Raw genomic sequence first — 115,343 nt, 5'->3', positions numbered from 1 at the left:
GCACCATCCTCGTGCCTAAAGAAGCCGTTATTAGAACAGGTAAACAGGACAGAGTAGTACTTGCGTTAGGTGATGGGCAATTTAAATCTATTGAAGTGACTATTGGCCGGGTTGATATCGACAGCATCGAAATATTAGACGGCTTAAATGAAGATGACGTTGTGGTGACATCTGCCCAATTCTTGATTGATTCTGAATCAAGTAAAAGCTCTGACTTTAAACGAATGACTCATGATGAAGTGCCTAACTCTGTTTGGATGCAAGGGGATGTTAATAGTGTTATGGCAGGGCACCGCATGGTTAATATTTCACATGGCCCTGCTGAAGCTTGGGATTGGCCTGAAATGGTTATGGATTTTACTGTGGCTGAAAAAGTCGATATTGACTCATTAAAGTCAGGTCAATCTTTGCACTTTGAAGTGAGCAAAACCGAAGACGGTGGATATGAAATTACTGGAATTCATATCATGAGTGAGCCTGAAGTATCATCAGCAACAGTATCTGGTTTGATTAATGCGATTGATATTGATACACGGATTCTAAATATTAGCAGAGGCCCAATAGAGAAATGGGATAGACCTGCTGCGACGATGGATTTTATCGTCGCGGACAATATAGAAATGGTTGATTTCAATGTCGGTGATAATGTCACTTTCACTTTTGAGGTTAGAGATGACTTAGTTATCACTGACATTTCTCTTGAATCAGATGAACAACACGGCAAGGAAAATAAAGCTGCTGTTGATCATTCTAATCATTAAGTGGGAGAAAAATAATGATTGAATCAATTATTAGATGGTCTATCGGCAATCGTTTCTTTGTTTTGTTGATTACCTTAATTATCGCGTTTGGTGGTTTGTATTCATTACAAAAAACACCAGTAGATGCACTCCCCGATCTTTCTGATGTGCAGGTGATAATTAAGACGAGCTATCCGGGACAGGCACCACAAGTAGTGCAGGATCAAGTGACATTTCCTCTTACTACAGCGATGTTATCAGTGCCGGGGGCGCAAACTGTTCGTGGTTACTCATTTTTTGGTGATTCCTACGTCTACATTATTTTTGATGACGATACTGATTTGTATTGGGCTAGAAGCAGAGTACTTGAATACTTAAGCCAAGTAGCATCAAGCCTGCCTGATTCGGCAAAACCTCAATTAGGACCTGATGCAACAGGTGTGGGTTGGGTATACATTTACGCTTTAACAGATAAGTCTGGAAACCATGATCTAAGCCAATTAAGAAGCATTCAAGACTGGTTCTTAAAGTATGAACTACAAACTGTTCCGGGCGTGTCCGAAGTTGCCGCCGTTGGTGGTATGGTTAAGCAGTATCAAGTGCAAGTAGATCCTGATAAATTGAGAGCTTACGATATTCCTCTAAGTTTAATACAAATAGCCTTACAAAAAGGGAACAAAGAAACTGGCGCATCCGTTGTGGAAATGGCTGAAGCTGAATATATGGTTACCGCAACGGGGTATATTCAATCAGTTAGTGATATAGAGAAAATCCCACTTGGTATTAACGAACAAGGCACGCCATTGCGTATTGGTGATGTTGCTACCGTTAATTTAGGGCCTCAAATGCGCCGTGGTATCGCAGAGCTTAATGGTGAAGGCGAAGTTGTTGGTGGTGTTGTCGTTATGCGCTTTGGTGAAAACGCTCAACAAACCATAAACGGGGTAAAAGAAAAACTTGAATCGCTTAAATCTTCTCTACCAGAGGGGGTGGAGATTGTCCCTGTTTATGACAGATCGAAGTTAATAGATCGTGCTGTTGATAATCTTTGGAGCAAGTTGCTAGAGGAGCTTGCAGTCGTTGCTATTGTCTGTGTGGCTTTCCTATTTCATCTTCGCTCATCTATTGTGGCAGTTGTTACTCTGCCATTAGGTATCTTGGTGTCGTTCATTATCATGTATATGCAAGGCATCAATGCCAACATTATGTCTTTAGGCGGTATCGCTATTGCGATTGGTGCGATGACTGATGGTGCAATAGTGATGATTGAAAATATGCACAAGCATATGGAGAAAACACCACTAACAGATGAAAATCGCTGGCAAATTGTTGCTAAGGCTGCGAGTGAAGTAGGCCCTGCACTATTTTTTAGCTTACTGATCATTACAGTCTCATTCTTACCTGTATTTATCTTGGAAGCGCAAGAAGGAAGAATGTTCTCTCCGCTCGCCTATACAAAAACCTATGCAATGGCGGCATCAGCAGGTTTGGCGATCACATTGGTGCCTGTTTTGATGGGCTACTTTATTCGAGGCAAAGTTGTTTCTGAAAAGAAAAACCCGTTAAACCGATTATTGATTGCTATCTACATGCCTGTTTTAAAGCAAGTCATGAAGTTTCCAAAATCGACAATAGTAGCAGCAATATTAGTGACTATCGTTGGCTTTTGGCCTGTCGATAAAATTGGTAGTGAATTCATTCCGCCATTGGATGAAGGCGATCTCATGTATATGCCTACTACCTATCCCGGTATTTCAATTGGTAAAGCAAGGGAGTTATTGCAGCAAACAGACAAGCTTATTCGCACTGTGCCAGAAGTTGAAACTGTATTTGGTAAAGTAGGAAGAGCTGAAACTGCAACCGATCCTGCACCTTTAACCATGATTGAAACCTTTATTCAATTGAAGCCACGAGAGCAGTGGCGAGAGGGTGTGACTACTGAATCGTTAAAAGCTGAGTTTGATAAATTGGTTAAGTTTCCGGGCTTAACGAATGCTTGGGTTATGCCAATCAAGACCCGAATCGACATGTTAGCAACAGGCATAAAAACGCCTGTGGGTATTAAAGTCGCCGGACCAGAGCTTGATGTGATTCAGGAAATCGGCCAACAAATAGAGCAAATTTTACCCGAAGTTACAGGCACAGCATCAGTTTACTCAGAGCGAGTTGCAGGTGGACGATATATCAAGGTTGATATTTCACGCGATAAGGCAAGTCGCTTTGGGTTAAACATCGAAGATGTTCAACAAGTGGTTTCTACAGCTATTGGTGGTATGAACGTTACCCAAACGGTAGAAGGTCAAGAGCGTTACCCTGTTAACTTACGCTATCCGCAAGACTATCGAGACTCTCCTGAGCAGCTATCACGATTACCTGTTGTAACACCAAGTGGTCAACGCATTGCACTAGGTGATGTCGCAGATATTCGAGTTGAGAACGGTCCGCCGGGAATTAAGAGTGAAAATGCTCGTTTAAATGGCTGGACGTTTATCGATATAGACGGTGTTGACGTAGGTACTTATGTTGAAAGTGCAAAAATACACTTGGCTAATAATCTAAAACTACCAGCAGGTTATTCAATTACTTGGGCTGGGCAATACGAATATATGGAAAGAGCGAAAGAAAAGCTCACCTATGTATTGCCTTTAACACTCGCCATTATTGTTATTCTACTTTACTTAAACTTCAGAGCGTTTAGTGAGGTGGCTATCATTATCGTTACCTTGCCGATGGCGATGATTGGTGGCTTATGGTTGATGTATCTGGAAGGGTTTAACTTCTCTGTGGCTGTTGGCGTGGGCTTTATTGCTCTAGCTGGGGTAGCGGTTGAGATTGGTGTGATAATGTTGGTCTATCTCAATCAGGCACTTGCTGAGCTTAAGGAAAAAGCTGAAGAGCGAGCTGAACCTATCTCTGATGATGCATATCAAGATGCATTATTGCACGGTGCAGGCTTACGAGTTCGTCCAGTAATGATGACAGTTGCAACAATCATTATCGGCTTGATGCCCATTTTATATGGTACAGGAACAGGTTCGGAGATTATGAGTCGTATTGCTGCACCTATGGTAGGCGGAATGACAAGTGCTGTGCTACTCACTCTTATTGTGCTCCCAGTAATTTACTCAATCGTTAAAAAGCCAGAATTAAACGCCTTTAACAAGGAGCTTTCTAAGGCGGAGCTAAAAAGTAATGCTTAGCACGGCTAGAAAATATCACAAATGGCTAATGGCATTTGTCGGAATACAATTCCTCTTCTGGTCTATTACAGGCGTGTATATGGTGACTATGGATATTCACTATATACACGGCGAAACCTTGGCTAAGAGTGAGGAAGCCAAAATAGATTTAGCAAGTATGGATTACTCCATTGTAAAGCTAGCTGCGGATTATCCTAAAGCTAGCCAAGTTACACTTACTCAAAGTATGGGCCGTCCTTTGTATTCTTTTATTAATGGAGAAAATGGAAAAGTAGCAATAGATGCTAAAACTGGAGCTGTTCAGGCACTTGTAGATGAAATCAAGGCTAAAGAAATCGCACAATACCATTATGCGCTGAATCATCAAATCGACAGCGTAAGGTTGATTAAGTCAGCGACAAACTTGCCTGCTGAGTTGTCCCCAAGGCATTTACCTGTTTGGAGAGTGACGTTTGAGCAATTCTCCACACCGACATTTTATATAAGTCAACAAACAGGATCACTTGTTGCCAAGCGTCATGATTACTGGCGATTGTTTGATTGGATGTGGCGGTTCCACATTATGGATTACTATGATGGAGAAAACGTATCTAACTGGTTTTTGTTCTTGGTCGCAACTCTAGGTCTAATGGGAGCAATTACTGGCGCAGTATTGACTTATTACCGAGTGCTTTCCCCAAATAAAAAGGGAGTCATTTGATGCGACTATTTAAGTTAAATACAACGATACACAAGTGGCTTTCTTTATTTGTTGGTTTACAACTGCTTATTTGGTTGGGAACGGGCCTTTACTTCAATTTGATGGATCACAGTAAAGCCAGTGGTAATGAACTTAAAGTTCATTCTCATCATGAAGGTAGCATTACAGGCTTTGACCTATTCCCTATTAAAGACATTACTAGTAATGCTCCGCAGGAAGTAAACCTTATATGGGTTTTACATCAGCCTTACTATCATTTTGTGTTCGATAAGGGGCAGCATAGCTATCAAGAACGCCACTCAAAGCTATTTGATGCTGTAACAGGAAAGCCATTTAATTTGTCTGAAGAACAAGTACTAACTTTGGCAAAAAACTCCTACTCAGGACAGGGTAAGTTAACTACTCCAGTGTTATCTCAACCTCCGTTTTCTGATCACGTAAGGCAGCAAAATCCTATGTGGCAAGTTGCCGTTGAGGATGAGAACAATACAACTATTTATTTAGATAGTATTACAGGTCAAGTACTTCGCCATGCCAATGATGATTTCAGATTGAAAGATCTGATGATGAAGCTTCACTTTATGGACTATGGCAATTCTGGAGGATTTAACCATTGGTTGATCATTGCATTTGCTTTTGCAACGCTATTCCTTTCAATTACTGGTGTTACTTGGCTGATACAACAGTATCGAAGTGGTTTACTGAAGCTAGGTTGGGGCACTAACAGGCAAAAAGTGGCAGTGACGTTTTCCAATGAAAATACTATTACTGACATCTCAGCAGTTGGTCGCTCAACTGTACTAGAAGGGCTAGCTAGTTCACATGTATACCTTCCTTCAGGTTGCGGTGGTGGCGGTACTTGTGGCAAATGCGTGTTCTTAAGTTCAACTAAATTACCTATCACACTATCTGAACAGGAACATTTATCTCAGGAGCAACTTAAGGAAGGTTATCGGCTTGGATGTCAGCATAGGTTCTCTGAAATTAGTTCGATTGAAGTTAATACTGATCGCAATATTGAAAATCATGAGCTAGTTGTGGTTGCGACTAATTTCATTACTCCTTTTATCAAGGAAGTGAAATTTAAGCTGAAATCAGGCAAACAGTTGGCATTTAAAGCTGGTGCATATATGCAATTTGATGTGCCAGCAGGGATGAATAGCTTACGTCCAGATGATATGCCAGAGTGCTATGAAAAATACTGGGATAGCTACTATCATGGAAAATTTTCTCATAACGGTGTAACTCGCCACTACTCATTAGTTAACTTTGACGAGGAGTCTGATGAGTTAATGTTTAATATCCGTTGGCAGACCGCAAAGAATGGTTTTAAAGCAGGAATAGGTTCAAGTTATTTAGGTTCACTCCAAGTAGGTGAAACGATAACTGCAAAAGGCCCTTTTTCTGATTTTTATGCCACTTCAAATAAAAAAGTTAGTCGCGTGTTTATTGGTGCGGGTTCAGGACTTGCACCACTGAGGTCTATTATTTTTGAACAGTTGAAAAAGCATAAAGATAAAAGTGGTTTGACTCTTATCTATGGTGCGCGAACTGAAGATGACTTGCTATACCATAATGAATTGAAGTCACTGAGTGAGAAGCATAAAAACTTCTCTTATATTCCTACTCTTTCTAATCCTTCAGAAGAATGGCAAGGGCACTCAGGCTATGTTCAAAAAGTACTTCTGCCGTATATGAACCAAAAATCAGAACTGCTTTTGGCTGAGTTTTACTTGTGCGGTCCAGAAGCAATGATGAGTGAAGTGGAAAAAATAATTACAGATGCTGGGATTCCAAGTAATAAAATTTTCAAAGATAAATTTAGTCGTTAATCCATTAAATAAATAGAGGTATATATGAAAACATTAATTAAATTTTTAACCGTAATCAGTGTCGTTTTTAGTAGTGCGGTATTTGCGCATGTGCATCTTGAAAAAAGTGTGCCTGCTGATAATGCAATGCTAATGAATCCTCCAGAAGAGTTAACTTTGGTGTTCACCAAAGAGGTACGGGTTGTAAAAGTTTCATTGGCCAATAAACAAGGCGAAGAATTTAAATTTGGATTCGAGCCTTCTAAAGTCGCTACTAGCAAATTTACATGGAAACTACCTAAATTAGCTCCTGCAAACTATGCTGTGGATGTAACCTTCTTAGGTAACGATGGTCATAAAATGAAACATAGCTTCGGCTTTATGGTTCACTAAAATAGGCGGTGTGATTGATATGGAAATGTATATCTGGAATACAGTCATTGTACTGTCAAAAATTGTATTTTACGTCGGCTTTGCCTGTATTGCTGGTTATACATTTTTCAGGCAAATATTTGAGAATAATGAATCTCATACTAATGCTGTAATAGCGAATTTAACGTGGACAAGAACTTATATAGTTATGGCTTTGATCGCTAATATTACTTGGTTCTTTGCCAGTACTGGTGCAATGGCAGAAGAGGGAATTCAGGGGGCGATAGACGCTGATATATTGGCTATTATGTGGGACTCCTCTGTCGGCACTGGAGCTTTGCTTCGAGCGCTTGGGCTAGTTACCGCAATAATCGCTTTAGCTTTAAGGTTCAAACTCGCTGTGAACTCGTACTTAAAACAAAGCGCTTTAATGTTGAGTTTATTAATCCTTGCATACTCATTCACGTTACTGGGTCATATTTCTGAGTTAGGCACAATTGAAAAAGGCTTGCTTATTTTGCATGTGCTCGTTATGGCATGGTGGTTTGGGGCGTTATTGCCACTAAAACAGGCTTGCCATCAGCTAAGTTATGCAGAACTTCATTTGCTGATGGAAAGCTTTGGCAAACAAGCAAGTTTTACATTGAGCCTATTGTTGGTAGCAGGCCTCTGGCTCGTGATTCAATTGGTCGGAAGTCTTGATGCACTAATAAGCTCAAGTTACGGACAAACACTGTTGTTTAAATTGGCCCTTGTAGTGTCTATTTTGGCACTTGCTGCTAAACATAAACTAATACTCGTTCCACAACTTAAAAATAGTCAAGGCAGAGAGGCTTTATCTAAATCTATCTCGATAGAAATGGTAGTAGCTTTTGCCATTTTATCTGTAACGGCTGGGCTTACTAGTGTTGTTGGCCCTGCAAATTAAAACCTAAAAGAGAAAATGAAAATGAAAACAATAAATATCCTACTCGTTTTATTAATGACGTTTAGTTTCGCAGCAAACGCTCATGGTGATAAGAATAAAGACAAAGGATTGTTTAAAGGTGTAGATACACCAGCCGCAAAAGTTGTTTTGGCATTTCATCAAGCACTTGAAACTGGCAATCAAAAACAGGCTAGAGCGCAGTTAGCGGATGATGTCACCATTTTCGAGGGAGGCCGCGTTGAAAGGAGCGCTGATGAATATGCTCATCATCATATGTTGTCGGATATGAAGTATTTAGCAGCGATGAAGAGCGACACACTTGAACATCAAGTGACGATACTTGGAAATACAGCTATCTCTGCCTCGCGTAGTCAAACTAAAGGTACTTACAATGGTGAAGAACGTGATTATCAAGGGATGGAAACAATGGTTCTCGAAAAGCAAAACGGTGAATGGAAAATTAAGCACATTCATTGGTCACACTAATTTATTGGTCAAACCTCGGAGAGTAAAATGAGAATTAAAGATCCATTACATCAAATTTCTACACCGCGTAGACGCTTTGTACAAGGTTTAGCTGCTGGCGGTATATTAGCTGCTTTTCCAAGCATTCTTCATGCTGCTTCATCTTTAGTGGCTGGAACAATAACAGGTACTGTGCCCGAACTAAGTGGAGAAATAATAGATCTGGTGATAGATGAGTCACCCGTAAACTTCACAGGTGTTGTAAGAATGGCTACAACAATCAATGGCTCAATACCAGCTCCTACCTTGCGCCTCAGAGAAGGTGATGACGTTACTATCAGGGTAACTAATAAATTATCAGTGCCGAGTTCAATTCATTGGCATGGGATCATTCTTCCGTATCAAATGGATGGCGTACCGGGTATTAGCTTTAAAGGTATAATGCCGGGTGAAACCTTTGTTTATAAATTTAAGCTGCAACAAAGCGGCACATATTGGTATCACTCACACAGTGGCTTTCAAGAAATGACAGGTATGTACGGCGCATTAATTATTGAGCCAAGAGAAAAGGATATTATTAGTGCTGACAATGAGCATGTTATCCAATTGTCTGATTGGACTGATGATGACCCAATGGATTTGTTCCGCAAGTTAAAAGTACAGAGCGATGTATTTAACTTTAATCAACCTACTGTTCCAGAGTTTTTTGATGACATTTCAAATAGCAGCGTTTCAAATGCGCTACAACGCCGGGAAATGTGGAATAAAATGAGAATGAACCCTACAGATCTTGCAGACTTATCAGCATCTGCAATGACTTTTTTAATGAATGGTTGTGCGCCTTTGACAAACTGGCGTGGAATGTTTAAAGCTGGCGAAAAGGTTAGGCTTAGATTTATTAACGGTTCTAGCAATACGTTTTTTGATGTAAGAATACCTGAGCTGAAGTTAACAGTTGTACAAGCTGATGGACAAAATGTTGAACCTGTGACAGTAGATGAATTTAGATTTGGTCCCGGTGAAACTTATGATGTACTTGTCGAGCCAAAAAATGATGCATATACGATTTTTGCACAAAGCATGGATCGCTCAGGTTATGCTAAAGGTACTTTATCAATGGCACCTAATATTGATGCACCAGTACCTGCTCTAGATCCCGTTGAATGGTTAACGATGACAGATATGATGGGGAATATGGCCCAAGGTGGTGAGCATTCCGCGATGGCAGGTATGGCAGACATGTCGGGCATGAATTCTAATAAAATGGATCATAGTGCAATGGGTCATGGAGCGATGGCAATGGATCATAGTAAACATGGAATGACTAAAAACCCATTAGCTGTTGCTAGCACTAAAGTGCGTCATGCAAAAACAGAGTATGGAGCTTCTGTTGATATGCGTGTTGATATGCCTAGAACAAACCTTGATGATCCCGGTATAGGTTTACGTAAAAATGGACGCCGTGTTTTAACACTTGCAGATTTACATTCTCTTGAGGGAATTACAAACCAGCAAGAGCCAGAGGCTGAAATTGAATTACATTTAACTGGAAACATGGAGCGTTATAGCTGGTCATTTGATGGCTTGGAATTTGGAAAAAGCACGCCAGTTCACATGAAGCATAATCAACGTTTAAGAGTTATTTTACAAAACGATACAATGATGACACATCCCATGCACCTGCATGGTATGTGGAGCGATTTGGAGAATGAAAAAGGTGATGTACAGGTTCGTCGCCATACTATCCCTGTACAACCAGCGCAAAGAATTAGTTTTTTAACAACACCTCATGACGTAGGTCGCTGGGCATGGCATTGCCATTTATTATTCCACATGGATGCAGGTATGTTTAGAGAGGTAGTTGTATCATGAAAAAATTAATACTAACCAATACGTTAAGACTATTATTAATAGGTTTGCCCCTTATAAGTGTATCTGTATCTGCAAAAGATGAGATGACTGAGATGGGTGATTCTAAAATGCAAGCACAAGGTGGAGATGCACCTAAAGATGCTAGAGACCCCCATGCTTATGCAGCAGGTACAACTTTGACTGAAGGTCCTTATGCACTCAGTAGCGACAAACGACTGACTTTGGCAGATGAGCATTCATTTTACGCGCTACTAGGGGATCGTCTTGAATATAATGAGCAAACAAACGCAGGTGTTTTTGACTTTCAGGCATGGTATGGCACTACTTTTGATAGATTAGTCATCAAAACTGAAGGAGATTTTAGCGAAGGTAATTTAGAGGAGAACCAAACAGATTTTCTATGGGGCCACGCAATATCTGCTTATTGGGATACACAAGTCGGTATTCGACTTGATTACAATAACGAAGGTGAAAACCGCAAATGGCTAGCTTTTGGTTTACAAGGTCTAGCCCCCTACTGGTTTGAAATTGATATGACTGCGTATTTAGGAGAGCAAGGTAATAGTGCATTTTCGATCGAAGCTGAGTATGAGCTATTACTTACTCAAAAGTTAATTGTTCAACCACGAGCAGAGTTGACGCTTTACGGTAAGGATGACGTCCAAAATAACCTTGGTAGTGGCTTGTCTAGCAGTGCTATTGGTTTTCGGGTTCGTTATGAGTTTACCCGCCAGTTTGCTCCCTATGTTGGCGTTGAGTGGACAAATAAATTTGGTAATACAGCCGACTTTGCGAAGTTAAATGGGCAAAGTACTCGTGATACTGCTTTTGTTGCAGGTATCAAGTTCTGGCTCTGATATGAAGAAATACTATATTGACTTGATGAGAGCTACCGCAACTATATTGATGGTAGCTTTCGTTTTTTGGGATTTAAACCATTTTAGTTATGTTAGGAAAGGCCTAGCTAATAGTTTTTTTGGAAAGAACTAAGAGCAGTAATAGTAAGCTACTTCTTGTTTTCAATCGGTGCCAGTCTGGTGTATACCTATCAAGGTGGAATATCAGCTAAGAAGTAAAGTTGGCGAATGGTTAAGGTTAAAGAGTCAAGGCAAAAAACATCGCCATTGAAAGACGTACAATAGGCCATTTTATCACTTTTGATGAACGGGAATTGGATGTGCCCGGGATAGAACCGATTGTTGCAAAGTACTGCGCTTAAAGCTGAACAATTGGAAAAATGATCCATTACTCAATACCTAGTTATGAGCGTAGGGTTTTTATTTCTTTTAATGGTGCTCATGCTTGGCTTCAATCTCATGAGTATAAATTAGACACCCCTTTTATACTTGTGAAGTTAAAGCTGTTTAAAAAAGTAAAAAGTAAAAAGTAAAAAGTTTAGGTTTTAGTTCAAAGGTTGATCAAGATCATAAAATTATTTTTATAAAGTGGCTAATATTGTAGGTGATAAATAAGGAATTAAAATGTTTGGACTTTTCAAGTGGTTTAAAATAGTGGTAATTACTCTGTTGCTTACGCAGCATGGCTTTGCTATTGCTAAACCAATGAATTGTGAAGAACATCAAAATGGATCTTCCGACACGCATATTATACAACCAAGCAAAAATATGCATCATCAATCAATGAATGACAATAGTCACTATCACACTGAAAATTCGCAAGATTCTAAAAACCGTCATGGTGATGAAGACTGTGAAAAATGTAAAGCTGGTGATTGTGTTTGTTGTGAAGGCGGTTTTTGTACAAGCTTTCATTTAAATGCCTATCTTGTGGAAGCGCAAGACGAAGGTATTTGCAATATTCATTCTGAGCTAATTCTACAGCGTATACCCCTACCAAAATCTGGTATCCATCTCTTACTTTATCGTCCACCAATTATTGGCTAATCACGGGATCAGTGCGCCTTTTTTTCGCCAGTCCCATCAAAAATAAAACGATTTACTGATTGGTTTAAATTACCAACCGTTTTGAACAATTAGCACAATATTTTTTGGAGGCATGATGAACATGCTCAAACTATTGCTATTTACAGTACTTAATGCTGTCGATTTTGACCGAGATTTCTCTTTTACCAAAAAATTAGTTTTTAGCTTATTCACTAGAATTAGTACTTGACCTGTGTCTTAGACACAGGTCTAAGCTGAAGATGAGAGTACAAACTTAGCTAAAAAACTGAGGAGTGAATATGAAAGTTGCGGAGCTGGCAAAAAGCCTTGGAACGACTGCTGATACGGTGCGCTATTACACCAGATTAGGATTGTTAAAACCTGCTAAGTCAGTGAACGGCTACAAGTCATACTCGAATAAAGAAGTATCGAGACTTAAATTCATTTTAAGTGCCAGAAACCTTGGTTTTTCCGTTGCAGATATCAAGGAAATTATTAATGAATCTGAAGATGGTAAAAGTGCGTGCCCATTAGTCAGAAGCCTGATCAAAGAGCGGCTTGAAGAAACAGAAAAGCAGTTTCAAGCAATGTTGGCACTTCGAGGAAAAATGTCTTCTGCGCTTTCTCGATGGGAAGAAATGGAAGACAAAGCACCGACTGCAAACATGGTTTGTCATCTCATCGAAAACTTTGAGCAAATTAAAAAAGCATAGGAGGAAAAAGGGTGGCTACTAACACAAATATAAAAACTGAATCAGGCTGTTGCTGTCAGGCAAAAGCTCAATCCTCTTCGTGTAAAAGTAAGGAGAATACGTTGGAGAAAGTATCACATAACCAACAGCTTATCATTGAAGGTGCTGGGTGTGCTAGCTGTGTAGGCAAAATTGAAGGGGCGTTGAAGGCAACTCTTGGAGTCGTCAGTGCGGAAATGAATTTTGCTGATAGGACAGTAACAGTTTATGGGACAGCTAAAACAAAAGAGTTGATCAAAGCTGTTGAGTCAGTGGGGTATAACGCGAAGCCAATTGATGATAGCTCAGCAACAGATGCGCTTGATGAGAAAGAGGCTGCGGATTTTGCATATTACAAAAAGCTAATGCGCGATACGTTTATTGCCCTTTCACTCGGCGTTCCTTTGATGATCTACAGCATTGTAGTTGGAGAAATGACGGTTGAAACAAACCTTGAACGAATTTCTTGGTTGGTTGTAGGCATTTTAACTTTTGGTGTTATGTATTTTTCAGGCAAGCATTTCTATGTAGGAGCATGGAAGAGCTTCAAAAATCATTCAGCCAATATGGACACCCTAATTGCTTTAGGAACAGGCACGGCTTGGTTGTATTCGATGGTTGTCGTGTTTGCACCTGACGCTGTTCCATTGATGGCACGGCATGTTTATTTTGAAGCTACCGCCATGATCATTGGCTTAATTGATTTAGGTTTAGCATTAGAAATCAAAGCCAGAGGTAAAACCTCTGAGGCCATTAAACGTCTTATCGGCTTGCAAGCCAAAACAGCAACCGTGGTTCGTGACAACAAAGAAGTTCAGATAGGTATTGAGCAGGTTTTATTTAACGATATTGTGAAGGTAAAACCGGGTGAAAAAATTCCCGTCGATGGCGTGGTATTGGAAGGACACACCTCTATTGATGAGTCCATGCTGACAGGCGAACCTATGCCTGCTGAAAAAGCTGAAGAAGATGAGGTTGTCGCAGGTACTTTGAACAAATCAGGCATGATTTTATTTAGAGCCACACGCGTTGGTAAAGACACGGCGCTTGCACAGATCATCAATATGGTGAAACGAGCACAAAATTCGAAACCGCCGATTGGCCGTTTGGCCGATGTTATTTCAGCTTTTTTCGTACCTGTCGTGATGATCACCTCTGTGTTAAGTGCGCTAGCATGGCTTAACTTTGGACCTGAGCCAGCCATTGCTTTTGCCATCGTTTCAGCAACTACTGTGCTTATTATTGCCTGCCCGTGTGCTTTAGGCTTGGCAACACCCATGTCTGTCATGGTGGGAGTAGGAAAAGCAGCAGAAGCCGGAGTGCTTATTCGCAACGGTGAGGCACTGCAAACCGCCTCTAAAATCACTGCCATGATTTTAGATAAAACGGGCACTATTACTGAAGGGGCACCTAAGGTAACCGATATTATTTTAGCAAAAGCTACTGACGAAAAAGACGTACTACAGCTTGCAGCAAGTTTAGAAAGCGGCTCAGAGCATCCTTTAGCGCAAGCGATTGTTGAAAGTGCGTTAGATCAGGATATTGAGTTACTAAAAATTGAAGCCTTTAACGCCATTACGGGTTTTGGTGTAGAAGCAAGCTGCAACAACAAAGCCCTGCTTTTCGGAAACGATAAACTAATGAAGTTAAAAGGCATAGACCTCACAGGCTTTGTTGAACAAGCACAGTCTTTAGCCAAAGAAGCCAAAACACCTATGTACTTTGCTGTAGATGGTGAACTTGCAGCAATCATTGCTGTTGCAGATCCTATCAAGTCAGACTCAATCTCTGCTATCAAACGGCTTCAGGCTAATGGTATACGCGTCATCATGTTAACGGGTGATAACAAGGAAACCGCTGCCGCCGTAGCTAAAAAAGTGGGTATTAGTGAGTTTCTTGCTGAAGTGCTGCCAGAAGATAAAGCCAACAAGGTGAAAGAGCTACAAGAAGGCGGCGAAATTGTTGGTATGACAGGAGATGGCATCAACGATGCTCCTGCGCTAGCGTTAGCCGATGTTGGCTTCGCCATAGGCACAGGGACTGATGTAGCTATCGAAAGTGCTGACATTACCCTAATGCGTGGTTCACTTCATGGCCTTGCTGATGCCATAGCGGTAAGCAAAGCTACTTTACGAAATATCAAACAAAACTTGTTTGGCGCGTTTGTCTATAACGTAGCCGGGATTCCTTTTGCTGCGGGGGTTCTATATCCCTTCTTTGGCATTCTGCTTAGCCCTGTAATTGCAGGTGCTGCAATGGCGTTTTCGTCATTGACTGTAGTGTCAAATGCAAATCGACTTCGCTTTTTTAAAGCAAAAGAGCATTAAGGAGAATCACAATGATGGTTATTAACTTATTAGGCTTAATGTTAATCGCGCTGATTGTTTGGTGGTTTTGGCTATATAAACCCAATAAAACAATCGTTCAAGGTAATGAAGTACTCATTGAAGTGAGGGATGGTGTGTATTCCCCATCCTCAATTCAGGTGTCTGCTAGCCAACCTGTCACTCTGAAGTTTATGCGCAAAGATCAATCCCCCTGCGCTGAAACAATGCTTATTCCTTCATTGGATATAAGCGAACAGCTTAAATTAAATGAAATTACTCAAATTACCCTATTGAACTTATCACCGGGAGAGCATGAGTTTCACTGTCAGATGCAAATGTATCGCGGTGTCTTAAAAGTCGTTTAGGAGGGCAATATGAAAAATCAACACCCTAATTTTTGGTCAACACCTACAGGCTGGGCTGCACTGGCACTTATTGCCGCAGTGACCTACTTCTTAGTGCTTGAGCATGGTCAACATATGCTGCAATTTCTTCCCTACTTGATTTTATTGCTATGCCCCTTGATGCACGTATTTATGCATGGCAGTCATGGTAAACATGGTCACGATCATTCACATGCGCCTGATGAAAAAAAGGAAGAGAGCTTTCAAGAACTCACGGATAAAAATGCAGCCTATCGCGATGGCTACATACAAGGGTTAGAAAAGGCACGTAAGGAATCACATAAAAAGGAGAGCAGTGATGAATGAAACATATGATTATGACTTATGGTCAATGGTGATACTGAACTCAGCAATTTTTATCTTTTTTGCCTTTAGTTTTGTCAAACCAAAAACATCAACTGATTGGAGAAGTCTAAGCGCGTTCTCTGCCTTTATTGTTGCCCTATTTACTGAAATGTATGGCTTTCCTTTAACTATCTATTTTCTGTCGGGGTGGCTGACGGAGACCTATCCAGAAGTAAATTTCTTTGCGCATGAAAATGGGCATTTATTACATACTTTCTTTGGATTTCAAGGTGATGCCCATTGGGACCCATTTCATATAGTGAGTATGGTGTTAATTGTTGCAGGTTTCTTTATGTTGTCTTCAGCATGGAATGTATTGCATCACGCGCAAAAACATCATCAATTGGCTACAACTGGATGGTATGCAAGGTGTCGCCACCCACAGTATGTAGCTTTCATTCTAATCATGTTCGGCTTTTTATTGCAGTGGCCGACAATCCCAACACTTGCGATGTTTCCGATCTTAGTCGTTGTTTACGTCAAGCTAGCGAAACGCGAAGAAGCACAAGCGATTGCTGAGTTTGGTTCGGAGTACCACAGGTATATGGAATCGACACCAAGTTGGATCCCAAATTTTAATAAAAGTGTAGAAGGTAAAAATCATGAAAACGTTAACTAAATCAATTTTATTTATTAGTTCACTACTTATAACCACTAGCTCATTTGCCCAAAACAATGAGCATAAGCATGAAGGTGCGAACAAAGCTGATATGCATCAAGGCATGGCAATACCACATGAGAACATGGGAGAAATGCACAAAAAGATGATGGAAATGAAAAAGGAAGTCCATGCCATTAAAACTGAAAAAGATCCTGAAAAGCAACAGCAGATGATGGTTGAACATCACCGTTCAATGATGAAGATGATGCAATCCATGCACAAAAACATGGAAGAAATGCCAATGCATCAACAAATCAAGATGGCTGAACATCATTTAGAAATGATGGGGAACATGATGCCGCAGATGAACCGTAAAATGGAAGAAATGAAAGATAGCAATCAACAGCATTCACACAAACATTAGGAGAAAAATTATGAGCGATTTAAATCATAGAGTTGGCGTTAAAGAGCAAAATTTAGTTGTTCGAAACCTAAAGCTTAGCAATGTCACAGAAGAAAGCTGTGACGAGTTAGTAAAAGAAATAGATCAGCTTTTTGGTATAGATGAAGTTAGTTACAACATCAAAGAAGGTGAAATACACCTTGCCTATGATGCCGCAAACGTAAGCCTTGATGGGATTGAGGAGGTAATCCGTAAGTATGGCGCAGATGTTCATGATGATTGGTGGACACATACTAAAGAAAGTTACTATAAATTTGTTGATCAGAACATCAAAGATAACTCTGTTCATAAGCCTTGGAGTTGTCATCAAGCACCTTCGGGGGCTGGCCGGAAAAACAAATGAATTCATAAAAAAGTGTATAGATAATTAGTTAGTCAAATGAGGTAACCGTGATGAAAACACCCTATATAAAAGCTCTTTTATTGCTTACATTCGGTTTATATTTAGTGGGTTGTTCCAATACCACTTTTTATCATAAATACATGATGAGAGGTCAGGTAGTAGAAAGTTCTGATAATCGAACTCTAATCTGTATTGGTGCTAAGCATGGCGCAGAGGTTGGGCAAAAATACAGTGTTATTAGATTCCATGAAAGAATAGTATTGAGTGAAGGTGAAGATCCCTACACTATCGAAAAGGTAGGAACGGTACAAATTACTAAAATTGTGAATGATCATTTCGCAACTGTAAAGCTAGTGTCTGGTGACATTGCAGCGAAAGATATGGTGGAACTTGAAAACTAATAAAGTGGTGGCGAAAGCCACCACAAGAGCATAACAATAAAACTTAATGAAAAAACTTTAGTGTTATTTTGTACAACCTTTGAGATTGTTTGCTCAGTTCTGGTTATCTTGATGCCAGTACGACAGAAAAAATGTTACATATGAATTAGAAAGGTGTGGGCTGGCATCCTAGGTCTAATCTTAACAGTTAAGGGGCCGCCGAATAGAGCTATACCTTTACATCAGCAGCATAATCAATGCTCCCGCGATCATAAATAAGTTTTCAGATAGCGATACAAATCCAAGTGGCACACTGCTATCGCCGCCTACACAGGCACACTTTAACTGGCGTTTGTCGATGTAAACGGCTTTGAAAACTGAAATTGCTCCAACTGTGCCGATAAACAATGAAAATGGTGCCACTGCGAGAGGCTGTAGTTGGGCAACCATACCAATACCTGCATATGCTTCAATGAAGGGATAAATATAACCATATCTTATCCATCTCATCGCTAGTAAATCATAAGTAATAAACGAATTTGTGAAACTGTATAGGTCTTTCAGTTTTTGCACCGCTAAGAGCGTCATTGAAAAAGCTATAAATAGCATCAGTGTTCTGATGGAGATAAATGAGCCGGAAGCAAAATGTTGAGATGCGACAGCAAGAAGTGCAGCTATCGAGAAAATGGCTACAACGGGCGTGTAGGTTGTGCCAGTTTGACCTGCTTCATCTTTACCAAAATACTCTCTTAAGTCATCGTATCCTCCGACACGCTTTCCTTCAATAAAGGTTTGTGGCGTAGTTTTGACATCATGCTTAGCTTTGAAGTCATCAGCTTGTTGTCTTGACGTGAGCTTATGATCTTCTACATCATACCCTTGCCTCTCCAGCAAATCTTTCGACCTTAAACCATAGGGGCAGATATGTTCGTCAGTGACCATTCTGTACAGGGTAGCTGTCTTAGTCATCTTAGTCTCCTTTGTTCAGTGTGCCTTCAAACTTTGGGAGCGGTCGTTGCTCAGCCTGAGCTTGTGAGCTGACCTTTCCATTTTCAGAAATATCTTTAATCAGCCATTCCATTTCTTTTATTTCTTTTCGTTGGGCTTTAATAATACCATTTGCCAATTCACGCACGCGTACATCCTCCAAAGTTGAATGCTCACTAGTAAGAATAGCAATGGAGTGATGAGGAATCATCGCTTTCATGTAAGCAGTGTCAGAAATTGTGCTTTGAGAGCGAACAAGATAAAGACATATGGCAAACAGTATTGTCGCCAATAGAAAAATAGCCATGTTGAGCTTCTTGTTACTGTACATGCCAAGCATAAAGGCCAGCATGATCATTGCCATACCTGCTCCCATATACAACGCCATATAGATACGCGTTTCACTAAACCATATATGTGATACTGCGTAAGTGTTGAGATACATCATGACAAACATAGCAATGGTTGAGGTGATGATCATTGCAGCAAATCTTGAGTATTTCATAAGTAATCCTTACATTGATAGTGTAAATATTTCCCACTGTTAGCCTATTATTCTCTACATGTGGTCATGTTCTCGAAAAAGTGCAAGTAATGAGCCAGTATCAATAAGAGTATTTGTAATACGATTGACTCAATTTCAGCTTATATCTAAAGTTTAAGTTTTGAACTTATGATAGACACAGGCTAAATTGGCTTTAGTTAACAATCTAATGGGAGAACTCAAAGCACTACAAGCTGAGCTTCAACAAATGGCAAGCTCGTGTACAAGTGAAGCGTGTGAAATAATTAAGTCACTTTATAGTTAGAATTGTCATTCATTTTCTATCCGTAGTGTACGAATTTCTATTTTTTATTACGTTCATGTACGAAATTTATTTAATATACTTTCGTTCATTTAATTGTTAAGGTGTGCGAAAGTTACAGGTTTCGTATATATGAAAGTTGGTTTTGCAAGAGTTTCAACTAAAGAACAAGATTTAAATGTTCAACTGTCCAAGTTGGACGCTCAGGGCTGTGAAAAAATATTCCAAGGCAAACAGTCTGGTGCTTCGATTCGAAATGAAGAAAAGCTTTAGGAACTCATCGACTTTATCAGGGAAGGTGATGAAGTTATTGTTACTCGCCTCGACCGTTTGGGACGGTCGTTAAAATCTATTCTTGAGGCAATTGAAAGCATCCATAAGAAAGGTGCTTGTTTGAATATTATCGACGGCTCTCTCAATACCAAAAATGATAATCCGTTTGCCACTGCCATGATCAACCTATGTGGAGTATTTGTGACTGTGCATAATGATTGAGATTGATCTCATTTTAGACTGAAAGGTTTTAAAGGGATGCCGCCAATCTCTCTTTTTATGAAAGTATGATTTTTTAATCATAATATCTGAGACTCAATCAGTTATATTACGATAATTTGATGCTATTTGCTAACGGCAGCTCCTCCGACATTGCGAACATTAGCATCAATGAATACCTTATGACTTCACTTAGCCAAAAGCGGAAGTTAGCTTTTGAGTTATTAACGAAAATTCAGAGTGTAAAGCAGACGTTGAAGAGTCAATAATAAACTTCAATTTAAACACTCTAGTGCATTAACGGCTGCAACTAATTTTGTCGTTCTAGAATTGGCGGAATTTTGCTGTTCCATATGAGAAGTAAACACACCAGTCACCATTCAATAGTTTGGCAAAACCTTGTGTGACTCATACTTGTGATACCGCTGACATGAATTTGTCAGCATTTCTTCCGTTTTTATCTGTCCACATTTAGGACATGCAATAGTCGATTAATGTTCTATATTCTGCCCGTATGCCTCTAACAGAGTTAACTATCTAGTGACTTAATGATCCCGCATGCTTCAATAGTATTGTTCGAACCACAAGCACTAGCCATCTGTTGTAATTCAGCTTTAAGCGCCCTTAATTCTTTCATGCGTTTATTCACTAGTGCAAGTTGCTGATCAATTAATGCATTAACGCTAGAGCAGCTTTCTTCTGGCTTATTTTTTAATTCGATAAGACGTTTAATATCATTGAGTGATATATCTAGGCTGCGACAATGTTTTACGAACTCCAATTGTTTAAGTCCTTTACTATCATACAGCCTGAAATTACCTTCTGAACGGTTTGGATTTAACAGTAATCCTTCTCTTTCATAATATCTAATTGTTTGTATAGAACAGCCCGATTTTTTAGACAATTCGCCTATTTTCATCAATTTCCCCCAGACATTTGATTCTATAGTTACTATAGAGTCTGTAGTATAAGTATGCAACGAAAAGGATATATAAAAAATGACCGAGAAATATTTAAACAATACGAATATCGTTAATTTTGAACACAAAGATATCCAATCCCTGATCGATCAGCGAGGATGGCAAAGCTTAGACGATTTCAACAAAATTGGAGCAGCATACCAATTTGTGAAAGATGAAATAATGTTTGGCTATAACAAGAGTGATGATATAGCAGCAAGCGATGTACTAGCAGATGGTTATGGGCAATGTAATACTAAGGGTAATCTGTTAATGGCGCTATTGCGTGGACTAGGTATCCAGTGTCGTTTCCATGGTTTTACCATTGATCAGCAATTACAAAAAGGGGCTATACCTAGCTATGTATTTTGGTTAGCACCTAAATACATCATTCATAGTTGGGTAGAAGTTTATTTCGATGGACGCTGGATAAACTTAGAGGGCTTTATATTGGATGAGCAATACTTAAGCTCACTACAGCAGAAATTTAGCCAAGCAAAAGATGACTTTTGTGTCTATGGTGTTGCAACAAAGTGTTTCTCTTCACCAAACACAAATTGGTGCGGCCAAGATACCTATATTCAAAAAGAAGGTATTCATGACGACTTTGGGCTTTATGATTCCCCTGATGAGTTTTATCTTGAAAAGGGTACTAATTTGTCGGGAGTAAAACGTTGGATGTATCAAGGTGTGATTCGCCATTTGATTAATATGAATGTATCAAAAATTAGAAATACAAAAGCACTGGAGGTACAAAATGCACAACCATAGTCACAGTCATCAGCATTCTAAAGATGATCGTATTGGTTGGGCATTTTTTCTGAATGTGACATTTACTATTATCGAATTTATAGGTGGTTGGCTCACTAACAGTACTGCGATAATGGCAGATGCAGTTCACGATCTTGGTGATAGTCTTTCAATAGGTTTTGCGTGGATTTTAAGTCGTTTTTCAGATAAAGAAGCATCAGATAAGTTTAGTTATGGTTATCGTAGACTTACTCTCTTTGGCGCATTGATAAACAGTATTGTTTTAATCATTGGCTCAATTTGGATTTTATTTGAAGCAATTCCAAGGCTGTCCAATCCTGAAATGCCTGTAGTCGAGGGGATGTTAGGGCTAGCGATACTCGGCGTTGCCGTTAACGGATATGCGGTATTAAAATTAAAAGCGGGTGAAACATTAAATGAGAAAGTGCTGACATGGCACCTTCTTGAAGATGTACTTGGATGGGTTGCCGTTCTTATAGTCTCTATCGTACTGTTGTTCGCTGAACTGCCGATATTAGATCCCCTTTTATCAATAGGGTTCACGCTGTTCATCTTGTTTAATGTTTTCAAAAACCTGAAATCAACACTCGTTTTATTTCTTCAAGCTGCACCCGATAAAGAGACTCAAAAGCGTATTAAACTATCACTAATGGAATTTCCTGAAGTTAATGGTATCCACCACATGCACTTTTGGTCACTAGATGGTGAAAGTCACGTTTTAACAGCGCACCTTGAGCTGAGTGACAACTTTGACGTTAAAGAATTAATTAGGCTTAAACAAGAAGTTGCAGCTAAATTATCTTCCTATCATTTATCGCATACAACGATAGAGTTTGAGTTTTTAAATGAAAATTGTCGGGATGAAGCGCAGTAAGCTTTATCAATAAAATGTTGGGCATACAATATAAAAAGCAGCTTAATTAGGCATAACCTATTAATTAAGCTGCTTTTTGGGCTTTAAATTTCGTCAGATTACTGTTTGTTACTCTCAGAGCCATGCGCCCATTGATATAAAACAGGTAATACAAACAAAGTTAAAATGGTAGAAGATACAATACCGCCGATAACGACTGTTGCTAGTGGTCGTTGTACTTCTGCACCAATTCCAGTGTTTAGCGCCATTGGAATAAAACCTAAACTAGCAACCAGTGCCGTCATTAAAATAGGTCTTAAACGAATGATGGCACCTTCAATGATCGCTACGTAAAGGTCGCCTTTTTCATGCCAAAGATCTCGAATAAAAGCCAACATAACCAAGCCATTTAATACGGCGACACCTGACAATGCTATGAAGCCGACACCTGCCGAAATTGATAAGGGCATGTCTCTTAAATAAAGTGAAAATACGCCCCCAGTTAATGCTAAAGGCACGCCACTGAAAATGATTAATGCATCTTTTAATGAACCAAATGCGATAACCAAAATACCTAAGATTACAACTAATGTGATCGGTACAACTAAGCTTAATCTTTTACTCGCTGACTCTAGTTGTTCAAACGTTCCACCATAATCAAGCCAGTATCCTGCTGGGATTTCTCCTTCCTGATTAATTTTAGCTTTCACTTCTTTTACAAAGCCGCCTAAATCTCTGCCACGAACATTGACGGTAACCACAACTCTTCTTTTTCCGTTCTCACGGCTAATTTGAGCAGGTAAAGACTCTGATTTAAGCTCTGCAACTTCTTCAAGTGGCACATAGTTACCACCCTCAAGTGGAAGCGGCAGGTGCTTCAAGCTATCGATATCTGTTCTTGTTTGCTCTGGTAGGCGAACAACTAACTCAAATCGTCTGTCTCCTTCATAAATGATCCCCGCAGATTCTCCACCAATTGCAGTAGCAACCCAGTCTTGCAGTTCTGAAACGCTCAAACCGTATCGACCAAGCGCTTCTCGTTTAGGAATTACTGATAAAGATGGAACACCTGTGACCTGTTCCATTCGGGCATCAGCAGCACCGTCCACGGTTTTCACAATATTTAGAATATCTTTTGCGGTAAGTAATAATCGATCTAAGTCATCACCAAATATTTTGATGCCGACATCAGCTCTAACGCCAGAAATCAATTCATTGAAACGCATTTGAATAGGCTGAGTGAATTCATAGTTGTTGCCCGGAATGTTTTTCAGTACTTCTTCCATTTCTTCAACTAATTCACTCTTTGGCTTTGAAGGTTCGGCCCATTCTTTACGTGGTTTTAAAATAACAAAGATATCAGCAATACTCGGTGGCATTGGATCAGTTGCTACTTCTGATGTGCCGATGCGCGAGAATACTTTATCAACTTCAGGAAACGCTTTAATACGTTGCTCAAGTACTTCTTGCATTTCTACTGATTGCTCTAGGCCGGTAGAAGGTATTCTTAGCGCTTGGACTGTTATATCCCCTTCATTTAGCTGTGGAACAAATTCACTACCCAGCGTTGTTGCTAACCAAAGGCTATACCCCATTAACAGCGTTGAGAATGAAACAATAACCCAACGAAATTTCAACGCCATTTTTAACAATGGTTCATAAATAGACTTGGTTGAACGAATAACTACACTTTCTTTTTCGCTGATTTTACCTTTCATAAACACAGCTACAGCAGCAGGAACCAGTGTAACTGAAAGGATCATTGCGGAAATTAACGCCATAACGACAGTTGCCGCCATAGGGTGGAACATTTTCCCTTCAACGCCAGTTAGCGTGAAAATGGGGATGTAAACAACAGTGATAATTGCCACACCAAACAAGCTTGGACGTATCACTTCTGAAGTGGCTTCAAAAACGGTATTTAGGCGTTCTCTTAAGTCTTGCCTATGACCGTTGTGTTGGGCCTGTGCTAACCTACGGACAGAGTTTTCAACGATGATTACAGCCCCGTCCACTATCAAGCCAAAGTCCAATGCGCCGAGACTCATTAAATTGGCAGATACTCCTGCTTGCGCCATACCTGTGATTGTCATTAACATGGAAATAGGGATAACAGCAGCGGTAATGAGAGCTGCACGTAAATTTCCAAGTAGAATAAATAACACAACAATAACTAAAAGCGCACCTTCAACGAGGTTTTTGGTAACGGTTGCAATCGCTTTATCTACTAACGTTGTTCTGTCGTAAACAGGCTCTGCGGTAATGCCCTTTGGCAGAGATTTTTGTATTTCGCTGAGCTTATGTTCCACTTCTAAAGCAACGGTGCGAGAATTCTCACCAATCAGCATCATGGTTGTACCAAGCACTGTCTCAATGCCATTACGAGTAGCAGCCCCTGTTCTAAGTTCTTTGCCTATAGCAACATTGGCAACATCACTTATTTTTACAGGAATACCATCGTTCTTTTTGATGATGACATTGAGGATCTCATCTATTGTCGCTAGTTGCCCAATGGAGCGTACTAAAACTTGCTGTCCGTTTTGTTCGATATAACCTGCGCCACGGTTGTCATTGTTTTTACGTAATGCATCAGATATTTCTTCAAAGGTTACCTGATGAAAAAGTAATTTTTCGGGTTTAGGCGTTATGTGATATTGCTTGTTGTAGCCGCCGATACTGTTGACCTCAATGACGCCTTTAACTTGAGCCAATTGCGGTTTAATGATCCAGTCTTGTATTTCTCTTAAGGCAATAGCGGTATAAGGCTCTCCATTAGGCATTTTAGCGTCAGGAGAAGCTTGTACGGTATACATAAATATTTCGCCAAGCCCTGTCGAAATAGGACCCATTTCTGGCTCTAAGCCAGAGGGAATAACGCCTTTTATCGCAGCTAATCTTGCATTGATTAAGTTGCGAGCAAAATAAATATCGGTTCCCTCTTCAAAGATAACGGTTACTTGAGATAATCCATATCTTGACAGGGAGCGGGTGTGAGACAGCTTTGGCAATCCGGCTAAGGCGGTTTCTACAGGAAAGGTCACCCTTTGTTCCGCTTCCAAAGGTGAATAACCGGGGGCAGAAGTGTTTATTTGTACCTGCACGTTTGTTATATCTGGAACAGCATCAATGGGAAGTTTTTGATAACTCCACATGCCAACGCCGATGATTACCATCAGCAAGCTTAATACTAAGTAGCGTCTATTTATTGCAAGACGCAAAATTGATTCAATCATATTGCGTCTCCTAATCGTCGTCTTCTACTTCAGATTTCAAAATATCCGCTTTTATCAGATAACTGTTTTTGTTTACATATTCAGCGTCTTTACTGAGGCCATCAATGACCTCGATATAGTTTTTGTCTGAACGTCCGAGCACAAGTGGCGCAAACTCGTACTCTTCATCTTCTTTTACAAAGACACCAAATTGTCCTCCCAGTTCTTGTATCGCAACTTTCTCGACGGCTAAATCCACCTCAAATCGGTTTATCTTTACGCTGCCCATTAATAATTGGCCTGAGGTTAGGTTTAGCTCAGTGTTATTTAAACGTACACGTGCTAAAACATAAGACTGATCTTTAGCTGGAATTATATTGGTGATGGTTGAGTTGAATGCCTGTTCACCATGCTCAATATCAACAGGTTGACCGACTTTAATTTGATTATATTGGCTGGTAAACACCTTAAATTCAGCCCACAAGGTGTCAAAATTGACGATTTCAAACAAGCTAGTGTTTTGCGTGATACCGCCAATATTTCCATTTCGCTGTAAAACAGTCCCAGAAACAGGCGATGTTATTTTATAAGTATTTAAGCTCTCATTAGATTCAATAACGGCTAATAGATCGCCTTTTTTTACCGTATCACCAACAGTGGAGTTTATTGTCTTTATAACGCCGTTATATCTAGCGCCAACTTGAAATAATTGTTCAGCGCCTATCGTCGTAGAGCCGTATACAGGGATAGTTTGGTTCAACGTTTTTGAAGCTAAATAGGCTGTTTCAACACCAACCTTTTTTGCCATGTTATTGTCGATTTTGCTTATGCCTTCTTCGCCTTCATGTTCATCTTCACTAGCGAAAACACTTTGAATGGGTGACAAATACCCAATAAAAATCAATAGTGCGAGTAAATAGTTTTTCATTTTTAATTCCTAAACGATTCAGTTAATAACTGAATCAATAAATTGTTATTAAGCTTAAAGTGATGCTTTTTTTAGAGTGACAGCGCTTCGTTTGTTAGTTTTTCTATCTCTGCGCCATAAATTAGGGCAGCAGATGCCGCATCAATGAGGGTTCGCCGAGCATTTAACAGCTCTTGTCTAGCCGATACATAATCAAGATATCCATATCGACCTTTTTGATAGGCGTCTTGAGTATCTTCCAGTGCATCTTCAAGCATTGGGATAACCGACTGCTTTAATGAATTAGCTGTTAATATGGCTTGTTTTCTATTGGAGTATGCTCGTAGTAAGTGATTTCTAAACCTCAACTTAGTCGCCTCTTTCTCTATGGCAACTTGGTCACGCTCTGCTAGCGCACTAGCGATTGCACCAGAATTTCGCTTTTCAGCAAACAAAGGTAAGCTAAAGCCAGCGACCAGTGCCGTATCATTGGCTTCTTGAGAGCGCCTAACACCAACAGACCATTTGATATTGGCCGTTGACTCTGTTTTAGCTAACTGTATTTCAGCCTCTTTTAGTCGCTGTTCACTTGCATAGATTTGAATAGCAGGGTTCTTCTCTAACTTCGCAAAAAGGCTGTTAAAGTCACTATCATTGCCAAACTGAAAAAGATCCCCTTGTACTTCAGAGAAGGTTACAGAGTTTTCCCCCCAGTAGGCTGCTAATGAGAGCTTCAAATATTCCAAGCGCTTTTGTTCAGATTGAAGGGTGAGGTTAGCCTGAGCAATAACTGCTTTTGAGCGTTTCACTTCAGCCTCAGGAGTAGCACCTGCGCGGTTACGCTGAGATACAATCTCTAACGTTTCTTGTGCTAAGCTCAAAGCATTTTCTGCCAATATAACTCTTTGTTGGGCTGCAAGTACTTCCACGTACTTCTCAGTGACTTGAGCCATTAAATTAAGCGCAGAGACTTCTTTCTCAGCATTGAGTAGTGCTCTTGATTTTGAAACAAGTCCAATCCGCGCTGAGCGTTTATCTCCCATTTCGATAACCGAAGATAGAGCGACTGTTAATTCAGCACTGTCGAATGCATTAAATTCACCTGAGCCTGCAAAGTTCTCAGCTTCAACTTCTAGTTCATAAGCAGGATTTAAACTTGCTGTTTGTTCTTGTCCTGTTAATGCGGTTTGTTTGAAATCAAATATTTTGAGTTCAGGATTTTGTTTAAGCGTCCACTGAATTGCCTCTTGAAGATTTAACTGCTTTTCAAAGGCATAAACATTAAATGTAAAAAGTGACAACGCGAGAAACGCGATATATTTAAGCCGAGGTGTTACACACCTCAAAATTGCTATCTTGCGATGCACACAGGTATTAAGTGCCATGTATACTTTCCTATAAATTTATATGTTTTTTTCGGTCATTAACATTTGACCTTTCATAATTTTCTATAAAATTTAGGCGTATTTAGGTGGGCGGAATGGCACCGAGATATAGCCTTTTAGCTCAGGAGAAACTAAGGCGTAGGTAAGGAAATATTCTATTGCTTGGAAAATGTTACAGGAAGAATCAGCATTTAAAAATAAGTGACAACAGCAACAAAAATTACAATTATCAATTGAAGAGTTGCTATTATTCACCTCAAGCATATTGGAGTCTTCTGGAGCTTTTAGCGGGGTAATAGACTTAGTTAGTGATGAACTAAAAGAACTTTCACTTAAGTTTATTTCAAGCTCTTCTAGCGAAAAAAACACAGACTGCACCGCGATTAAAATCATTATCACGTATGATATATTTGATTTGATATACGATGAGTGCATTATTTTCATTTCTCTGCTTAATACTTTAGCTGTAAGATGCGGCGAGCACCGTTTAAAACGACAAGAGCAATTATCAAACCAATCACTAAATCTGGATAACGACTGCTTGTTGCTGTAACTAATAAGCCAGCTAAAATTACACCAACGTTTGCGATAACGTCATTTGCGGAAAAAATCCAACTCGCTTTCATATGAGCGCCGTCTTCTTTGTTGCCAAATATCAAAAACAGACAAGCAACGTTAGCGATTAGTGCTATTCCACCAAATATCATCATTAAAGAAGAGATCGGTTCACTACCGTAAACAAAGCGTCTTACGACTTCGCTCAAAGCACCTAGCGCTAGAATAACTTGAAGCACACCAGATATATGTGCTGCTCTAAGTTTCATGCTAATACTTTTACCTACGGCATAAATAGCTAAACCATACACAGCAGCATCAGCAAACATATCTAATGAGTCTGCAATTAGGCCAGCAGACTGTGCAATAATCCCAGCAATTACTTCTATAAAAAACATGACTCCATTAATGGCTAACAACCATTTTAGGGTTGATGCTTCTTTCATCTCATTTTTTTGGGCTAAGTCTTTTGCTTTTGCAGCTTCTGTACTGCAACTTTGTTTAGTTGACTCTAACTCTGCACCGAGTTTAAGTTGTTGTAACTTTTTTGTTATCTCATCTAAATTTTCATCATGAAAAACTTTGACTAAGCGATTAGGAATATCAAACTGCAATCCAACTGAAGGCTGAATTGAGTCAAGTGCTAATCTGATCAATCTCTCTTCTGAAGGACAGTCCATTTGAGGCACTTTATATGTACTGACAAACGCGCCACTATAGTTATCTAATTGTGTATCAATTTTTACGTCTTCGTTGGTAGGAGATGATTGACACTGACCACTACATTTTTCTGACATATTTAACATTCCGAAACAATATTAAAATAAGTATAAAATCTATAGTGGCTATAGAGTCAAATAAAAAGTTATTTAATTTGAAAAGATTGGGAAGTAACTCAAATAGCTATTCCAAGAAAATAATTGTTGGGGGGTAGTGACAGCAAACACTGCTAACATTATTTGGACTGCCCGTTTTATACCGATGTTTATCAAAGATAAAAAATAGAAGAGCTATCTAGATAGAATAAATTAACCGATGATCCTAATTCCACATTAAAGTCGCGTTGGTGTGTTACTAATTGTACAGAGGATCTAAAACAAGATTTAAATTTAAAAGTAAGAGCAACGACTATATTGTTGGAACACTTGTCATGAGATACGCTAAGCCTAATGTCCGGTTTCGTATCAAAGTGAATTTTAGCTGAAGTAATTTTGTACCATCGTTTACGACTGCTTCAGGCTCAAATCTGACGAAGATTTCCTAGTACTCACCCAATCTGGCTTGATGAGAAATAATCTCAAACATTATGCGTAGCCACATATTCGCTCAACTTGAGCGGGATCTTATAAAAGCCAGAACCACAGAAGGTCGTGAAGAGGCTAAAGCTAAAGGCAAACACATGGGCAGATTGCCTGCTTTATCAGACAAACAAGCGAAAGAATTATATAAAGATAAATTAAATGGTGAATCGATCTCTGCATTAGCGAAGAAATATTCTGTTAGCCGCCCCACGGTTCACCGAATTATTGAAAGAATGGAACAAAAGAAATAATAAATAAAAGGAGACGTTATGTGGTCTGATAAAGAATCAAAAATTGATTTCTTAAATTTTAATGAAACGGCTGAGTCAATAAAAGATCTTATAACAGAAAAGGAGTTAATGCCTATTAGTATAGGCGTTTTTGGTGATTGGGGCGCTGGAAAATCGACGATTCTTGAACTTACTAAGGCTTCTCTGGAAAGTGATGAACAAGAATATATCCAAGTACATTTCGATGCATGGACTTTCCAAGGGTATGATGACGCTAAAGCGGCGTTACTAGAAACAATTGCATCTACTTTAGTTAAAAAAGCAGCAGACGATAAAAATCTCAGTGCAAAAGCAAAAGAGTTTGCTGGACGAATAGATAAGATCAGACTGATGGGATTGCTAATGGATGGTGGTGCAGCATTAGCTGGTATACCAACTATGGGTGGTATACAGAAGATCATGGGACTATTCAGTGGTGGTGACGATGGTGAACTGGATGTTGATGATGTAAAAGGTGCTGTCGATGGCGCTAAGGATGTCGCGAAGAAAAACAAAGGTTTGATCAAAGATAATAAATCATTTTCACCTCCTAAAGAAATTAAAGAATTCCGAAAAGCATATTCTGATCTGTTAAAGGAGTTTGATAAGCCACTTATTGTCTATGTCGATAATTTAGATCGCTGCTCTCCATTTAATGCTATTTCGACCCTTGAGGCGATCAGGTTATTTCTATTTTTACCCAATACTGCATTTGTTATTGCCGCCGATGAGGACATGATCCGCTTGGCAGTGCCTGAGTATCACAAAGGTGCATCTCAACGACATCAAACTGATTATTTAGACAAGCTTATTCAAATTCCTGTGCATGTACCAAGACCCGGCGTTCTGGAGATAAGGGCATATTTAATGATGCTTACTGCTCAAGATCACGGCGTTACCGATGCGCAATTAGAAACGATAAGATGTGCCCTTGAAGAGTCATTAAGGCTGTCGTGGAAACAACCACAAATTACCGTTGACGAGCTACTTCAAGATCACGAGATTGAAAAGCATTCCGAACTCAGAAGTAAATTTGTGGTTGCTGAACAGTTAGCTCCACTATTAGCTGAATCCACAAACATTAACGGCAACCCTCGCATAGTTAAGCGATTACTCAATCAGGTTAAGATGAGAAAGAAAACCGCTCATCGCAGAGGAATGCAGCTTGATGAAAAAACTATCACTAAGCTGGTAATTTTTGAGAGGTGCTTAGGCACTCAGGCTACCAACTGTAGTGGCATAGTTAATTTGGTCACCCATTAAGAAAGAAATGTTATGCTAATAAGCATACAAATTTGGGTGAAAAAATGACGAAATTAAAACGCGCAACATACTCTGCGGCAATCAAATTAGAAACGGCTCAGCTTGTGGTGGACCAAGGTTATACACAAGAAGATGCAGCCAAGGCTATGGGGGTGGGTAAATCAACCGTCAGTAAATGGGTTACCCAATTAAAGCAAGAGCGTAATGGTCAGTCACCATCTGCTTCGCCAATGACGCCCGAACAAATTGAAATCCGCGAACTTAAAAAGCAAATCCAACGCATTGAATTAGAAAAGGATATATTAAAAAAGGCTACCGCTCTCTTGATGTCCGACTCCCTGAACAATTCTCGTTAATTGAGAAACTAAACCAACGAGAGCGTTACCCAATTAGCGTGCTGTGTAACGTATTCAATGTGCATCGGAGCAGCTATAAATATTGGGCTATACGGGATACAACGCCGACGCCAGAGCAAGTAAGGCTAGAGGCTGAAGTTAAAGCAATACATGCAATGAGCGGCGGCTCAGCTGGGGCGCGGACAATCGCGGCAATAGCAACGAACAATGGTTTTGAATTGAGTCGTTATCGTGCTGCTAAGCTAATGGTTAAATTAAAGCTTGAAAGCTGCCAAGTACCTCAACATTCATATAAACGTGGTGGTAATGAACACCTTGAAATTCCAAACCTGCTTGATAGACAATTTGATGTTGTTGAGCCAGATACCGTGTGGTGCGGTGATGTGACGTATATTTGGGTAGGTAATCGCTGGGCTTATTTAGCCGTTGTTATTGATTTATTTGCACGTAAAGTAGTTGGCTGGGCCATGTCGTTGTCGCCAGATACTAATTTAACGCTAAAAGCACTTGAACTCGCGTATGAAAGCAGAGGAAAACCGACAGGACTGATGTTTCATTCAGATCAGGGTAGTCATTATACAAGTTTAAAATATCGTCAACGTTTATGGCGCTATAAAATCAAACAAAGTATGAGTAGGCGCGGAAATTGTTGGGATAATGCGCCAATGGAACGATTTTTTAGAAGCTTTAAGACGGAATGGATGCCAAAAGTTGGATATGAAAACTTTAGAGACGCTAAATATAGTGTGAGTGATTATATCAACGGATATTACAATAATGTTAGACCACATCATTATAATGCTGGTTTAGCGCCGAATGAATCTGAGATTAGATATCAAGATTCTAAAACTGTGGCCAAAATTAGTTGACCACTACAAACAAGCTTTATGAATTAATTGATAAGGAAAACGGATATCCAAAAGTATTAGCGGATCTTGAAAATTCAGAAGTCGAATTTGACGAAATTAATTTACCTGAAGAGTGGAAACTCGACCTAGCTTTTATTGATAAATGGTCGAAATTACCTCCCATGTTCACTGAAATGGATTTGACACCAGCGGCATATCTGAGCAGAGAAAGCATTCCAATGGGGGCTGTTAATTCGGTAATGTCTGGAGCCGCTCAAAAACTCGTAGAAGAATTAATGAAGCAAAAGGTAAGGGTCAGTGGCGTTAACTCTACTGCGATTACCACAACTCCGAAGGAAGAATACATGTCAGTCATGGATGGTTTGATTGAAAACTTTAAGTTGATTGGTGATTGGACCGAAAGACCAACAGGCATTTATGGGGCTGTGTTACTTGCCAAGCAGGATGATAAATGTAGCTTAAGTCTTCTTACATTTTTAAAAAGCTTACCCCGCCAAAGATGGCTTAATCCAATTTTAAAAGAACTAGAGGGAACTAAGTAATATGGGTACGTCCGCATCGTCAACAGGACCAAATAATAAGAGTCCACTTATTCCATCTTGGGCAGAGCAAGGAGATCCTGTCACAATAGAACCTGCATCAGGTACTGATGGGGATGAGCAAGCTGGCTCTGATAATAATCAAGCTGATGATCAGAATGACAATAGCAATGATATTGACAATGACAAGGTTCAACAAGAAATCGGTGGTTCACCTACAGCAACACCGCCTCCAAATAGGTTTGCCAGTGCCAGAAGAGCATTTGGTAAATATGCGCAAACAGGTGGCTCAACCTCAGATCTAAGGCGTTCATTAAAAAGTTACTCTAGAAAAGGCTCTGGCGGAGGTAAAAGCACAAGCAGGAGACTATCAAGCGGCATAACTGCTGGTTCTGGATTGCTTGGTGTCATGCGTGGCGACACCGTAACGGTTAATAATCAAAGCTTATCATTAGGTGATCTAACTGGGCTATCGACTGATCAAGCAATCGACAAAATTGCTAGCCATTTAGCGCCTGATAATGCCGATTCGGATGCTGTAAGAGTTGCGTTGGATTACGCACTAGAAGAAGCACTCCCCGATACAGAAGAATTTGACCCAAACAGTTTTACTGACGAAGTTATCCAAGAAGCCATAGGCTGTTATTTAACAGACCTTATTTTTCAGGATGTGGTTGAAGGCATGGGCAGAGCTTGGTTTCATGTTGAGCCAGCAAGCAAGCATCATCAAATGGAAGTTGAATTAAGGGAACTAATAAAAGTGATTACACAAGAGCAGTTAGACAAAGTAACTAATGGCAACCCCAGTACTATTAGCAAAGAAAATATTACTAAAATTCAAGCCGATGCTATTGCTATGACGGTTGATGAATGGGAGAGCTTTAATGACTAATTTTTACTTTAACCATGACCCTGCTAACTTGCCTGACTTTTCTGATGATTGTCATCCTGTCCAAATGTTTCATACGCATCAAAATGACATCACTAAGCACAGCTTGGTGTCAAAACAACTACTACAAACAGTTCGTGATTTAGGATTGAATGTAGATGCTGATTCAATAGATCTGATAACAATTGCTACCGCCGTTACCGCTGCTGATACATTTGAATTAAGGGATAATGCAGAAAATGCATGGGCTAGAAAAATGCATTTGCATGTTCCTGTAACTGATGAGGATATGTGGAATTTTGTAGAACCTGAACTGAGTTCTTTGCTCAACTTTCTTACAGGCGATCAATGGCTGTTTACTTTTGAAAAAACAACTATGCCGATGCCGACTCCTAAAACAAGTGAGCAAGCGAAAGCAAAAGCAAAATCATTAATTGGACTCAACTCTGTTTGCCTTTTTTCTGGTGGTCTTGATAGCGCAGTTGGTGCAATTGATATTTTGAACGGAGAATCAGATTTAAAGCCTCTCTTGGTTAGTCACGCTTATCGTGGTGATGGCGCTAAGCAAGAAGACATTAAGCAATTATTATCCCCGCCATTCGGCGAATTGTCCTATTCAATGTCTCCCCATATTATTAAGCACTTAGAAGGTAAAACTGACATTAGTATGAGGGGAAGAAGCTTTAACTTCCTAGCTATGGCGGTACTTGGTATATCAGCCTTAAGAAATGCTAATTGCGATAGCAGTATTGAAACTATTGTCGTCCCAGAGAATGGCTATATTTCTATAAATCCGCCGCTTACCAGAAGACGGATTGGTAGCCATAGCACTAGAACTACTCATCCTAATTTTCTAAGCAGGCTTGAATCTTTGCTTAGAGACACTGGGTTTCATGTCAAATTTGTAAACCCCTATCAATTCAAAACTAAAGGTGAAATGTTAGCGGAATGTGTTGATCAAGACGCAATTAGAAAAGCAGTTCCCCTAAGTGTTTCATGCAGTCATTGGCACAGAGAACATAAACAGTGTGGGCATTGTGTACCTTGCCTTATTCGAAGAGCGTCAGTTTTTCATGCTGGTTTTACACAAGATGCGCCATACAAGACAAAGCGGTTGAGAGATCTTATCAAAGAAAAAGATACTCGCGATGATCTCCAAGCGGTTCAAACTGCCATTATTAGATTGAAACAATCCGATAACTATCGTTCTTGGCTTCGAAGTTCAGGGCCAATACCACAAGAAAAAGATATACGAGAAAAATTAGAATCAACTATTAAGCGAGGATTGGCAGAGGTTGAATTATTTCTCCAAGCGGATAAATCGTCATGATGGATCTTCATTGCCACGTTGATTTATATCCAGATCATCAAGAGGTATTGAACGACATAAAAAGCAGTAATTATTACGTGCTATCAGTAACTACGGTGCCTTCAGCTTTTGAAGGTACTGTCCAGTTAACAAGTGGCATAAAACACTGTAAGACGGCCTTGGGGCTTCACCCTCAACTTGCTCATCTAAGAAAAAATGAATTAGCACTATTCGATAAGCTAGTTGATAGAACTAGATATATTGGAGAAATTGGACTGGATGGCTCAAAAGGTTACGCTGATTACTTTGATGATCAATTAGAGGTTTTCACGCATATTCTAAAAAAATGTGAAGGCTTTGATGACAAAATACTAACTATCCATAGTCTTAACGCGACTGGTGAAGTTCTTGAACAACTTAAGTTACATCCCAATGCTGGTACTTCTATTCTTCATTGGTTTTTAGGTACTAAGAAGCAAGTTCTAGAAGCCGTCGAGCTAGGCTGTTTCTTCTCTATTGGGCCAGCCATGCTAACTTCAGCCAGAGCTAAAAAAGTAATATCGTGGATACCTCAAGATAGAGTTCTACTCGAAACTGATGGACCTTTCGCCAAAGTGGCGGGGAATATTCTGTTTCCTTCAAGTGTTGGCACTGTTACTGAATATCTGGCTGAAATTTGGTGTAAAAATAAGGCTTTGATAATAGAAAAATTGTCAGTAAATCTTAGGTGTTTAACATCAGTCAAGTAACTAATTATACGTCACGTAATCTTATAACAATTTTATTCAGGTTTAATCGGTTTGTTTGAAGTATTTGTATTAGCTATAGCACTCAGTATGGACGCGTTTGCAGTATCCATAGGCTTAGGTTCTAAAAAAGTAGTAAATGCTGAAAAGCTCTTTATTAAAGCCGCTGCTTATTTTGGTTTTTTCCAAGGCTTTATGCCTCTTTTAGGCTATTACAGCGGTAAAGGTTTATCATCTTGGATTGAAGATTATGCACCTTGGATAGCTTTTATTTTGCTAGTATTTATCGGTGGCAAAATGATTTATGAGTCCCAATCTGAAGGAATTGAAGAAGATATTGCTAATGTTACTCATCGTGTGCTATTTGTTCTTGCTATTGCCACCAGTATTGATGCAATGGCGGCAGGTTATGCAATCACATTGCTTGAGGTAGATATAGCCGTAGCTTGCTTGATAATAGGCGTCACGACGTTTGCCTTTAGCTGGATTGGTGTGAATATCGGCGAAAGAAGTGGCGTATGGCTGGAATCTAAAGCTGAACTATTTGGTGGTTTAGTGTTAATCGCAATCGCATTTAAGATATTACTTGGTTGACACAGAACCACCGAATACTAGGCTACTTACCTGAGCAACATGCATTGCCTTCTTGAATAGGAGGACACTTAACTGTTCCATAAGAGCAATAAACGCAACAATCACCTTTTAACGGTTTAAGTAGTGCTTTACAGCTTTCGCATTCGTAATACCATTGGCAAGCGTTTGTAGGCATGGTTTCAACTTTGCTAAATCCACATTCAGGGCAAGTGATTTTAGATTCTAGTTCTATACCTTGCATACTGGTTCCTTAATGGGCTTAACAATATCTAAAATAGACATTACGACCATCCAAATGATCCCAAAGTAAAATAAGTAAGTGCTCCAGTCGTATTGCCATAAAGGATAAAGGGTCAGCAATACTGCAATTGGGCCAATGACACTTAAAACGCCTCTCAATGAATCTCGATGTTGATACCAATTATAGAAATTAACTAACAACGCTAGTGAAGCAAATAATGGCAATAAGGTGTTCACCGCTATCCCTTCAAAATGTGAAAGAAAACCTAACCCAAGAGCAGATGCCAATGAGCCGAGTGCAGGAAAACATGCTGTGCAGCTAAGGGCGGCTAGCCAAACGCCACCAGAACCTACTTTATCTAGAATTTTATTGATCATAACTATCTACCTCAATTTTTAAGGTAGTATAAACTCCGTACATAAGTACGGGGTCAATAGCTATTTAAGTGAATTTATTACCGGGCAGGATTGAGGGTCTTGATTGGCCTTGCAAGAATCTGTCATATCTTGAATTACTTTCTCTAATCGCTGTAAATCAGCAATTTTATTACGAATGAGATTAAGTTTTTGCAACCCCATCGACTCAATATCAGCGCAACTGTCACTTAGTGACATAAGCGATTCAATTTCTTTCAGCGTAAACCCTAATGCTTTAGCTTTCAGAATAAATTTGAGTTGACTGGTAAGGGCATCGCCATACATTCTGTAACCAGACTCTGGTTTTAAAGGTTGCTCTATCAGACCTTGGCGCTCATAGAAACGGATTGTTTCAACATTGATATCTAAATCTTTTGCCAGTTTTCCAATGGTTCTCATAAACATACTCTTTAGAAGCAGAAATATCATTATACAATTAATGCGGATTGCCTAAACTCAATTTTATTGCATGAACGGGGTCGCTAAGCGTCCTCTTTGTAGAATTAAGTTCACATATCCAGATCACTCTGACCGTCTCTTGTTCGCTCTTGCTGCCTGTCAGGTGAAGTCTAAGCCTAATCAACAAAACTGTAAGTTGAGATATGAGCTACTACATCTAATCTATTGTTTCGTTGAAACTAATTCAATAATTTCACCAGTAGACGTATCCACTCTTATTTCTGTATGTTGCCCTGAATGCTGAAGTTGATTTTGTAAATCGGCATTAATCAGTTTGAGCTTATCTATTTCTGCGTACATTTCACTCAACAACACTAATAACTTTGTATCTTTATTATCGATTTCCTTAGTGCCGATATTATTTTTTTGCTTTTCTTTAGCAAGCTTGCTTTTTAGTTCGGCTACCTTTGTTCTGAGTTGTTTTATTAAATTATCTTTATTTTTTTCTTCCCAAGTTAATTGAGCTTTTTCAATACTTTCTCGTAACTTTACCCATTTTTCTTCTTCTTTAGATAGATTCGCAATATTTCTTTTAGCTCTCGTTGCTACTGCATTTTTGGTTATCTTGCTGCCATCAGATTTCATCTCTTCAAAAGCACGTTTTATATCATCATATGCGCTACTCATGCTTGTTCTCCTTGGTTTGTATGCGCTTTGCCTTCATCTAATACATAGTCAGCTGCTGCTATATTATTTTTCCAGTGAATAGCAAATAGCTCGTAATCTTCTTGCTCTTCTGTGGTTGATGCTGCATATGCCTCTAGTTTCTGGGTCGCATCTTTTTTTATCACTTGCCAATTGACCTTGTGGCGTTTGGTAATGATTTTACTACCACAATACACACAGCCACTAGGGATTCCTGCTCCTTTTATCTTGCAAGCTTCTCCCGCAGTGCAGTACCCCGTAGGCAAGCCACGTATGTTTTTAATATTTTTGACGAGAAATTTTTCAGTTCTTCAATTGAACTGAAATGGATCTGCTTAATCACAGTCGAATCTTTACTTTGACTATCAGTAATACCTATTATCAGATCTTTAGATGTTTTATTAATTTGCTCACCAGCACCACCTTTAAGTGATTGTGACTCGGCTTCATCTATTAACTCTTCTGCAACACGGTCAATTAAAATCTCATTAAACTCTTCAGTAGTTTTAATTAAAGTTGTTGAGGCCAAAAATGCTCTTCGAGTATAAACAAACGTCATTAGGCTGGTTAAATGTTTAAATTGATATCTAATATCATCAAGCTCACCTAATTTATTGGCAATGACAAAGTAGGCCAACGTATGTCGAAACATGTGAGCGGTTAATCTAAACGTATCGCCTTCTTCGTATGGGACACCTCTATTCTCTCCTCTAACTTCTTTGTAGTTAGATTCAAGGCGTTCAAGCTCTGCTATATCATCATCGTCTAGAGTTAAGTCAAAAAGCTCAATGTTTTCACTGTTTTTAACCTCAAATTTTGTGAATCGCCCAGCATCGCTAAAACTAACACTACAGCTACTATGTGAAACCCCGAAAAGACGGTTTCTTTCTAACCCTTCTTTCAAGTTGTGTGCTTGACTACTTGTTATATTGGCTCTGCATGAAGAAAGTACAGCTTTTGCCCTTTCTTGCATACCGAACACATATTTTTCGTAAATACCAACACACTCATGTACTTCAGCGTTTGAAAACCATTCCATCTCAACCTTACTGTTGTCGGTTTTGGTCATGATTGCCGTAATGTAATAAATATCATCTTTGTAATTGGCACAGCCAACCTTGCATGTAAGTACTTCGTTATATCTCATGCCTGTATAGGCCAAGATATTAATGTATGTGGCTAATTTTAAATCTTCTAATTCTTCGGATAATTGAATGAATTCCACTTCATCGGGTAAGTTTCTTACATGTTTTGCTATTAGCTCACCTGTACTAATTTTGGGCGGTGGTTCAACGGAGCCTTCATTTAAACTATCTATTAAGCGTGCATTTAATTCTAGCCATCGTTCTATCTTATCCTTAGAGTTTTCAACTATTTTTTCTGCAAACTTCAGAATTTTTTTCATTACTTTAGTAGGAATGACAGGGTGCGAATAAGTGACTGGTCTCGGATGGTGTAACTCGTTTAGTTGGTTAAGTACATCAATAAAAACACTACACACCTTAGGGCCAAAAAGACGAAAGCTGCGCTGCACGTCAAATAGTTTAGTAAATGAGTGTGATTGTCTGTAAATAGCTATTTTCCTGACTTCATATAAATAGTCTTTTATGAGATTCCTAATAACTAAGTCAGATTTGAACTCCAACTCATGAAATGAGTGATAACCTCTTTGTCTTAAGAAGGCTGCAAATAAATTTAGATACGTTACATCATTTTGAAGTGTAGAGATTTTTAGAGGTTTACCGCCTACAACATCACCATGTGTGAGTTTAATTAGTGAATAAATTCGAATTTGATATGCTAATTCATCAACACCTTTAAAATTCACATTTCTTTGCGTTTCTTCATAGCTTATCCAAGTGTCATCGCCAAAGTGAATAGTGCCATGTTTAGCAATATTCAATGCTCTGTTTTCCCACAAAGCAATCGAATTAAAAGCGCTAGTATCATCAACTTTAAAATCTTCTAACACCTGAACCAAAGGTTTTATAGTGATTTGACCTGTATGTGTTTTTACAACAGCGATATCAAGTAGTTTTGTTTTAGTTATCTCTTTGGTCATAGCAAACCTGTGTTTTTCCAATGAGGATGAATACCCTCTGTTCTCAATAGTTCTTTTCCATCAGTCACAGCTTGAGCATTAAGCTTGGCAATATCAGCTAATATTTCGTTAACCCTATTTTTCAACTGCTCTATGTTTTCCAGTTGCTCTGTTATAGAGTCAAATGTTGCGGCTGAGTTTTCCATATCAGCAACAACAAAATCCCGGTATGACAAAAGTTTCCAAACATGCAATGCGTCAGCAACACAGCGATAGAACGGACACCACAAGCATGCGTTAAAGTCGGCACATGCATGCTCGTTTGTATCTCGCTGGTCTAATAATTTCCTGTTTTGTGATTCGAATGCCACTACTGCGGATTTATCTTTTGAGTTAATGCATGTGCCATTCGGGACTTTTTTACCGTCTTCTGGTGGAGTCTGCAAAATGATTACTTTGTCGGTAACATCGCGAACAAAATAGTCTGCCATTGTTTTTGTCGCTCTGTTGATTGTCATTGCAACATCTTTGTTATCTTGCATTAAATAATGACGCAAGAACGTTTCATAAGAGTGCTTGCCAGCTTTTTGATACCACTTAAATTCTTTGGCAACTTTTCGGTAAATGTAGTTAAGCCCTGATTTTCTGATCTTTTGCGAATTAAATACGATATCACACCCAAGCTCAGTCAATATCCTATCTATAGTGGTCTTGAAACGTGATGCTGTTAATAATTGAATCTTTACTTCTCCAATACTATTTACTTTGGGAAAAACAAAAATTCTTTTTGATAGGTTCTCAATAGAAGGGCGGTAAATAGACGTAAGTTTAGTCGCAGCCTTAATATCAAATATTACTGGTTCGACAACGTCGCCGTATAAGACGCCTTCTTTTTCTAGATCTTCGGCTTTAATTTCAAATTTATGCCATTGTGTTTGATAATTAGCTCGGCGTTTAAATAAACGAAGAGCAGGAGTTTTACTTGAATGTAATGGCGTGTTAAAGAAAAATAAGTCGTCAGTATCAAGCTCTAGCGTAGGAGTTGAATTCCAACCAGTTTTCAATATGACTTTTGCTGCATAAAGTGTAACTTTGTCTTTAATTGTGAGTAAGGTCTCAGAAAGCCCTTTTTCTATGTAATATGCTAATTCTACTACTTCTCTATATGAGTAGAGCTTATCTTGATTCTGAGAGAGTTGCTCTTGATGTTGTGCAGTTAATTCGGTGTTGACCGGAAAGCTTTTAATAGTATCTAGACCATAAAACGATAGTAATTTGTCGATAGCGCTCTGATATTGATTACCAACAAAAACCGACAAATCGCCTTGTTTTGATTTTAGTTGAATTGCCTCTCTTATAGCCTTTAGTATCTCACAGTTATTTTCAACAAAAGCATGAACCCCATGATTGGCAATAAGCTTCATTTGTTCATCTGTTAATGATGATGCATTTTCTTTCAATGCTCTAGCCATACTACCTATGTAACCTTTGAGAGTGACGATGCCTATGCTCTCGCCATCAATTCGCTTTGTAAAAACTTTATGGTATTCGACTAGGTTTTGATAAAATTTATAGGCATTGTCATATACCCACTCATGCTTCTGCCATTCGGTAGTGTCACTTTCTTTAAGGTAATAGCCCAATGAGTAGGGTAATAAACTTTCCTTTGCGATTTTTTCACCCGTAACAAAGTGGTAAAGGTCCAATGCAGCGTTTAGTAGCAGTAAAAACTGCTGGTTATTTTGAGTTTCTTCTTGGTAATGCTTATAAAGGTATTTAAATCCCTGAAGGCCATTTTCTGCAAACCCTTGAATTCCACGCTCACTAAGCAGCTTAATTATTGGTGATGCTACGCTACCAGCACTATTCAACCACCTTGGAAATGATAAAGTTGAGGATCTAACTCTTGTTGTATTAGCTTCCGAAGCGCTTGCTATCTGATTTTTCAAAAAAGCATCAACTTCATTGCCAAATTTGGATGATATGCTTTGTGCATACCCTATCACTTCGGCTTCAGTTTTAAATTGATTGACTCTAGCTTTACCCCACACATCGGGTAGTATAAATTTTAAAAAAGTACGGAAGTTGTGATTGCATATAAATGATGAAACGAATTCCCTATCCTTTAATGTTGCCAATAATGGCAGTTTGACGCGTTCAGTATTCTTAAAAGTATCATGTAGACAAATATTTATAATAGCAGTCGCAGTTTTGAGGATGTTGTCTCTAATAGAAGAATCTTTGAGGCTTAATTCTGGAAGGACGAGATAGTCCAGATATTTTTTTAGTAATTTACGAGTCTCTTTTACTTGATGGAATTCAAGTTCGAATAATTTAGTTATGTCGATTGAAGTAGCCCCATTTACTAGCCTAAAAGGAGCGTTGATAGCGTTATCATAAAAATGAAACTTAGCTATGTTTTCTAAAGCTTCTTCTATACGAGTAGCATAACTAGGTAGCTTGACATCATTTATTTCATTAATGCAAAAGTATTCCAGTTCTTGCCAAATTTCAAAGTCTGATAGAGCATTTAATCCCGAAGTTTGAATTGATGTCGCAGTATCTGCACTAACCTTATTAAGGGCTAGAGGAAGAATGTGCTGTAAACTGACACAAGCATTCCGCAAGCGACTCATTGAAATAGCAGTGTCGTCACCTGTGCTAATATTGCTTTCTTTGTCATATGCCCTGTTAAATAAAACGTCTAACTGTTCGGCTAGAACAATTGAATGAGGTTTAAATCTAGCAGGAATACGATTGGACTTCCGCGTTTTAACTTGCTGTAGCATCTTCAGCCTCACGCATAAGCAATTCGTTAACATCACCGTAGATATCTTTTACCCACTCTGACATCGCTCCGTATGCATCCACTGATACACTTTTGGCAAAGTCGATGTAACGTTTGGTTGTTTTAAAGCTTTCGTGACTCATCAAAGTCATTAGTGTTTGTCGGATGGAACTTTCTGATTCACCTTTGTCAATTAGGTATTTAGCGACATAAGTAGCAAAGGTAGCGCGTAAGTCATGGAATGTGCGTAATAGTATTTCTAATCCCTGCTTCCTTTGTTCTTTTCTAACTATGGAAATAGTATTCCCCGGTGTATCTTCGCTTATCCGCGATCCTGAACTATTCATAAACAAAGGAAGCGGATGTTCGCTATTGTCCATACCATGATTAGTCTCATGTTTGGTACGTCGCTTCATATTTTGAATTGTCAAAGTGTGATTGTACAAAAGCTTCATTAGAACTCGCGCTATTGTTAATCTCACTGGCTTATGTCCTTTTCGTACAATGTTCAATTTTGGAATACGTTTCTCGTTTTCTTTTTCATCAGGGTTAAAGAGGTCTTTCTGGTCGATGGCCGAAATTTCAAAAGATCGAAGTCCACCTAACAAGGCACACTGCAAATAAAGTTTATAAGTCTCTTTTTGAGCTGTATTCGTCTCCAGTAACTGTTTAAGTTCTTTTGGAGAATATGGTTGTAGACCTTTGTCTGGTGAGTCTTCTTTTTGTTTCAATGTATTTGGAATGCTCAAATTACTGACCCATTTCCATAAGCCCCCAGAACGATTGTTGCTGGTAGGTAATTGAAACAACGAACTGACACCTGATTTAGCTTTCGATTTAATACGTACCTGTTTGTATTCAAGTGAGAAGGGGAGGCTATCTATAGCTCCGCGCTTATGGCTCCATATATAGAATGCTTTAACAGCTCTAATTCGTTCTTGAGCGCTGTTAAAGCTTATGCGTTTAGACTTATCTTTGGTTTCGACTCTTTCACATAAATGTTTGTGATATCTCCACACAGGTAACCTAGAAATATCATCATCTACAGATTGTTTTGAAAGTGGTGCAGCTATTACTTCAAAATAGGATGCATCATCTTTATCCAACCAATCTAAGAAAGCTTTTAAGTGCTTAGCTATACTGCGAACAGACTTAACATCTAATGGCTTTCCCGGTTGGCTGGCATGATAAGCGTCACTAAAAGCCTCATTGTCTATTTGATTCTTTTTGAGACTGAAATGACCTTCAAAGCGGTGCATTAAAAATAAGTTCATTTCTTGGCATTCGGTGAAGCGAGTCGGGTGATATAGCACTGGAAAATTAGGTTCTATTTTATCGTGCCTATATGAGTGAGTTCTGATGCCTTTTTCAGTCTTAATAGGTTGCCCTGATTTATCGAGGTGAAAAGACATTCCTTTTCCAAAGTTGACTGATGTTTTAATTATTTTAGTTTTTGTTGTATTTCGAAGTATCATTTTCGTTCACCTTTGATTCTTAGCTAGAGTATGTGTGTAAAAACTTTTTTGTTCAAGTTTATTGAGGGTATGATAGTATTATATCAATTCGGGGGTGATTTTAGATGAAAGCCAAAACTTAACGGCTTCTCAGCTAAAAACTATTATTACCCGTTGCGGAGAAGGAACAAAACTAATTTGTACTGGGAATTTAGCTCAAATAGACAGTAATTATTTAACGGCGGTTACTTCGGGGCTTACCTATATTGTAGAGCGGTTTAAACATTTTGAAGGTGGTGCTACCGTAAATCTTAATGGGGTAGTACGCAGTCGACTGGCTTCGTTCGCCGAGGAAAATTTATAACTTGCGCTTAACATCTTGGCTCTATAGTCTACAGTTTGATTTTTGAGCTAATAATTAGGTAGGTCGTTGAATTTTTTACCGCTAAAACATTATCATCGCTCTGTTTTTGTGGCGTTAGCAATCCCTTTATTGGTGGCCTCTTTTTTGTGTTTGCATTTTTATGATATAAAAATGGACCGTGCAATTACAAAAAAGACCACCGATTTCAGTGCGTTATCGGCGCAGCTTGATCATGATATGCAAGCCATCGACGATTTACTTAATGCGATGTTTATTATGTATGACAAACACGCCCCACAACCAGCGAATCAGGCCTTCACAAAAAACATTAATCAATACGAGCATTATTATTATAGCCAGATAGCACATTTTAATGGCGAAATAGTAGGAAAAGGCCAATTCAGCTATTCCGAACAGGCATTATCACGCTGGCAAAAAGTCATGTCGCTGGCTCCGTCTTTCAATACTGCTTTAGCGCTGCTTTCGTCGCTGCATTCTGTAGCCTATGTTGATGAGCGCGGCTTTGCTTATTTAGCTCGACGTAACAATACACAAAGTTATATTTTAACGCAGGTACTTAATGGCGACTTTAAACCCTTACCTTCAGCGAACACACTCACTTCAAGTGCCGTTATTAAAGTAGACAATAACGCATATTTTGCAGTTGGCCGACAGCGAGAGCTTAACTCCTCAGATTATATTGTTTTAATATATGACTTACAGGCTATTTCTAGTTGGTTGAAAAAAATAACCTCAAAGCAAGGCGAGTATGTTTTTATCAACCAAGAGAATGAAATTATTGCCAGTTCACAGCAGCCAATTAATCAAGCCATAAAGTTATCGACCTATTGGCCTAATATTAATAGCCCCTCACAAAAGAGTAATGCGCGAGCAGACTCATTATTTTTAATTCAGCCTTCAAAAAATAACCCTATTCATCTGGCGTTTCTTGCTGACAAGCACACTCTCTCAAGCGGTATTGTGTATGAAGTATTGATAGAGTTTATTTCGTTAGCCTTATTTTTATGTTTGATGTTTTACATCTTTTTTTGGTTAAGCAAACGTATATTTATCAAACCTATGACCGAGTTGATGCGTTATTTAGAGCATCATAACGATGACAATAGCGGGTATTTAAATTACCAAATACCGTTAAACTGGCAACCTTGGTTTGCTCGGGTAAAAGCTATTTTTGCGAAAAATGAGCATTTAGTTATTTCTTTGCAAAATGCTAATCAAAAGTTAGATGATCAAGTACAGCAACAATCGCAAAAGCTAAAACATAGCGACCAAGCAAAAGAGCGTCATTTAGCGTTATTAAACACAGTACTTAATAGCGTGCCTGATTTTATTTATTTTAAAAATACAGAAGGCATTTTTTTAGGCTGTAATAAAGCGTTTGAGTTGTTTATTGGAAAAACTCAAGGTGAACTCCTTGGGCAGCAAATACACAACATAAGTAACGAGTATGAACAAATTAGTTTGCTGGAATATCAAGTATTACAGCATAAAATGCAAATTCAGCAGCGCATAGATGTTGCTGAGCGAACTTATCAGTTAACCATTGCTCCCTTTTACAATGAACAGCAGCAATTATTAGGAACTATGGGGGTTGGCCGTGATATTACAGAACAACAACATACTTTGTATGCATTAAAAGAGTCTGAATCTATATTTAGAAGCGCAATTGAATTTGCCGCAAATGGGGTGTTTTTACTCTCGCTTGAGTACGCTATTTTACAGATAAACAAAGCCGCACGAAAATTATTTTCCAAGCATGATAAATTAACCGATACCCCTTTTTATGCGCTTTTTAATAATACGCAATGGCAGGAGCTTGAAGCATTACTACAGCAATTATTAAATAATAAGAAAAGGGTGTTTCACTTAACCTTGGCTCATACCCAATTAAATGCCTGGTTACAGTTGAGTATGTCGTTAATTTGGAATGAAAATAGTCAGCCGCTTTATTATGTTATTCATATTCAAGATGTTACAGAACTTACCAAAGCCAAAGATGATGCAGAGCGTGCCACGTTAGCTAAAAGCCGTTTTATTGCTAATTTAAGCCACGAAATACGCACCCCCCTCAATGCCGTGTTGGGATTATTGGATATGCTCGCAGAGCACGGGTTAACACAGCGGCAAATTCAACAAACTAGCCAAGCAAAATATGCGGCCAATAATTTGTTGCAGATGCTAAATAGTATGCTTGATTTTGCCCGTGTTGAAAGTAAAGAAGCAACGCTGCAATTAGCGCCATTGTGCTTAGTTGATTTGATTGATACCTGCGAAAGTTTAATTTTACCTTTATGCCAAGCAAAACAGATACAGCTAAAAATCGACATAGACTCGCAAATTTCTCCATTTTTAGTCGGTGATACAATTCGTTTGCAACAAGTATTAGGTAACTTACTTACCAATGCCGTTAAGTTTACCAATAAAGGCAGTGTGACATTAAAAATGACATTACAGCCGAGTCAGAGCCATATAGAGCAGCGTATTTGTTTTCAGGTTATTGATACGGGAGTGGGGATTGCTCAAGCGGATCAACGCCGTTTATTTGATGCCTTCACGCAAGGTGATGAATCATCTACTCGCTTGCATCAAGGGGTTGGCTTAGGGCTGGCAATTGTAAAGCATAGTGTGGCATTAATGGGAGGTGAAATTGCACTCAGTAGTGATAAAGGCCATGGCTGTCATTTTTACTTCACGCTTGATTTAGCGACAGATACCGAGAAATCAGCAAGCTTTACAGATAGACTATTACTGATCACCAGCGCGAAGAGTCAGTTGCTTAATCAGGTTATTACCGCGCATCCTTTTTTCAATAATCAAGCTCTTGAAATAGTCGTAACTGATCCAGATTGTTTGCAACAAGCGCATAGCATTATAATCGATGCTGATGACGTACCTGCCTTTCTCACCTCAGCAATAAAAGCAGTATTACACACTCGTACTACTTCACTCATCGTTATAGAGCACTCGCAACCGAATCAGCTTTCAATAAATGACTCTTTTATTAGCCAGTATTTACCGCGCAGTGCATTGGCGCAGCGGTTACTTAGTTTAACCCCTGAAAAGTTAAAGAAAGTAACTCAATATAAAGCGGATAAACCACAAGAAGAAATAGCGGGAACCTTAGTATTAGCCATAGATGATAACCCGCTCAATCTCGACATTATTAGCAGTATATTGTGTAAAGCCGAAGTGAATGTTGTGACTGCTAGTGATGCTAAACAGGGGGTTGAATGGGTGAATATATTGCGCCCCGATTTAGTTTTAATGGATATTCAAATGCCGAGTATTGATGGCTATCAAGCAACCCAAATAATACGCCAACAGTTTGACGCCCAGCAATTGCCTATTTTTGCATTAACTGCACATTGTGAGCCTGCCGACATTGCACGTTCATTGAATAGTGGTATGAATAAACATTTAACTAAGCCTGTGGTTGCGCCTATTTTATTTGCATCGATAGCTGATTTAGGCATATCTAAGCCTTGCTTTTTTGATAAAACCTTCGCTTTGACACAGTTCAATGATGATGAGAAGCTATTGCAAAGCATGCTTACTAAGTTAGCGGTGTTAAGTGACTCATATTCAGCTGATCTTCAAAAAGACATACCTACTATTGAAATGGTACGCTTAGTGCATAGTCTAAAAGGGATAGCAGGAAACTTAGGGTTTAACCGATTATTATTATGTGCTCAACATACTGAGCAATTATTAAAAGTGGGCGACAAGAGCGCCAATGCTGCAATTAAAGAGCTGATAATACAGTTAAAACAAGTTCATATTTATATAAAAATTTTAGATGTAAGCAATGATAAATAAAGCAAAAATATTAATTGTAGATGACGATGCGCTTAACCGAATCATTTTAGAAAAAACCTTAAGCGATGAGCATGATGTTTACTTAGTGACAAGCGGCGAAGACGCGCTGGCGTTTGTTAAACACACACAAGTAGACTTAATCATTTTAGATATCATGATGCCTGGTATGAATGGTTATGAAGTACTCGTACAGCTAAAAGAGAACAGTATAAGTCAGGCTATTCCTATTATTTTTATCTCTGCAAACAACCGTCATGAAGATGAGGCAAAGGGGCTAGAGCTCGGCGCAATGGATTATATTGGTAAGCCATTTAGTGCCGCTATTGTGAAAGTTAGAGTGCGGAACCAGTTATTAATTAAGCAAAAAAATGATTTGCTAGAAATGCTTGCCTCTATTGATGGCTTAACAGAAATACCCAATAGACGTTATTTAGATGAGAACTTAGAAAGAGAGTGGCGTAGAAGTAAGCGTAACTACTCTCCTTTGTGCGTTTTACTCATAGATATTGATCATTTTAAACGTTATAACGACTGCTATGGCCACCGAGCTGGAGACGAATGTTTAAAAACAGTGGCAAAAACGTTAGCCGCGCAATGTGAGCGTGGCAGTGATTTTGTTGCGCGTTACGGCGGTGAAGAATTTGTGGCCGTATTACCAGAAACCAATCAGCAAGGTGCAATCGCTTTTGCCAACAAGTTACGTAACGCCGTTAATGATTTGAATATTGAACATAATGCGTCTTTAAACGCTACACACGTCACCATTAGCATCGGTATTGCTTCTAGTGAGAGTAGCCAAGCTTACACTGAAAAAGCATTGTTAGAAGAAGCTGATTCCGGTTTGTATAATGCGAAAAAGTTAGGGCGCAATCAAATTAGCGCCCAATAAATGCTGTAGTTACTTAGTTTGTCAGCATTTGCAGTGCTGAGGCACCAATACCAACTAATTTATCATTTTTAAATACCAACGGTGTGCATTCATCTTTAGTCATTTTACCATCTGAATGGATGCTGTGCGTTGCATAAAATAAGACTTGGTAAACATCCTCTTCTTTTTTGAGTAATTCGGTGAAGTCAGGTGTTTTTAGGGTTTTTAATACCGACTGATAAGAGCTATCCATTGCCAAGCCTGAAATAATTTCACGATTATTCTTATGTGTTGCTTGCCAGCTAGAAGAACTATTACCAGCCCAATGACCTTCCGCTTCGCCATCGGATACAGCAATAACACAGCCAGTTAAAAAAGGAGCGGTGAGGGCGGCGATTAAAAGTGTTTTTTTCATTTTTTATTATCCTAGATGATTAATTACAGACTTTAGAGCAAAGACTAGGCCAGTTTTTTAGTCCTTAAAAATCAATTGCTTATTTTTAAAGTGATTTTTGAGTTAGTGGCTTTTTTAAGAAATAAAATTAAAAAGCCACTTTTTAGTTATTTTGACTAACTTAATTTAACGGCATTAAACCAAGCGATTACGCGACTCTTGTTGACTAAATGCAGCGATATTTAAACTCACTTCTTTAACCAAGCGCACAATAGATTCGGTACTGGCCCACGCTATATGTGGGGTTAGTAGTAAGTTATCTCCCGTGTAATTGGCCAGTGGATTGTTGTGCTCAGCAGGCTCTTTGGTTAGTACGTCAACACCTGCACCAGCAATCACATTGGTTTTTAAGGCTTGTGCTAAGTCGGCTTCGTTAATGATCCCCCCGCGCGCGGTGTTAATAATAAGCGCAGTTGGTTTCATCATTTTTAATTCATTAAGCGTAATTAAGTCACGCGTTTCATCATTAAGTGGGCAATGTACGCTGATAATATCCGCTGTTTTTATTGCGGTTTCAAAAGGCGTGCGTCCTTGGCGACACTCAGCACCTTTGCGCTCTGCAACAATGACATGAGCACCAAAGGCTTCAGCCACTTTAGATACAGCATTGCCCAGAGTTCCCCCACCAATAATGGCTAATGTTTTACCCTGAATGTCATTAAAGCTGTAATCAAGGCGACAAAACATTTCACTTTTTTGCCATGCGCCTTGTTGGCAGTCCGCTTGGTAGCGATGAGTATTGCCTAATAAGTTAGTAATTAACGAAAAGGTGTGCTGCACAACCGAGGGGGTTGAATAACCAGCAACATTGGTTACCGCAATGCCTAAATCTTTCGCGGCATTTAAATCAACATTATTGGTGCCGGTGGCACTAACACAAATAAGTTTGAGAGATGTTAATTGTGCCATGGTGTCACGATTAATCACTACTTTATTGGTGATTAACACCTCTGCATTTTGGCTATGTGCTAGCACTTGCTCTGGGCTAGTTAGCTGATGCACGGTAAGCTTTCCCAGTGCTGAGATACAATCAAGTGAGGTGTTTGCCAGTGTAGCGTTATCAAGAATTGTTATGTTCACGGTGTGTCCTAATAGTGTATGTGTTAAGGGAATAATAACCCCTGTACGCGAAGTGCTTGTGATAAAAAGAGTATCATCTATTTGAATGTTATTGGGTTTATCATATTGCGTTTACATTAGCAGTTGTAGAGCCATATTTAAATGTGGTCTGCCCACTGACGGTTAACTTGCATGTTATTATGATCAACTGCCTTGCTAAGTGAACTTGAACAAAGTGCTGTTAGTAGGGTCTACCCATTTAAATTAATAATTAATAGCCATAGTTTATACGTATGCGTTGTTAGCAAGACAGCTTGGCTCGGCGTTAAACTATAACGCTATGAAAACTCAGTAAATCGAACTTTAGTATTGCTAGTTTCGTATTTTTGATTGAGTTATAATCAAAATCAGACACAGCGGGGCGTTTTAACGCGCCGTTTTTAACTTTGTAGATGCAGTAAATGATTGAATTAGAAGATAAGTACGCAGATATAAGACCTTACAATGACGATGAAGTTGCCGCCTCATTAACGCGATTAATTAACGATAATGCGTTTATTGATGTAATTGCAAAATACAATTTGCCACGCTTTATATCCGCAGTTGGGTTTTTAGCACGCGCTATAATAAAGCATCAGTTGCGCAAAAAGTGGGGCAAAGTTAAAACGGTTGAAGATGTACAAAATGAAGTGGCACATTACTTAAATAAATTAATAAAACGTACCACCTCAAAAGTCACTTTTTCTGGCTTAGAAGACTTAGACCCTAATCAAGCCTATCTTTTTGTTTCAAACCACAGAGATATTGTACTTGATCCTGCACTGGTTAATTGGGGCTTATTCCAGCATAAAATGAAAACAGTGAGAATTGCGATTGGCGATAACTTGCTGCAAATTCCTTACATTACTGAGCTTATGCGCTTAAATAAAAGTTTTATTGTGAAACGCTCAGCAAAAGCCCCAAAAGAGATGTTAAAAGCGCTGACTCAGTTATCGGCTTATATTTATGATTCACTCAGTAGCGGGCACTCAATTTGGATTGCCCAAAAAGAAGGGCGCGCTAAAGATGGGGTTGATCAAACTGATCCTGCGCTTTTAAAAATGTTGCAACTTAATGGCCGTAAACAAAAGAAAGAATTTGGCGAATACATTAAAGAGCTCAAAGTGGTGCCGGTTGCAATCTCTTACCAATACGAACCATGTGCAATTGCCAAGGCAAAAGAGCTATATCATAAACAACATCATGGCAAGTATGTTAAATCGGCGGGCGAAGATATTGCCAGCATTGTTGAAGGGTTTAGTTCAGCCAAAGGGCATGTGCATTTATCGTTTGGTCAGCCCATTGAGTCAGGTTGTGACAGTGCCGATGAACTGGCAAAAACCATTGATAAGCAAATTATTGATTCGTTTTACTTACACCCAGGCAACTTTATTGCTGCTGGCTGCACTGAGGCGGTGATCAATAAAAATGACGCAGCACAGTTTGAAGAACGTTTGGCCAAGGTGCCAGAAGAGTTAAGGGCTTTGGTTTTAGCTATGTATGCCAAGCCATTTCATCGAAAAACACAAGTAGATGAACAAAGCTGTGAGCAGTAATTAACAGCTTAAGCTAACAACAAAGCAGCAATTTATTTGCTGCTTTTTTTTTGCACAAAAATAGCGCTATACTCAGGCTATGCTTTTAATACCGGAGGGTAAAATGCAACAAATTGAAATATTTGATATTCCTAGCCCTTGTAAAGGTATTTGCTTAGTTAATAATCGCGGTTATTGCAAAGGCTGCTATCGCAGTCGCGATGAACGTTTTTCTTGGAATTCGTTAACGAATTCCCAAAAGAAAAAAGTATTGAGTTTATGCCAGCAGCGCTATAAACGTTACTTACAGCAAAAAAATAAAGTGGCACAATCATCACCGCAAGCAGATCAACAAGGTTTTGATTTTTAAAAGTGTAGGTTGTATTTTGACCTGAGTTTTGCAACTGTGCCGTTATTGTGTAACTTATCCAGTGTTGCTTCTAGCTGGGGAACAATATCCGCATGACTGTTATGTAAATAATGATAAAGCGGGTAGGTTGCAACTACTTGTTTTTCATAGCAGCCCAAAGAGGGAGGAATGGTTTTATTTGCCATCGCAAAATCAATAAGTAACGCTCCTTGTACTTTTTGCTGGATCAGTAAGTTAAGCTGCGTATTATTATTTTTAACTTCAATTACCTTACCTTGAAAATCAATACTGTCTAAATATCGCTGTTGCACAGGGTAACTGGAAATAATAGCAACGCTATCTATGGTTTTAGTGGAGCTGGGTTCACAGCGTTTATAAAGTTCAAGGTTAAATTTAAAGAGTGGATAGTTAACGCGAATTAAATTTTTATAGGCACTTTCAATACTGATATCGCGAGCAAGCTGCCCATCTAACATGCCATTATCTGCTGCAAATAATGCATTTTGACGATTAAAATCGACAATATTTAGTTTAAAGCCCATATCTGCATAAGCCAATTGTAATAGCTCAATGGTATAGTTTGCTTGTTGAGTGTTTTGCGGGCGATTAAATGTGTAGCTATAACTGTGCGCAAAAGACATATTACTAAAAACTAAGCACAGTAATACCAGCAATCCGTTAAAGCGTTTAAGCACGTCAGTATTTCCAAATAATTGCGGCAAGATAATAAGCAGCCATAGTAACAAATTGTCTGTCTTTTGCACAGTTTGCATTAGTAATCTTGCAAAAGTTACCACCAACAATTATTGATTACGTTGAATTATTTACAGTCGCTTATTTTTATTAGTTATAGAGTTAGTTTTTTATAAGTTTAAACGTATAATCTACGTTTTATTGAGCGAGGGGTTGTTGACCTTTGCGGATGAAAATTTGTTCAAGCTAGGGGCGCTCGGCGCGAGTTGTTTAACCTAGTGGGCTAGTAAAAGCCGAGCAAAGCCTCCGTATGCTGCTCACGGCCCTTACCTGTATTCATGCAGGCAACAATAAGTTTATAGCCCCTAATAATTGGAGTGAATATGAGTTTTAATCTGTGTAACTTGCCGCGAGAGCAAAAGTATCAAATTCAGTTAGATTACGAGGCCTCATTTTGGGCTTATCAAATTAAGCGCGGTAAAAAAACGCGTGAGCAAGTGTACGACACTCTGCATAGTCGTCCTGTTGCAGAGCAAGGTGTTTTAAAACAAAAATTTGAGCAGTATTTGGCAATTATGCTTAGCTAGGGTTTGCCTACTATGCTTGTAATTAAACAATTAGAATCAATTAAAACGCCCTTAGTTAATAAGTTTTATACGTTACATAACGTCCGCGGCCATGCTAACAAACAGGATCAAGTCTGGGTCGCTTACGATAATAATACGATTATTGCCGCCTGCCGGTTACAGAATAAGCCCACTTTTTTATTTTTATCAACGGTGTTCGTGGCTCCTTCTTATCGTTCAAAGGGGGTGGCAACCCAGTTATTAGTTGCCCTTTTAAATGCGCAAACAGAACCTGTTTACACCTTTGCTTATCAACGCCTTACTGATTTTTATCAAGCACTTGGTTTTAACCAAGTGTTAACATATACTCCTGCATTATTAACGCTATTTGATGCTTATAAGCACCGAAATATTACCGCATTGAAATATCAATAAAACATAAATTAGTAATAGGACAAGCATGGGTATGAGTATTAATGGGTTTATCACAGCCATATTTGTGCTGTTTATGCTCATAAGCGTTGAAGTAACAGCGCAAGTAAAACGATTATCCCCAAGCGAAGGCTTATCTCAAAGTTACGTTAATACCATGCTTATCGATAACAATGGGTATTTATGGCTCTCTACTGAAGGAGGCCTTAACCGATACGATGGCTATCAAGTTATTCCAATCAATGGCCCTAATGGTGAGTTAGAAGAGGCGATCATCGATCGCATATATCAAGACCAACAAGGGCATATCTGGATTGCCTCCTTATTAGCAGGCTTGTTCAGATACGATCCGAAAACGGATACCTACCAACAATACATAGAAAAACCTGTCACAGAAGAGCAAATACTACAGCAGTCCGTTTTTACTATGTTAGCCACCGATGATAAAACCTTATGGATTGGACAAGGCCGAGAGTTTGCAAAACTCGATATAGACAACGGCTCTATTACCTCCTTATTTACACTTCCTGAGCAATTTGAAAATGCGTTTGTGCGTACTTTGTTTCATTATAACGGTTATATTTTTATAGGTAGCACAGACGGCGCGTATGTTTTTAACATCGCAACACAGCAGGTAAGGCCACTCGAGCACTTGAGCGAAACGGATGTACATATTTATCAAAATAATGTGAAATCATTTGCGCTAGGTAATAACAATCAGTTGCTTGTAGGTGCGGTTAAGGGCTTATACGCTGTTGATATTAGTAATTTAGAGGCAATGTTTAACAACCGCGAGCAATCATTTACAAGCCAAAAATTACTGGCCGATTTGAATGTTTGGGATATTGATAATCAGCAAGGAGTGCTCGATTTAGCAACAGATAAAGGCCTGCTTTGTTTTAATTTAACTACTAAAAAAGTGGTGAAAAATAAACGTATCCAACAGAGTAAGTACACCCTCGCCGATAACAGTATTATTGATATGGTGAAAGATAAATCGGGCGGAATGTGGCTAGCCACTAAAACCGATGGTGCGTTTTATTTATCAGGCGACAATTACAAGTTTTATAATGTAGAGGGAAATGCACTGGTTGGGGATGGTTTATCACATCATTCGGTATGGTCAATTAAGGAGTTCCAAGAAAAGCTATGGTTAGGCACACACAATGGTTTAACTGCGGTTGATTTAAAAAGTAATCGCTCAAAGGTGTATTTAAAAGATTATAAAGTCGATTTACTGACCACAGAGTTTACTATTTTCAAAATTATGCCTTACAAAGATAAACTCTGGTTGCACTCAAACCGAGGATTATTCATTTTTGACCCGCAAACTCAGCAACTTACCCAACCAAGAACTAACAGTCCTACCAATCAGATTTTTTTAAATGATTGGATGCATGGCCTGACATTGCTACCAAACGGGGATTTGTATTTTGTACACCCAGATCATGGTATGTTTAAATATAATATTGATAGCCGACAATTAGTTCACTTAAAAGGCGAATTAGCACAATTTGACCCTTTTTTAGCACATGGCTTTTTACCCCCATTACCGCACCAACCCGAGAAGCCATTATTTTTTAGTGGTGGCGTTTTATATCAATTTAACCCCAATGATTTAAGTTTAAACACCATTTATAAAGTGCCAAAACACCATGAAAATGTAGCCGTTAGTATTCTTTCCTACGTGGTAGATGGGCAGGGCATACTTTGGCTATCGTTATCTAATTTTGGGCTGATTGGTATAGATGCAACGACCTATGAGTTAGTGCACACAATTGATTTAGATAAAAATAAACTCGGTACCTTGTTGTACGATATGGTTCTTGATGAAGAGGGAATGATTTGGATGAGTAGCCATAAAGGTATATGGCGACTAAATCCTGAAACAATTCATTTTCAGCAATTTACAACATCAGATGGGGTGCTCTCTGCTGAGTTTAATAATGGCGCTATGGCTAAGTTAGCGGATGGTCGAATTGCCTTCGGTAGCCTCAAGGGCTTCACCTACTTTGACCCTAAAGACAATAAAAATAGCCAAGGTTTATTAGATCAGGTCAATATCACGCGCATCAACTTAATGTCTCGGGACTTGTCTATAAATTTACAGCAGCCATTAAAAAATATCACTTTAAACCATGATGATATCGGGCTTGAGATTGCATTTTCAGCGATGTCATTTAGCTTCCAAGAGCGCATTATTTATGAATATCAGCTCGATAAAGGTAAAAAAAGTTATACCCGAAATAATCGAGTGGTGTTTCCTAAATTAAACCCAGGCAGTTACCAGTTAAAAGTCTGGGCAAAAGACCCACTGATCGGCGACTATACTGCGCCAGCAACGTTAAATATTAAAGTGAGATATCCGCTATGGCGTGCTCCATACTTTTTAGCGCTTTATACCATTTTATTGATCACCATAGTGACTGCATGGGTAATGAGGCGCAACAAAATACAGCGTATCTTATTGGCAGCACACAAAGAAAGCCAAGACAGTGAGGCGCGTTTAAAGCTTGCACTAGAGGGAAGTGAGTCCGGGGTATGGGATTGGCAGGCGAGCCAGTTAAATATTTATCAGCCTAGATTAGTCAACGAATTAGGCTACGAGGATGACTCGGTGAGTTTAGATGACTACCTAGAAAAAATTCACCCTCAAGAGCGTGCTATTTTTAGGTTGGAGTGGTTAGAATTTTTATCAACAGATAAAGGGTATTTTAATTGTACCTACCGATTACGCCACGCCAAAGGTCATTGGCGCTGGTACAAAGATTTTGGCAAGGTGGTTGAATGGGACAAAAAAACGCCGCAAAAAGTAGCCGGTACGTATACCAATATGACACGCGAAAGGGTGTTTGAAGAGCATGCACGGTTATTTACCGCCGCGTTTGAACAAACCCGAGATTGGGTGTTTATCTTAGATAAAAACTTTAATATACGTGCCTCAAATAAATCACTGCAAAGCGCTTTTGGCTTATCAGCAGAGCCTCGTTCAACCCGTGCGCTTAATTTGGGAATGTCCCGCAGTAGCTATTTTGATTATTTACGAATTATGCAAAAGCTTGAAGTGGGCGAACATTTTTCATGTGAAGACACTGTCGTTCTGGCAAACAAAGAGCAACGCCATGTACTGGTTAAAATAAGCGCCGTAGCTGATGAAAGCCAAAGGCTGAGTAGTTTCGTGATTATTTTAACGGATATTCATGCACAAAAGTCAGCTGAGAGCGAACTGCATATACTGGCTAATTACGATTCACTTACTGGGCTGCCAAACAGAACCTTGTTTAACGACAGAGCTATACATGCCATCGATCAGGCGCGCCGCCATCAGTGTAAAGTGGCTTTGTTACACGTTAATATAAAACGGTTTAAGTATTTTAATGATTCATTTGGCACAGAAAACGCCGATGAGATAATAAAGCTGGTGGCGAACCGCTTGAAAACAGCATTACGTCCTTGTGATAGCGTCGCGCGTTTAGGCGGTGATGAATTTGTAATTCTAGTTGAAGATATTCAGCAAATAGAAGAAGTATTACTTATATGCACCAAACTAATGGATTGCGTGAGTAAAGACATTGTTATGAATCAGCAAAGCGTCAATGTGCACCTAAGTATTGGTGTGGCTATTTTCCCTGATGATGCCGCGCATTATAAAGCACTATTGAAAGCATCAAATGTGGCGCTTTATTATGCTAAAGATGGCTTGGAAGGGTGTTATAAGTTTTACAAACAAGAAATGAATCAACGTGTTGAAAGAGCGATGCATTTAGAATCACAGTTGATAAAAGCTTATCATGAACATGAATTTTGTAATTATTATCAACCCATTATTAATGCGTCTACGCAAAAAACAGTGGGCTTTGAGGTGTTACTACGCTGGCCTGATAATCAGTTAGCGAGTACGCAAGAGTTTGCAAACGTAGCTGAAAATATAGGTTTAATCACTAAAATAATGCTACAAACATTTAAGCGTGCTTTGGTGCAGTTAGCTCGTTGGCGTAAAGTGTGTCCTGATCTATACCTATCAATTAACCTCTCAGCACTGGATTTTGAATTTATCGGACTCGTCCCTGAAATTCGTCAAGCACTAAACAATGCAGCACTGCCGCCCGAGGCTATTGTATTTGAAATAACAGAGTCTATTTTAATGCGAGACTCAGAACATGCGCTTAAAAATATGGACTTATTAAAGCAACTAGGCTGTAAGTTGTACATGGATGATTTTGGAACAGGGTATGCCTCGTTAACTTATTTGAAGCGCTTTCCGATTGATGTATTAAAAATAGATCGCAGCTTTGTGCAAGATATCGGTATTGATTCGGATAACGAAGCGATTATTCAATCTACACTAACTTTAGCAAGCAGTTTAGGTAAAGAGTGTATTGCTGAAGGGGTTGAAAGCGCACATCAGTTGGCTTTTTTAAAAGCGCAAGGTTGTAGCTACTTTCAAGGTTACTTGTTTAGTAAAGCGGTGCCTAAAGAGCAGGTGCTTGAGCTTATTGAGCACGATTGGCATCCTGTATTCTCACAAGCTTAAAGCGCCGCTTAATACATTATTTTATTAAGGACGCTTACCACAGTGACGGCAAAATAAGTGTGAGCTGCGTTTATTTAGCTCTGCTTTTATTGCTTTATTGGCCTCTAGTTTACTTAGCCCTAGTTTGTAGCGTAACTCCTCAAGGTGATGCATCTGCTCATCAGTGAGCTTACCATCGGTTATTTTCTCGTGGGTGGCATCTTCAAATAGCTGGCGACGTTTGCGTATTTGCTCTGAGAAACTCGACGCTAATAAACCGGTTGGTATGGCAACCATCCCCATACTCACCAAAGTAATTACGCCACCAAATAGTTTACCAATAGGCGTTATAGGCACAACATCGCCATAACCAACCGTAGTTAGGGTTGCCATTGCCCACCACATGGCTGCAGGAATAGAGCCGAACTTGTCTGGTTGAATGTCGTGCTCTAATAAATAAATACCGCAAGAGGCTAAAATAAGTAACACAGACATAATAAAAAATGCCGCCAGTAATGAACTCGACTCATCAATAAACGCCTGCAATAACAATTGCATTGCTCGAGAATAACGAGTGAGCTTAAATACCCGCAACAACCGCAGTACCCGTAAAAAACGTAAATCGATAGCAAAGAAAAACATTAATAAACTAGGCAAAATGGCAATTAAATCGATAATTGCCAGAGGTGATAAAATATATCGAATCCGTTTTTGTGTGTTTGAGCAATTCATGGAGGCGTACTTTACGCGATCGACACAAGTCCAAGCACGTATTAGGTATTCAGCACTAAATATAGCCACTGATACCAGCTCCAAGATTAAAAACTCGCTATAGTACTCGGTTGCGATGCTGTGCACCGACTCAAGCACAATCGCCACCACATTAATCATAATTATGCTGATCAGTATGACATCTAAAATGTGTCCCGCTCGCTGATACTTACCTGACGCTTCAAATACTTGGTTTATGGTTTGTCTTAGTTTACGCATAGTACCTATTACAATGTGAGCAGCATATTGATACTGCCTTCTTCAAAATCACGACTTATTTTAAACCCGAGTTTACGAGCCAACTCAATCATGCCGGTATTTTCTGGCAGGGTGATACCTTCAACCGTTTTCACGCCTTGGCGTCTGCAGTGAGAAATAGCCGCGTTCATTAAAATACGCCCTAACCCAAGTCCTTGGCAATCAGAACGTACCACAATGGCAAACTCTGCTTGTAAGTTATCGGGATCCATAATCACTCGCGAAACCCCTAATGTGTGCTGTTGCTCGTCTTGTGTTTGGGTAACAATAAATGCCATCTCGCGGTCGTAATCAATTTGCGTCATTTTAGCGAGTTGATCATGGTTAAATTGTGGCAATTCACCAAAAAAGCGCTTGTATCTATCTTCTTTGCTTAAGGAGCGGTCAAACTCTTGATGTGCCTGCTCATCTTCTGGTTTGATTGGTCTGAGCGTTGCTAAGGTCTTATTTTTTAGGGTCACCGTTTCAACCAGCTCAATAGGATAAGGGCGGATTGATAAACGTTTTCGGTGCGCCTGAACCTGATACTGATTTAGGTTCATGGTGGCATCAAGGACTAAAAACTGCCCATTACTGGCTAAAATAGGATTAAGCTCTAATGAGGTGATATCGGGTTGATCAACAACGAGTTGAGAAATTCGGGTCAGTAGCGCACATAAACGATATTTATCTACTTTTTCTGGCAGAATGCGATCTTTAAGGACTCCCTTATCATGGGCCGCGGCAATTAAATATTTAGCTAGGTTCATATTCAGTGGTGGCAAGGCCACTGCGGCTTGCGCGTACTCAAGCCCTGTGCCAGCTTCACCTAATAAAATAACTGGCCCAAAATTAGGCTCTGTTTTAATGGCTATGCGCAGCTCATTGGCACCTGCTCTAGGCGCCATTTTTTGTAACGAAAAGCCATCAATAATAGCATCAGGGTAGGTGTTTTTTATTCTTAACAGCATGGCAAATGCCGTTTGTTCTACCTCTTGCGCATCATTGAGGTTGAGTACTACGCCACCGACTTCAGACTTAGAGGGAATGCTGGGGCTCATCAACTTTAATGCGACCGGAAAACCTAGCTCTATTGCTTGCTCTTTTGCCTCAGTAGGGGTGTAGGCTACTTCAGTTTGGATACAGTCTATACCGTAGCTACTTAAAATTTGACTCGCTTGATGGGTTGATAAGTAATGTTGCTCATCATTTAAAAACTCTTTAATAGCTGCTTTCGCTGCTACTTTATTAATAGTCGCATCATCGGTGTTTGATTCTGGCGTTTGGGTTAAATGTTTTTGGTTACGACGATAGCTTACTAAGTGCATAAAGGCACCTACTGCGCCTTCTGGGGTACGATAGGTCGGAATGGCGTTATTTGCGCAGATGCGTCTGGCTGCGAAGGCGGCATCTTCTCCCATGAAATTAGTGATCACATACGGACGTGCCATTTTTGGTAATTTGTTCAGTGCCTCAACAATAACCTGAGCGTAATTTTCACTCGGGGCCAATGCCGATGGAGTATGAATGATCAGTAAGTTTTTAACTTCTTTAGCATTAAGCAGTATTTCTAATGCGTGTTTGTAACGCACTGGCGCAGAATCGCCAAATATATCGACAGGGTTTGATGTTGTGTCTGAATGTGGGATCACTTTATTGAGTGCTTCGCGCGTTTCATCACTAAGCTGAGCAAGTTTACCTGAGCTTTGAATAAGTTCATCAACGGCCATCACTCCAGGGCCGCCGCCATTAGTTAATATAGTTAGCTGCTCTACTTGCAGTAATTTGGGGTGCATTGCCAAGGTTTGAGTGGCGGCAAAGAGTTCACGCAAATCATTTACTCTCAACATCCCTGCACGTTGAAACATGGCATCATATACTGCATCTGAGCTTTGTTTTCCGCCGGTGTGTATTTCAGCAGCGAGAGCGCCAGCACTGGTTCTGCCCGTTTTAATAGCAATAACGGGTTTAGAAAATGCCGCCGCACGCGCGGCAGAAATGAAGCTGCGAATATCATTAATGTTATCTATATAAAGTAGGATAGCTTTGGTTTTAGCGTCGCGGCCTAAAAAGTCGAGTATTTCGTCAAACTCAATATCTAAACAATCTCCCATAGATACAAAGTATGAAAAGCCAATTTCTTTATTTTTAGCCCAATCAAGAATCGTTGAACAAACAGCCGCTGATTGCGACACAAAAGCCAGTTTACCTGGCGTGGCAACAGTGTGCGAAAAACTCGCGTTTAAACCTATATGCGGAATAAGTAACCCTAAGCAATTTGAGCCAAGCAGCGTCACTTTATGGTTTGCAGCGTTATCTTTAAGTTCTTGTTTTTGAGTACTTGTTAGGCCATCAGCAATAATAATAGCGCTATGACACCCAAGCGTACCTAGCTGCTCAATAATTTTCATTAAGGTATTTTTATTGGTACAGATAACGGCTAAATCAGGTACTTTGGGGAGAGCTTCAATACTTGGGTAAGCCAATACGCCATGCACTGCAGTATGATTGGGTGTAACGGGCATGATGGGCCCTTTAAACCCGCCTTGTAATAAATTACGCATTACCACATTACCAGCCCGAGTAGGGGTGTTTGATGCCCCAATAACAGCGACTGAGCTTGGATTAAAAAACTGGCTAATACGTTTTAGACTCATTGCGTTTCCTTGGCTGATTAAGTTTTGCTATCTATACCTTCTCAATGTAACCTGTTTATTGTGTTTTTTCGAGCGTGAACGTGCTTATTATTGATATTAGGGTCTGTTGACCTTTCAAGGTTAAACTTGCAGCAGTCTGTTTGGTATTTAGGCAAGGCAGAGCCTATGTGGTGTGGTTATTCCCCATAAATAGGCGATAACGCAGCATAAATGCCAAACAGGCGCTGCCCGAAGGGTTCTGCCTAGGGGCGATTTACTCTTTGTTGCTCGGTTTTTACTTAGCCCACTAGGTTACAAACCTCGCGCCGCGATTAAATCGCCCCTAGTTTGAACAAGTTTTAATCCGCAAAGGTCAACAGACCCTAATCAAGGAGACTAAGGTGAATAAAATATCGAATTTAAGCGTTGTTATGGCAGCGGCGTGTTTAAGCATTGGCCTAATTGCATTGGGTTTTATTATAAAAGGGGCTGCGCTTGATATTAAAGGGATGGAGCGCACGGTGCAGGTAAAAGGGTTAGCTGAACGTGAAGTTGTGGCTGATACCGTTATTTGGCCTTTGCAGTTTAACGATGCCGACAACAATCTTGAAAAGCTTGTTGAGCGAGTTGAGCAAAAAAATGATGCGGTGATTGCTTTTTTAAAGTTACACGGCTTTGATGATGAAGAAATATCGACAGGTACTCAATCTATTATTGATAAGCAAGCCCGTGAATACGCGAATGATAACCAAAAGTTTAGGTATGTTATTAGCTCAAATATTATTGTTTACTCCAATGCTCCTGATAAAGTTAAAAACGCACTGAGCAAAGTGAGTCAGCTAGCTAAACAAAATATAGCTATTGTGCAAGACAACTATCAAACCCGTATTGAGTATATTTTTACTGGGCTTAACGATATAAAACCAGCCATGGTGCAAGAAGCCACAGAAAAAGCCCGAGAAGTGGCAGATAAGTTTGCTAAAGATTCAAATTCACGCTTAGGTAAAATTAAAACCGCTCGCCAAGGGCAGTTTAGCATTAGCGATCGGGATTCAAACACGCCGCAAATTAAAAACGTACGTGTTGTTACCAGCGTAGAATATTACTTATCAGATTAGAGCCGCCACTTGTTCAGTAGAGCGCTGTAAATAAGCGGCGCTCAGTAGCAAGGTTATCTCGCTTGGGGGATTATTTTTTAATGCCTCAAGTATTTGTAATTTTGCTGCAGGATTTTGTTTTTGCTCTATTTCCATTAATGCGAGCAAGGCCGAAAATTCATGTTTTACCGGAATGTTTGGCTTATGTGCATAGGCGATGTAACTGGCAACCGGAGTGAGCCCTTGCTTATTTGTATGTGCTAATGCATGTAGTAACTCTTCGTTAGATTCAAATAACATTAACGAGCGAACATAGTTAAAAGGCAGTTGTGTGGGCATTGCTTGCTTAAATACATTATGCAGGGCGTTATTGCCAGAGTCGTCTGTACTAATAAATCCCTTATTTAATTTAAGTGCAGGCGTAAAAAAACTCAGCGCGTCTAAACTGGTTAGTTTTTCAATAAACGGCGCTGGTGGCGTATTAGTGGTTAAAATACGCACGGCGATGTTTTGCATAAAATCGTATTTAATACTCATGCGTAGCGCACTTTCAAACAGGTAATTAAGCTGTATTACTTGCTGTGCCTCAGTGAGCTTTTTAAAATCGTTATCTAGCTCATCAAACTGCTGTTGTTTAATACGCGCATTGAGTAGCTGTATGCTTAGATCCATTCTGTTCTCCTTGAATTCCAACTTTATCCTAGCTTAATTTTTTGCTTTATAAAACAAAAGGCCGCAATTGCGACCTTTTATAACCTTTAAGTAAATACTTAAAAATTAAGCTTGTTTGCTGGCAATCCACTCATTAACGAAGTTTTCTAGTACGTTTAATGGTACAGGGCCATTTTTAAGCACTACATCGTGGAACTGGCGGATATCAAACTTATCGCCAAGTTGCATTTTAGCATCTTCACGTAGTTCTAAAATTTTCAGCATACCTACTTTGTAAGCCGTTGCTTGAGATGGCATTACAATATGACGCTCAACCATTTTTACACCGTCAGAAGTGGCGTTAGGGGTGTTGTTAACGTAGTAATCAATACCTTCTTGACGAGTCCACTTCATTGCGTGAATACCGGTATCAACCACTAAACGACATGCACGCCATAATTCCATGGCTAAGCGACCAAAATCTGAATACGGGTCTTCGTAAAGGCCCATTTCTTTTGGTAGTAATTCTGAGTATAACCCCCAGCCTTCAATGTAGGCTGTGTAACCACCAAATTTACGGAACTTAGGTACACCTTCAAGTTCTTGTGAAATGGCAATTTGCATATGGTGACCCGGAATCCCCTCATGATAAGCCAAGGCTTCCATTTGGTAAGTAGGCATTGCTTCCATGTCGTATAGGTTGGCGTAGTAAATACCTGGGCGAGAACCATCTGGCGCAGGTTGTTGATAAAACGCTTTACCTGCCGCTTTTTCACGGAATGCTTCAACACGTTTTACAATCATGTCGGCTTTTGGTTTTACAATAAACAGCTCATCTAAGCGTGTTTTCATGTTATCAATTAAACCTTTAGCTTCACTTAGGTACTGTGCTTTACCAGCTTCAGTGTTAGCTAAATAAAATTGCTTGTCGGTTTTCATAAACTGCATAAAGGCGTTTAAGTCGCCCTCAAAGCCGACTTTATCTTTAATGGCACGCATTTCATCATGAATACGTGATACTTCAGCAAGGCCAATGGCATGAATCTCTTTTGCTGTAAGGTCTGTCGTGGTGGTGCGTTTCAGTGCGTTATTGTAAAACGCTTCGCCATCAGGGAATTTCCAAGCACCGTCACGGTCATCAGCACGTTTTTCTAGCTGTGCAATGTAGTTAATTAACTTAGAGTAAGCAGGTTTAACCGCTGTTTTTAATGCTTCAGTCGCTTTACTAATAAGTGCATCTTTTTCAGCTTGGTCTATTTCTAAGGCATTAACTTTGCGTTTAAAGTCAGCTAAAAGCGTAGAATCTTCACCTTGTTCAAACGGCGCACCTTTAATGATGTTTTTGCTTGAATCAATGACGTGTGGAAATACAAATTTAGGCGCGATGATGTTTTTATCGGCGCGAATTTCTAAGCCAGTAATAAGCTGATCAAATACACCCGGTACCCCATTTAAACGAGCAATGTAATCGTTAGCTTCTTTTACGTTGCTAATTTGATGCTGGTTGATTAAAAAAGCCGGCACCATAGAGTGCGTACCAAACATTTGGTTTACAGGGTAGTTGTGGTAACGCCATTTGAAATCAGCAATGCTGGCTTCTAAATCTTGTTTTTTTAAATCATAACTTACTTGGGTTGCTGTATCTAATTGCGCACGATTAATGCTGTTGAGTGTGACCAAATCGGCTTTAGCTTGTGCCAAGTCTCTAAGGGCTTTTTCTTCGCTGTTGTCATCCCATTTATCGTAATCTTTTTTGATGCCCATGTAGGTTTGATAAACCGGGCTGCTCATTACATCACGATTAAAAGTGTCTTCAAAAAAAGCATTCGCTTTGTCAATTTCACTTTGAACAGGTTGAGCTTGAACCGCAGGTGCAGGCGTTGATTGTTGTGTTGCTTGTTGGCAACCTGCAAGCAGTGCCACACTAATGGTGGCAGCAATTAGAGTAAGTTTACGCATTCGTTTCCCTTTTGTTGTTAGAAACCTATTATTGTCACTAAACAAATAACGCAAGTAGATCATTTAAAAAACGTTGCCCTTGGAGTGTAACGTGCCAGTGGCTGTCTGTTTTTGTTAGTAAACCGGCATTAATGGCTTTATCTAGTGCATGCTGTTGGCTTTGCAGTGGTTGCTGCGTCAGCGCATTAAAATCATTTATAGGGCATGGCTCTATTAAACGAAAGCGATTCATAAAAAATTCAAACGCTAAGTCGTCTTGCTCTACTTGCCAGCTTTTGTACAAGTAGGGTTTAATAATATCCATATAGCCCCGAGGGTGTTTTACCTTTTCAGTGCGTGTTATCACCCCCGTTTTCGCATCAGTAACCTTACCATGAGCGCCGCAGCCAATGCCAAGATAATCGCCAAACCGCCAATAATTTAAGTTATGTTGGCATTGATAGCCAGGTTTTGCATACCCTGATATTTCATATTGCTGATAGCCAGCTTGTGCTAATAATGCTTGGCCTTGCTCTTGAATATCCCATAAGGTTTCATCTTGTGGCAAAGTCGGCGGTTTTGAAGCAAATTGCGTATTGGGCTCAATGGTGAGCTGATACCAAGAAATATGCGGTGGATTGAGCGCAATAATTTGTTTTAAATCACTCAGTGCATCATCAAGAGACTGCCCTGGTAAGCCATGCATTAAGTCAAGGTTAAAGCTATTTAACCCTGCTTCACTGGCTTGCTGTGCAGCATAACTGGCTTCATCGGCACCATGAATTCGACCTAGGGCTTTTAACTTATCGTTCTGCATGCTTTGCACGCCGATAGAGATACGGTTAATGCCTGCTTTTACATAATCTTTAAAACGGCCAGTTTCTACTGTGCCGGGATTTGCTTCAAGGGTTATTTCACAGTTATCGCTTAAGCCAATTAGGCTATCTACTTCCTTGAGTAAACGGGTGTATGCCGCGCCGGTTAATAGGCTTGGTGTGCCGCCACCTATAAAAATACTGTGAATTTTACGCCCTTGTACTAAGTGTAAATCAGCTTTTAAATCGTCGATTAAATGCTGTACATACTCAGCTTCAGGGATGTCACCTTTTTGTCCGTGGCTGTTAAAGTCGCAGTACGGGCATTTTTGCACGCACCATGGCACATGCACATATAAACTTAGTGGAGGAAGGTTCACAGGCCGCCTTTGTGTTGTAGCTCTTGCAGTAACATTTTAAGTGCTTGCCCACGATGACTTAGGGTATTTTTTTGCGCTTTTGTCAGCTCTGCACTGGTGCAATTTTCTGATGGCACAAAAAAGATAGGATCGTAGCCAAAGCCACCTTCACCGTGTTGGCTAAGGGTTATTTCGCCCTCCCAGCTAGCACTGCAAATAAGTGGGGTAGGGTCGTCGGCGTGACGCATCAGTACCAATACACACCAAAAACGAGCACGGCGGTTAGGGTTATCGCCTAAATCAGCCAGTAATTTATCGATATTATCTTGATCACTTGCGCCTTTACCTGCAAAGCGGGCAGAGTAAACGCCGGGTGCGCCATTTAAGCTATCAACTTCTAATCCCGAATCATCAGCAATAGCCGGTAATCCAGTTATTTTAGCTGCATGACGCGCCTTAATTATCGCGTTTTCTACAAACGTGGTGCCTGTTTCGGCCACTTCGCTCACGTTAAAGTCGCTTTGTGGTACTACATTAATATTAAGCGAGCTGAGCATGTTAGCCAGCTCATTTACTTTGCCGGGATTGCCGGTTGCAAGTACTAAGGTGTTGGTCATATTTAATCTACGTAAAATTTTTGCTGAAACTTTAATGTTTGGAACTGGTTACCTTGTTGGATTTCAATTTCAAAACGTAAAATTTCTTCGTTAGTGTAATCTACTTGTGCTAGGTAATAAACAGAATCGCCTTCAACCACTTCTTTAAAGTTGAGGCTTTGTTTATTGCCTAATAAATTTCTAGCGGTGCCTTGTAATGTCGCTTTTTGCGCTGTTTTATCAGTATCATTTTTTAAGATGGAAATATTAACAATACCTTTGTAGCCGCTGCGTTCCAAGCCATATGTTTTGGCTATTTGTGGCTGAATAAACGTTGATGGAAAGGCTATATAATGAACTTGCCAAGGGCCTAGTTCTTTATATTGAGCGCCTTGTTCTTGTGCGCTGTGTGCATTAAATGCTAAGGCGAGACAAGCAATAAAACAAAACTTTATTAAACGTTGCATGGTTAACTCCTGAGTATGTAAAAAAGAGGCACTAGGCCTCTTTTATATTACGTTATGCTTAAGCTAAAAGGTCCATTAGCAGCATTTGTAAAAACTGAATGCCGATGATTAGTACCAGTACCGATAAATCTAATCCCCCTAATGGCGGTAAAATTTTACGGATGGGCTTTAACATTGGCTCAGTAAGCTGATGGAATACCGCTTCAATTGGGTTATAGCCTTGGCTTACCCAGCTTAAAATAGCGCGGATGATTAATACCCAAAAGACTAAATTTAAACCTTCTTTTAAAACAGTTATTAGCGCCTGTATAAGCACAGGCTGAATAGCCCAAGAGCTATAAATCAGCCACATTAGGGTACTTATTTTTGCCGCAGCCACTATAAATGCCAGCAACAAAGAGGCTAAATCAAGCCCGCCTAGCCCTGGAATGATTTTTCGCAGCGGGTTAACTGCAAACGAAGTGGCTTTGACCACAAATTGGCTCATTGGGTTGTAAAAGTCGGCTTTTGCCCACTGTAGCCAGAAACGCAGTAGTACCACCATTAAAAATAGATCAAACAAGGTGCTAATTAAAAATTGCATGGCATTCATAGTATAACCTTCAATAAAAAATGGTTTTAAAGTTCTTGTTCCATTTGCACTGCACGCGCAATACACGCATCCATTGCATCGCCTACGGTTTTAGTTAAACCTTGTGCTTTTAAATGCTCAACGGCTGCATGCGTGGTACCGCCTTTTGATGTCACATTTGAACGTAATTGTGAAATGCTAATATCAGTTTGGCTAAGTGCCATTTCAGCTGCACCAAGGGCGGTTTGCTGCACTAAGCGGCGTGCGTCTTCATCACTAAACCCAAGCGCTTTGGCTTTTTCTTCAATGGCTTCCATAAATAAGAAAAAGTAAGCCGGTGAAGAGCCGGTAACAGCAATCACGTCGTTTATTTGCGACTCTTTTTCAACCCATACAACGATGCCTGTACATTCAAATACTTGCTGTACAAAATCATGCTCGCTTTGGGTTTCGCCTGCACCATATAAGCCAGATACACCACGGCCAAGTAATGATGGCGTATTTGGCATACAACGTACCATTTTTACATCTTGACCAAGCATTTCACGTAAGCGCTTAACGGTTAAGCCTGCCGCGACTGAGATAAATAATTTATCGCTAAAGTCGACACCTGAATCTTGAAATGATTGGCATAAATCGCCCATCATTTGTGGTTTAACAGACAAAACAATGACATCGGCATCGCGCATAGCTTCGTTATTGTCACTGGTGGTTTGCACTTTGAAATCGGCAGCTACCTTAGCTAGTTTTTCTTGGTTGCGGTTAGTCGCAATAATATTATTTGCGTTAAAGCCGTTTTTTACCATGCCACCAATGATGGCGTAGCTCATATTACCTGTGCCTATAAATGCGATTTTTTTATCTGACATATGTCTGTTATCACCTTTTAAGTTCGTGTTCCAAAAATATCTGTGCCGATCCTCACCATGGTTGAACCTGCCGCTATGGCAGCTTCTACATCGTTACTCATCCCCATCGACAACGTATCTATATGAGGATATTGGGTCTGTAGTTTATCAAAGCAAGTTTGTAATTGCTCAAAATATTGAATTTGCGTGTTTGTATCGTCACTTTTAGCGGGAATAGCCATCAGTCCGCGCAACTGTAAATGGGCACATTGATCTATATATTGCGCCAGCTCAGTGATTTCATTGGGGTGACAACCAGACTTTGCTTCTTCTTCGCTAATATTCACTTGAATAAGTACATTCAGTGGTGGCATTGTCTCAGGTCGTTGACTGTTTAATCGCTTGGCTATTTTAAGTCTGTCTACACTTTGCACCCAAGCAAAATTGGCAGCGACTAAAGCACTTTTATTTGACTGAATAGGGCCAATGAAATGCCAAACAATATCGCTAAATGTGTCTAGTTGCGCTATTTTATCTACAGCCTCTTGAACATAAGATTCACCAAATTGACGTTGCCCTTGCTCATAAGCTGCCATAATATCAGTAGCGGGTTTGGTTTTAGATACTGCAAGTAACGTAATATCGTTACTATTACGTTGTGCTTTGTGCGCTGCCTCTGCAATTCTAGCGTAGGCGGATGTGAGTCGTTCTGCTATTGTAACCATATATTTATCAGTTAGTTGTGGAGTCATAAATGGATATCACCGAATTATTGGCATTTAGTGTGCAACATAAAGCATCAGATTTGCACTTATCATCAGGGGTATCACCTATGATACGTGTTGATGGCGATGTGCGACGTATTAATATACCAGCACTTGGAGATAAAGAAGTCAGCAGTCTGGTTTATGACATTATGAACGATAACCAGCGTAAGGACTATGAACAAAATCTCGAAGTGGATTTTTCTTTTGAAGTCCCTAATTTAGCACGTTTTCGTGTAAATGCCTTTAACTCTAATCGTGGCCCTGCTGCTGTGTTTCGTACTATCCCGAGTGACGTACTCACTCTTGAAGATTTAGGCGCACCTGAAATATTTAAACAAATTTCAGATAACCCACGAGGCCTAGTGTTAGTCACGGGCCCTACAGGTTCAGGTAAGTCGACCACGCTTGCGGCGATGGTCGATTACATTAACCAAACTAAGCATCATCATGTGCTGACTATTGAAGATCCTATCGAATTTGTTCACGATAATAAACTCAGCTTAATTAATCAGCGGGAAGTTCATCGTGATACACATAGCTTTTCTAACGCACTACGCAGCGCACTCCGTGAAGACCCTGATGTTATTTTAGTGGGTGAGTTACGAGATTTAGAAACTATTCGCCTTGCTATGACCGCTGCGGAAACCGGTCACTTGGTGTTTGGTACTTTGCATACGACCTCTGCACCTAAAACCATTGACCGTATTATTGATGTATTCCCTGGCGAAGAAAAAGATATGATCCGCTCTATGCTCTCTGAGTCATTACGTGCAGTTATTTCGCAAACACTGATAAAAAAAGTAGGGGGAGGGCGAGTGGCTGCACACGAAATTATGTTGGCAACGCCTGCTATTCGTAACTTAATCCGTGAAGATAAAATTGCACAAATGTATTCATCAATTCAAACAGGTGCGTCGCAAGGCATGCAAACCATGGATCAATGTTTAACAAGCTTAGTTAACCGTGGCATTATCACTCACTCAGCGGCGTATACAAAAGCGCAAGATAAGACGCAGTTTAGCGCTTAAGGAATTATTATGACTTTATCTTTAAATCACTTTTTACAAATAATGATCGACAAAAAAGGCTCTGATTTATTTGTATCGAGCCAACTTCCTATTAGCGCTAAAATTAACGGCGAGCTAACTCCTCTTAATGACGATAAATTAACAGATGAGCAAGCGCTAGAGTTAGTCGAATCAGCGATGAGTGAAAAACAAAAAGCAGAGTTTCATAACACTAAAGAATGTAACTTTGCGATTGCAACTAGCGAAGGGCGCTTTCGTATTTCGGCTTTTTGGCAACGCGACAGAGCGGGCATGGTTATTCGTCGAATTGTCACTAAAATACCCGATGTTAAAGAGCTTGGATTACCCTCTGCATTGACCGATGTGATTATGTCAAAGCGCGGACTCGTGTTATTTGTAGGTGGTACGGGAACCGGTAAATCAACGTCTTTGGCGGCACTTATTGGTTATAGAAATCGCAATCAACGTGGGCATATTTTAACCATAGAAGATCCGATTGAATTTGTGCATGAACATCAAAAAAGTATTATTACCCAACGTGAAGTGGGTTTAGATACTGAAAGCTTTGAATCGGCACTTAAAAGCTCTTTGCGCCAAGCGCCTGATGTTATTTTAATTGGTGAAATTCGTTCGCAAGAAACCATGGAATATGCGTTGAGCTTTGCAGAAACGGGTCATTTATGTGTTGCCACCTTGCATGCTAACAATGCTAATCAAGCTATTGACCGCATTATGCACTTAGTACCAAAAGAAAAGCACGATAAGCTTAAATATGACTTAGCATTAAATTTACGCGCTATCATTGCTCAGCAACTTATTCCTACCTCTGATGGGGAAGGGCGTGTTGCTGCCATTGAGGTATTACTTAATACGCCAATGGTCAGTGAGCTAATTAAAAACGGTAATATTGGTGGCATTAAAGAAACCATGGCTAAATCAACAGAGATGGGCATGCAAACCTTTGACCAAGCGCTGTTTGAGCTTTACAGACAGCAACGTATTAATTATGCCGATGCGCTGCATCATGCGGATTCGCCAAATGACTTACGCTTGATGATTAAACTACGTAATAACGAGCAACAAGGCGCAGGCTTCTTACAAGGTGTGACCATTGATGGCCTTGATGACAAAGGCAATATGACTTAGTCTTAACCCACATAAAAAAAGCGCCTTAGGCGCTTTTTTTATGTGGGTTAAGTTCTTTATTCACCATAACTGGCTTCAAAAAAGCTCTCTAGAATGATCACCGCAGACATATTATCTACGTTACCTTTACCTAAATTTTTATAGCCACCACGTTCAAATAACCGTGCTTTAGCATCAGCGGTAGTTAAGCGTTCATCTTGAGTATGAACTGCAATGCCGTAATGGTTGTGCAAACGATTAGCAAATTTTTTAGCTTTAAAGGTAACCTCTTGTGAGGTGCCATCCATGTTTAGCGGTAACCCGACAACCATTAAATCGGGTTGCCATTCTTTTACTTGCACAGCAATGTCATCCCAATTAGGGATGCCATCTTGGGCTTTCACCGCCTTTAAGCTGGTCGCACTGCCAGTGAGCTCTTGACCAATAGCAATACCAATACTCTTGGTACCAAAGTCAAATCCCATAACGGTGCGCTCACCCTGCGGCTTTACTGTTTTTTTAGTCATGTATATCTTTTATGTTATTAAGCATGTCCGGCTTCGGGGCTTAATTGGCCAATATCAAAACCAAGCATAGAGACTGCCATTTCCCAGCGTTTTTCTACTGGAGTATCAAAAATTATTTTAGGATCGGCTTTAATGATCAGCCAGCTATTGTCTAATAGCTCTTGCTCTAATTGGCCTTGTTCCCAACCGGAGTAGCCTAAAGTAATAATAAATTGCTCGGGTGCTTGGGCTGTGGTTAACGTGGCTAACACATCTTTTGAGGTTGTGATCATAATATCACTGCTCAACTTTTGGCTTGCCGAGTACCCAGGTTTAGGTGAATGTAGCACAAAGCCACGGTCTGTTTTTACCGGCCCGCCAGCAAACACAGTCACTTGCGCGGCATGTTGAGATTTATCGTTATCAATATCAATTTTGTCGAGTAACTCACCTACGGTGACATCAATCGGCTGATTGATCACCAATCCCATAGCGCCTTCTTCGTTGTGTTCACAAATATAAGTGACGGCACGTTTAAAAAAAGGGTCTTGCATTGATGGCATTGCGATTAAAAAGTGATTTTCTAATGACTGCATAAGTTTTACCCTTTTAGTTATTGAATCTTGAGTATGGCATAGTCCCATGTTTTAACACTAAAAATTTATTCGAGTTTTCAGCGATGACACGATAAGCGTCATCGCTTTATATCTTTGAACTGATTCAGTGATAATTTATTTATTAAGCTTTTTCTCTATGGCGTCAAATAAAATGCCGGTAATTGAAATATCGTAAGCGGCTTCAATTTCTTTTACGCAGGTTGGCGCTGTTACGTTAATCTCAGTTAACTTATCACCAATAATATCTAAACCTACAAATATTAAGCCTTTTTCTTTCAAAGTAGGGGCGACCGCCTTTGCAATTTTAAGATCTGATTCGCTAATTGGGCGGGCTTCACCACGACCGCCTGCGGCTAAATTACCGCGTGTTTCGCCATTTTGTGGAATACGCGCTAAGCAATAAGGAATCACTTCACCATCAACAACCAATACGCGCTTATCGCCTTGAGTGATCTCTGGGATATAATTTTGCGCCATGGCAAAGCGGCTACCATGCTCGGTTAAGGTTTCGCATATTACGCCTATATTAGCATCATCGGCTTTTACTCTAAAAATAGAGGCGCCACCCATGCCATCAAGCGGTTTTAAAATAATATCTTTATGCTGGGCTAAAAACTCACGGATTTGTTTTTGGCTGCGTGTTACTAATGTATCTGGCGTGTGTTCACTAAACCAAGCTGTAAAGAGTTTTTCATTGGCGTCGCGCAAGCTTTGTGGTTTATTAATCACTAATGTGCCTGCTTGTTCTGCACGCTCTAAAATATACGTTGCGTAAATATATTCAGTATCAAAAGGCGGATCTTTACGCATTAAAATAACGTCTAAATCAGCCAGCGCTATGGTTTCTTTTTCTTCAAGTTGGTACCACTTTTGAGCGTTATCAAAAACTTGAGCTTTGGCTGCAGTGGCGTAGGCATTGCCTTGACGCAGCGATAAATCATCCATTTCCATGTAGTAAATTTCGTAGCCACGGGTTTGTGCTTGCATCATCATTGCAAAACCGGTGTCTTTTTTAATATTAAATCCACTAATAGGATCTGAAATAATACCTAACTTAATTGCCATGCGCTGTGCCTTAATTTATGTGTTTTTTACAACTGTAATCTTGATATGTGGGTGCTTTTAGTTATTTCAATTAGCTAAATCGCCAAATTGTAATTGCAGTGCACTTAAAACGGTTAACGCTGCTGTTTCTGTGCGAAGTACTCGCGGACCTAAGCGAATATCTACAAATTCTTGTTGTTTAGTTTGCGCCATTTCATCATCGGTAAATCCCCCTTCAGGGCCCACTAAAAATCGCACGCCACCATCAGGAACAGTAATGGTTTTAATGCTGTGCTCGGCGCGCGGGTGTAAGGTTAATTTAATTGCATCGGTTTGCTGTTCAAGCCAGTGTTTTAAATCTACGGGAGGATTAATGATTGGTACAAAGTTACGCCCAGACTGCTCTGCAGCAGCAATGGCTATTTTTTGCCATTGCTGGTGTTTTTTTTCTAGGCGGTCGCCACTGAGTTTTACGCCGCATCGCTGGCTAAAAATAGGTGTTATTTCAGTGATCCCTAATTCAACCGACTTTTGAATGGTAAAATCCATTTTATCACCACGGGATACACACTGGCCTAAATGAATCTTTAATGGCGATTCAACGTCATGAGGATTAAATTCAAGGGGCATAACAACAACGGTTTTTTTGCTCACTTCAATAATTTCACTGAGAAATTCACCCCCTTCACCATTAAACATAGAAACCTGCTCGCCCACTTTCATTCGTAGCACACGACCTACATGGCCTGCAGCGTCATCGTCAAGATTTAAAGGGGTGTTGAGAGCAATCGGTGATGATTGATAAATATGGGGCACTCGCATGGCAAATCACTTTTTTACATAGAAGTTATATCTCTCTATGGTAAGTAAGCAAAGGCTTGGGTGCAATTATTTATTTTTCATATTCGGGGGTTAAAAGCTCTGTTAACTCTTGTGCAGTTTGAGCTATGTCGGTATCACACGATAAATGGTTTGAATGGCATTCATCTTTTATGGGCTTAATTTCATACCCTTGATCTGTTTGAATAACCATATAGCGTTTTTCATGCAGTGAATTATAAATAAAGCGCTGTGTATCATCGGCGAGCAAGTAATCTGTTTGGTTAAACAGTACCCCCTGAATATTGTGGTGTTCGTGTAGGTAGCTGGCCAGCTCAGAAATGCTTATTTCGTTTTCAATATCGCAATAGCAATAATCTTTAACGAGTTCATCAAACATCATTTTAACCAGCTTTTGGGTATTAGCTCCGGCAATAACGATGTCTTTTTTAGCTGGATCATTTGAGTTTATATAGTGTTTAATAAATGAATGGCTAAACTCGTTGTCTATATCAATTAAGAGATAACTCGCTGTTTTTATTTCCATATGCCTAAAGTCCCTGTTAATTTACCAGACTATTAAATAGGGACGTTTAGTAACGGCTTAATTTAACCAGTTTGGTACTAAATTGAAAACATACTTATAAGTAAGTAACCAATAGCACAAAATACAGCAAATTCAATACACGCAATACCAATATTATCTTGATGATCGACTTCAAGTGCGGTGTCGATATTAGGCATTGAAATAATTTTTATAATATACGTTAAACAGTATAGTAACAGCCACATCACACCGCAATGCATTACCAAGGTAAATAAGTTTTCTACCATTTTACCATTTTGAAAGGCCGCACTAGATAAACCAGCATACGCCGCAAGTGCTAATCCAATTGACTTACCCGCATAGCGAATACCAATAGAGGTATTTTCTAAGCCAAAATTACTTTGCAATGAGGCGCCTTGATTTGCTTTAGCAAAGCGGTATTCACGTATTTTACTGTCCAAAGCAAACATTCCTTGCAACACAAAAAAGCTTACTGAGGCAATTAATAAATTACTAAACCCCTGAGTATGTGTCCATGTATATAAACCCAGCGCTAAAATACAATTAGCAATAAGCATCCCCGAGTCAACCAGCGCAGCACAGACGTTTTGCTTTAGTATTGCGGCTTCTTCATTAAAGCGGCGTAATATCCATTTACGATGGATTAAATGCCCCATTTTAATAAATGAAAAGAGCAGCACAATTAACAAAATCACTTTTAATGGGTTTGATTGTGCGGTGCTAATACTAATTTCATCAAATAAAAACGCCATGGTGGCTATAACAACAGATATTTCAGAGGCAAAACTAATCCCCATTGCAAAGTTATCATGTTGCGCCAATTCTTCTTTAAGTGCTTGTTTTGCTTTTATTTGAGTAACAATTCTTAAACTGATGATGATGACACAAATAACCACAAAACTAATAGCAATCGCAACTAAACTAGTGTTAGATAATGACAAATATGACATGGTGTTCCTAAATAGATTTACCTTGATAGGTTTTTAACCATTCTAGTATGGTTATTGGTGAGATAAAAGAGGGTATTGATGAGTAACGACACGCAGCTTCCTATTGAATTACAAAAACTCGGTGAAACACGCTTTGCCGCGCTGTACCCAGAGCAACAAAACCAGCAGCAGATAATACGGCTATTGGCGTTAAGTGATTTTGCTTGGCGCAGCTTAAGCTCTCAACCTGCGCTACTGTCTTGGTTACTGTGTGAACACGAAATTAAAAATAGAGAAATTTTAGACCCTTTTACACAGCTAGATATAACTAAAATAGAAGAGAGTGAGTGCCATAAGTTACTGCGCCAATACCGAGAAAAATACTGGTTAAAGGTGGCTTTTTTAGATTTATGCTGCAAAAACCCGATTGAAAATAGTATTAAATATATTAGTGAACTTGCTAATAAACTGATCGACAGTGCTAATCAATGGGCTTATAAAAATGTTGCTAAAACCAATGGTGAGCCATTGGATGAGCACAACAACCCGTTACCGTTAATGGTATTAGGAATGGGTAAACTAGGTGGACAAGAACTCAATTATTCATCTGATATCGATCTTATTTTTGCATATCCTCGCAATGTTAAAACCCAAGGTGGGCGTCGCTCGCTTGAAGCATCTGTCTTTTATACTAAAGTTGCCCAAAAGCTAATTACAGCACTTAATCAATGTACGGTCGATGGCCAAGTTTTTCGCGTAGATATGCGTTTGCGACCATTTGGGGAAAGTGGTCCGTTGGTAATGAGCTTTAATGCCATTGAAGATTACTACCAAGAGCAAGGGCGTGATTGGGAGCGCTACGCGATGTTAAAAGGGCGCTTAATTGGCACGCCTAACATTTATTGGCAGGAGTTTAATACGTTATTAAAGCCTTTTGTGTATCGCCGTTATATTGATTTTTCGGTTATTGAGTCGCTAAGAAAAATGAAGCTTATGATTGCCCAAGAGGTGCGTCGTAAGCGCTTAACCAATAATATTAAGTTAGGTGGTGGTGGCATTCGCGAAGTGGAGTTTATTGTTCAGGCTTTGCAAATGGTGCGAGGTGGCAGAGAGGCAAACTTACAAACCCAATCTTTATTAATTGCATTAAAAGAGTTAACACTAAGCCAAGTTATTGATGAGCTTGAAGCTAAAGATTTAAAAAGCAATTACTTATACTTACGCAAAGTAGAGCAATACCTACAAATATTTGATGATCAACAAACACAAACACTGCCCGATGATGAGCTAAATCAACAGCGACTCAATGTGTTGCTCGCTCAGGCAGATTTTGCTGCAACGCTTGTGAAAATAGAACATGTGATGAGCCAAATACATAACGAATTTACACAGGTTATAGGCGAAGAAACTGAACCACTTGATACCTGTGAAGGGGCGTTTATTAGTGCTTGGGATCACGGCGATGTTAGCTTTTTAAATGAGCCCAGAGATGAGTGGCAAACACCATTATACGACTTTAAACAACGACTTTCTAAAGCTAAAGTAGGCAATCGTGGGCGCGATATTCTTGATAAATTAATGCCGGCATTACTTAAACAGTTAAACGACTTTAATGCCAGTGCTAGCGCCTTTGCAACGGTATGCCAAATATTAAATAAAATTATTTCGCGCACCGCTTATCTAGAGTTGCTGTATGAAAATCCAGGAACGCTAAAACAATTGGTTTTACTTTGTTGTCACAGTAAATGGATTGGCGAGCATATTTCATTATACCCCATTTTGCTCGATGAACTTATCGACCCAGCTGTGCTTTACAAGCCAACCCCATTAACTGCGTATAAAGATGAAATAAGACAGTATTTTTTACGCATTGAACATGACGATTTAGAGCAGCAAATGGAAGCGCTGCGCCAGTTTAAGCAAACCCATCAATTACGCATTGCCGCAGCTGATGCGACGGGCGTTATTGATGTAATGAAAGTAAGCGATCACTTAACAGCATTGGCTGAAGCTATAGTCGATCAGGCTGTAAATATTGCGTGGTACCACTGCGTAAAACGCTTTGGTATGCCACCTAACACCGATGATGAAAACAAGGGGTTTGCGGTTATTGCGTATGGTAAAACTGGCGGTTTTGAGGTGGGTTATGACTCGGATCTCGATTTAGTCTTTGTGCATAACCATGATGGTACAAGCTACACCAATGGTGATAAAGCGATTGACTCAAGGCAGTTTTATTTAAAACTCGCACAACGATTAATGCATTTATTTAATACCCGTACCGCCTCAGGTATTTTATATGAGTTAGATACTCGTCTGCGTCCAGAAGGTGCATCAGGACTATTAGCTATTAACCTAGAAAGCTTTAATCATTATCAGCAAACGCAAGCATGGACATGGGAGCATCAAGCGCTGGTTAGAGCGAGGCTGATTTTAGGTCAAGCTGAATTAGTAACACGGTTTGCACAAATTCGCGCCGAGATATTGTGCCAACAACGTGATGAAGATACTTTAAAAGCAGACGTGATTAAAATGCGCGAAAAAATGCGTGGCCATTTGGCTAAAGGCAATGCGCAGCAATTTGACTTAAAACAAGATGTGGGTGCCATGACCGATATTGAGTTTATAACGCAATACTTGGTATTAAAACATGCCCATGAGTTTACCCACTTATGCGATAATTCTGACAATGTGAGAATTTTAACTGATGCGGCTAAAATTGGCTGTATCAGCGATATTCAAAAACAGCAGCTTATTCAAGCGTATATAGACTATCGCTCACGCTATCATGTGTTGAGCTTAGACCAGCAAGGTCGCTGCGTTAAACGAGAAGAGTTTAGTGAAAATATCAATAATGTTAGCACGGTTTGGAAGGCAATATTTGGGCTAGATTGAGCAATTTAATGTTATGCGCTCAGCAATATTTGAGCGCATATCAACAAAATTAAACCGAATGTAGTTAATTGCTTAGCTTTAAACAGTTTGAGCGTACAAATTCAGACGGTAGCTCGGTAATCACCGCTGCACGTTGTTTAGGGCAGAAAAACGCATACACTTCATTTGAAAAGTCATCATTAATAGAGCGGCTAACGCGGTATAAAGCGGAGTTAAAACTGCTATCTATACGAAAGTGATCTTTTATTACGTAATCTTTGTTTAAGTACCACATTAAAGTAATACCTTCGTTATTAGCATATTGGGTCAGTACAGTACGCAAGGTTGAGTCACGTTGAAAGCGGCGCGGGCCTACTTCTCCACTCCAATTTAAAGGCATAGGCTCTACTACAAAAGAGCGTTGGTTTAGCGCTCTGTCGAGGCTAAGATCGGGTTTTTCGAGTTCAATGACAAATTTGTCATTGTCTTTATTGACAGTAATTCTATCTCGAATTGATGCATAAAACCGCGATAACCCTTCAGCAGCAGCGTTGGTGGTTTGTTGATAATTAAGTGACGACGTACCATTTAGTAAAAAGTAAATGGCTGCACCAATTAACAATAAAGCTAAAAGTATATATCTAATCCAAAACCACATGGCTGTCACTCATCTTTGTTATTTTAATAACCCACCTTTAATAAAAAGAGGGGGCGTCTTTATCGGGTCGTGTTTTAAAACGTCTATGCAACCACATATATTGTTCAGGGGCGGCATTTATTGATTGTTCCATGCGCTGATTAACACGTGTTACATCGGCTTTATTATCGCCGCTCGGGAAGTTTTCAAGCTCAGGCACGATTTCTAAGTGATACTTTCCGTTGTTATCCCTATAAGCAATTAAGCTCATTGTTTCGCAGTTTTTACTACCTGCAAACATTAGTGTTCCGGTGGTTGTTGCTGTATCAGGTACTGCATAAAAAGGCACAAACTCACAGCGGTTACGGCCATAATCCTGATCGGGTAAGTAATAACACAGCTTTTTATTTTTTAATGATTTTAATAATCCTTTTACGTCTTTTTTTCCAACCATGTATTCATTAGAGCGAAGACGCCCATTGGTAGTAAAGTATTCCATAAGCGGATTATTATGTGGGCGGTAAAAGCCAATACCTTGGCACTTCAAACCCATTACACGACTTGTCATTTCAAGGTGAAGTATATGTGGAACAAGTAATAAAACGCCTTTTCCTGATTGTTGTACGCGCTCAAAGTGCTCAAGCCCTTTTATTGATCCCAATACTTTTTTGACCCGCCATTGTGGCCACCACCAAGCCATACCGGTTTCAACCATAGCAATACCGGTATTTTCCATATTTTTAAGTACCAGCTGTTGTTGCTCGGCTTCGCTCATCGTGGGGAAACAGTGTTTAATATTAACTTCAGCAATATGCCTTCTGCGCTTCATATATTTATGAACCAAGCGTCCTAGCTGCTTACCCATAGCTAATTGTATTTTTTGTGGTAACCATGAAATGAGATATAAAAATAAGACACCAATCCAAGTTAGCCAATAACGAGGACCTAAAAAAGAGGCTTTAAAAGGGGATGAGTTGACCACAAAAATTTCTCTAAAAATAAAAGGCTAGTTTAACGCTATGCGCTCAAAAATACAAAAAGCCAGCAAAAAGCTGGCTTTAGTGGTTATATAATGAAATATAGTGTTTAGTTAACCGTGTTTAAACCTTGGTTTATACCCACTAAGTCTTCGCGGCTTAATGTGCCTGTTGCTTGTTTTAGACGAAGCGTTGACACAACATAGCGATAACGCACATCAGCAAGATTACGCTTTGCGTTGTATAAGTTTTGCGTACTGACGAGCACATCAACAATGGTACGTGTACCCACTTCAAAACCCGCTTCAGTGGCTTTTAATGCGCTTTGTGCTGAAATAACCGCTTGTTCAAGCGCTTTATAGGTCGCAATATCAGATACCACTTGGTTATAAGAAGTAATAACAGAGCGAGTTACTGCGCGATAATCCGTTTCAAAATCTTGGCTCGCAGCAACGTAAAATGCACGTGCTTGATCTGTTGCAGCAACCGTTGCGCCACCAGAGTAAAGTGGTACGCTAAAGTTAAGTCCAACAGATGTTGAATCTGAACGAGGCTGGTCGTCAAAACTAGCGCCATTTAACTCGCTATCTGTTAATGAGTCGCCGTAACTAGCATTTAAAGTTAGTTTTGGATAATGCCCTGCTTTAGCAAGTTCAATTTGCTCTTTAGCGATATCAACCGTTATTTTTGATACTTGCAGATTTAAGTTTTTGTCTTTCGCTATTTTAACTAAATCAGTTGCAGGTGTACTTGGCTTAACAGTAGAAAACGTTTCGGTGTTTAACATATCTAGCTTTGCATGGTATTTACCGGTGATCTCACGTAGTTGCTCACGGGCTGTTTCTACCGCATTATTAGCAATGATTTCTTGCGCTACTGAGTTATCAAATTGTGCTTGTGCTTCATGTACATCGGTAATAGCCGTTAAACCTACAGCGTAACGTTGTTTAGTTTGTTCAAGTTGGCGCTCAATGGCACGTTTTTCAGCTTGTACAAATTCAAGGTTATCAATAGCGCTTAATACGTTAAAATAGCCTTCAGCCACACGTACTATTAAATCTTGTTTAGCAAAATCGTACTGGCCACTAGCTTGCAGTGCTTGTTTGTCAGCAATGCCGAGTGAATTCCACGCGCCCAAATCAAATAGCGTTTGGCTTAAGCTAATACCACGTCTGAATTGGTCCGTTTCACTTTCGACTTTAACTTGGTTTGATAAATCGCCTACGCTTTGAAAAGAGGTCGAGTCACTTTTTTCATAACTCATGCTTAAACCAATTTGCGGTAATAGTGCGCTCATAGCGCGATCGCTTTGGTATGATTGTGCATCAGCTTGGGCTTTTGCTTTTAAAACGGTAGGATCGTTGGCTGTTGCGATTTCAAAAACTTGAAGTAAATCTTCTGCATTGGCTACGGTTGAGCCCAATGCGCATGATAAACTAACCAGTGCAGCAAGGATGTTCTTTTTCATGTGATGTTCGGTCCTTAGACAATTTTTGTACTAGTAGCATGTTAACCTGTTTTAACTAATAACTAAAAAAAAATTAGTAAAACAGCGTTCTCAAGTGTAACAGAATATATACCTAAATGACGTTGATGTATTTGCACCCTCAAAAAGGAAAGAATAGATGGCGAATAAAAGTCGTATTAAATTTACCCATGACGATGTGAGATTAAAACCAATTGAAAATTTGTATGATGGTTTTTTTAAAATAAACCTTTATCAATTTAAGCATGCCTTATTTGCGGGTGGAGAGTCTGAGGTTATTCGTCGAGAAATTCTTGAACGCGGAGATGCGGTCGCAGTTTTACCTTATGACCCAGTAACTGAGCAAGTGCTGCTAATTGAACAAATTCGAATTGGCGCAATTAAAAGCAAACACACGCCTTGGCTGTTAGAATGTATAGCGGGCATGACCGATGGCAGTGAAGATTACGAGTCGGTTGTTAAAAAAGAAGCGTTTGAAGAAGCGGGACTTAATTTAACAGAACTTGAGTTTATGTTGTCTTACCTTTCCAGCCCCGGCGGTACTACAGAGCGTTTATATTTATATTTAGCTCACGCCGACTTAAGCCAAATTAATACCGGTATATATGGCTTAGACACCGAAGGTGAAGATATTAAAACGCATATTATGGATTTAGATGAAGCATTTGAGCGACTCAATCGTGGCGAGATAGATAATGCGGCTACGGTAATTTGCTTGCAATGGTTAGCACTAAATCGCGACAGAATACGTAAGAAGTGGGCATAGTTTTTAATTTTTTAATAGTAATGGCGGTATTTTGACAGCACTTTTAACGACTAATCGATACATTCAAAGCCTTCCAAAGTATTTAACACTTTGTGAGCATAATTACGTACGCCTTTTAAAATTACTACCTAGTGAACGAGCGATTGGCAGTGTTAGAGAAATCAAACTGGGCCACAGTGAATTTGCCATCAACATAGATGACAATGCCAAGTACACCCTTGATGTATCTATTAAACAGTTATCAGGAATGGTAAGTGGTATTTCGCCTTTGTATTTAACTGTGCGCTTATATAATGATGCTAAAGTAGCCGAAATTGTCCATCATGATTACCACCAACGAATCAAACCTTCCTATGGCTACCCTAATCCTAAGATGCATCAAAAAGATGAAAAGTATCAGTTGAATGCTTTTTTATATGATTGGTTGGTTGCCTGTGTAGAGCGAGGTCAATCAACACTTAATTGGGATGTAAATAATGGCTTGGTTTGATGATACGTATTATTTTGAGCAAGCCCAGCTTCGTATAGCCCATATAACGGATTGTCACCTTTTTAGCGATAAGCAGGGCGAGTATTTTGGGGTTAACACCGCAGAACATTTTACTAGGGCACTTACAGATATAGCAAAACAGCAGCCTGATGCCTTGATATTTGGTGGCGATTTAACCCAAGATCACAGCTTTAATTCCTATTTATTATTTGCTGAACTGATTCATAATAGTGACCTTGATTGCCCCGTATTTTGGGTTCCCGGCAATCATGATGAAATTGATCAGCTCAATTTAATTAGTGGCGGGCAAATACAACGCGCTAAACATATTGTGGCGCAAGGGTTTGAACTGATATTAATTAATTCTAAAGGAAATACCCCTGCTGGGTGGGTGACGCCCTCGCATTTAGAGGAAATTATGGCGTGTTTAGTCGATTCAGATAATCGTCATATTGCATTTTGTCATCACAACCCACTGCCTATTAATGGCTACCTAGACAAACACATGCTAGAAAATGGGCCGCAGCTATTAAATTTATTAGTTAATAATGGCCGCGTTGATGCGCTGTTTCATGGGCATGTTCACAATGACTACCAACAGCAATTTAGAGAGCTTGATATTTACGCGACACCGGCCAGTTCCGTGCAGTTTACAAAGCACAGTGCTACTTGGCAGCAAGAAGATAAAGGGGCGGCTTATCGTATGCTGCACTTAAATGCTGAGCAACAAAAGGTGCATATACGCACGGACGTGGTATGGTTAAACGAGTAATCTATATTCACGGTTTTAATAGCTCTGAAAAATCATATAAAGCTGTGCGCTTTGGTGAGCTTATGGCACACTATGATGTTGATTATTGTGTGCCGCGCTTAAATCATGAACCTATAGAGGCGATTATAGCGCTTGAACAACTATTAACACCGAATACCGTATTATTGGGCAGCTCGTTAGGTGGTTTTTTTGCCACGTATTTATCGCAGCGTTATCAAATTCCTGCGGTGGTAATTAATCCTGCCGTTGCCCCATATACATTATTAGAGCCTATACTTGGGCCTAATTATAATCCGTATCAAGATTATAATTACCAATTACAATCTCGTCATATAGATGCGTTAAAAGCATTAACGGTGACAGAGTTAAAACACCCTGAACTGTTGTATTTATTACAGCAAACAGGGGATGAAGTGTTAAATTTTCAGCACGCAATAAAGTATTACTCACAATGTAAACAGTTAATTGAATTTGGCGGCGATCATAGCTTTAATGGCTTTGAGCGAGCTTTTTCAAGCATTGTCGATTTTCTTAAAATCAGATATTAGCGTATATAAAGATAAAAACTATGACTCAACAAAATTATAACGCCGAAGCCATTGAAGTACTTAATGGATTAGAGCCGGTAAAACGCCGCCCAGGCATGTATACAGACACATCGCGCCCCAATCATTTAGGCCAAGAGGTTATTGATAACAGTGTTGATGAAGCAATGGCCGGGCATGCGACGCGTATTGATGTCATTTTGCATGAAGATAACTCACTTGAAGTGAGCGATGATGGTCGGGGTATGCCGATAGATATTCACCCTGAAGAAGGTATTCCTGGGGTTGAACTAATATTCACCAAATTACACGCAGGTGGTAAATTTTCAAATAAAAATTACCAGTTCTCTGGTGGTTTGCATGGGGTAGGTATCTCGGTCGTTAATGCGCTATCTACCCGTGTGGAAGTAACGGTTCGCCGTGACGCACAGCAATTTAGAATGGCTTTTGAGCATGGCGATAAAGTTGAAGATTTAAATGTTATTGGCTCAGTGGGTAAACGCAATACCGGTACTACCGTGCGCTTTTGGCCAGATACCAGCTATTTTGATTCTGCTAACTTTTCACTGACTAAGCTTAACCATTTATTAAAAGCCAAAGCGGTACTATGCCCAGGTTTGCGTATTAAGTTTGTAAATAAACAAACGAAAGAAACCCAAGAGTGGTTTTATGAAACCGGCTTAAAAGATTATTTAGTAGAAGCAGTTAAAGGCTATGAAATACTGCCTAAAGACCCATTTGTAGGTGAGTTTTCAAGTTCTATTGAAGGCGCTGATTGGGCCGTTGTATGGATGCCTGAAGGCGGTGAGTCAACAGCCGAAAGTTATGTAAACTTAATTCCTACCGCACAAGGTGGCACCCACGTAAATGGCCTGCGCCAAGGGCTTTTAGAGGCGATGCGTGAATTTTGTGAATTTAGAAACTTATTACCACGTGGTGTAAAGCTCACCCCAGATGATATTTGGGAACGTTGTAGTTATGTATTGTCGGTAAAAATGCAAGACCCACAATTTGCAGGGCAAACCAAAGAAAAACTCTCATCACGTTCATGTGCTGCGTTTGTATCGGGTGTCGTAAAAGATGCCTTTAGCTTATGGCTAAATGAGCACACTGACACCGCAGAGTTACTTTCTGAATTGTGTATTTCAAATGCACAGCGTCGCTTACGCGCGGCTAAAAAAGTAGTTCGTAAACGTGTTACTTCAGGCCCTGCATTACCAGGCAAATTGACCGATTGTAGTGCTGCTGATAATGACCGCACGGAATTGTTTTTAGTAGAGGGTGATTCAGCGGGTGGCTCAGCTAAACAAGCGCGAGATCGTGAGTTCCAAGCAATCATGCCACTAAGAGGTAAAATTTTAAATACTTGGGAAGTAGAATCAGGGCAAATTTTGGCCTCTCAAGAAGTGCATGATATTTCAGTGGCATTGGGTATTGACCCCGATTCAAGTGATTTATCAGGGCTGCGTTACAATAAAATATGTATATTAGCGGATGCTGACTCGGATGGACTGCACATTGCCACTTTATTGTGTGCCTTATTTGTGCGCCACTTCCCACAATTGGTAAAAACTGGGCATGTGTATGTTGCTATGCCACCGCTGTTTAGAATTGATATTGGTAAAGATGTTTATTACGCGCTTGATGAAGATGAAAAAACGGGCATTTTAGCGCGTATAGAAGCAGAGAAAAAACGCGGTAAGGTAAACGTGCAACGCTTTAAAGGCTTGGGTGAAATGAACCCGCTACAATTGCGTGAAACAACCATGGATCCAAATACCCGTCGTTTAGTGCAGCTAACACTTGATGAAGAAGAACAAACAATGGAAATGATGGATATGTTACTTGCTAAAAAGCGTTCATCAGATCGCCGCCAATGGCTTGAAGATCACGGTAACAAAGCACAAGTTTAATAAGCCTTTGGGCTACAGGAGAGGCAAATGAAAAGACTATTTAGCACACTGTTGTTAGTCGGCTTTATGTCATCGCCAGTGATGGCGAAAAATATTCTCGACAAGCTGACGGCTGCCCCAGGGTTTGAAATAAGCTTATTTGCTGATGATGTTGAAAATGCTCGGCAAATTGCAGTATCAAGCCGAGGTATAGTGTATGCAGGTTCGCGTAATGCGGGTAATGTGTATGCATTGATTGATCATAACAGCGACGGCGTTGCAGATAAAAAAATAGTGATTGCAGAGGGACTGAATATGCCCTCGGGTTTAGCGATTAAAGACGGTGACTTATATGTCGGTGAAGTGCACCGTATTATTCGTTTTAAAAATATCGATAAACACCTCAAAAACCCTGAGTATGAAGTGTTTTATAGCGATTTACCGTCAGAGCGCCACCATGGCTGGAAATTTTTACGCTTTGCGCCAAACGGCGAGCTGATTATTCCGGTGGGTGTTCCCTGTAATATTTGCGAAGAAGATCCTCGGTTTGGTCGTATTTTTTCGTTAAACACCGACACCAAAGAAATAACCACTTTAGCCAAAGGTGTGCGCAATACTGTAGGCTTTGACTTTCACCCTAGCACGCAAATGCTATGGTTTAGCGATAATGGCCGCGACATGATGGGGGATGATATTCCACCCGATGAGCTAAACCGCATCACTAAAGAAGAAGAACATTTTGGTTTTCCATACGTGCATGGCGGCGTTATTGTTGATCCGGAGTTTGGTGAAGGCAAAAGCATTGCTGACTACACTCAACCTGCATTGGCATTAGGTGCGCATGTTGCGCCATTAGGTATTCATTTTTACACCGGCAAGCAGTTCCCTGATAGCTATAAACAACAGTTATTTGTAGCTGAGCACGGTTCATGGAACCGCTCTAAAAAGGTCGGTTATAAAGTGGCAGTGGCAACTATAGAAAATGCCAAGGTAACAAAGTATACGCCACTGATCACCGGCTTTATGCAAGACGAAACGACATTTGGACGCCCTGTTGCATTTGCACAATTAAATGATGGCAGTCTATTGGTAAGCGATGATTACGCAAACGTAATTTACCGCGTAAGCTATAAGAAAAACTAGGTAAGCTTTAATGAGTGATACAGATACCTTGCTAATGCAAGGAATTGAACAACAAACAATGGGGCGTTTTACTGAAGACGCCTATTTAAATTATTCAATGTACGTGATCATGGATCGTGCCTTACCGCACGTTGGTGACGGCCTAAAACCAGTGCAACGTCGTATTATTTATGCGATGAGTGAGTTGGGATTATCGGCAAATGCAAAATATAAAAAATCAGCCCGTACCGTGGGTGACGTATTAGGTAAATACCATCCTCATGGTGATAGTGCCTGTTATGAAGCCATGGTACTAATGGCGCAGCCGTTCTCTTATCGCTACCCCTTGGTTGATGGTCAAGGTAACTGGGGTGCAGCTGATGATCCTAAGTCATTTGCGGCAATGCGTTACACTGAAGCGCGTTTATCTAAATTCTCTGAGGTATTACTCAAAGAATTAGGCCAAGGGACCGTTGATTGGACGCCAAACTTCGATGGCACAATGGATGAGCCTTTAGTGTTGCCATCGCGCTTACCGCATATATTACTTAATGGGGTAACTGGTATTGCTGTGGGTATGGCAACCGATATACCACCGCATAATGTGCGTGAAGTGGCCAGTGCCTGTTGTTTATTACTTGATAAGCCAAAAACAGAGCTCGAAGAGTTACTGGATTTAGTGCATGCGCCAGATTACCCAACCGATGCTGAAATAATTACGCCTAAAGCTGATATTCACAAAATTTATAAAACCGGCCGTGGCTCAATTAAAATGCGTGCAGTGTATTGTGAAGAGCAGGGCGATATCGTCATTACCGCTTTGCCGCACCAATGTTCGGGTGCAAAAGTACTTGAGCAAATTGCAGCGCAAATGAACGCTAAAAAGTTACCAATGGTGGCTGACTTACGTGATGAGTCTGATCACGAAAATCCAACCCGTATTGTGATTGTGCCGCGTTCAAACCGAATTAAAGCTGAGCCATTAATGGCGCACTTATTTGCAACAACTGATCTTGAAAAAAATTACCGCGTAAACTTAAACATGCTGGGCTTAGATGGCCGTCCACAGGTTAAAGACTTACGTAGTATTTTAACTGAATGGTTAACCTTTAGACGTGAAACAGTGCGTCGTCGTTTGCAATACCGACTCGATAAAGTACTCGCAAGATTACATATTTTAGAGGGCTTGCTTGCTGCCTTTTTAAATATTGACGAAGTTATAGAAATTATCCGCTCTGAAGATAAGCCTAAACCATTATTAATGGAACGCTTTGAGTTAACTGATATTCAAGCGGAAGCCATTTTAGAATTAAAACTTCGCCATTTAGCAAAGCTTGAAGAGTTTAAAATTCGTGGTGAGCAAGACGAATTAGCCAAAGAGCGTGACAAATTAGAGCAAACATTAGGCTCAGACCGTCGCATGTCGACGTTGCTTAAAAAAGAAATTCAAGAAGCCGCAGAAATGTATGGCGACGATCGTCGCTCACCTGTTATTGAGCGTGTGGAAGCCAAAGCTCTGAGCGAAAAAGATTTAATCCCTTCAGAGTCTGTGACTGTTGTTTTATCTGATAAAGGCTGGGCACGTGTTGGTAAGGGTCATGACTTAGATGTAGAAGGGTTAAATTACCGTGCCGGTGATGGCTATAGAGCATCAGCGCGAGGTAAAAGTAATCAACCTGCGGTATTTTTAGATTCAGCAGGGCGTGCATTTGCGACCGATGCCCATAGCCTTCCTTCTGCAAGAAGCCAAGGCGAGCCTATGACAGGGCGCTTTAACTTAACCTCAGGCGCAAGCTTTGAGCACGTAGTTATGGGTGAAGACGCTCAAGTATTGCTAATGGCTTCTGATGCCGGTTATGGCTTTATTACTGACTTTAAAGATTTAGTCAGTAAAAACAAAAACGGTAAAGCCTTAGTGAGTGTGCCAAAAGGTGGTGTGTTACTTTCGCCAATTCGCGTTAATGACGTTGCCAGTGATTACTGTATGGCAATTTCTAACGAGGGGCGAATGTTGTTATTCCCACTGCGTGATTTACCTAAGCTAGGTAAAGGCAAGGGCAATAAGATTATTTCTATTCCGGGCGCTAAAGTACAAGCGCGCGAAGAGTTTGTAAAAGTATTAGCTGTTGTGCCGCAAGGCAGCAGTGTTACGCTGCATGCAGGTAAGCGTAAATTGACGCTCAAACCAAGCGACCTTGAGCATTACCATGGCGAGCGAGGCCGCAGAGGGAACAAGTTACCTCGTGGTTTACAGCGCGTTGATGAAGCCGTGGTAGAGTTAACACCTCAGCAAGTGGATGAGCCAAATTCAGATACTGAGCAAAGTTAAAACACTCGGAAAATTAGACTAAACTAGATAACGGCTTACTTAGGTAAGCCGTTTTTTTATGACTGTTTTATTTCAGCGAACGCTTGTGCGCTATTTTCTCGTCTGCGCAACAAAATAACGTTATAATAAAACAATACATGATTGTGGTTATATTGGAGAGGCGCACTTGCTAGCTGTTATACGTATTTTAATAATGCTGTTGTTTATATTATTAAGTTGTTTTTTTGGTTTGTTGTTATCAATATTTAGACCATTTCATCCTAATAATGTGCACGTTATTGCAAGTTGGTTTGGCTCAATGGCTAAAATGCTTGGGGTTAAATTAGAACTAAAATACCATCCCGATGCGCTTAAGGTGGGGCCTGCTGTGTATGTAGCGAATCATCAAAATAGCTACGATTTATTTACTATTCCAGCCATGGTACCAAAAAATTGTGTGAGCGTTGGCAAAAAAAGTCTTAAATGGATCCCATTTTTTGGGCAGCTTTATTGGTTGTCGGGTAATATTTTAATCGACCGTTCAAATCGTTCAAAAGCTGCTGGCACAATCTCAAAAGCAGCGGCTAAAATAAAACAAAAAGGCTTATCGGTGTGGATGTTCCCTGAGGGGACGCGTAGTTATGGTCGTGGTTTACTCCCTTTTAAAACCGGTGCATTTCATACCGCAATGAGTGCAGAGGTGCCTGTTGTGCCAGTATGTATGAACACAACCGATAAAACCATTAAACTAAATCGCTGGGATAATGGTACAATTTACATTGAAATGTTAGCCCCCATAGCACTTGATAACAGTATCAGTGCCCGTGAACATGCTAAAAGTGTGCACAGTATTATGGCTGCTAAAATAACAGAATTAGATGCTCAAGTGAGAGAGAAATAATGGAAAACTGGCGTGAAATAAGTGAAGACATCGTAACTTCACTACTTGAAGATGGTTCTGATCCAGAAATTCTTTATGAAGTAGAACACCACTTTGTATGTGAAGATTTTACTAAGTTAGAACAAGCGGCATTGGCTGCGTTTAAACTAGGTTACGATGTAGAAGAGCCAGCAGAACTTGAGCTTGAAGACGGTGAAAAAATTTGGAGTTTTGACATTGTTGTTGAAGCCGAATTAGATGTCGACGTTATAATGGAAGACGTTGATAAACTCGCGCAACTTGCTGTTGAATGCGATGTTGAATACGACGGTTGGGGCACTTACTTTCAAGAGTAAGGATTACCAATGCAAAAGGCGAACAATATGTTCGCCTTTTTTGTGCCTTGTTGGATCTGTATTGTAATTACAGCCACTTTTTATTTTTAAAGTAAATACCAATCCCACCAGTTAAAACAATTAAAAACACCACAAATGCAGTGAATGCATAGGGGCTTTCTGTTCCAGGTATACCGCCGACATTGACCCCCAATAATCCCGTTAAAAAGCCCAGCGGTAAAAATAAAGCAGCTACCACCGACATTACATACATCCGCTGATTTAATTGCTCAGAGACCTGATTTGTAATGGTTTGTTGGATAACAAGTGCGCGCTCTATTGAACTATCGAGCTCTTCTAAATAGCGAATAAGTAAATTGGTGGTTTCATTTAGCTTGGCTTTATCATCGTCAAAAAGCCATGGGTAATGATTATTAACCATGCTACTGAGTGCTTCTTTTTGTGGTTTTAAGTAACGTTTTAGCGCGATGGTTTGACGGCGAAGTTGCGACAAGCCTTGGTTATCAAACTTTTTACTGGGCTCATCAATTTCCTCTTCAAAATCATCTAAGCTTTCATCTAGCTCATCAATTACTGTTTGCATACGTGAAGTGAGCTTGTGCGCTAATGTACACACCAATTCAGAAATACTGCATGGCCCCTCATTATTATTCAACGAGGCTAGAATATCTTGCACTGATAATAATCGGCGCTTACGCGTGGTGATCACCACATCGTTATTTATAAATAACCGAATAGATACCATGTCTTCAGGGCTTTGTGCTGGGTTTAAGTTGATCCCGCGTAAAAATAACATATGGCCATTAGTTGTTGGCGTTATTCGTGGACGCGTTTCATCAGCAGTGAGTGATTCCAGTTCATAGTCGTTTAACAGCCCGCAGTTTTTTAACCAATCCACCGCATCTGTTTGGCTGTAGTCCATATGCACCCACAGTTTTCCATCAGTAGGTTGCCATTGGTGTAATTGCTTGCTGTTTTCTATGGGGCGTGCACCGCCTTTTTCATCAAGAATAAGCGCATGAAGTAAGCCATTAATCATAATAATTTCTCATCGATAGTATATTTTTAATACAGTTAACTGTAATGTATTTAGGATCTGTTTATCTTTCAAGGTTAAATTTTCAGCAGTCTATTTGGTATTTAGGCAAGGCAGAGTGTGGTTATTCCCCATACATAGACGATAACACAGCATCAATGCCAAATAGGCGCTGCCCGAAGGGTTCTGCCTAGGGGCAGTTAACTCTTTGTTGCTCGATTTTTACTTAGCCCACTAGGTTACAAACCTCGCGCCGCGATTAAATTGCCCCTAGTTTGAACAAATATTAATTCGTAAAGGTCAACAGACCCTAGTTAAATAAATAAAATTTAGCTTTACTTTGTATATGTTAAACTGAGTTTAGCAACAAAAACTTATGTTTTAGCTTATGGTTAAATGCATACGTAAGAGCTGCATTGTTAAACGAGTTAACTTAAAAGGTCAATCAAATCGGCTTATCGAGTAGATTAATTTATTTTGTTGGTGTTTTATTTGCTGTAGCGTATAAAACACTTTTTTTACTAAGGGCACATTTATGACGACAAAAATAACAGTTGGTTGGCGTGAGTGGTTGAGTTTACCCGAGCTGGGCATCGAGCAAATTAAAGCAAAAATAGATACCGGTGCGCGTACTTCCTGTATTCATGCAATTAATATTGAAGAATATGAAGTGGAAGGCGAAAAATGGGTTAAATTTATAGCCCAACCATTGCAAGAAGACGAGCAAACGCAAATTACCTGCAATGCCAAAGTTAAAAAAATGAAGTACGTTACCAGCTCTAGTGGCCAAAAAGAATTGCGTTACTTTATTGAAACTACATTACATGCTGGCGAATTTAGTTGGCCAATAGAAATTACATTAACAAGTCGTGCGTCAATGAAGTTTAGAATGTTATTAGGACGCACAGCTATGGAAAATCGTATAGTCGTTGATCCGGCTTTATCACATTTATTATAAGAATTCCTTGAGTAGAAAACATACTTATATGTGCTTGCTCAACATAATTTAGTTAAGGTTTTAACTATGAAAATTGGTATTTTATCTCGCAACAAAAATTTATATTCAACGCGTCGTTTAATTGAAGCGGCTGAGCAACGTGGTCATGAAGTAAAAGTGATTAACGCGCTACGTTGTTATATGAATATAAACTCAGATCAACCTGAAATCCATTACCGCGGCGAAAACCTAAAAGATTTTGATGCCATTGTTCCGCGTATTGGCGCATCAGTTACTTTTTATGGCTGTTCTGTATTACGCCAGTTTGAAATGATGGGTGTTTATCCGGTTAATGAATCTGTGGCTATTTCTCGTTCGCGCGATAAATTACGTTCTCTACAATTATTATCACGCAAAGGCGTAGGCATGCCAGTAACAGGCTTTGCTAGCAAGCCAGATGACGTAAAAGACTTACTCGAAATGGTAGGTGGCGCACCGGTCGTTATTAAGCTACTTGAGGGCACTCAAGGTATTGGTGTGGTACTTGCTGAAACACGTAAAGCGGCTGAAAGTGTTATTGAAGCGTTTATGGGTTTAAAAGCCAATATCATGGTACAAGAATATATTAAAGAAGCGGGTGGTGCGGATATTCGTTGTTTTGTACTCGGAGATAAAGTGATTGCTGCAATGAAACGCCAAGCACAGGAAGGCGAGTTCCGCTCAAACCTTCACCGTGGTGGTAGCGCTACACTGGTGCGTATTACGCCAGAAGAGCGTAAAACAGCGGTTGCAGCGGCAAAAGCAATGGGCTTAAACGTTGCTGGCGTTGACTTACTTCGCTCATCTCGTGGTCCTTTGGTTATGGAAGTAAATTCATCGCCAGGCCTTGAAGGGATTGAAGTGGCAACAGGTAAAGATATTGCGGGCATGGTGATTGATTTCATCGAGAAAAATGCTGCAAGTAAAGGAACGGCAACTCGTGGCAAAGGTTAAAATTAACCGACCTTTCACCCTATTAGGTGAAAGTATTGGTGTAGGTGAACGTAAAACACTCGCGCTAGAAGCTGCAAAGCTTTACACCCATTCACCGCTTAATATTCCTATTGAAGTGGTTAACGGTGTAATGGAAGGCCCTGTATTGATGGTGTGTGCGGCTATACACGGCGACGAACTAAATGGGGTTGAGGTTGTGCGCCAGTTACTGGCTAAAATCGACCCTAATCAGCTTCGTGGTACATTAATTGCGGTCCCGATTGTGAATGTATTTGGTTTTATTCATAAATCGCGTTATCTGCCCGATCGCCGCGATATGAACCGGAGTTTTCCGGGGTCTGAGCGTGGTTCATTAGCAGGTCGCATGGCGTATATGTTTTTTAACCAAGTAGCTGTGCATTGTACGCATATTATTGATTTGCATACGGGGGCGATTCACCGTACTAACTTACCGCAAATTCGTGCTAATTTAGCCGATGAAGCAACAGCGCAAATGGCTAAAGCCTTTGGTACGCCTGCGGTTATAGATGCGTCATTACGTAATGGCTCGCTGCGTAGTGAAGCCGCTAATTTAGGTATACCTGTTATTACTTATGAGGCGGGTGAAGCACTACGCTTTGACCCTATTGCGATTGCTGCAGGCGTGCAAGGGGTTGATTATGTTATGCGACATTTAAAAATGATACGCGGTAAACGTCCTAAAAAACTGCCTGATCCTGTGATTGCAAGCTCCACTAGTTGGGTGCGTGCAGAAGTAGACGGCATAGTAAGAGCGCAAGTATCGTTAGGTGAGCGAGTAATGAAAGGCCAAGTGCTTGCTTATATTAGCAGTCCGCTTGGCGATTCAGAACTTGAACTCCTTGCTCCTCGAAGCGGTATTATTATTGGCCAGCAAACTATGCCACTGGTAAATGAAGGCGATGCCGTATTCCATATTGCTTATTTTGCGCATGCAAATAGTTTGGTAGAGCAGCAGTTAGAAACGTTTATTGATGAGATAAATGATTTAGATGATGAGCTGAAAACGGCTGAACTAAATAATTAATACCAATTTGCTCAATTAAGTGAATTGGTATGACTCTATCTGTAGATATAAAAAAACCGCCTTAGTTTTAAGCTAACGCGGTTTTTTAATAGGTGTTGTTTAGCTACGCGGTTTAGGGCCAATAATGCGTTTAATTTTAGGCGCTTTTGTTGGTTTAGGCTCCGTATTAAGCACTAACACCGGGCGGGTAACAAATAAGTTATTAGGGTAAATCACTCTGTGGCCATCAACGTGTTCGAGTAAGACATTCATCAGCCCCATTTCGATAATACGCCCTTCAATGGCGTTAGCTCCATCCACAATTCTCACCCAATAACCTACACGGCAGTCATTTTGAATAAACATCAGTAAAAACGCGGTTAAGTTACTCAGCAATGACCACGCCGCAAAGAGTGCAACGCCTAGCATGGCAAATAAAGAAGAGCCTAATACCAGTAAACCACGCAGTTCTATTCCCCAAAAAACTAATACTAAACACAGCATCACAAAGGCGAGTATTATTTTTAGTAGTAGCTCTGCACGGTACTTTCGGTGTAAATCGATTTTACCTCTGATAGCTTTTTCGAGTAATTTTTTAGTTACTTTTAATAGTAGCGGAAAGCTCAAAAGGGCAATCACGGTCACGATAAGTTTATATTGTGTGCCCAAAAGCTCTAAAAGGGTGATTAATTCCAAAATGTATTCTCACAATAATGATAGGCGCAAAGTGTAACGTTTAACGTAGGCGCGCAGTAGTGATTTTAAAAAGAATTTTTGACGCTGAGCAGCCATTGTACCGAGTCAACATCATCATATTTATTTAGCGGCGCGGCTATATCAAGGTGGATCATGGTACCCGCATTGGCGCGACTTGGCGCAAGGCGCAAACCTAAGCCCACATTTTTTAGCACTGGGGTGTTCTCAACTTGATACTGAGTGTTCGACTCGTTGTTATACCAAGCTCGACCAATATCTAAAAAGGCTGCCCCTCCCACTTTAAACAGCTGTAGTAAGTCATATTCCCAGTAATAGCGCTTTTCTAAACTGACTAAAAAACTCCGATCCCCATGTTGAAATTCCATAGGATAGCCACGAAGTCCAGTTTCGCCCCCTAGGGTGAGCTGTTTATCATTAGTGAGGTTTTTTGCGTATTGCAGCCTTGCTTTTACATACCAAGATTGATCAATACTGGTATTTAAATAATATTGAATTTGGCTAGTAGTGAGCAAGTTTTCGAGCTGTTTTTTCTCGTTATTCCAATAGCCTTGAATATCTGCATGAAAACGCCAAAGGGTATGGTTAGTGCTAAAATGGGCTTTGTTAAAATTAAACGAGTACACAGCGCGGCTATCGTCGTTACTTATTGATTCATCGGAGTAGCCCAGGGTGGCTTTGATATTCCAACCTAAATTTAAATCCTCAGTACGATAAATACTGTCAAAGTTACGTACTTTTATAAAGTTATCTTCAAACCAATGGCCGCTGATGTAGGGGTAACTTAAGCTTCTGTTTTCAGCCACTGCTGTAGTGGTAGAGTCAATCGCTTTGAAAGTGTGTTGCTCATCAATATAACCAAGGCTCAAGCGCTGGGTCCAGTTATGACTAAGGGCTTTAGAATGGCCAAAAAACACCTGGTTTAGGTCGGTTTTTTGTTCAAACTCACTAAACTTTTCACCTCTGATGTATAAGGCTTCTTCTCGTTGGGTTGAGTAACTCAGGGCGCCATAACTATAGGGCGTATGGATGGCATAAAACGGGTAGGTTAGTTCAACTAAATGACTTTTGCCGTCGCTGTTGTCGGCATACTCTAAACGCCCTCGGTAGCGAGTTGATAAGATATTAGGATCATCATAAACAAATAAATAACCATTTCGGTCACTGTTTGTTTTACGTGCAAACGATAACCGTTTGCCCCAACCAAATAAGTTAGATTCGCGAAAACCAATACTTGATTTATTTTCACCACCACTACGGCTAAAACTAAGTTCGGGCAGTAAAGTCCATAAGTCTCGAGTAATTACTGTTACATCAATATTTCCATCACAATTTTCGTCAGCAATAATTTGTGCATCATATAAATAACTTTGTTTTCTCAGTAACCGCTCAGATTCGGCCAGCGTTTTTGGATTAAAGGTATCGCCCGACTTAAACAGTAAAATACTCTTAATTACCTCAGGCTCGGTTTGTATGTGTGCCCGATTGGCGAAACGAAATAATGCATTGTTTTCAGCCTCTAGTTCAGTATTAAATACATTAAGCTGTTGCAAAGTGATGGAGGCAATTTTAGTGTTACTTTGTGCTGTGAGTGTTGGAGTTTGAGATGTAATTTGACGACGCAAATTATTTTCATGAGTTTGTGATGAGTCGTCACTAGGGCAGCTTTGGGCTAGTGGCGCTTCTTGCGCACAAACGCTGAGCATAAACATACTCGAAATAGAAAAGCTAAAACAACTACGTGCAATCCATTTTCTATTTAACATTGACCCTCTTTAGCGCTATTTTGCAAAATAAAACACTTACTCTTAGCTTACATCATTGTTATTGATATGTAAGTAAAAGACAGATTTAGTTTTATTTTTATAGCGATTATAAGGTATTAGCTATGCATTTAAGTTAAATAAAATGTTAACGCTGCCAATAGGTTGTCGGCATCTTGCCCTTCACCATTAATCCACACACTTTGGCTATAATGCTCAAAATTTAAATTAAACGTGTGGTTAGCATAGTTAAAACGCAGTTGATGACGATCTGCCCCAGCGGCATACTCATTAATGCTAATTTCATCGCTGTGCAAAAATAACGTTCCCCACAATTCAAAGTCTTCATCGTGCGGCAGCTCTGTCGGTTTAACAATAATACATTGATGTGTGTGATCGTATTCAAGTTCGGTCATAAGGGGCTTATTGCGTTGCTAGGTAATGTCGAATTGCGGTTAAAAACTCACCGCCATACTTGTTTAATTTAGTAAAACCAACCCCCGACACTTTTAAAAATTCACTGTCGTTAGTGGGCATAAGCTGCGCCATTTCGGCTAGCGTTTTATCGTTAAAGACTACATAAGGCGGCACATCATCGGCATCGGCTAACTCTTTACGCAATGCACGCAGGCGAGCGAATAGTTTTTTATCGTAATTAAACTGCGCTAACTTATCCTGATAAACGTGTTTAGCTTGTAAGCGAGGCTCGGCCAATTGCAGTGCATATTCACCTTTTAAAATAGCGCGTGCAGCTTCAGTTAAACGCAATGAAGCGCCTTGGGTTATATCTTGGCTTAATAGCCCTTGATGAATAAGTTGGCGTAAAATACTGAGCCAAAACTCACTGCTTTTATCTTTACCTATGCCATAGGTGCTGAGTTCATGGTGGTTGTTATCACGAATGCGGCTAGTATTCGCGCCACGTAATAATTCTACAATGTAACCTAACCCAAATTGTTGCTGTGCGCGATACACACACGAAAGTGCTTGCTGTGCGACCAATGTGCCATCAAAACTTTTAGGTGGATTTAAGCAAATGTCACAGTTACCACAGGGTTCGCGTTGGTACTCACTAAAGTAGTTCAATAATATTTGACGGCGACACGTTTGTGCTTCGGCAAAGCTGGCCATGGCATTAAAGCGCTGCTCCTCTACGCGGCGGCGTTGTTCATCGTCAATATCTTCAAAAAAGCGTCTAACCCGACCTATATCGGCAGGGTCAAAATACATGATGGCCTCTGCAGCAAGCCCATCTCGTCCAGCACGGCCTGTTTCTTGGTAATAAGCTTCAATACTTTTTGGAATGTCGTAATGCAGAACAAAGCGTACGTTAGGCTTGTTAATTCCCATACCAAAGGCAACGGTGGCAACCACAATTTGAATATCGTCACGGGCAAACCCGGTTTGCACAAACTGACGTTGCTCGTTACTCATTCCCGCATGGTAAGCGGCAGCATTAAGGCCTGCATCAGCAAGCTTTTCAGCTATATCATCAACACGTTTACGACTGGTGCAATAAATAATACCACTTTGATTTTTTTGCTCTTTTAAATAACGCAGTAATTGCACCATAGGTTTAAATTTTTCTTCTATGGTGTAACGAATATTAGGGCGATCAAAACTGCCGGTATGAATGTAGGGCTGTTGTAGCTTGAGTTGCTCAACAATATCAAAGCGAGTCGCTTTATCGGCAGTGGCAGTGAGTGCCATCATAGGCACATGTGCAAAGCGTTGTTTAAGCTCATTTAAACGAAAATAATGCGGTCTAAAATCGTGACCCCAATGAGAAACACAGTGTGCTTCATCAATAGCAAACAAGCTAACATTCAAATGAGAGAGCCGCTCTAAAAAGTCGCGTTGTAGCACTTTTTCAGGAGCTACATAAAGTAGCTTTATCAGCCCTTGATGCAATTGCTGATACACTAATTGTTGTTCTTCGCGAGCTAGGCTGTTATTGACATAAGCGGCCTTAACTCCCAGTGCTTGTAATTGGGTGACTTGATCTTGCATTAAAGAGATCAGCGGAGAAATAACAATGGTGACTCCCTCTAATACCAGCGCGGGTATTTGGTAACACACCGATTTACCACCACCGGTGGGCAGTAATACTAATGAATCTTGGCCATTAATGGCGGCATCAATTACTGCACTTTGACCGTCGCGAAATTCACTGTAACCAAACACTTGTTTGAGTACAGTTTCGGGTTTACGCACAAGCGTATTAGGAGAAGGAGTTAGTGTATTCATCGGCGCTATTTTAGTGGTTTTTTATCAGGATGTCTTTAGCTTTCATTACTTGGTACACACATCTGTAGTGATAAACTAAAATCTGCAGGGGGTTACAATAGCCTCAAGCTGTGCTTTACTCATCGTACCACTGAAAACATAGAGAATAATAATGAATAAAGAAATGTTGATCGATCAAGTAGGGGCGCTGTTTGTTAATAACATGCCCTTTAACCAGTTTTTAAAAATAGCAGTAGAGTCACTTAGTACTGAACAAGCTAAAATATCATTTCCTTGGCAAGACGTATTAATTGGTAATCCGGCGCAAAAGATTCTTCACGGTGGAGTGATTTCTGCGGTGCTCGACAATGTAGGCGGAATGCTTGCTGCAGCAAGTGTAATAGGAAAACTAGACGATGCCGACTTACCCAGTGTGCATAAAAAGTTAGCCACACTGGGCACCATAGATTTACGTACTGATTATTTACGCCCAGGTAAAGGGGAGGTATTTATTGCCAGCGCCACACTTATTCGCTCAGGAAATAAAGTGTGCGTGTGCCGAATGGAGTTACATAACGAGCAGTCGGTACAAATAGCGTTTGGAACGGGCACGTATTTAGTTGGCTAAAAAGTGAGAGGGGGTTAAACTTACGGCCTTTTAAATCATCAAGTGGTTACTATGTCGATTGATACCGAGCAGCGAAAGGGCGCCATTTTTGCCTGCCTCGCCTTTTTTATGTGGGGCCTAGCACCCATTTATTTTAAGATGATCCAACATGTATCAGCATTTGAAATTTTAATGCATCGTGTTATTTGGTCTGTGATGTTTCTTATTTTGGTGGTGAGTGTGCTCAACTACTGGAATAAAATTAAACGCATTTTAATCCAACCTAAATTAATTCTGATGCTAGTTGTTACCTCGACCTTATTGGGGTTTAACTGGGGGTTGTTTATATGGGCTATTAATAACAACCACATGCTAGATGCCAGCTTAGGCTACTATATCAATCCTTTGTTAAATGTATTACTTGGTATGGTGTTTTTAAACGAGCGGTTACGTAAGTTGCAAGGAGCTGCTGTTGCCTTGGCTTTTACAGGTGTTTTATTACAGTTAATTAGTTTTGGTTCATTTCCGGTTGTGGCATTTTCGTTAGCGACTTCTTTTGCGTTATATGGCCTATTACGTAAAAAACTACAGGTTGATGCCCTGCCTGGGATTTTAATTGAGGCATTAATATTATTACCGGTGGCACTGACCTATTGGTGGTTAATGGTGCCGACTGAAACGTCTAATTTACCAGCGAATGATTGGCTAACTAATGCGCTATTAGTAAGTGCAGGTATAGTGACTACACTGCCATTGCTGTGTTTTACCGGCGCGGCTAAGCGATTGCAATACACTACGCTTGGTTTTTTTCAGTACATAGGGCCTAGCTTAATGTTTATTTTAGCCGTGGTGTTTTATGGTGAAGTGTTTGATGCTGAGCGTGTAATTACCTTTGCGTGTATTTGGAGTGCACTGGCTATTTTTAGTTGGGATTCATATCATCAGTCGCGTAAACGCAGAAAAGCAGCCATTGTCGCCTCAGGTGTGGTTTAGTTAAACTAAACCACTTTATTACGCCCCGACTCTTTGGCTTTGTAGAGCTTTAAGTCGGCTTGTTTTAATAGTTCGTCAATTTGATAGGTTTCACTGTGGCTGAAGCCTATCGACAGCGTAAACTTGATTTGTGCTTGGCTAAACTCATGGCTATTAAGCTCAATAAATAATCGAAAACTTTCTAGTCGTTTTAGTGCTTCTTGCTCGGTCAGTTCAGTAAAAAATACCGCAAATTCTTCTCCGCCTAAACGGGCAACCAATTGGTTTTCAAAATATTTATTAAAGCATACAGCCAGCCCTTTAAGCACTTCATCTCCGGCATCATGGCCATAGGTATCATTAATAGCTTTAAAATGGTCAATATCAAGCATAGCTAACATGGCTGGTGCTTTTGCTTTTTTAAACTGCTTTAATGACTTGTTAGCCTCTTCAAAAAAGTAACGACGATTAGGGAGTTTAGTTAAGTAATCTGTATTGGCTTGTCGTTTTATAGTTTCGATATGCTCTAGCATATCGACGTTTTGGCTTAACCGGCAGTAAAATTCTTCACTGTTAAATGGTTTGTATAAATAGTCATTTGCTCCATTTTTTAAAAATAAAGCAGATAAATTAGACGAAGTGATACCTGAAATACCAATTATGGCTTTTTCGTCATTACTATAAATGCGTCTAATTTCATTACACAGCTCAATGCCGTCCATGTTAGGCATTTCTTTGTCGGTAATAATCACAGAAATATCGGGGGTGCTTTCAAGCTCTTTAAGTGCTTCAATGCCATCGGCTGCTTGTAATATTTGATATTTGTGACGTGTTAATAAACTACATATGTGTTGGCGTGTTGACGCAGAGTCATCAACAACCAATACTTTTACATGCTTATTGCGTGGTAGGCGGTAAAGCTGCTTTTCTAAATACTCATAGGCTTGTTTATTGCCTTTGATGATGTAATCAATTATGGGGTATTTTTCAACGGTATCACGGGTATGCTTATCGATATTGCCTGTCATCACTATGGTAGGAATATCTGCTGCAATGGTGCATGGAACCGCTTCACCTTGTGGCGCGTCAGGTAATATAAAGTCGACTACTGCGCAAAAATAATGGTGCTTACTTATAAGCTCTTTAGTCTCAGCCAAGGATTGAGCAATATCAACCTCGTAGCCGACTTTTTGCGCGATATGCTTTTGCACTCGCGCAATAGTAGGAGTGTCTTCAACAATAAGTATTCTGTGCGTCAAGTAACAGCCTTGTTTAAATTTTGCAAAAGTGTTTGCTTATACAAGTTGTAACTGCTAAAACGCCAAAAAGCAACTATTGTAGTGACTTATATATTGTCTGCCTCAGAATAATAATCTTGGCTTATTGGTGTTGGCCCTGAAATTTTTGAGCGTCCAAATAATGTATGGAATTTTGTTTTGCAGGTTGTTAGCTTTAAATATTTAACCCATGCTCGCTCAATTGGGTTACTTGGCTCTATTATGCCACTGACAGCATTTACAAACTGTTGCTGATGTTCGTTTTGTGGCTCAACTGTTTTGTTATACAGGCTTTTTAAAACAACACCGTGCTGTTCTAAAATACTTGCCTCTAACAGGGTAAAGTGTCCGCTGCGGCTAAATCCGCGTGGAAAGTTTTGGTCATCATAAAATTGACGTTGACTTACGAATGCTTGACGAAGTAGTGAAATATCATTGCTCATAGCTGTACCCTCATACCAATTATTAGCTGGAGTATGGGACATAATCGCTATTTTTTTAAACAAAAAATTTTTATCGTGAGGATAAAAAATTGGACATAGATTTATTAAAAACATTTGTTGAAGTGGTGCGAACTCGCCATTTTGGTAAAGCAGCAGAAAACCTATATATAACGCAGTCTGCGGTGAGTTTTAGAATTCGCCAATTAGAGCAGGGCTTAGGCGTAAATTTATTTATTCGTCAGCGTAATAATATTCAACTCACTGCACCGGGTGAGCGTTTGTTACCGCATGCGCAAATGATTATTACTGGGATGCAAAGAGCCAAAGTGGATGTTGCACTTGCAGATAATATGCATAAGCAAATTAGCTTAGCAGGTACGCCTAATATTTGGGATGCATTTTTACAGTTTGGTATTACAAATATTGTATCGGCGATGCCTGGTGTATCGCTGGTGGCAGAAGTGAAAGCGCAACAAGAAAGCACTCGCTTATTGTTGGAGCGTACGCTTGATTTAGCTATTTTATTTGATCCTCCTAAAGTTGATGAACTTGTGGTTGAACGTATTTGTGAACTGCCTATTATTCCGGTGAGTGGTTACGATACGGCAACCAGTGATAACTTTTTTGATAATCAATATGTGTATGTTGATTGGGGAACCACGTTTTCTCTTTGGCATGCGCGTCAGTTTACCGGTAAAACACCGCCTTATTTTAGAACCAGTACAGGGCGTATAGCGCTTGATTTAATACTGCAATGTGGCGGTAGTGCGTTTATTCCACAGGTATTAGTTAAAGATCATTTAGAAAAAGGCGAACTTTTTCATGTAAAAGGGGTAGAAAATACCTCAAGAGATGTATTTGTTGCCTATCATAGAGATAACGAACAGAAAGAGTTGATAGAAACCTTGGTTAATTTGTTGTCGCAAATGACACCGAGTTTATTGAAACAAAGTAAGTAGTCGGTAGGCAGTTTATTTTACATGTTATTTTGATTTCAGATTTAATGCAGTTTTATTAACTTAAAAAGACAAAAATGTGTCCTTTGTAATATTTTTGTCATTTAGTGGTGACACACTGCTGCTGTTTTAAAAATTAGTCTATTGTGATTATCGAGGAAATAACATGAAATTTGCAAAATCGAGCTTATGCTTAGCCCTACTTAGCGGTTTATCTTTTAATGCACTTGCAGAGGCAGATATTTACGGTAAAGCAAATGTAACCGTTCAATCATCTGACGATGGTGAAGGATCGTTTACTGAAATTAAAAGTAATGCATCTCGTTTCGGACTTAAAGGGTCTGAAAAAATTTCAGACGGTTTAGAAGCGGTTTATAAGTTTGAATTTCAGGTTGATGTGTCTGATGCCGATTCTAAAGGTGATGACGACAATATTTCAGCGCGTAATCAATATGTGGGCTTTAAAGGCGGATTTGGTCAGGTTGTAATAGGCCGCAACGACACCGCGCTTAAGCAAGCGCAGGGGAAACTAGATCTTTTCAACGATCTTGAAGGTGATATAAAAAATACCTTTAAAGGTGAAAATCGTTTAGGTAACTCAGTATCTTATGCTTCAAACTCATATGAAGGTTTTAAAGTATTAGCGTCATTTATTGCAGAAGACGACGTAGATGCCAAAAATGGCTACTCAGTGGCGTTAACTTACGGTGATGCAGGCCTTAAAAAGAGCGCAGTATATGCTGCCATTGCTGCTGATAGCGAAGTAAATGGTTACGATGTAGTGCGTGCAACAGTTCAAGGTAAAATTGAAGATTTTAGACTTGGCGCAATGTACCAAACACAAGAAAAAGTAGATGGCAGCGCTGAGGCTGACGGTTACTTAGTGAATGCAGCTTACCTTATGGGTAGCAACACTTTCAAAGTGCAATACCAAACAATGGATTTTGATGACAGCGATGATAAAAGCGCGGTATCGGTAGGTGTTGACCATAAGCTAAACAAAAACCTTAAAGTATTTGGCTTTTACTCAAGCTTTGATATGGACAACAATGTTGACCAAGATTACCTAGGTTTAGGTATGGAATATAAGTTTTAACTAAACCTTAGTTAAAACACTCCCTTTTAACCGCACTCAGTTGAGTGCGGTTTTTTTTTGCTTTAAATTATTTACTTATCTGCGCATAATAGCCAAGCATTTGGAATGAGGTGGAACTCCTCAACTATTCCCGTAACTGTGATCAGTTTTACTGTAAGTCAGATACAAATGCCTTAAAACTTCATATAACGAGCGGGTTAACTCATTTTCTTTTTGGTACGTATTAGTACTGAGTGTGGGTGTTTCCCTGCCTAGGATAATTTTTTGCACACTCACACCTCTTTAAACTTACCGCTTTTAACCGTTAACAACGTTTCTTGGCGAGTGGACAATACATTAATTCTTAAGCACATTAATGTGAGCATTGAGCGTGGTAAATTTATTGGTTTAATTGGCCCTAATGGGGCAGGAAAGTCGAGTTTACTGCGGTGCTTATATCGATTTAATCAGCCATCAGCAGGCGACATTAAATTTAACGATACCGATATTTGGCAGCTAAAAAGTGAAGACTATGCCAAGCAAGTTGCGGTAGTGCTACAAGAAACACCGTCGCAATTTAATCTCTCGTTATTCGATGTTGTAGCTCTAGGGCTTACCCCGTATAAAACGCTATTTAGCTCGACCACCCAAGCAGATAAACAAAAAATAGCGCAGGCTATTAGTCGTGTTGGGCTTGAATCTCATAGCAATCAGTCATTTGACTCACTATCTGGCGGTGAAAAGCAACGAGCGCTTATTGCCAGAGCGATTGTGCAGCAACCACAGCTACTCATTATGGATGAACCCACAAGCCACCTTGATGTTAAATATCAAATTCAATTAATGGAGCTGGCTAAATCTTTGGGCATTACTGTGTTTGCTTCATTTCATGATTTAAATTTAGCGGCAGCCATGTGCGATGAGTTAGTGGTTATTAAAAACGGAGAAATCGCTAGCGCGGGAAAGCCTAATAAGGTGATCACCGAGCAAATGCTTGATGAGGTTTTTGGTGTTTGCGCGCAAGTTAATACTCACCCTCAAACGGCGTCCAATGGTGAGTCTATTCCCCATATTACCTATTATTATGGATACCAATAACATGGCGATTATGTCTAACCATGGTGTGGCGTTAATTACTGCACTGTTATGCGCTGTATTTAGTTTATTTGTGGCATTGAGCTTTGGTGCTGCCCCTACCTCGCTCGCAGATGTATACCATAGCTTAACTTTTTCAAGCGAGGCCTCATTTACCAGCCGCATTATTATTGAATTAAGAATGCCACGTACGTTATTGGCTTTTTTGGCCGGCAGCGGTTTAGCGATTGCTGGATTGATATTACAAACAGTTACTCGTAATCCATTGGCTGACCCTTATTTGTTTGGTATTTCGTCGGGAGCATCATTAGGAGTCGTAGTATTAATGGCTTTTGTTGGAATAGGCGCAGGCATTGTGTTATCAGCAGCAGCCTTAATTGGCAGTTTAGTAGCAATGGGGTTATTAATTTTAATTGCTGGCAGTCAACGCAACGCCCAAGTTGAGTCGATGTTATTGGCTGGGGTGGCCTTATCATTTTTATTTAGCGCCTTTACCAGTTTGTTACTTTATTGGAGCGATCCGCAGGCCGTCGCGGCTATTTTATTTTGGACTTTGGGAAGTTTTGCTAGGGCGCAATGGCCGTCACTGTTATTACCTGCCTTGGTCATCATTACATGTACAGTCATTATGTTAGGTTTTAGACGCCAACTTAATGCCATGTTGTTAGGTGATGAAAGCGCAACAACGCTTGGTGTACGGGTGCATCGCTTTCGAATTTTAATGCTTATTTTAAGCTCATTGATCACAGCCGTATTGGTTGCTATGTGTGGCGGAATTGGCTTTGTTGGCTTAATGGTGCCGCACATAGTGCGCTTTTTTATCTCTCAAGGCAGCAGCGTTGGATTATTAATGACCGGATTAGTCGGGGGCATATTTATGGTATGGGTCGATGTACTGGCACGTTCATTACTCGCTAACCAAGAGCTGCCAATAGGGGTGATCACGGCGGCTATTGGTAGTCTATTCTTTTTAAGTATCTTGTATTTTCGTAAGCGCCAGCTGGTGGGTAAATAATGAAAACATTAATGGTACAAGGTACCACCTCCGATGCGGGTAAAAGCACCTTAGTGGCAGCACTTTGCAGAGTGTTTGCTAACCAAGGGGTTAATGTTGCACCGTTTAAACCACAAAATATGGCACTTAATAGCGCCGTAACGCACGATGGTGGCGAAATTGGCAGAGCCCAAGCATTACAAGCCATAGCCGCAAAAGTTGAACCTGAAATCGACTTTAACCCTATATTACTCAAACCCAATAGTGATACCGGCGCACAAGTTATTATTCATGGTAGAGCTATCAGCAATATGGAAGCCGATGCTTACCATGACTACAAAAAAGTGGCTATGGATGCGGTATTAACCTCGCATAAGCGTTTAGCTAAACGCTTTGATTTATTACTGGTAGAAGGGGCTGGCAGCCCAGCCGAAATTAATTTACGCGCAAACGATATTGCAAATATGGGTTACGCCGAGCAAGTGGATTGCCCTGTTATTATTATTGCCGATATTGATAAAGGAGGAGTATTTGCGCACTTAGTCGGGACTTTGGCGTTATTAAGCGAATCAGAGCAAGCACGGGTAAAAGGTTTTGTGATTAACCGTTTTCGTGGTGATATTAGTTTATTACAAGGTGGGCTAGATTGGCTCGAGGAGTACACCGGTAAACCTGTATTAGGGGTATTACCTTACTTGCACGATTTAGCACTTGATGCAGAAGATGCTGTGGCCATAGATAATAATGTGACCGATGCCAGTATAAATATTGCTGTACTGTTATTGCCACATATTAGTAACCATACCGATTTTGATGCTCTGCGATTACACCCGAATATAAATATAACCTACGTGCGCCATACACAAGCAATTCCTGCTGTTGATTTAATTATTGTACCTGGCAGTAAAAATGTACTCAGCGATCTCGCGTTTTTAAAAAATGAAGGCTGGGATCAGCAAATTAAGCGCCATCTACGTTATGGTGGCAAAGTATTGGGTATTTGCGGCGGTATGCAAATGCTAGGTAATACTATCAGTGATCCAAATGGGGTGGAGTCATCGTTGGGGCAAGTGACGGGTTTAGCGCTTAGCGATTTTGATACGCTATTGGGTGGGCAAAAAGTGCTAAGCCAAGTAAATGCAATACTCAATTTAAACCAGCAGCAGGTTGCTTGTCAGGGTTACGAAATACATGCTGGGATCAGTAAAGGTCAAGCGCTCAACAAACCACTTATTCGCTTTAATAAACACCCCAATGACTTTAAAAACGATGGTTTTTTGAGTGACGATAATGCCATTGCTGGTACATATTTACATGGCTTATTTGACAGCCCTGCAGCCACAGAACAGCTGTTAAAGTGGCTGAAACCAGAAAGTGCAATTAGTGCGATTAGTATAAATGAGCATCGTGAACGCCAGTTAGAACGCTTAGCTGATATGTGTAAAGCGCATTTAAATATTGAACAAATTATTAAAATTTATCAAGGACATAACAATGACTGAATCAACTAACGACAAGCACCAACAGCGTCAACAAAAAGTAAAAGAACAGGTTGACGCGCGAGTAGCCGCAGCGCAACGAGAAAAAGGCATTTTTCAGGTTATTACTGGTAATGGCAAAGGTAAATCAACCTCTGGTTTTGGTGTGGTTGCACGCTGTGTTGGGCACGGTAAAAAAGCTGCGGTATGTCAGTTTATTAAAGGCACATGGGAGTGTGGTGAGCGTAATTTACTGCAAGGTGCTGGGGTTGAATTTGCTGTTATGAATACCGGGTTTACGTGGGATACGCAAAATAAAGAGGCCGATACCACGGCAGCGCAAGCAACATGGCAAGAGTCAAAGCGGATGCTAAGCGACAGCAGTATCGATGTGGTATTACTCGATGAACTCACCTATATGGTGACCTATGGTTATATCGACCTTGAAGAAGTGGTTGTTGCTGTAAATAATAGACCGCCTATGCAATCGGTAATTATTACTGGTCGTGCTGCGCATCGCACCTTAATAGAGCTTGCCGATACGGTAAGTGAAGTACGTAATGTAAAACATGCGTTTGAGTCGGGCGTAAAAGCATTGAAAGGCTTTGATTACTAATGTTAAAGCGTATTGTTTTTGGGCTGTTATTGTTTGCTGTTAATGTACCTCAAGCCCTAGCTGACAAGCCGCTTCGTATAGTGGCTTTAGCACCACACATAGTTGAAAATTTATATGCTATTGGGGCGGGTGATTTAATAGTGGGCACGCTGGATTACGCAGATTACCCGCAAGAGGCGACTAAAATTGAGCGTATTGGTGGCTACAATGGCATTTCTATTGAAAAGTTACTCATGCTAAAACCTGACATGGTGATTGCGTGGAAAAGTGGTAATCAGGCCGAAGATTTAGCACAAATAAAGCGTTTAGGAATTGAATTATATTTAAGTGATCCACGTTTTATTGAAGGGGTTGCCTCGGAAATACTAAAACTAGGTCAATTAACGGGTCATATTGAGCAAAGTAAAAAAGTAGCTGAGGCATTTACAGTTAAGCTCAACGCAATTAAAGTTACCCAGAAAGATAAAACCACGCTTACTGGGTTTTATCAGTTGTGGCCTGAGCCTATGATGACTGTATCAAAAAATACATGGATCAATCAGTTAATCGAAACTTGCCAAGTAACCAATGTATTTGCAAACAGCGACACAGATTACCCACAAATTAGCATCGAAAACGTGATAGTTACTAAGCCACAAGTTATTATTATTCCTGATGAAAAATCAAAAAGGGTAATGCCTACGGTAAATTGGCAGCAATGGCCTGAAATCCCTGCGGTAAAGTATGAGCAATTTATTAGCGTCAATGCTGATTTATTACATCGGTTTACCCCCAGAATGTTGGATGGATTAGCGCAGATGTGTGACAAAGTAGATATATCTAGAGAATTTATTAAGAGTCAATTATGAGCAACTGGTCATCTTTTTTAAACCATGAACTTAGCCAAAAATATATGCAGCAAACCCTTGAATATATTGAGAATAAACGAGGTGAAGGCACTGCAGTATATCCGCCAAAATCACAGGTGTTTAGCGCATTTGATGCAACTCCACTTAGCGACATTAAAGTGGTTATATTAGGTCAAGACCCTTACCATGGAGAAGGGCAAGCGCATGGTTTGTGTTTTTCAGTATTGCCTGAGGTTAAAAAGCTCCCGCCTTCGCTTAAAAACATTTATAAAGAGTTAGTAACTGATATTAATGGCTTTACCACGCCAGAACACGGCTATTTACAAGGCTGGGCAGAGCAAGGTGTATTTTTGCTCAATACAGTATTAACTGTAGAGCAAGGGCAAGCCCATTCCCATAAACACTTAGGTTGGGAGCAATTTACCGATAACGTGATTGCTCATATAAATGAGCACTGCCAAGGTGTGGTGTTTATTTTATGGGGCGCACATGCACAAAAAAAAGGTAAAAGTATTGATCGCCAGCGCCATCATGTATTGGCAGGGCCTCATCCTTCGCCGCTTTCAGCGCATCGCGGCTTTTTTGGTTGCCAGCACTTTTCCAAAACCAATGAACTGTTAATAGGGCAAGGGGCGCAGCCCATTAATTGGCAGGTATAGGGTAATAGGCATTAAAAAAGGCTTTCATTTATGAAAGCCTTTTTAGTTGCTTATGTTGGTTAAAACTCTAACTCATCAATAGCAACACTATCTGCAAAATAGTCAAGCTCCAGTAGTTCTTTGCGCAAACGTTGCTTATCTTTTATTGCTTCTATTTCGCGCCATTTTCTTTTTTTATTTTTTTGAGAGGTTTTTTTCGATGTATCAGAATCTTCTAATATCTCTATTATTTCGTTTAGGCTATCCATTGATTATCTCCTATTGACCACTTTTTGAACCTCGGCAGTATCTATACCACAGCTATTAATAAAATAGAATATAAATGTGACGAAACTGTTACTAACGGGTGGTATTTTGATGAAGATCAATGAGAACTGCACTTAAATGGGGACAAGGCGAGTATTTAAAATAAAATTGCAGGTATAAAAAAACGCCGCAATAAGCGACGTTTTTAAACTCTTAAAACAGCGGTTAGTTACATCGCTTTAAAGCGTGCTTCTAATTGTTCCTGTGCATCTGCAAATGAGCGAATACCTTCAGCGAGTTTTTCAGTCGCCATGGCATCTTGGTTATGTAACCAACGGAACTGTGTTTCGCTAAGTGGCTCAGGTTTTGGCTCTTTAGTAATATCACTTGCTAGCAAGTATTCTTCAGCACCTTCTAAATTACCCAAATCTTCTAAAAGATTAGGGCTAATTGTTAGCTTATCGCATCCTGTAAGTGCAATAATTTCACCGGTATTACGAAAGCTTGCGCCCATAACTACGGTTTTGTAGTCGTGACGTTTGTAAAACTCAAAAATACTACGCACCGATTGTACGCCAGGATCTTGTAGCGGGTCGGTTGGTTTTTCCATACCGTTTGCTACGTGCCAATCTAAAATTCTGCCAACAAATGGCGAAATTAAAAATACGTTTGCATCAGCACAGGCACGAGCTTGAGCATCACTAAATAAAAGCGTTAAGTTACATTTAGTGCCTTCTTTTTCTAACTGTTCTGCGGCTTTAATGCCTTCCCAAGTAGAGGCAACTTTAATTAAAATCTTGTCTTTGCTTACACCTTCTTTCTCGTAAAGGCTTAGTAAAGTATGTGCTTTATTAATTGTTGCTTGGGTATCAAATGATAAACGTGCATCAACTTCGGTAGAAATATAACCCGGAACAATTTCGCTAATTTCTTTACCGAGTAATACTGCAAAATAGTCACAAGCCAGCTCTAGTTGTTTTGCAGGCTGTTGCTCGGTTTCTTTAGCGTATTGCCATGCTTTATCTAGATAAGGTTTGTAAGCTTCAATCTCGCTCGCTTTTAAAAGCAGCGATGGATTGGTAGTCGCATCTTCAGGTTGATGTTTTTTTATGGCTTCTATATCGCCCGTGTCGGCCACGATAGAAGAGTGTTGTTTAAGCCTTTGTAGAGCGCTAGTCATTTGCTTTTCCTCATTCCAAGCAAGTTAAAAGAAAATCTAAACTACCTTAATATAGCTATACTGCAACAGTGTGACAATGCTTGATAGGTCTTATGTCCTTATCAATGAAAAAACGGTAACGGTTGAGTTTTAGGTAGGATAATTTTAAACAAAACGTGCTTTTCGTCTCATTTAATGTTGAAATTGACATTAAATAATTTACAAGTCAATAGCTAACTATGATCACTGTTATTTCACCAGCAAAGAATCTTGATTACGACACGCCACCCGCAACAGATAAGTTCACTCAACCTGAATTACTTGAGCACAGCGAAGCGCTCATGAAAGTATGCCGTGAACTAACTCCTGCGCAGATTGGTAGTTTAATGAAAATTAGCGATAAGCTCGCGGGCCTTAATGCAGCACGTTTTAGTGAGTGGGCGCAACCGTTTACTACGAGTAATGCTAAACAAGCGGTGCTTGCCTTTAATGGCGATGTATATGGCGGTTTAGATGCCGACACCCTAACGGCTAAGCAACTTGATTATGCTCAAGAGCATTTACGTATACTCTCGGGTTTATACGGATTATTAAAACCACTTGATTTAATGCAAGCCTACCGCCTAGAAATGGGTACAAAGCTTGAAAACAGCCGTGGTAAAAACCTATATGAGTTTTGGGGCAGTATTATTGCTAATAAACTTAACGACGTTTTAGCGGCACAAGATGCACAATACTTAGTTAATTTAGCGTCTAACGAATACTTTAAAGCGGTAGATAAAAAAACGCTTAACGCACAAATTATTACGCCACATTTTAAAGACTGTAAAAACGGCCAATATAAAGTGATTAGCTTTTACGCTAAAAAAGCGCGCGGCATGATGGCGCGTTACCTTATCGAAAACCAAGTCACGCAGTTAAGTCAGCTTAAAGAGTTTACCGTGGCCGGTTATTACTTTAGCTCAGAAGCAACCACTAAAGAACTTGAACCGGTATTTTTGCGCGAAGAGCAAAGCTAAATTTAGCGCTATTTGCAGCTAAACACATACCCAAAAAGCTATGCATTGCATAGCTTTTTTTATACTGGCGCTATTTTTGCAAACCTTAGGTTATTAATAGAAACTAAGGTATAAAATAAATGCTCTCAATTCCCTCAATTACAGAAGCCGAAAAACTTATAGAAGAGAAGCTCGGCGGTTGGTTTGATGTTGTTATAAGTCATATCCCTAACTTTATAGTCGCGGTGATTATTGCGATTATATTTTCATTTATTGCCCGCCTTGCAGGCAAAGGAATGAAAAAAGTATTG

Annotated in this window: 110 protein-coding genes, 2 pseudogenes and 1 riboswitch (2 of these 113 running past the window's edge); of the genes and pseudogenes, 65 read left to right on the top strand and 47 right to left on the bottom strand. The window is 39.9% G+C overall.

The genetic code is table 11. The features are described 5' to 3' along the window. The 18 genes from PSM_RS12975 to PSM_RS12890 form a co-directional block, all read left to right on the top strand. Positions 1 to 761 carry the 3' end of an efflux RND transporter periplasmic adaptor subunit gene (locus tag PSM_RS12975; RefSeq protein ID WP_004589254.1) on the top strand. The gene continues 982 nt to the left of window position 1, outside the view, so 761 of the gene's 1,743 nt are visible here — the last part of the coding sequence; its start codon lies off the left edge, out of view; its stop codon occupies positions 759 to 761. A gap of 14 nt (positions 762 to 775) precedes the next feature. Next, on the top strand, positions 776 to 3,940 hold the full coding sequence (locus tag PSM_RS12970; protein WP_004589255.1) for an efflux RND transporter permease subunit: 3,165 nt from the start codon (positions 776 to 778) through the stop codon (positions 3,938 to 3,940). Between the two features lie 88 nt (positions 3,941 to 4,028). Continuing rightward, on the top strand, positions 4,029 to 4,640 hold the full coding sequence (locus PSM_RS12965) for a PepSY domain-containing protein (RefSeq protein WP_232311327.1): 612 nt from the start codon (positions 4,029 to 4,031) through the stop codon (positions 4,638 to 4,640). After that, complete coding sequence (locus tag PSM_RS12960; RefSeq protein WP_013465891.1) at positions 4,640 to 6,472, top strand: 2Fe-2S iron-sulfur cluster-binding protein; 1,833 nt, start codon at positions 4,640 to 4,642, stop codon at positions 6,470 to 6,472. The genes PSM_RS12965 and PSM_RS12960 overlap by 1 nt, the downstream gene beginning before the upstream one ends. 24 nt (positions 6,473 to 6,496) lie before the next feature. Next, positions 6,497 to 6,844 carry a copper resistance CopC family protein gene (locus tag PSM_RS12955; RefSeq protein ID WP_004589258.1) on the top strand — a complete coding sequence of 116 codons (348 nt, stop codon included), beginning with the start codon at positions 6,497 to 6,499 and terminating at the stop codon, positions 6,842 to 6,844. A gap of 19 nt (positions 6,845 to 6,863) precedes the next feature. Beyond that, positions 6,864 to 7,751, top strand: a complete 888-nt coding sequence (locus PSM_RS12950; protein WP_024596191.1) for a copper resistance D family protein — start codon at positions 6,864 to 6,866, stop codon at positions 7,749 to 7,751. A gap of 15 nt (positions 7,752 to 7,766) precedes the next feature. Continuing rightward, the gene (locus PSM_RS12945) at positions 7,767 to 8,237 is read left to right on the top strand and encodes a YybH family protein (protein ID WP_024596192.1); all 471 of its coding nucleotides are present in this window, start codon (positions 7,767 to 7,769) and stop codon (positions 8,235 to 8,237) included. A 27-nt stretch (positions 8,238 to 8,264) separates the two neighbouring features. Beyond that, positions 8,265 to 10,088: a copper resistance system multicopper oxidase gene (locus PSM_RS12940; protein ID WP_013465888.1), complete on the top strand. Its 1,824-nt coding sequence runs from the start codon at positions 8,265 to 8,267 to the stop codon at positions 10,086 to 10,088. Further along, on the top strand, positions 10,085 to 10,945 hold the full coding sequence (locus PSM_RS12935; RefSeq protein ID WP_004589262.1) for a copper resistance protein B: 861 nt from the start codon (positions 10,085 to 10,087) through the stop codon (positions 10,943 to 10,945). The genes PSM_RS12940 and PSM_RS12935 overlap by 4 nt, the downstream gene beginning before the upstream one ends. A gap of 624 nt (positions 10,946 to 11,569) precedes the next feature. Next, positions 11,570 to 11,992, top strand: a complete 423-nt coding sequence (locus PSM_RS12930; protein ID WP_010558026.1) for a hypothetical protein — start codon at positions 11,570 to 11,572, stop codon at positions 11,990 to 11,992. 299 nt (positions 11,993 to 12,291) lie between these two features. Continuing rightward, positions 12,292 to 12,705, top strand: coding sequence for a MerR family transcriptional regulator (locus tag PSM_RS12925; protein ID WP_008467855.1), 414 nt, complete (start codon positions 12,292 to 12,294; stop codon positions 12,703 to 12,705). Between the two features lie 101 nt (positions 12,706 to 12,806). Beyond that, positions 12,807 to 15,050, top strand: coding sequence for a heavy metal translocating P-type ATPase (locus PSM_RS12920; RefSeq protein WP_008467856.1), 2,244 nt, complete (start codon positions 12,807 to 12,809; stop codon positions 15,048 to 15,050). Positions 15,051 to 15,061: 11 nt separating this feature from the next. Next, entirely contained in the window at positions 15,062 to 15,415 is a 354-nt protein-coding gene (locus PSM_RS12915; RefSeq protein ID WP_004589267.1) for a cupredoxin domain-containing protein, read from the top strand. Between the two features lie 9 nt (positions 15,416 to 15,424). Then, entirely contained in the window at positions 15,425 to 15,760 is a 336-nt protein-coding gene (locus PSM_RS12910) for a DUF2933 domain-containing protein (protein WP_008467859.1), read from the top strand. Beyond that, positions 15,753 to 16,418, top strand: coding sequence for a methyltransferase family protein (locus tag PSM_RS12905; RefSeq protein ID WP_010558024.1), 666 nt, complete (start codon positions 15,753 to 15,755; stop codon positions 16,416 to 16,418). Before PSM_RS12910 ends, PSM_RS12905 begins: the two co-directional genes overlap by 8 nt. Further along, positions 16,402 to 16,824, top strand: a complete 423-nt coding sequence (locus PSM_RS12900; RefSeq protein WP_008467863.1) for a hypothetical protein — start codon at positions 16,402 to 16,404, stop codon at positions 16,822 to 16,824. Before PSM_RS12905 ends, PSM_RS12900 begins: the two co-directional genes overlap by 17 nt. Before the next feature lie 10 nt (positions 16,825 to 16,834). Further along, complete coding sequence (locus tag PSM_RS12895; RefSeq protein WP_008467865.1) at positions 16,835 to 17,206, top strand: hypothetical protein; 372 nt, start codon at positions 16,835 to 16,837, stop codon at positions 17,204 to 17,206. Positions 17,207 to 17,256: 50 nt separating this feature from the next. Further along, entirely contained in the window at positions 17,257 to 17,607 is a 351-nt protein-coding gene (locus PSM_RS12890) for a hypothetical protein (RefSeq protein WP_004589646.1), read from the top strand. A gap of 216 nt (positions 17,608 to 17,823) precedes the next feature. Here PSM_RS12890 and PSM_RS12885 read toward each other — a convergent pair whose 3' ends face one another. Further along, entirely contained in the window at positions 17,824 to 18,555 is a 732-nt protein-coding gene (locus PSM_RS12885) for a MauE/DoxX family redox-associated membrane protein (RefSeq protein WP_008109669.1), read from the bottom strand. A gap of 1 nt (position 18,556) precedes the next feature. Continuing rightward, positions 18,557 to 19,078 carry a DUF305 domain-containing protein gene (locus tag PSM_RS12880; RefSeq protein WP_008109672.1) on the bottom strand — a complete coding sequence of 174 codons (522 nt, stop codon included), beginning with the start codon at positions 19,076 to 19,078 and terminating at the stop codon, positions 18,557 to 18,559. 433 nt (positions 19,079 to 19,511) lie between these two features. On the opposite strand from PSM_RS12880, the pseudogene PSM_RS18790 reads away from it, so the two are divergent. Next, positions 19,512 to 19,874: pseudogene (locus PSM_RS18790) on the top strand (recombinase family protein). Between the two features lie 526 nt (positions 19,875 to 20,400). Here the strand turns inward: PSM_RS18790 and cadR are convergent. Further along, positions 20,401 to 20,790 carry a Cd(II)/Pb(II)-responsive transcriptional regulator gene (cadR, locus tag PSM_RS12870; RefSeq protein ID WP_041695792.1) on the bottom strand — a complete coding sequence of 130 codons (390 nt, stop codon included), beginning with the start codon at positions 20,788 to 20,790 and terminating at the stop codon, positions 20,401 to 20,403. Positions 20,791 to 20,869: 79 nt separating this feature from the next. Between cadR and PSM_RS12865 the strand changes: the two genes are divergently transcribed. Beyond that, positions 20,870 to 21,601, top strand: coding sequence for a transglutaminase-like domain-containing protein (locus PSM_RS12865; protein WP_008464145.1), 732 nt, complete (start codon positions 20,870 to 20,872; stop codon positions 21,599 to 21,601). Beyond that, positions 21,588 to 22,475 (top strand): cation diffusion facilitator family transporter, encoded by an 888-nt coding sequence (locus PSM_RS12860; protein ID WP_008464143.1) that lies wholly within the window; start codon positions 21,588 to 21,590, stop codon positions 22,473 to 22,475. The genes PSM_RS12865 and PSM_RS12860 overlap by 14 nt, the downstream gene beginning before the upstream one ends. 98 nt (positions 22,476 to 22,573) lie before the next feature. Here the strand turns inward: PSM_RS12860 and PSM_RS12855 are convergent, their stop codons facing one another. The 5 genes from PSM_RS12855 to PSM_RS12835 all read right to left on the bottom strand — a co-directional run bounded on the left by PSM_RS12855 (position 22,574) and on the right by PSM_RS12835 (position 29,310). Continuing rightward, on the bottom strand, positions 22,574 to 25,687 hold the full coding sequence (locus PSM_RS12855; protein WP_013465884.1) for an efflux RND transporter permease subunit: 3,114 nt from the start codon (positions 25,685 to 25,687) through the stop codon (positions 22,574 to 22,576). A gap of 10 nt (positions 25,688 to 25,697) precedes the next feature. Beyond that, the gene (locus tag PSM_RS12850) at positions 25,698 to 26,594 is read right to left on the bottom strand and encodes an efflux RND transporter periplasmic adaptor subunit (protein ID WP_013465883.1); all 897 of its coding nucleotides are present in this window, start codon (positions 26,592 to 26,594) and stop codon (positions 25,698 to 25,700) included. Between the two features lie 71 nt (positions 26,595 to 26,665). Next, positions 26,666 to 27,958 carry a TolC family protein gene (locus PSM_RS12845; protein WP_013465882.1) on the bottom strand — a complete coding sequence of 431 codons (1,293 nt, stop codon included), beginning with the start codon at positions 27,956 to 27,958 and terminating at the stop codon, positions 26,666 to 26,668. A 72-nt stretch (positions 27,959 to 28,030) separates the two neighbouring features. Further along, on the bottom strand, positions 28,031 to 28,402 hold the full coding sequence (locus PSM_RS12840; protein ID WP_016899211.1) for a hypothetical protein: 372 nt from the start codon (positions 28,400 to 28,402) through the stop codon (positions 28,031 to 28,033). An 8-nt stretch (positions 28,403 to 28,410) separates the two neighbouring features. Continuing rightward, positions 28,411 to 29,310: a cation transporter gene (locus tag PSM_RS12835; RefSeq protein ID WP_013465880.1), complete on the bottom strand. Its 900-nt coding sequence runs from the start codon at positions 29,308 to 29,310 to the stop codon at positions 28,411 to 28,413. A gap of 509 nt (positions 29,311 to 29,819) precedes the next feature. Between PSM_RS12835 and PSM_RS18785 the strand changes: the two genes are divergently transcribed. The 8 genes from PSM_RS18785 (at position 29,820) to PSM_RS12790 (ending at position 36,648) form a co-directional block, all read left to right on the top strand. Then, positions 29,820 to 30,065, top strand: coding sequence for a helix-turn-helix domain-containing protein (locus PSM_RS18785; protein ID WP_016899212.1), 246 nt, complete (start codon positions 29,820 to 29,822; stop codon positions 30,063 to 30,065). 18 nt (positions 30,066 to 30,083) lie between these two features. Next, positions 30,084 to 31,346 (top strand): KAP family P-loop NTPase fold protein, encoded by a 1,263-nt coding sequence (locus PSM_RS12825; RefSeq protein ID WP_236613518.1) that lies wholly within the window; start codon positions 30,084 to 30,086, stop codon positions 31,344 to 31,346. Positions 31,347 to 31,390: 44 nt separating this feature from the next. Beyond that, a protein-coding gene (locus PSM_RS12815) for an IS3 family transposase (protein WP_086008870.1) occupies positions 31,391 to 32,571 on the top strand; the annotation gives its coding sequence in 2 pieces (ribosomal slippage) (positions 31,391 to 31,649 and positions 31,649 to 32,571; 1,182 coding nt in all). Next, the gene (locus PSM_RS12810; protein ID WP_013465875.1) at positions 32,568 to 33,113 is read left to right on the top strand and encodes an ATPase; all 546 of its coding nucleotides are present in this window, start codon (positions 32,568 to 32,570) and stop codon (positions 33,111 to 33,113) included. Before PSM_RS12815 ends, PSM_RS12810 begins: the two co-directional genes overlap by 4 nt. Position 33,114: 1 nt before the next feature. Next, entirely contained in the window at positions 33,115 to 34,002 is an 888-nt protein-coding gene (locus PSM_RS12805) for a hypothetical protein (RefSeq protein ID WP_008109702.1), read from the top strand. Then, positions 33,995 to 35,329, top strand: coding sequence for a Qat anti-phage system QueC-like protein QatC (qatC, locus tag PSM_RS12800; protein WP_008109704.1), 1,335 nt, complete (start codon positions 33,995 to 33,997; stop codon positions 35,327 to 35,329). Before PSM_RS12805 ends, qatC begins: the two co-directional genes overlap by 8 nt. After that, positions 35,326 to 36,057 (top strand): Qat anti-phage system TatD family nuclease QatD, encoded by a 732-nt coding sequence (gene qatD, locus PSM_RS12795; protein WP_008109706.1) that lies wholly within the window; start codon positions 35,326 to 35,328, stop codon positions 36,055 to 36,057. Before qatC ends, qatD begins: the two co-directional genes overlap by 4 nt. Before the next feature lie 51 nt (positions 36,058 to 36,108). After that, positions 36,109 to 36,648 (top strand): manganese efflux pump MntP, encoded by a 540-nt coding sequence (locus PSM_RS12790; RefSeq protein ID WP_008109708.1) that lies wholly within the window; start codon positions 36,109 to 36,111, stop codon positions 36,646 to 36,648. 22 nt (positions 36,649 to 36,670) lie between these two features. Here the strand turns inward: PSM_RS12790 and PSM_RS18780 are convergent, their stop codons facing one another. The 8 genes from PSM_RS18780 to PSM_RS12755 all read right to left on the bottom strand — a co-directional run bounded on the left by PSM_RS18780 (position 36,671) and on the right by PSM_RS12755 (position 44,713). Further along, positions 36,671 to 36,889, bottom strand: a complete 219-nt coding sequence (locus PSM_RS18780) for a GDCCVxC domain-containing (seleno)protein (protein ID WP_008109710.1) — start codon at positions 36,887 to 36,889, stop codon at positions 36,671 to 36,673. Continuing rightward, on the bottom strand, positions 36,877 to 37,266 hold the full coding sequence (gene merC / locus PSM_RS12780) for an organomercurial transporter MerC (RefSeq protein WP_008109712.1): 390 nt from the start codon (positions 37,264 to 37,266) through the stop codon (positions 36,877 to 36,879). Before merC ends, PSM_RS18780 begins: the two co-directional genes overlap by 13 nt. A gap of 60 nt (positions 37,267 to 37,326) precedes the next feature. Beyond that, positions 37,327 to 37,704, bottom strand: coding sequence for a MerR family transcriptional regulator (locus tag PSM_RS12775; protein ID WP_008464133.1), 378 nt, complete (start codon positions 37,702 to 37,704; stop codon positions 37,327 to 37,329). Between the two features lie 222 nt (positions 37,705 to 37,926). Beyond that, the gene (locus PSM_RS12770) at positions 37,927 to 38,391 is read right to left on the bottom strand and encodes a hypothetical protein (protein WP_008113385.1); all 465 of its coding nucleotides are present in this window, start codon (positions 38,389 to 38,391) and stop codon (positions 37,927 to 37,929) included. Further along, on the bottom strand, positions 38,388 to 38,555 hold the full coding sequence (locus PSM_RS18775) for a hypothetical protein (protein ID WP_013465874.1): 168 nt from the start codon (positions 38,553 to 38,555) through the stop codon (positions 38,388 to 38,390). Before PSM_RS18775 ends, PSM_RS12770 begins: the two co-directional genes overlap by 4 nt. A 77-nt stretch (positions 38,556 to 38,632) precedes the next feature. Next, the gene (locus PSM_RS12765) at positions 38,633 to 40,471 is read right to left on the bottom strand and encodes a hypothetical protein (protein WP_013465873.1); all 1,839 of its coding nucleotides are present in this window, start codon (positions 40,469 to 40,471) and stop codon (positions 38,633 to 38,635) included. After that, positions 40,468 to 43,239 carry a hypothetical protein gene (locus PSM_RS12760; protein ID WP_013465872.1) on the bottom strand — a complete coding sequence of 924 codons (2,772 nt, stop codon included), beginning with the start codon at positions 43,237 to 43,239 and terminating at the stop codon, positions 40,468 to 40,470. Before PSM_RS12760 ends, PSM_RS12765 begins: the two co-directional genes overlap by 4 nt. Further along, positions 43,223 to 44,713, bottom strand: a complete 1,491-nt coding sequence (locus PSM_RS12755; RefSeq protein ID WP_008113382.1) for a site-specific integrase — start codon at positions 44,711 to 44,713, stop codon at positions 43,223 to 43,225. The genes PSM_RS12760 and PSM_RS12755 overlap by 17 nt, the downstream gene beginning before the upstream one ends. 85 nt (positions 44,714 to 44,798) lie before the next feature. Between PSM_RS12755 and PSM_RS12750 the strand changes: the two are divergent. The 3 genes and pseudogenes from PSM_RS12750 to PSM_RS12740 all read left to right on the top strand — a co-directional run. Next, a pseudogene (locus PSM_RS12750) lies at positions 44,799 to 45,056 on the top strand (PhoH family protein); the annotation flags it as partial. Between the two features lie 66 nt (positions 45,057 to 45,122). Continuing rightward, positions 45,123 to 48,893 carry a PAS domain-containing hybrid sensor histidine kinase/response regulator gene (locus PSM_RS12745; protein WP_013465871.1) on the top strand — a complete coding sequence of 1,257 codons (3,771 nt, stop codon included), beginning with the start codon at positions 45,123 to 45,125 and terminating at the stop codon, positions 48,891 to 48,893. Further along, positions 48,883 to 49,782: a diguanylate cyclase gene (locus PSM_RS12740; RefSeq protein WP_013465870.1), complete on the top strand. Its 900-nt coding sequence runs from the start codon at positions 48,883 to 48,885 to the stop codon at positions 49,780 to 49,782. The genes PSM_RS12745 and PSM_RS12740 overlap by 11 nt, the downstream gene beginning before the upstream one ends. A 13-nt stretch (positions 49,783 to 49,795) precedes the next feature. Here the strand turns inward: PSM_RS12740 and PSM_RS12735 are convergent, their stop codons facing one another. Continuing rightward, a complete protein-coding gene (locus PSM_RS12735) occupies positions 49,796 to 50,176 on the bottom strand; it encodes a DUF3192 domain-containing protein (RefSeq protein WP_013465869.1) in 381 nt (126 codons plus the stop codon). Between the two features lie 174 nt (positions 50,177 to 50,350). Further along, positions 50,351 to 51,295 carry a D-2-hydroxyacid dehydrogenase gene (locus tag PSM_RS12730; protein ID WP_013465868.1) on the bottom strand — a complete coding sequence of 315 codons (945 nt, stop codon included), beginning with the start codon at positions 51,293 to 51,295 and terminating at the stop codon, positions 50,351 to 50,353. Positions 51,296 to 51,735: 440 nt separating this feature from the next. Here PSM_RS12730 and PSM_RS12725 point away from each other — a divergent pair, with 440 nt between their 5' ends. Continuing rightward, on the top strand, positions 51,736 to 52,869 hold the full coding sequence (locus PSM_RS12725) for a 1-acyl-sn-glycerol-3-phosphate acyltransferase (protein WP_013465867.1): 1,134 nt from the start codon (positions 51,736 to 51,738) through the stop codon (positions 52,867 to 52,869). 103 nt (positions 52,870 to 52,972) lie between these two features. Next, positions 52,973 to 53,218 (top strand): DUF1289 domain-containing protein, encoded by a 246-nt coding sequence (locus PSM_RS12720; protein ID WP_013465866.1) that lies wholly within the window; start codon positions 52,973 to 52,975, stop codon positions 53,216 to 53,218. Here the strand turns inward: PSM_RS12720 and PSM_RS12715 are convergent. Continuing rightward, positions 53,215 to 53,859, bottom strand: a complete 645-nt coding sequence (locus tag PSM_RS12715) for a transporter substrate-binding domain-containing protein (protein ID WP_049775596.1) — start codon at positions 53,857 to 53,859, stop codon at positions 53,215 to 53,217. The two genes, PSM_RS12720 and PSM_RS12715, sit on opposite strands and share 4 nt — an antisense overlap. Before the next feature lie 435 nt (positions 53,860 to 54,294). Between PSM_RS12715 and PSM_RS12710 the strand changes: the two genes are divergently transcribed. The 3 genes from PSM_RS12710 to PSM_RS12700 are packed head-to-tail and all read left to right on the top strand — an operon-like array spanning position 54,295 to position 59,443. Further along, positions 54,295 to 54,498, top strand: coding sequence for a DUF3283 family protein (locus PSM_RS12710; RefSeq protein ID WP_013465864.1), 204 nt, complete (start codon positions 54,295 to 54,297; stop codon positions 54,496 to 54,498). 12 nt (positions 54,499 to 54,510) lie between these two features. Further along, complete coding sequence (locus PSM_RS12705) at positions 54,511 to 54,912, top strand: GNAT family N-acetyltransferase (RefSeq protein WP_013465863.1); 402 nt, start codon at positions 54,511 to 54,513, stop codon at positions 54,910 to 54,912. Between the two features lie 25 nt (positions 54,913 to 54,937). After that, positions 54,938 to 59,443 carry an EAL domain-containing protein gene (locus PSM_RS12700; protein ID WP_013465862.1) on the top strand — a complete coding sequence of 1,502 codons (4,506 nt, stop codon included), beginning with the start codon at positions 54,938 to 54,940 and terminating at the stop codon, positions 59,441 to 59,443. A gap of 24 nt (positions 59,444 to 59,467) precedes the next feature. Here the strand turns inward: PSM_RS12700 and PSM_RS12695 are convergent, their stop codons facing one another. Next, positions 59,468 to 60,412, bottom strand: coding sequence for an ion transporter (locus PSM_RS12695; RefSeq protein WP_013465861.1), 945 nt, complete (start codon positions 60,410 to 60,412; stop codon positions 59,468 to 59,470). Between the two features lie 8 nt (positions 60,413 to 60,420). Continuing rightward, positions 60,421 to 63,087, bottom strand: a complete 2,667-nt coding sequence (locus PSM_RS12690; protein WP_013465860.1) for a bifunctional acetate--CoA ligase family protein/GNAT family N-acetyltransferase — start codon at positions 63,085 to 63,087, stop codon at positions 60,421 to 60,423. Positions 63,088 to 63,467: 380 nt separating this feature from the next. Between PSM_RS12690 and PSM_RS12685 the strand changes: the two genes are divergently transcribed. Then, entirely contained in the window at positions 63,468 to 64,184 is a 717-nt protein-coding gene (locus PSM_RS12685) for an SIMPL domain-containing protein (RefSeq protein WP_013465859.1), read from the top strand. Here the strand turns inward: PSM_RS12685 and PSM_RS12680 are convergent. The 8 genes from PSM_RS12680 to PSM_RS12645 form a co-directional block, all read right to left on the bottom strand. Beyond that, positions 64,176 to 64,835, bottom strand: a complete 660-nt coding sequence (locus tag PSM_RS12680; protein ID WP_013465858.1) for a hypothetical protein — start codon at positions 64,833 to 64,835, stop codon at positions 64,176 to 64,178. The genes PSM_RS12685 and PSM_RS12680 overlap by 9 nt on opposite strands. A gap of 105 nt (positions 64,836 to 64,940) precedes the next feature. Next, positions 64,941 to 66,773, bottom strand: coding sequence for a DUF885 domain-containing protein (locus PSM_RS12675; RefSeq protein WP_013465857.1), 1,833 nt, complete (start codon positions 66,771 to 66,773; stop codon positions 64,941 to 64,943). 37 nt (positions 66,774 to 66,810) lie between these two features. Further along, positions 66,811 to 67,947, bottom strand: a complete 1,137-nt coding sequence (gene hemW, locus PSM_RS12670) for a radical SAM family heme chaperone HemW (RefSeq protein WP_013465856.1) — start codon at positions 67,945 to 67,947, stop codon at positions 66,811 to 66,813. Then, positions 67,944 to 68,543, bottom strand: coding sequence for an XTP/dITP diphosphatase (locus tag PSM_RS12665; RefSeq protein ID WP_016900586.1), 600 nt, complete (start codon positions 68,541 to 68,543; stop codon positions 67,944 to 67,946). Before PSM_RS12665 ends, hemW begins: the two co-directional genes overlap by 4 nt. Positions 68,544 to 68,545: 2 nt before the next feature. Further along, positions 68,546 to 68,989, bottom strand: coding sequence for a DUF4426 domain-containing protein (locus tag PSM_RS12660; RefSeq protein WP_013465854.1), 444 nt, complete (start codon positions 68,987 to 68,989; stop codon positions 68,546 to 68,548). Between the two features lie 58 nt (positions 68,990 to 69,047). Continuing rightward, positions 69,048 to 69,581: a YggT family protein gene (locus tag PSM_RS12655; protein WP_008113334.1), complete on the bottom strand. Its 534-nt coding sequence runs from the start codon at positions 69,579 to 69,581 to the stop codon at positions 69,048 to 69,050. Positions 69,582 to 69,607: 26 nt separating this feature from the next. After that, positions 69,608 to 70,429 carry a pyrroline-5-carboxylate reductase gene (proC, locus tag PSM_RS12650; protein ID WP_013465853.1) on the bottom strand — a complete coding sequence of 274 codons (822 nt, stop codon included), beginning with the start codon at positions 70,427 to 70,429 and terminating at the stop codon, positions 69,608 to 69,610. Positions 70,430 to 70,446: 17 nt separating this feature from the next. Next, entirely contained in the window at positions 70,447 to 71,160 is a 714-nt protein-coding gene (locus PSM_RS12645; RefSeq protein WP_013465852.1) for a YggS family pyridoxal phosphate-dependent enzyme, read from the bottom strand. Between the two features lie 2 nt (positions 71,161 to 71,162). Here PSM_RS12645 and PSM_RS12640 point away from each other — a divergent pair, with 2 nt between their 5' ends. Beyond that, positions 71,163 to 72,203 carry a type IV pilus twitching motility protein PilT gene (locus PSM_RS12640; RefSeq protein WP_013465851.1) on the top strand — a complete coding sequence of 347 codons (1,041 nt, stop codon included), beginning with the start codon at positions 71,163 to 71,165 and terminating at the stop codon, positions 72,201 to 72,203. A 9-nt stretch (positions 72,204 to 72,212) separates the two neighbouring features. Further along, positions 72,213 to 73,349, top strand: coding sequence for a PilT/PilU family type 4a pilus ATPase (locus PSM_RS12635; RefSeq protein WP_013465850.1), 1,137 nt, complete (start codon positions 72,213 to 72,215; stop codon positions 73,347 to 73,349). 56 nt (positions 73,350 to 73,405) lie between these two features. Here the strand turns inward: PSM_RS12635 and ruvX are convergent, their stop codons facing one another. From ruvX to PSM_RS12605, 6 genes are all read right to left on the bottom strand, one after another. After that, positions 73,406 to 73,855 carry a Holliday junction resolvase RuvX gene (gene ruvX, locus PSM_RS12630; RefSeq protein ID WP_013465849.1) on the bottom strand — a complete coding sequence of 150 codons (450 nt, stop codon included), beginning with the start codon at positions 73,853 to 73,855 and terminating at the stop codon, positions 73,406 to 73,408. Positions 73,856 to 73,872: 17 nt separating this feature from the next. Continuing rightward, on the bottom strand, positions 73,873 to 74,430 hold the full coding sequence (locus tag PSM_RS12625) for a YqgE/AlgH family protein (RefSeq protein ID WP_013465848.1): 558 nt from the start codon (positions 74,428 to 74,430) through the stop codon (positions 73,873 to 73,875). A 135-nt stretch (positions 74,431 to 74,565) separates the two neighbouring features. Continuing rightward, on the bottom strand, positions 74,566 to 75,516 hold the full coding sequence (gene gshB / locus PSM_RS12620) for a glutathione synthase (protein WP_013465847.1): 951 nt from the start codon (positions 75,514 to 75,516) through the stop codon (positions 74,566 to 74,568). A 66-nt stretch (positions 75,517 to 75,582) separates the two neighbouring features. Further along, positions 75,583 to 76,317: a 16S rRNA (uracil(1498)-N(3))-methyltransferase gene (rsmE, locus tag PSM_RS12615; RefSeq protein ID WP_013465846.1), complete on the bottom strand. Its 735-nt coding sequence runs from the start codon at positions 76,315 to 76,317 to the stop codon at positions 75,583 to 75,585. 70 nt (positions 76,318 to 76,387) lie between these two features. Beyond that, entirely contained in the window at positions 76,388 to 76,861 is a 474-nt protein-coding gene (locus PSM_RS12610; protein WP_013465845.1) for a hypothetical protein, read from the bottom strand. A 77-nt stretch (positions 76,862 to 76,938) separates the two neighbouring features. Beyond that, a complete protein-coding gene (locus PSM_RS12605; RefSeq protein WP_013465844.1) occupies positions 76,939 to 77,832 on the bottom strand; it encodes a DUF350 domain-containing protein in 894 nt (297 codons plus the stop codon). A gap of 78 nt (positions 77,833 to 77,910) precedes the next feature. Here PSM_RS12605 and glnE point away from each other — a divergent pair, with 78 nt between their 5' ends. Continuing rightward, entirely contained in the window at positions 77,911 to 80,706 is a 2,796-nt protein-coding gene (gene glnE, locus PSM_RS12600; RefSeq protein ID WP_013465843.1) for a bifunctional [glutamate--ammonia ligase]-adenylyl-L-tyrosine phosphorylase/[glutamate--ammonia-ligase] adenylyltransferase, read from the top strand. Positions 80,707 to 80,770: 64 nt separating this feature from the next. Here the strand turns inward: glnE and PSM_RS12595 are convergent, their stop codons facing one another. From PSM_RS12595 to tolC, 3 genes are all read right to left on the bottom strand, one after another. Then, positions 80,771 to 81,343: a toxin co-regulated pilus biosynthesis Q family protein gene (locus tag PSM_RS12595; RefSeq protein ID WP_013465842.1), complete on the bottom strand. Its 573-nt coding sequence runs from the start codon at positions 81,341 to 81,343 to the stop codon at positions 80,771 to 80,773. Positions 81,344 to 81,380: 37 nt separating this feature from the next. Next, positions 81,381 to 82,304 carry an LpxL/LpxP family Kdo(2)-lipid IV(A) lauroyl/palmitoleoyl acyltransferase gene (gene lpxL, locus PSM_RS12590; RefSeq protein ID WP_013465841.1) on the bottom strand — a complete coding sequence of 308 codons (924 nt, stop codon included), beginning with the start codon at positions 82,302 to 82,304 and terminating at the stop codon, positions 81,381 to 81,383. A 104-nt stretch (positions 82,305 to 82,408) separates the two neighbouring features. Continuing rightward, positions 82,409 to 83,767: an outer membrane channel protein TolC gene (tolC, locus tag PSM_RS12585; RefSeq protein WP_013465840.1), complete on the bottom strand. Its 1,359-nt coding sequence runs from the start codon at positions 83,765 to 83,767 to the stop codon at positions 82,409 to 82,411. A 157-nt stretch (positions 83,768 to 83,924) separates the two neighbouring features. Here tolC and PSM_RS12580 point away from each other — a divergent pair, with 157 nt between their 5' ends. The 9 genes from PSM_RS12580 to rraB all read left to right on the top strand — a co-directional run bounded on the left by PSM_RS12580 (position 83,925) and on the right by rraB (position 92,916). After that, entirely contained in the window at positions 83,925 to 84,551 is a 627-nt protein-coding gene (locus tag PSM_RS12580) for an NUDIX domain-containing protein (protein ID WP_013465839.1), read from the top strand. A 31-nt stretch (positions 84,552 to 84,582) separates the two neighbouring features. Further along, complete coding sequence (locus PSM_RS12575; RefSeq protein WP_013465838.1) at positions 84,583 to 85,041, top strand: DUF1249 domain-containing protein; 459 nt, start codon at positions 84,583 to 84,585, stop codon at positions 85,039 to 85,041. Then, positions 85,028 to 85,813, top strand: a complete 786-nt coding sequence (locus tag PSM_RS12570) for a metallophosphoesterase (RefSeq protein ID WP_013465837.1) — start codon at positions 85,028 to 85,030, stop codon at positions 85,811 to 85,813. The genes PSM_RS12575 and PSM_RS12570 overlap by 14 nt, the downstream gene beginning before the upstream one ends. Then, on the top strand, positions 85,798 to 86,361 hold the full coding sequence (locus PSM_RS12565; protein ID WP_008110593.1) for a YqiA/YcfP family alpha/beta fold hydrolase: 564 nt from the start codon (positions 85,798 to 85,800) through the stop codon (positions 86,359 to 86,361). Before PSM_RS12570 ends, PSM_RS12565 begins: the two co-directional genes overlap by 16 nt. Before the next feature lie 20 nt (positions 86,362 to 86,381). Beyond that, positions 86,382 to 88,271, top strand: a complete 1,890-nt coding sequence (gene parE / locus PSM_RS12560; RefSeq protein ID WP_013465836.1) for a DNA topoisomerase IV subunit B — start codon at positions 86,382 to 86,384, stop codon at positions 88,269 to 88,271. Between the two features lie 27 nt (positions 88,272 to 88,298). Further along, entirely contained in the window at positions 88,299 to 89,393 is a 1,095-nt protein-coding gene (locus tag PSM_RS12555; RefSeq protein WP_013465835.1) for a PQQ-dependent sugar dehydrogenase, read from the top strand. Positions 89,394 to 89,403: 10 nt separating this feature from the next. Continuing rightward, positions 89,404 to 91,701, top strand: a complete 2,298-nt coding sequence (gene parC / locus PSM_RS12550) for a DNA topoisomerase IV subunit A (protein WP_013465834.1) — start codon at positions 89,404 to 89,406, stop codon at positions 91,699 to 91,701. 166 nt (positions 91,702 to 91,867) lie between these two features. Beyond that, positions 91,868 to 92,581 carry a 1-acylglycerol-3-phosphate O-acyltransferase gene (locus PSM_RS12545; protein WP_029610024.1) on the top strand — a complete coding sequence of 238 codons (714 nt, stop codon included), beginning with the start codon at positions 91,868 to 91,870 and terminating at the stop codon, positions 92,579 to 92,581. Continuing rightward, complete coding sequence (rraB, locus tag PSM_RS12540) at positions 92,581 to 92,916, top strand: ribonuclease E inhibitor RraB (RefSeq protein ID WP_008110603.1); 336 nt, start codon at positions 92,581 to 92,583, stop codon at positions 92,914 to 92,916. Before PSM_RS12545 ends, rraB begins: the two co-directional genes overlap by 1 nt. Before the next feature lie 67 nt (positions 92,917 to 92,983). Here the strand turns inward: rraB and zntB are convergent, their stop codons facing one another. Next, positions 92,984 to 93,955, bottom strand: a complete 972-nt coding sequence (gene zntB, locus PSM_RS12535; RefSeq protein ID WP_013465832.1) for a zinc transporter ZntB — start codon at positions 93,953 to 93,955, stop codon at positions 92,984 to 92,986. Positions 93,956 to 94,487: 532 nt separating this feature from the next. On the opposite strand from zntB, the gene PSM_RS12530 reads away from it, so the two are divergent. From PSM_RS12530 to PSM_RS12520, 3 genes are all read left to right on the top strand, one after another. Next, positions 94,488 to 94,910: an ATP-dependent zinc protease family protein gene (locus tag PSM_RS12530; RefSeq protein ID WP_008110607.1), complete on the top strand. Its 423-nt coding sequence runs from the start codon at positions 94,488 to 94,490 to the stop codon at positions 94,908 to 94,910. Between the two features lie 66 nt (positions 94,911 to 94,976). Continuing rightward, entirely contained in the window at positions 94,977 to 95,882 is a 906-nt protein-coding gene (gene rimK, locus PSM_RS12525; RefSeq protein WP_008110610.1) for a 30S ribosomal protein S6--L-glutamate ligase, read from the top strand. Continuing rightward, a complete protein-coding gene (locus PSM_RS12520) occupies positions 95,869 to 96,927 on the top strand; it encodes a succinylglutamate desuccinylase/aspartoacylase family protein (RefSeq protein WP_008110612.1) in 1,059 nt (352 codons plus the stop codon). The genes rimK and PSM_RS12520 overlap by 14 nt, the downstream gene beginning before the upstream one ends. 99 nt (positions 96,928 to 97,026) lie before the next feature. Here the strand turns inward: PSM_RS12520 and PSM_RS12515 are convergent, their stop codons facing one another. The 4 genes from PSM_RS12515 to recQ form a co-directional block, all read right to left on the bottom strand. Beyond that, the gene (locus tag PSM_RS12515; protein ID WP_013465831.1) at positions 97,027 to 97,602 is read right to left on the bottom strand and encodes a mechanosensitive ion channel domain-containing protein; all 576 of its coding nucleotides are present in this window, start codon (positions 97,600 to 97,602) and stop codon (positions 97,027 to 97,029) included. Positions 97,603 to 97,667: 65 nt separating this feature from the next. After that, the gene (locus tag PSM_RS12510; RefSeq protein WP_013465830.1) at positions 97,668 to 99,386 is read right to left on the bottom strand and encodes a BamA/TamA family outer membrane protein; all 1,719 of its coding nucleotides are present in this window, start codon (positions 99,384 to 99,386) and stop codon (positions 97,668 to 97,670) included. Positions 99,387 to 99,514: 128 nt separating this feature from the next. Further along, positions 99,515 to 99,799, bottom strand: a complete 285-nt coding sequence (locus tag PSM_RS12505; RefSeq protein WP_013465829.1) for a DUF3630 family protein — start codon at positions 99,797 to 99,799, stop codon at positions 99,515 to 99,517. A gap of 7 nt (positions 99,800 to 99,806) precedes the next feature. Beyond that, positions 99,807 to 101,630 carry a DNA helicase RecQ gene (gene recQ, locus PSM_RS12500; RefSeq protein ID WP_013465828.1) on the bottom strand — a complete coding sequence of 608 codons (1,824 nt, stop codon included), beginning with the start codon at positions 101,628 to 101,630 and terminating at the stop codon, positions 99,807 to 99,809. Positions 101,631 to 101,781: 151 nt separating this feature from the next. On the opposite strand from recQ, the gene PSM_RS12495 reads away from it, so the two are divergent. Together PSM_RS12495 and rarD are read left to right on the top strand one after the other, a co-directional pair. Beyond that, positions 101,782 to 102,237 (top strand): thioesterase family protein, encoded by a 456-nt coding sequence (locus tag PSM_RS12495; RefSeq protein WP_028835656.1) that lies wholly within the window; start codon positions 101,782 to 101,784, stop codon positions 102,235 to 102,237. Between the two features lie 51 nt (positions 102,238 to 102,288). Continuing rightward, positions 102,289 to 103,209, top strand: coding sequence for an EamA family transporter RarD (rarD, locus tag PSM_RS12490; protein WP_013465826.1), 921 nt, complete (start codon positions 102,289 to 102,291; stop codon positions 103,207 to 103,209). A 5-nt stretch (positions 103,210 to 103,214) separates the two neighbouring features. Here the strand turns inward: rarD and PSM_RS12485 are convergent, their stop codons facing one another. Further along, complete coding sequence (locus PSM_RS12485; protein ID WP_013465825.1) at positions 103,215 to 104,447, bottom strand: diguanylate cyclase; 1,233 nt, start codon at positions 104,445 to 104,447, stop codon at positions 103,215 to 103,217. An 86-nt stretch (positions 104,448 to 104,533) separates the two neighbouring features. After that, complete coding sequence (locus PSM_RS12480; protein WP_013465824.1) at positions 104,534 to 104,908, bottom strand: DUF413 domain-containing protein; 375 nt, start codon at positions 104,906 to 104,908, stop codon at positions 104,534 to 104,536. Positions 104,909 to 104,997: 89 nt separating this feature from the next. Between PSM_RS12480 and PSM_RS12475 the strand changes: the two genes are divergently transcribed. The 8 genes from PSM_RS12475 (at position 104,998) to ung (ending at position 112,629) form a co-directional block, all read left to right on the top strand. After that, positions 104,998 to 105,867: a LysR family transcriptional regulator gene (locus PSM_RS12475; protein ID WP_013465823.1), complete on the top strand. Its 870-nt coding sequence runs from the start codon at positions 104,998 to 105,000 to the stop codon at positions 105,865 to 105,867. Between the two features lie 163 nt (positions 105,868 to 106,030). Then, a complete protein-coding gene (locus tag PSM_RS12470) occupies positions 106,031 to 106,960 on the top strand; it encodes a porin (protein WP_013465822.1) in 930 nt (309 codons plus the stop codon). A 50-nt stretch (positions 106,961 to 107,010) separates the two neighbouring features. After that, positions 107,011 to 107,148: riboswitch (cobalamin riboswitch) on the top strand. A gap of 76 nt (positions 107,149 to 107,224) precedes the next feature. Further along, a complete protein-coding gene (locus PSM_RS12465; RefSeq protein ID WP_013465821.1) occupies positions 107,225 to 108,037 on the top strand; it encodes an ABC transporter ATP-binding protein in 813 nt (270 codons plus the stop codon). Position 108,038: 1 nt separating this feature from the next. Then, entirely contained in the window at positions 108,039 to 109,049 is a 1,011-nt protein-coding gene (locus tag PSM_RS12460) for a FecCD family ABC transporter permease (RefSeq protein ID WP_013465820.1), read from the top strand. After that, the gene (locus tag PSM_RS12455) at positions 109,049 to 110,530 is read left to right on the top strand and encodes a cobyric acid synthase (RefSeq protein ID WP_041695785.1); all 1,482 of its coding nucleotides are present in this window, start codon (positions 109,049 to 109,051) and stop codon (positions 110,528 to 110,530) included. Before PSM_RS12460 ends, PSM_RS12455 begins: the two co-directional genes overlap by 1 nt. Beyond that, a complete protein-coding gene (gene cobO / locus PSM_RS12450; RefSeq protein ID WP_013465818.1) occupies positions 110,523 to 111,122 on the top strand; it encodes a cob(I)yrinic acid a,c-diamide adenosyltransferase in 600 nt (199 codons plus the stop codon). Before PSM_RS12455 ends, cobO begins: the two co-directional genes overlap by 8 nt. Then, positions 111,122 to 111,970 carry a cobalamin-binding protein gene (locus PSM_RS12445; RefSeq protein ID WP_013465817.1) on the top strand — a complete coding sequence of 283 codons (849 nt, stop codon included), beginning with the start codon at positions 111,122 to 111,124 and terminating at the stop codon, positions 111,968 to 111,970. The genes cobO and PSM_RS12445 overlap by 1 nt, the downstream gene beginning before the upstream one ends. Then, positions 111,967 to 112,629 (top strand): uracil-DNA glycosylase, encoded by a 663-nt coding sequence (gene ung, locus PSM_RS12440; protein WP_013465816.1) that lies wholly within the window; start codon positions 111,967 to 111,969, stop codon positions 112,627 to 112,629. The genes PSM_RS12445 and ung overlap by 4 nt, the downstream gene beginning before the upstream one ends. Before the next feature lie 59 nt (positions 112,630 to 112,688). On the opposite strand, the gene PSM_RS12435 is transcribed toward ung, so the two are convergent. Both PSM_RS12435 and tal read right to left on the bottom strand, forming a co-directional pair. Continuing rightward, the gene (locus PSM_RS12435) at positions 112,689 to 112,877 is read right to left on the bottom strand and encodes a DUF3545 family protein (RefSeq protein ID WP_013465815.1); all 189 of its coding nucleotides are present in this window, start codon (positions 112,875 to 112,877) and stop codon (positions 112,689 to 112,691) included. A 227-nt stretch (positions 112,878 to 113,104) separates the two neighbouring features. Beyond that, on the bottom strand, positions 113,105 to 114,055 hold the full coding sequence (gene tal / locus PSM_RS12430; protein WP_013465814.1) for a transaldolase: 951 nt from the start codon (positions 114,053 to 114,055) through the stop codon (positions 113,105 to 113,107). A 218-nt stretch (positions 114,056 to 114,273) separates the two neighbouring features. Between tal and yaaA the strand changes: the two genes are divergently transcribed. Both yaaA and PSM_RS12420 read left to right on the top strand, forming a co-directional pair. Beyond that, complete coding sequence (yaaA, locus tag PSM_RS12425) at positions 114,274 to 115,053, top strand: peroxide stress protein YaaA (RefSeq protein ID WP_013465813.1); 780 nt, start codon at positions 114,274 to 114,276, stop codon at positions 115,051 to 115,053. 119 nt (positions 115,054 to 115,172) lie between these two features. After that, positions 115,173 to 115,343, top strand: partial view of a mechanosensitive ion channel family protein gene (locus PSM_RS12420; RefSeq protein WP_013465812.1) — the beginning only. It continues 786 nt past the right edge of the window; only the first 171 of its 957 coding nucleotides appear in the window; its start codon is at positions 115,173 to 115,175; the stop codon falls past the right edge of the window.

The sequence above is a fragment of the Pseudoalteromonas sp. SM9913 genome (assembly GCF_000184065.1).
GTDB classification, from domain to species: domain Bacteria; phylum Pseudomonadota; class Gammaproteobacteria; order Enterobacterales; family Alteromonadaceae; genus Pseudoalteromonas; species Pseudoalteromonas tetraodonis.
Note: the sequence above shows the minus strand (reverse complement) of the source record. Positions and strands in the feature narration are given on the sequence as shown.

Coding starts and splice junctions, on each gene's coding strand:
- PSM_RS12470 (WP_013465822.1), top strand. CDS start 106,031: ATGAAATTTGCAAAATCGAGCTTATGCTTAGCCCTACTTAGCGGTTTA.
- PSM_RS12905 (WP_010558024.1), top strand. CDS start 15,753: ATGAATGAAACATATGATTATGACTTATGGTCAATGGTGATACTGAAC.
- PSM_RS12880 (WP_008109672.1), bottom strand. CDS start 19,078: ATGAAATACTCAAGATTTGCTGCAATGATCATCACCTCAACCATTGCT.
- PSM_RS12605 (WP_013465844.1), bottom strand. CDS start 77,832: ATGTCATATTTGTCATTATCTAACACTAGTTTAGTTGCGATTGCTATT.
- PSM_RS18780 (WP_008109710.1), bottom strand. CDS start 36,889: ATGCAAGGTATAGAACTAGAATCTAAAATCACTTGCCCTGAATGTGGA.
- PSM_RS12530 (WP_008110607.1), top strand. CDS start 94,488: ATGACGACAAAAATAACAGTTGGTTGGCGTGAGTGGTTGAGTTTACCC.
- PSM_RS12950 (WP_024596191.1), top strand. CDS start 6,864: ATGGAAATGTATATCTGGAATACAGTCATTGTACTGTCAAAAATTGTA.
- PSM_RS12900 (WP_008467863.1), top strand. CDS start 16,402: ATGAAAACGTTAACTAAATCAATTTTATTTATTAGTTCACTACTTATA.
- PSM_RS12885 (WP_008109669.1), bottom strand. CDS start 18,555: ATGACTAAGACAGCTACCCTGTACAGAATGGTCACTGACGAACATATC.
- PSM_RS12805 (WP_008109702.1), top strand. CDS start 33,115: ATGGGTACGTCCGCATCGTCAACAGGACCAAATAATAAGAGTCCACTT.
- PSM_RS12930 (WP_010558026.1), top strand. CDS start 11,570: ATGTTTGGACTTTTCAAGTGGTTTAAAATAGTGGTAATTACTCTGTTG.
- PSM_RS12570 (WP_013465837.1), top strand. CDS start 85,028: ATGGCTTGGTTTGATGATACGTATTATTTTGAGCAAGCCCAGCTTCGT.
- PSM_RS12910 (WP_008467859.1), top strand. CDS start 15,425: ATGAAAAATCAACACCCTAATTTTTGGTCAACACCTACAGGCTGGGCT.
- PSM_RS12645 (WP_013465852.1), bottom strand. CDS start 71,160: ATGACTCCACAACTAACTGATAAATATATGGTTACAATAGCAGAACGA.
- parE (WP_013465836.1), top strand. CDS start 86,382: ATGACTCAACAAAATTATAACGCCGAAGCCATTGAAGTACTTAATGGA.
- cobO (WP_013465818.1), top strand. CDS start 110,523: ATGACTGAATCAACTAACGACAAGCACCAACAGCGTCAACAAAAAGTA.
- PSM_RS12640 (WP_013465851.1), top strand. CDS start 71,163: ATGGATATCACCGAATTATTGGCATTTAGTGTGCAACATAAAGCATCA.
- qatD (WP_008109706.1), top strand. CDS start 35,326: ATGATGGATCTTCATTGCCACGTTGATTTATATCCAGATCATCAAGAG.
- gshB (WP_013465847.1), bottom strand. CDS start 75,516: ATGGCAATTAAGTTAGGTATTATTTCAGATCCTATTAGTGGATTTAAT.
- rarD (WP_013465826.1), top strand. CDS start 102,289: ATGTCGATTGATACCGAGCAGCGAAAGGGCGCCATTTTTGCCTGCCTC.
- PSM_RS12435 (WP_013465815.1), bottom strand. CDS start 112,877: ATGGATAGCCTAAACGAAATAATAGAGATATTAGAAGATTCTGATACA.
- parC (WP_013465834.1), top strand. CDS start 89,404: ATGAGTGATACAGATACCTTGCTAATGCAAGGAATTGAACAACAAACA.
- ruvX (WP_013465849.1), bottom strand. CDS start 73,855: ATGACTAAAAAAACAGTAAAGCCGCAGGGTGAGCGCACCGTTATGGGA.
- PSM_RS12510 (WP_013465830.1), bottom strand. CDS start 99,386: ATGTTAAATAGAAAATGGATTGCACGTAGTTGTTTTAGCTTTTCTATT.
- PSM_RS12860 (WP_008464143.1), top strand. CDS start 21,588: ATGCACAACCATAGTCACAGTCATCAGCATTCTAAAGATGATCGTATT.
- PSM_RS12565 (WP_008110593.1), top strand. CDS start 85,798: ATGGTTAAACGAGTAATCTATATTCACGGTTTTAATAGCTCTGAAAAA.
- rraB (WP_008110603.1), top strand. CDS start 92,581: ATGGAAAACTGGCGTGAAATAAGTGAAGACATCGTAACTTCACTACTT.
- PSM_RS12625 (WP_013465848.1), bottom strand. CDS start 74,430: ATGCAGTCATTAGAAAATCACTTTTTAATCGCAATGCCATCAATGCAA.
- PSM_RS12680 (WP_013465858.1), bottom strand. CDS start 64,835: ATGGATCTAAGCATACAGCTACTCAATGCGCGTATTAAACAACAGCAG.
- glnE (WP_013465843.1), top strand. CDS start 77,911: ATGAGTAACGACACGCAGCTTCCTATTGAATTACAAAAACTCGGTGAA.
- yaaA (WP_013465813.1), top strand. CDS start 114,274: ATGATCACTGTTATTTCACCAGCAAAGAATCTTGATTACGACACGCCA.
- rsmE (WP_013465846.1), bottom strand. CDS start 76,317: ATGCGAGTGCCCCATATTTATCAATCATCACCGATTGCTCTCAACACC.
- PSM_RS12845 (WP_013465882.1), bottom strand. CDS start 27,958: ATGGCACTTAATACCTGTGTGCATCGCAAGATAGCAATTTTGAGGTGT.
- PSM_RS12965 (WP_232311327.1), top strand. CDS start 4,029: ATGGATATTCACTATATACACGGCGAAACCTTGGCTAAGAGTGAGGAA.
- recQ (WP_013465828.1), bottom strand. CDS start 101,630: ATGAATACACTAACTCCTTCTCCTAATACGCTTGTGCGTAAACCCGAA.
- PSM_RS12460 (WP_013465820.1), top strand. CDS start 108,039: ATGGCGATTATGTCTAACCATGGTGTGGCGTTAATTACTGCACTGTTA.
- tolC (WP_013465840.1), bottom strand. CDS start 83,767: ATGAAAAAGAACATCCTTGCTGCACTGGTTAGTTTATCATGCGCATTG.
- PSM_RS12740 (WP_013465870.1), top strand. CDS start 48,883: ATGATAAATAAAGCAAAAATATTAATTGTAGATGACGATGCGCTTAAC.
- PSM_RS12925 (WP_008467855.1), top strand. CDS start 12,292: ATGAAAGTTGCGGAGCTGGCAAAAAGCCTTGGAACGACTGCTGATACG.
- cadR (WP_041695792.1), bottom strand. CDS start 20,790: ATGAAAATAGGCGAATTGTCTAAAAAATCGGGCTGTTCTATACAAACA.
- PSM_RS12915 (WP_004589267.1), top strand. CDS start 15,062: ATGATGGTTATTAACTTATTAGGCTTAATGTTAATCGCGCTGATTGTT.
- PSM_RS12960 (WP_013465891.1), top strand. CDS start 4,640: ATGCGACTATTTAAGTTAAATACAACGATACACAAGTGGCTTTCTTTA.
- PSM_RS12505 (WP_013465829.1), bottom strand. CDS start 99,799: ATGACCGAACTTGAATACGATCACACACATCAATGTATTATTGTTAAA.
- ung (WP_013465816.1), top strand. CDS start 111,967: ATGAGCAACTGGTCATCTTTTTTAAACCATGAACTTAGCCAAAAATAT.
- PSM_RS12850 (WP_013465883.1), bottom strand. CDS start 26,594: ATGAAAAACTATTTACTCGCACTATTGATTTTTATTGGGTATTTGTCA.
- tal (WP_013465814.1), bottom strand. CDS start 114,055: ATGACTAGCGCTCTACAAAGGCTTAAACAACACTCTTCTATCGTGGCC.
- PSM_RS12580 (WP_013465839.1), top strand. CDS start 83,925: ATGGCGAATAAAAGTCGTATTAAATTTACCCATGACGATGTGAGATTA.
- PSM_RS12455 (WP_041695785.1), top strand. CDS start 109,049: ATGAAAACATTAATGGTACAAGGTACCACCTCCGATGCGGGTAAAAGC.
- PSM_RS18785 (WP_016899212.1), top strand. CDS start 29,820: ATGCGTAGCCACATATTCGCTCAACTTGAGCGGGATCTTATAAAAGCC.
- zntB (WP_013465832.1), bottom strand. CDS start 93,955: ATGATTAATGGCTTACTTCATGCGCTTATTCTTGATGAAAAAGGCGGT.
- PSM_RS12705 (WP_013465863.1), top strand. CDS start 54,511: ATGCTTGTAATTAAACAATTAGAATCAATTAAAACGCCCTTAGTTAAT.
- PSM_RS12735 (WP_013465869.1), bottom strand. CDS start 50,176: ATGAAAAAAACACTTTTAATCGCCGCCCTCACCGCTCCTTTTTTAACT.
- PSM_RS12555 (WP_013465835.1), top strand. CDS start 88,299: ATGAAAAGACTATTTAGCACACTGTTGTTAGTCGGCTTTATGTCATCG.
- merC (WP_008109712.1), bottom strand. CDS start 37,266: ATGATCAATAAAATTCTAGATAAAGTAGGTTCTGGTGGCGTTTGGCTA.
- PSM_RS12945 (WP_024596192.1), top strand. CDS start 7,767: ATGAAAATGAAAACAATAAATATCCTACTCGTTTTATTAATGACGTTT.
- PSM_RS12695 (WP_013465861.1), bottom strand. CDS start 60,412: ATGCGTAAACTAAGACAAACCATAAACCAAGTATTTGAAGCGTCAGGT.
- PSM_RS12940 (WP_013465888.1), top strand. CDS start 8,265: ATGAGAATTAAAGATCCATTACATCAAATTTCTACACCGCGTAGACGC.
- PSM_RS12445 (WP_013465817.1), top strand. CDS start 111,122: ATGTTAAAGCGTATTGTTTTTGGGCTGTTATTGTTTGCTGTTAATGTA.
- PSM_RS12700 (WP_013465862.1), top strand. CDS start 54,938: ATGGGTATGAGTATTAATGGGTTTATCACAGCCATATTTGTGCTGTTT.
- PSM_RS12635 (WP_013465850.1), top strand. CDS start 72,213: ATGACTTTATCTTTAAATCACTTTTTACAAATAATGATCGACAAAAAA.
- PSM_RS12835 (WP_013465880.1), bottom strand. CDS start 29,310: ATGTCAGAAAAATGTAGTGGTCAGTGTCAATCATCTCCTACCAACGAA.
- PSM_RS12770 (WP_008113385.1), bottom strand. CDS start 38,391: ATGAGTAGCGCATATGATGATATAAAACGTGCTTTTGAAGAGATGAAA.
- PSM_RS12865 (WP_008464145.1), top strand. CDS start 20,870: ATGACCGAGAAATATTTAAACAATACGAATATCGTTAATTTTGAACAC.
- PSM_RS12710 (WP_013465864.1), top strand. CDS start 54,295: ATGAGTTTTAATCTGTGTAACTTGCCGCGAGAGCAAAAGTATCAAATT.
- proC (WP_013465853.1), bottom strand. CDS start 70,429: ATGTCAGATAAAAAAATCGCATTTATAGGCACAGGTAATATGAGCTAC.
- PSM_RS12935 (WP_004589262.1), top strand. CDS start 10,085: ATGAAAAAATTAATACTAACCAATACGTTAAGACTATTATTAATAGGT.
- PSM_RS12715 (WP_049775596.1), bottom strand. CDS start 53,859: ATGTCTTTTGCGCACAGTTATAGCTACACATTTAATCGCCCGCAAAAC.
- PSM_RS12775 (WP_008464133.1), bottom strand. CDS start 37,704: ATGAGAACCATTGGAAAACTGGCAAAAGATTTAGATATCAATGTTGAA.
- PSM_RS12720 (WP_013465866.1), top strand. CDS start 52,973: ATGCAACAAATTGAAATATTTGATATTCCTAGCCCTTGTAAAGGTATT.
- PSM_RS12825 (WP_236613518.1), top strand. CDS start 30,084: ATGTGGTCTGATAAAGAATCAAAAATTGATTTCTTAAATTTTAATGAA.
- PSM_RS12595 (WP_013465842.1), bottom strand. CDS start 81,343: ATGTGGTTTTGGATTAGATATATACTTTTAGCTTTATTGTTAATTGGT.
- PSM_RS12675 (WP_013465857.1), bottom strand. CDS start 66,773: ATGCGTAAACTTACTCTAATTGCTGCCACCATTAGTGTGGCACTGCTT.
- PSM_RS12610 (WP_013465845.1), bottom strand. CDS start 76,861: ATGGAAATAAAAACAGCGAGTTATCTCTTAATTGATATAGACAACGAG.
- PSM_RS12495 (WP_028835656.1), top strand. CDS start 101,782: ATGAATAAAGAAATGTTGATCGATCAAGTAGGGGCGCTGTTTGTTAAT.
- PSM_RS12725 (WP_013465867.1), top strand. CDS start 51,736: ATGATTGAATTAGAAGATAAGTACGCAGATATAAGACCTTACAATGAC.
- PSM_RS12480 (WP_013465824.1), bottom strand. CDS start 104,908: ATGAGCAATGATATTTCACTACTTCGTCAAGCATTCGTAAGTCAACGT.
- PSM_RS12970 (WP_004589255.1), top strand. CDS start 776: ATGATTGAATCAATTATTAGATGGTCTATCGGCAATCGTTTCTTTGTT.
- PSM_RS12655 (WP_008113334.1), bottom strand. CDS start 69,581: ATGAATGCCATGCAATTTTTAATTAGCACCTTGTTTGATCTATTTTTA.
- PSM_RS12665 (WP_016900586.1), bottom strand. CDS start 68,543: ATGACCAACACCTTAGTACTTGCAACCGGCAATCCCGGCAAAGTAAAT.
- PSM_RS12760 (WP_013465872.1), bottom strand. CDS start 43,239: ATGCTACAGCAAGTTAAAACGCGGAAGTCCAATCGTATTCCTGCTAGA.
- PSM_RS12765 (WP_013465873.1), bottom strand. CDS start 40,471: ATGACCAAAGAGATAACTAAAACAAAACTACTTGATATCGCTGTTGTA.
- PSM_RS12895 (WP_008467865.1), top strand. CDS start 16,835: ATGAGCGATTTAAATCATAGAGTTGGCGTTAAAGAGCAAAATTTAGTT.
- PSM_RS12955 (WP_004589258.1), top strand. CDS start 6,497: ATGAAAACATTAATTAAATTTTTAACCGTAATCAGTGTCGTTTTTAGT.
- PSM_RS12755 (WP_008113382.1), bottom strand. CDS start 44,713: ATGATACTTCGAAATACAACAAAAACTAAAATAATTAAAACATCAGTC.
- PSM_RS12890 (WP_004589646.1), top strand. CDS start 17,257: ATGAAAACACCCTATATAAAAGCTCTTTTATTGCTTACATTCGGTTTA.
- PSM_RS12660 (WP_013465854.1), bottom strand. CDS start 68,989: ATGCAACGTTTAATAAAGTTTTGTTTTATTGCTTGTCTCGCCTTAGCA.
- PSM_RS12690 (WP_013465860.1), bottom strand. CDS start 63,087: ATGAGTCTAAAACGTATTAGCCAGTTTTTTAATCCAAGCTCAGTCGCT.
- PSM_RS12840 (WP_016899211.1), bottom strand. CDS start 28,402: ATGAAAATAATGCACTCATCGTATATCAAATCAAATATATCATACGTG.
- qatC (WP_008109704.1), top strand. CDS start 33,995: ATGACTAATTTTTACTTTAACCATGACCCTGCTAACTTGCCTGACTTT.
- rimK (WP_008110610.1), top strand. CDS start 94,977: ATGAAAATTGGTATTTTATCTCGCAACAAAAATTTATATTCAACGCGT.
- PSM_RS12855 (WP_013465884.1), bottom strand. CDS start 25,687: ATGATTGAATCAATTTTGCGTCTTGCAATAAATAGACGCTACTTAGTA.